General features: G+C 45.0%; 112 protein-coding genes and 1 other annotated feature (2 of these 113 running past the window's edge). Of the genes, 81 read left to right on the top strand and 31 right to left on the bottom strand.

All coding sequences use genetic code 11. The features are described from left to right. The 12 genes from HP548_RS18175 to HP548_RS18120 form a co-directional block, all read left to right on the top strand. Window positions 1–477, top strand: the 3' portion of a protein-coding gene (locus tag HP548_RS18175; RefSeq protein ID WP_076288991.1) for an ABC transporter ATP-binding protein. Its footprint begins 1374 nt before the window's first position; 477 of the gene's 1851 nt are visible here — the last part of the coding sequence; its start codon lies beyond the left edge, outside the window; it ends in the stop codon at window positions 475–477. Between the two features lie 136 nt (window positions 478–613). After that, the gene (gene purT, locus HP548_RS18170; protein ID WP_076288992.1) at window positions 614–1801 is read left to right on the top strand and encodes a formate-dependent phosphoribosylglycinamide formyltransferase; all 1188 of its coding nucleotides are present in this window, start codon (window positions 614–616) and stop codon (window positions 1799–1801) included. Continuing rightward, window positions 1791–2249: a GNAT family N-acetyltransferase gene (locus HP548_RS18165; RefSeq protein WP_062328403.1), complete on the top strand. Its 459-nt coding sequence runs from the start codon at window positions 1791–1793 to the stop codon at window positions 2247–2249. Before purT ends, HP548_RS18165 begins: the two co-directional genes overlap by 11 nt. 347 nt (window positions 2250–2596) lie before the next feature. Then, on the top strand, window positions 2597–3406 hold the full coding sequence (locus HP548_RS18160; protein WP_099858371.1) for a CAP domain-containing protein: 810 nt from the start codon (window positions 2597–2599) through the stop codon (window positions 3404–3406). Window positions 3407–3653: 247 nt separating this feature from the next. Continuing rightward, window positions 3654–4520, top strand: coding sequence for a GDSL-type esterase/lipase family protein (locus tag HP548_RS18155; RefSeq protein ID WP_076288993.1), 867 nt, complete (start codon window positions 3654–3656; stop codon window positions 4518–4520). After that, window positions 4521–5486 (top strand): ABC transporter ATP-binding protein, encoded by a 966-nt coding sequence (locus HP548_RS18150; RefSeq protein ID WP_099858370.1) that lies wholly within the window; start codon window positions 4521–4523, stop codon window positions 5484–5486. Continuing rightward, window positions 5479–6468 (top strand): ABC transporter permease, encoded by a 990-nt coding sequence (locus tag HP548_RS18145; protein ID WP_063563174.1) that lies wholly within the window; start codon window positions 5479–5481, stop codon window positions 6466–6468. Before HP548_RS18150 ends, HP548_RS18145 begins: the two co-directional genes overlap by 8 nt. Before the next feature lie 76 nt (window positions 6469–6544). After that, a complete protein-coding gene (parE, locus tag HP548_RS18140; RefSeq protein WP_099858369.1) occupies window positions 6545–8524 on the top strand; it encodes a DNA topoisomerase IV subunit B in 1980 nt (659 codons plus the stop codon). 12 nt (window positions 8525–8536) lie between these two features. Continuing rightward, on the top strand, window positions 8537–10999 hold the full coding sequence (gene gyrA / locus HP548_RS18135) for a DNA gyrase subunit A (protein ID WP_076288996.1): 2463 nt from the start codon (window positions 8537–8539) through the stop codon (window positions 10997–10999). Window positions 11000–11228: 229 nt separating this feature from the next. Beyond that, window positions 11229–11666, top strand: coding sequence for a MarR family winged helix-turn-helix transcriptional regulator (locus HP548_RS18130; protein WP_063563171.1), 438 nt, complete (start codon window positions 11229–11231; stop codon window positions 11664–11666). 242 nt (window positions 11667–11908) lie between these two features. After that, window positions 11909–12355, top strand: coding sequence for a MarR family winged helix-turn-helix transcriptional regulator (locus HP548_RS18125; protein ID WP_076288997.1), 447 nt, complete (start codon window positions 11909–11911; stop codon window positions 12353–12355). Further along, window positions 12352–13863 (top strand): DHA2 family efflux MFS transporter permease subunit, encoded by a 1512-nt coding sequence (locus tag HP548_RS18120; protein WP_099858367.1) that lies wholly within the window; start codon window positions 12352–12354, stop codon window positions 13861–13863. Before HP548_RS18125 ends, HP548_RS18120 begins: the two co-directional genes overlap by 4 nt. A gap of 112 nt (window positions 13864–13975) precedes the next feature. On the opposite strand, the gene HP548_RS18115 is transcribed toward HP548_RS18120, so the two are convergent. The 3 genes from HP548_RS18115 to HP548_RS18105 all read right to left on the bottom strand — a co-directional run bounded on the left by HP548_RS18115 (window position 13976) and on the right by HP548_RS18105 (window position 16036). Beyond that, the gene (locus tag HP548_RS18115; RefSeq protein WP_064636948.1) at window positions 13976–14320 is read right to left on the bottom strand and encodes an MGMT family protein; all 345 of its coding nucleotides are present in this window, start codon (window positions 14318–14320) and stop codon (window positions 13976–13978) included. Between the two features lie 118 nt (window positions 14321–14438). Further along, window positions 14439–15170 carry an RluA family pseudouridine synthase gene (locus HP548_RS18110; protein ID WP_175382447.1) on the bottom strand — a complete coding sequence of 244 codons (732 nt, stop codon included), beginning with the start codon at window positions 15168–15170 and terminating at the stop codon, window positions 14439–14441. A 2-nt stretch (window positions 15171–15172) separates the two neighbouring features. Next, the gene (locus tag HP548_RS18105) at window positions 15173–16036 is read right to left on the bottom strand and encodes a class I SAM-dependent methyltransferase (RefSeq protein ID WP_024630567.1); all 864 of its coding nucleotides are present in this window, start codon (window positions 16034–16036) and stop codon (window positions 15173–15175) included. A gap of 262 nt (window positions 16037–16298) precedes the next feature. Here HP548_RS18105 and HP548_RS18100 point away from each other — a divergent pair, with 262 nt between their 5' ends. From HP548_RS18100 to HP548_RS18090, 3 genes are read left to right on the top strand one after another with little or no spacing between them, the layout of a single operon-like run. Next, window positions 16299–16751, top strand: coding sequence for a flavodoxin (locus tag HP548_RS18100; RefSeq protein ID WP_175382446.1), 453 nt, complete (start codon window positions 16299–16301; stop codon window positions 16749–16751). A gap of 6 nt (window positions 16752–16757) precedes the next feature. Continuing rightward, window positions 16758–17561: a hypothetical protein gene (locus HP548_RS18095; protein ID WP_175382445.1), complete on the top strand. Its 804-nt coding sequence runs from the start codon at window positions 16758–16760 to the stop codon at window positions 17559–17561. A 52-nt stretch (window positions 17562–17613) separates the two neighbouring features. Continuing rightward, on the top strand, window positions 17614–18180 hold the full coding sequence (locus tag HP548_RS18090) for a nitroreductase family protein (RefSeq protein WP_099858364.1): 567 nt from the start codon (window positions 17614–17616) through the stop codon (window positions 18178–18180). A 24-nt stretch (window positions 18181–18204) separates the two neighbouring features. Here HP548_RS18090 and HP548_RS18085 read toward each other — a convergent pair whose 3' ends face one another. Continuing rightward, a complete protein-coding gene (locus tag HP548_RS18085) occupies window positions 18205–19662 on the bottom strand; it encodes a 4-hydroxyphenylacetate 3-hydroxylase family protein (RefSeq protein ID WP_076289003.1) in 1458 nt (485 codons plus the stop codon). 199 nt (window positions 19663–19861) lie between these two features. Continuing rightward, entirely contained in the window at window positions 19862–20014 is a 153-nt protein-coding gene (locus HP548_RS18080; RefSeq protein WP_072733378.1) for a DUF1540 domain-containing protein, read from the bottom strand. 365 nt (window positions 20015–20379) lie between these two features. Here HP548_RS18080 and HP548_RS18075 point away from each other — a divergent pair, with 365 nt between their 5' ends. Further along, the gene (locus HP548_RS18075) at window positions 20380–21192 is read left to right on the top strand and encodes an AAA family ATPase (RefSeq protein ID WP_175382444.1); all 813 of its coding nucleotides are present in this window, start codon (window positions 20380–20382) and stop codon (window positions 21190–21192) included. Window positions 21193–21354: 162 nt separating this feature from the next. On the opposite strand, the gene HP548_RS18070 is transcribed toward HP548_RS18075, so the two are convergent. Then, complete coding sequence (locus tag HP548_RS18070; protein ID WP_175382443.1) at window positions 21355–22818, bottom strand: HAMP domain-containing sensor histidine kinase; 1464 nt, start codon at window positions 22816–22818, stop codon at window positions 21355–21357. Further along, window positions 22803–23489, bottom strand: a complete 687-nt coding sequence (locus HP548_RS18065) for a response regulator transcription factor (protein WP_175382442.1) — start codon at window positions 23487–23489, stop codon at window positions 22803–22805. Before HP548_RS18065 ends, HP548_RS18070 begins: the two co-directional genes overlap by 16 nt. A gap of 190 nt (window positions 23490–23679) precedes the next feature. On the opposite strand from HP548_RS18065, the gene HP548_RS18060 reads away from it, so the two are divergent. From HP548_RS18060 to HP548_RS17975, 17 genes are all read left to right on the top strand, one after another. Further along, on the top strand, window positions 23680–24399 hold the full coding sequence (locus HP548_RS18060) for a YceI family protein (protein ID WP_076289007.1): 720 nt from the start codon (window positions 23680–23682) through the stop codon (window positions 24397–24399). A 242-nt stretch (window positions 24400–24641) separates the two neighbouring features. Beyond that, window positions 24642–29006, top strand: a complete 4365-nt coding sequence (locus HP548_RS18055) for a glycosyl hydrolase 53 family protein (protein WP_175382441.1) — start codon at window positions 24642–24644, stop codon at window positions 29004–29006. Window positions 29007–29165: 159 nt separating this feature from the next. After that, complete coding sequence (locus tag HP548_RS18050) at window positions 29166–30182, top strand: iron-hydroxamate ABC transporter substrate-binding protein (protein ID WP_175382440.1); 1017 nt, start codon at window positions 29166–29168, stop codon at window positions 30180–30182. Between the two features lie 252 nt (window positions 30183–30434). Then, window positions 30435–31478, top strand: coding sequence for an SPFH domain-containing protein (locus HP548_RS18045; RefSeq protein ID WP_076289010.1), 1044 nt, complete (start codon window positions 30435–30437; stop codon window positions 31476–31478). Then, window positions 31475–32578, top strand: coding sequence for a diacylglycerol kinase catalytic domain-containing protein (locus HP548_RS18040; protein ID WP_175382439.1), 1104 nt, complete (start codon window positions 31475–31477; stop codon window positions 32576–32578). Before HP548_RS18045 ends, HP548_RS18040 begins: the two co-directional genes overlap by 4 nt. A gap of 81 nt (window positions 32579–32659) precedes the next feature. Further along, a complete protein-coding gene (locus HP548_RS18035) occupies window positions 32660–33373 on the top strand; it encodes a response regulator transcription factor (protein WP_099858361.1) in 714 nt (237 codons plus the stop codon). Continuing rightward, on the top strand, window positions 33370–34362 hold the full coding sequence (locus HP548_RS18030; RefSeq protein ID WP_175382438.1) for a sensor histidine kinase: 993 nt from the start codon (window positions 33370–33372) through the stop codon (window positions 34360–34362). Before HP548_RS18035 ends, HP548_RS18030 begins: the two co-directional genes overlap by 4 nt. A gap of 171 nt (window positions 34363–34533) precedes the next feature. Next, window positions 34534–35304: an ABC transporter ATP-binding protein gene (locus HP548_RS18025; protein ID WP_076289013.1), complete on the top strand. Its 771-nt coding sequence runs from the start codon at window positions 34534–34536 to the stop codon at window positions 35302–35304. Continuing rightward, complete coding sequence (locus HP548_RS18020) at window positions 35279–37228, top strand: ABC transporter permease (protein WP_175382437.1); 1950 nt, start codon at window positions 35279–35281, stop codon at window positions 37226–37228. The genes HP548_RS18025 and HP548_RS18020 overlap by 26 nt, the downstream gene beginning before the upstream one ends. A 105-nt stretch (window positions 37229–37333) precedes the next feature. Next, the gene (locus HP548_RS33405; RefSeq protein WP_246318105.1) at window positions 37334–38065 is read left to right on the top strand and encodes a ZIP family metal transporter; all 732 of its coding nucleotides are present in this window, start codon (window positions 37334–37336) and stop codon (window positions 38063–38065) included. A 187-nt stretch (window positions 38066–38252) separates the two neighbouring features. Beyond that, the gene (locus HP548_RS18005) at window positions 38253–38861 is read left to right on the top strand and encodes a hypothetical protein (protein ID WP_175382508.1); all 609 of its coding nucleotides are present in this window, start codon (window positions 38253–38255) and stop codon (window positions 38859–38861) included. A 34-nt stretch (window positions 38862–38895) separates the two neighbouring features. Continuing rightward, complete coding sequence (locus HP548_RS18000; RefSeq protein WP_175382435.1) at window positions 38896–39546, top strand: hypothetical protein; 651 nt, start codon at window positions 38896–38898, stop codon at window positions 39544–39546. Continuing rightward, window positions 39546–40103 (top strand): hypothetical protein, encoded by a 558-nt coding sequence (locus HP548_RS17995; RefSeq protein ID WP_099858356.1) that lies wholly within the window; start codon window positions 39546–39548, stop codon window positions 40101–40103. The genes HP548_RS18000 and HP548_RS17995 overlap by 1 nt, the downstream gene beginning before the upstream one ends. Window positions 40104–40181: 78 nt before the next feature. Beyond that, entirely contained in the window at window positions 40182–40934 is a 753-nt protein-coding gene (locus HP548_RS17990; protein WP_175382434.1) for an SMI1/KNR4 family protein, read from the top strand. A gap of 3 nt (window positions 40935–40937) precedes the next feature. After that, on the top strand, window positions 40938–42239 hold the full coding sequence (locus HP548_RS17985; RefSeq protein ID WP_099858354.1) for a beta-propeller fold lactonase family protein: 1302 nt from the start codon (window positions 40938–40940) through the stop codon (window positions 42237–42239). A 45-nt stretch (window positions 42240–42284) separates the two neighbouring features. Next, window positions 42285–42569 carry a hypothetical protein gene (locus HP548_RS17980; RefSeq protein ID WP_175382433.1) on the top strand — a complete coding sequence of 95 codons (285 nt, stop codon included), beginning with the start codon at window positions 42285–42287 and terminating at the stop codon, window positions 42567–42569. Window positions 42570–42585: 16 nt separating this feature from the next. Continuing rightward, window positions 42586–43197, top strand: a complete 612-nt coding sequence (locus HP548_RS17975) for an SMI1/KNR4 family protein (protein ID WP_175382432.1) — start codon at window positions 42586–42588, stop codon at window positions 43195–43197. A 98-nt stretch (window positions 43198–43295) separates the two neighbouring features. Here HP548_RS17975 and HP548_RS17970 read toward each other — a convergent pair whose 3' ends face one another. Beyond that, the gene (locus HP548_RS17970; protein ID WP_076289022.1) at window positions 43296–43598 is read right to left on the bottom strand and encodes a hypothetical protein; all 303 of its coding nucleotides are present in this window, start codon (window positions 43596–43598) and stop codon (window positions 43296–43298) included. Between the two features lie 220 nt (window positions 43599–43818). Here HP548_RS17970 and HP548_RS17965 point away from each other — a divergent pair, with 220 nt between their 5' ends. Beyond that, window positions 43819–44523 (top strand): cupin domain-containing protein, encoded by a 705-nt coding sequence (locus HP548_RS17965; protein WP_175382431.1) that lies wholly within the window; start codon window positions 43819–43821, stop codon window positions 44521–44523. Between the two features lie 122 nt (window positions 44524–44645). On the opposite strand, the gene HP548_RS17960 is transcribed toward HP548_RS17965, so the two are convergent. Then, entirely contained in the window at window positions 44646–45692 is a 1047-nt protein-coding gene (locus HP548_RS17960; RefSeq protein WP_175382430.1) for an aromatic ring-hydroxylating oxygenase subunit alpha, read from the bottom strand. 359 nt (window positions 45693–46051) lie between these two features. Here HP548_RS17960 and HP548_RS17955 point away from each other — a divergent pair, with 359 nt between their 5' ends. Next, window positions 46052–46498, top strand: a complete 447-nt coding sequence (locus tag HP548_RS17955; RefSeq protein ID WP_079693993.1) for a carboxymuconolactone decarboxylase family protein — start codon at window positions 46052–46054, stop codon at window positions 46496–46498. 37 nt (window positions 46499–46535) lie between these two features. Beyond that, a complete protein-coding gene (locus HP548_RS17950; RefSeq protein WP_099858349.1) occupies window positions 46536–47462 on the top strand; it encodes a sigma-70 family RNA polymerase sigma factor in 927 nt (308 codons plus the stop codon). Between the two features lie 145 nt (window positions 47463–47607). Here HP548_RS17950 and HP548_RS17945 read toward each other — a convergent pair whose 3' ends face one another. Further along, window positions 47608–48564, bottom strand: coding sequence for a hypothetical protein (locus tag HP548_RS17945; RefSeq protein ID WP_175382429.1), 957 nt, complete (start codon window positions 48562–48564; stop codon window positions 47608–47610). A 216-nt stretch (window positions 48565–48780) separates the two neighbouring features. Next, entirely contained in the window at window positions 48781–49407 is a 627-nt protein-coding gene (locus HP548_RS17940; RefSeq protein WP_246318118.1) for a spore coat protein, read from the bottom strand. 149 nt (window positions 49408–49556) lie between these two features. Here HP548_RS17940 and HP548_RS17935 point away from each other — a divergent pair, with 149 nt between their 5' ends. The 3 genes from HP548_RS17935 to HP548_RS17925 all read left to right on the top strand — a co-directional run bounded on the left by HP548_RS17935 (window position 49557) and on the right by HP548_RS17925 (window position 51964). Continuing rightward, the gene (locus tag HP548_RS17935) at window positions 49557–50090 is read left to right on the top strand and encodes a hypothetical protein (protein ID WP_076289027.1); all 534 of its coding nucleotides are present in this window, start codon (window positions 49557–49559) and stop codon (window positions 50088–50090) included. A gap of 32 nt (window positions 50091–50122) precedes the next feature. Beyond that, window positions 50123–50854 carry a DUF1361 domain-containing protein gene (locus tag HP548_RS17930; RefSeq protein ID WP_076289028.1) on the top strand — a complete coding sequence of 244 codons (732 nt, stop codon included), beginning with the start codon at window positions 50123–50125 and terminating at the stop codon, window positions 50852–50854. 81 nt (window positions 50855–50935) lie between these two features. Further along, a complete protein-coding gene (locus HP548_RS17925; RefSeq protein ID WP_175382428.1) occupies window positions 50936–51964 on the top strand; it encodes a serine hydrolase domain-containing protein in 1029 nt (342 codons plus the stop codon). A gap of 109 nt (window positions 51965–52073) precedes the next feature. Here HP548_RS17925 and HP548_RS17920 read toward each other — a convergent pair whose 3' ends face one another. After that, a complete protein-coding gene (locus tag HP548_RS17920) occupies window positions 52074–53048 on the bottom strand; it encodes a serine hydrolase domain-containing protein (RefSeq protein WP_175382427.1) in 975 nt (324 codons plus the stop codon). 163 nt (window positions 53049–53211) lie between these two features. Between HP548_RS17920 and HP548_RS17915 the strand changes: the two genes are divergently transcribed. From HP548_RS17915 to HP548_RS17880, 9 genes are all read left to right on the top strand, one after another. Next, on the top strand, window positions 53212–53418 hold the full coding sequence (locus HP548_RS17915; protein ID WP_175382426.1) for a hypothetical protein: 207 nt from the start codon (window positions 53212–53214) through the stop codon (window positions 53416–53418). A 71-nt stretch (window positions 53419–53489) separates the two neighbouring features. Then, the gene (locus HP548_RS17910) at window positions 53490–53717 is read left to right on the top strand and encodes a hypothetical protein (RefSeq protein WP_246318104.1); all 228 of its coding nucleotides are present in this window, start codon (window positions 53490–53492) and stop codon (window positions 53715–53717) included. 194 nt (window positions 53718–53911) lie between these two features. Then, window positions 53912–54979 carry an ankyrin repeat domain-containing protein gene (locus tag HP548_RS17905; protein WP_175382425.1) on the top strand — a complete coding sequence of 356 codons (1068 nt, stop codon included), beginning with the start codon at window positions 53912–53914 and terminating at the stop codon, window positions 54977–54979. A gap of 297 nt (window positions 54980–55276) precedes the next feature. Continuing rightward, window positions 55277–56581, top strand: a complete 1305-nt coding sequence (locus HP548_RS17900) for an SPFH domain-containing protein (RefSeq protein ID WP_076289032.1) — start codon at window positions 55277–55279, stop codon at window positions 56579–56581. Continuing rightward, window positions 56581–57324 carry a hypothetical protein gene (locus HP548_RS17895; protein ID WP_175382424.1) on the top strand — a complete coding sequence of 248 codons (744 nt, stop codon included), beginning with the start codon at window positions 56581–56583 and terminating at the stop codon, window positions 57322–57324. The genes HP548_RS17900 and HP548_RS17895 overlap by 1 nt, the downstream gene beginning before the upstream one ends. Before the next feature lie 19 nt (window positions 57325–57343). Then, window positions 57344–57730, top strand: a complete 387-nt coding sequence (locus HP548_RS17890; protein ID WP_175382423.1) for a hypothetical protein — start codon at window positions 57344–57346, stop codon at window positions 57728–57730. Between the two features lie 262 nt (window positions 57731–57992). Then, window positions 57993–58118 carry a hypothetical protein gene (locus tag HP548_RS33750; protein ID WP_281364879.1) on the top strand — a complete coding sequence of 42 codons (126 nt, stop codon included), beginning with the start codon at window positions 57993–57995 and terminating at the stop codon, window positions 58116–58118. A gap of 234 nt (window positions 58119–58352) precedes the next feature. Further along, entirely contained in the window at window positions 58353–58937 is a 585-nt protein-coding gene (locus tag HP548_RS17885) for a cupin domain-containing protein (protein ID WP_175382422.1), read from the top strand. Window positions 58938–59107: 170 nt separating this feature from the next. Beyond that, the gene (locus HP548_RS17880) at window positions 59108–59779 is read left to right on the top strand and encodes a hypothetical protein (protein WP_175382421.1); all 672 of its coding nucleotides are present in this window, start codon (window positions 59108–59110) and stop codon (window positions 59777–59779) included. Window positions 59780–59848: 69 nt separating this feature from the next. Here HP548_RS17880 and HP548_RS17875 read toward each other — a convergent pair whose 3' ends face one another. Continuing rightward, window positions 59849–60736, bottom strand: a complete 888-nt coding sequence (locus HP548_RS17875) for a LysR family transcriptional regulator (protein WP_063563125.1) — start codon at window positions 60734–60736, stop codon at window positions 59849–59851. A 112-nt stretch (window positions 60737–60848) separates the two neighbouring features. On the opposite strand from HP548_RS17875, the gene zwf reads away from it, so the two are divergent. From zwf to HP548_RS17835, 8 genes are all read left to right on the top strand, one after another. Further along, window positions 60849–62366 (top strand): glucose-6-phosphate dehydrogenase, encoded by a 1518-nt coding sequence (gene zwf / locus HP548_RS17870; RefSeq protein ID WP_175382420.1) that lies wholly within the window; start codon window positions 60849–60851, stop codon window positions 62364–62366. A gap of 43 nt (window positions 62367–62409) precedes the next feature. Then, a complete protein-coding gene (gene fsa / locus HP548_RS17865) occupies window positions 62410–63075 on the top strand; it encodes a fructose-6-phosphate aldolase (RefSeq protein WP_024630525.1) in 666 nt (221 codons plus the stop codon). A 59-nt stretch (window positions 63076–63134) separates the two neighbouring features. Further along, a complete protein-coding gene (gene gndA / locus HP548_RS17860) occupies window positions 63135–64553 on the top strand; it encodes an NADP-dependent phosphogluconate dehydrogenase (RefSeq protein ID WP_175382419.1) in 1419 nt (472 codons plus the stop codon). A 286-nt stretch (window positions 64554–64839) separates the two neighbouring features. Then, window positions 64840–65943 (top strand): metallophosphoesterase, encoded by a 1104-nt coding sequence (locus HP548_RS17855; RefSeq protein ID WP_175382506.1) that lies wholly within the window; start codon window positions 64840–64842, stop codon window positions 65941–65943. 369 nt (window positions 65944–66312) lie between these two features. Beyond that, entirely contained in the window at window positions 66313–67155 is an 843-nt protein-coding gene (licT, locus tag HP548_RS17850) for a BglG family transcription antiterminator LicT (RefSeq protein ID WP_062328359.1), read from the top strand. 144 nt (window positions 67156–67299) lie between these two features. Then, window positions 67300–69219, top strand: a complete 1920-nt coding sequence (locus tag HP548_RS17845; protein WP_175382418.1) for a beta-glucoside-specific PTS transporter subunit IIABC — start codon at window positions 67300–67302, stop codon at window positions 69217–69219. Between the two features lie 59 nt (window positions 69220–69278). After that, window positions 69279–70742, top strand: a complete 1464-nt coding sequence (locus HP548_RS17840) for a glycoside hydrolase family 1 protein (RefSeq protein ID WP_175382417.1) — start codon at window positions 69279–69281, stop codon at window positions 70740–70742. 124 nt (window positions 70743–70866) lie between these two features. Continuing rightward, window positions 70867–71460 (top strand): 5' nucleotidase, NT5C type, encoded by a 594-nt coding sequence (locus HP548_RS17835; RefSeq protein ID WP_076289041.1) that lies wholly within the window; start codon window positions 70867–70869, stop codon window positions 71458–71460. A 33-nt stretch (window positions 71461–71493) separates the two neighbouring features. Here the strand turns inward: HP548_RS17835 and HP548_RS17830 are convergent, their stop codons facing one another. Further along, window positions 71494–72375: a helix-turn-helix domain-containing protein gene (locus tag HP548_RS17830; protein ID WP_175382416.1), complete on the bottom strand. Its 882-nt coding sequence runs from the start codon at window positions 72373–72375 to the stop codon at window positions 71494–71496. Between the two features lie 137 nt (window positions 72376–72512). Here HP548_RS17830 and HP548_RS17825 point away from each other — a divergent pair, with 137 nt between their 5' ends. The 10 genes from HP548_RS17825 to HP548_RS17780 all read left to right on the top strand — a co-directional run bounded on the left by HP548_RS17825 (window position 72513) and on the right by HP548_RS17780 (window position 84730). Beyond that, the gene (locus tag HP548_RS17825; protein WP_175382415.1) at window positions 72513–75224 is read left to right on the top strand and encodes an alpha-L-rhamnosidase; all 2712 of its coding nucleotides are present in this window, start codon (window positions 72513–72515) and stop codon (window positions 75222–75224) included. Window positions 75225–75399: 175 nt separating this feature from the next. Then, complete coding sequence (locus HP548_RS17820) at window positions 75400–75795, top strand: VOC family protein (protein WP_175382414.1); 396 nt, start codon at window positions 75400–75402, stop codon at window positions 75793–75795. Between the two features lie 55 nt (window positions 75796–75850). Next, a complete protein-coding gene (locus HP548_RS17815) occupies window positions 75851–76378 on the top strand; it encodes a GNAT family N-acetyltransferase (protein WP_175382413.1) in 528 nt (175 codons plus the stop codon). 151 nt (window positions 76379–76529) lie between these two features. Then, window positions 76530–77618 carry an acyltransferase gene (locus tag HP548_RS17810; RefSeq protein WP_175382412.1) on the top strand — a complete coding sequence of 363 codons (1089 nt, stop codon included), beginning with the start codon at window positions 76530–76532 and terminating at the stop codon, window positions 77616–77618. A gap of 179 nt (window positions 77619–77797) precedes the next feature. Further along, complete coding sequence (locus HP548_RS17805; protein WP_099858329.1) at window positions 77798–78358, top strand: DEAD/DEAH box helicase family protein; 561 nt, start codon at window positions 77798–77800, stop codon at window positions 78356–78358. A gap of 21 nt (window positions 78359–78379) precedes the next feature. After that, window positions 78380–78685 carry a hypothetical protein gene (locus HP548_RS17800; RefSeq protein ID WP_175382411.1) on the top strand — a complete coding sequence of 102 codons (306 nt, stop codon included), beginning with the start codon at window positions 78380–78382 and terminating at the stop codon, window positions 78683–78685. 741 nt (window positions 78686–79426) lie between these two features. Further along, complete coding sequence (gene licT / locus HP548_RS17795) at window positions 79427–80266, top strand: BglG family transcription antiterminator LicT (RefSeq protein WP_063563219.1); 840 nt, start codon at window positions 79427–79429, stop codon at window positions 80264–80266. A gap of 366 nt (window positions 80267–80632) precedes the next feature. Beyond that, complete coding sequence (locus HP548_RS17790) at window positions 80633–82543, top strand: beta-glucoside-specific PTS transporter subunit IIABC (RefSeq protein WP_175382410.1); 1911 nt, start codon at window positions 80633–80635, stop codon at window positions 82541–82543. Between the two features lie 34 nt (window positions 82544–82577). After that, on the top strand, window positions 82578–84020 hold the full coding sequence (locus HP548_RS17785) for a 6-phospho-beta-glucosidase (RefSeq protein WP_175382409.1): 1443 nt from the start codon (window positions 82578–82580) through the stop codon (window positions 84018–84020). A gap of 311 nt (window positions 84021–84331) precedes the next feature. Beyond that, entirely contained in the window at window positions 84332–84730 is a 399-nt protein-coding gene (locus HP548_RS17780) for a RidA family protein (protein WP_175382408.1), read from the top strand. 120 nt (window positions 84731–84850) lie between these two features. Here the strand turns inward: HP548_RS17780 and HP548_RS17775 are convergent, their stop codons facing one another. Continuing rightward, on the bottom strand, window positions 84851–86011 hold the full coding sequence (locus tag HP548_RS17775) for a S8 family peptidase (protein ID WP_175382407.1): 1161 nt from the start codon (window positions 86009–86011) through the stop codon (window positions 84851–84853). A gap of 210 nt (window positions 86012–86221) precedes the next feature. Between HP548_RS17775 and HP548_RS17770 the strand changes: the two genes are divergently transcribed. The 4 genes from HP548_RS17770 to HP548_RS17755 all read left to right on the top strand — a co-directional run bounded on the left by HP548_RS17770 (window position 86222) and on the right by HP548_RS17755 (window position 88584). Beyond that, window positions 86222–86752, top strand: coding sequence for a GNAT family N-acetyltransferase (locus HP548_RS17770; RefSeq protein ID WP_343054870.1), 531 nt, complete (start codon window positions 86222–86224; stop codon window positions 86750–86752). A 182-nt stretch (window positions 86753–86934) separates the two neighbouring features. Continuing rightward, entirely contained in the window at window positions 86935–87795 is an 861-nt protein-coding gene (locus tag HP548_RS17765; protein WP_175382406.1) for a Cof-type HAD-IIB family hydrolase, read from the top strand. Between the two features lie 31 nt (window positions 87796–87826). Beyond that, on the top strand, window positions 87827–88087 hold the full coding sequence (locus HP548_RS17760; RefSeq protein ID WP_175382405.1) for a hypothetical protein: 261 nt from the start codon (window positions 87827–87829) through the stop codon (window positions 88085–88087). 314 nt (window positions 88088–88401) lie between these two features. Further along, window positions 88402–88584, top strand: coding sequence for a YjfB family protein (locus tag HP548_RS17755; RefSeq protein ID WP_113052174.1), 183 nt, complete (start codon window positions 88402–88404; stop codon window positions 88582–88584). Between the two features lie 102 nt (window positions 88585–88686). Here the strand turns inward: HP548_RS17755 and HP548_RS17750 are convergent, their stop codons facing one another. The 6 genes from HP548_RS17750 to HP548_RS17725 all read right to left on the bottom strand — a co-directional run bounded on the left by HP548_RS17750 (window position 88687) and on the right by HP548_RS17725 (window position 95197). Beyond that, on the bottom strand, window positions 88687–89424 hold the full coding sequence (locus tag HP548_RS17750) for an HAD family hydrolase (protein WP_076289053.1): 738 nt from the start codon (window positions 89422–89424) through the stop codon (window positions 88687–88689). Between the two features lie 71 nt (window positions 89425–89495). Next, window positions 89496–90545 carry a zinc-dependent alcohol dehydrogenase gene (locus tag HP548_RS17745; protein WP_076289054.1) on the bottom strand — a complete coding sequence of 350 codons (1050 nt, stop codon included), beginning with the start codon at window positions 90543–90545 and terminating at the stop codon, window positions 89496–89498. 278 nt (window positions 90546–90823) lie between these two features. Beyond that, window positions 90824–92062: an aspartate aminotransferase family protein gene (locus HP548_RS17740; RefSeq protein WP_175382404.1), complete on the bottom strand. Its 1239-nt coding sequence runs from the start codon at window positions 92060–92062 to the stop codon at window positions 90824–90826. 90 nt (window positions 92063–92152) lie between these two features. After that, window positions 92153–93361, bottom strand: a complete 1209-nt coding sequence (locus HP548_RS17735) for an MFS transporter (RefSeq protein ID WP_099858320.1) — start codon at window positions 93359–93361, stop codon at window positions 92153–92155. Between the two features lie 263 nt (window positions 93362–93624). Further along, window positions 93625–94257, bottom strand: coding sequence for a DUF1963 domain-containing protein (locus tag HP548_RS17730; protein ID WP_175382403.1), 633 nt, complete (start codon window positions 94255–94257; stop codon window positions 93625–93627). 70 nt (window positions 94258–94327) lie between these two features. After that, on the bottom strand, window positions 94328–95197 hold the full coding sequence (locus HP548_RS17725; RefSeq protein WP_246318103.1) for a hypothetical protein: 870 nt from the start codon (window positions 95195–95197) through the stop codon (window positions 94328–94330). A 214-nt stretch (window positions 95198–95411) separates the two neighbouring features. Between HP548_RS17725 and HP548_RS17720 the strand changes: the two genes are divergently transcribed. Continuing rightward, window positions 95412–96104: a pseudouridine synthase gene (locus tag HP548_RS17720; protein WP_175382401.1), complete on the top strand. Its 693-nt coding sequence runs from the start codon at window positions 95412–95414 to the stop codon at window positions 96102–96104. 98 nt (window positions 96105–96202) lie between these two features. Here the strand turns inward: HP548_RS17720 and HP548_RS17715 are convergent, their stop codons facing one another. The 3 genes from HP548_RS17715 to HP548_RS17705 form a co-directional block, all read right to left on the bottom strand. After that, window positions 96203–97126 carry a DMT family transporter gene (locus HP548_RS17715; protein WP_175382400.1) on the bottom strand — a complete coding sequence of 308 codons (924 nt, stop codon included), beginning with the start codon at window positions 97124–97126 and terminating at the stop codon, window positions 96203–96205. Next, a complete protein-coding gene (locus tag HP548_RS17710; protein WP_175382399.1) occupies window positions 97123–97974 on the bottom strand; it encodes an AraC family ligand binding domain-containing protein in 852 nt (283 codons plus the stop codon). Before HP548_RS17710 ends, HP548_RS17715 begins: the two co-directional genes overlap by 4 nt. A 204-nt stretch (window positions 97975–98178) precedes the next feature. Then, window positions 98179–99306: an NADH:flavin oxidoreductase gene (locus HP548_RS17705; protein WP_175382398.1), complete on the bottom strand. Its 1128-nt coding sequence runs from the start codon at window positions 99304–99306 to the stop codon at window positions 98179–98181. 225 nt (window positions 99307–99531) lie between these two features. Here HP548_RS17705 and HP548_RS17700 point away from each other — a divergent pair, with 225 nt between their 5' ends. Then, window positions 99532–100116, top strand: coding sequence for a TetR/AcrR family transcriptional regulator (locus HP548_RS17700; RefSeq protein ID WP_175382397.1), 585 nt, complete (start codon window positions 99532–99534; stop codon window positions 100114–100116). Between the two features lie 148 nt (window positions 100117–100264). Here HP548_RS17700 and HP548_RS17695 read toward each other — a convergent pair whose 3' ends face one another. Continuing rightward, entirely contained in the window at window positions 100265–101518 is a 1254-nt protein-coding gene (locus tag HP548_RS17695) for a cytochrome P450 (RefSeq protein ID WP_175382396.1), read from the bottom strand. Window positions 101519–101615: 97 nt separating this feature from the next. Here HP548_RS17695 and HP548_RS17690 point away from each other — a divergent pair, with 97 nt between their 5' ends. From HP548_RS17690 to HP548_RS17680, 3 genes are all read left to right on the top strand, one after another. Then, complete coding sequence (locus tag HP548_RS17690) at window positions 101616–102773, top strand: ABC transporter permease (protein ID WP_175382395.1); 1158 nt, start codon at window positions 101616–101618, stop codon at window positions 102771–102773. Between the two features lie 71 nt (window positions 102774–102844). After that, a complete protein-coding gene (locus tag HP548_RS17685; protein WP_175382394.1) occupies window positions 102845–103390 on the top strand; it encodes a PadR family transcriptional regulator in 546 nt (181 codons plus the stop codon). Between the two features lie 33 nt (window positions 103391–103423). Then, complete coding sequence (locus tag HP548_RS17680) at window positions 103424–103732, top strand: Dabb family protein (RefSeq protein WP_175382393.1); 309 nt, start codon at window positions 103424–103426, stop codon at window positions 103730–103732. A 110-nt stretch (window positions 103733–103842) separates the two neighbouring features. Here HP548_RS17680 and HP548_RS17675 read toward each other — a convergent pair whose 3' ends face one another. Then, window positions 103843–104904, bottom strand: coding sequence for an S-layer homology domain-containing protein (locus HP548_RS17675; RefSeq protein WP_175382392.1), 1062 nt, complete (start codon window positions 104902–104904; stop codon window positions 103843–103845). A gap of 355 nt (window positions 104905–105259) precedes the next feature. Here HP548_RS17675 and HP548_RS17670 point away from each other — a divergent pair, with 355 nt between their 5' ends. Continuing rightward, window positions 105260–106576, top strand: coding sequence for a nucleobase:cation symporter-2 family protein (locus HP548_RS17670; RefSeq protein ID WP_175382391.1), 1317 nt, complete (start codon window positions 105260–105262; stop codon window positions 106574–106576). Window positions 106577–106727: 151 nt separating this feature from the next. Here the strand turns inward: HP548_RS17670 and HP548_RS17665 are convergent, their stop codons facing one another. Next, window positions 106728–107168, bottom strand: coding sequence for a hypothetical protein (locus HP548_RS17665; protein ID WP_175382390.1), 441 nt, complete (start codon window positions 107166–107168; stop codon window positions 106728–106730). A 224-nt stretch (window positions 107169–107392) separates the two neighbouring features. On the opposite strand from HP548_RS17665, the gene HP548_RS17660 reads away from it, so the two are divergent. From HP548_RS17660 to tyrS, 4 genes are all read left to right on the top strand, one after another. Next, a complete protein-coding gene (locus HP548_RS17660) occupies window positions 107393–108862 on the top strand; it encodes a protein adenylyltransferase SelO (protein ID WP_175382389.1) in 1470 nt (489 codons plus the stop codon). 48 nt (window positions 108863–108910) lie between these two features. Further along, window positions 108911–109387 (top strand): Imm63 family immunity protein, encoded by a 477-nt coding sequence (locus HP548_RS17655; RefSeq protein ID WP_217504744.1) that lies wholly within the window; start codon window positions 108911–108913, stop codon window positions 109385–109387. Window positions 109388–109392: 5 nt separating this feature from the next. Then, complete coding sequence (locus HP548_RS17650) at window positions 109393–109842, top strand: DMP19 family protein (RefSeq protein WP_175382387.1); 450 nt, start codon at window positions 109393–109395, stop codon at window positions 109840–109842. Window positions 109843–109942: 100 nt separating this feature from the next. Continuing rightward, window positions 109943–110164, top strand: a binding site (T-box leader). 120 nt (window positions 110165–110284) lie between these two features. Beyond that, on the top strand, window positions 110285–111544 hold the full coding sequence (tyrS, locus tag HP548_RS17645) for a tyrosine--tRNA ligase (RefSeq protein WP_063563092.1): 1260 nt from the start codon (window positions 110285–110287) through the stop codon (window positions 111542–111544). A gap of 154 nt (window positions 111545–111698) precedes the next feature. Here the strand turns inward: tyrS and HP548_RS17640 are convergent, their stop codons facing one another. The 4 genes from HP548_RS17640 to HP548_RS17625 form a co-directional block, all read right to left on the bottom strand. Continuing rightward, on the bottom strand, window positions 111699–111977 hold the full coding sequence (locus HP548_RS17640; protein WP_024630486.1) for a YxcD family protein: 279 nt from the start codon (window positions 111975–111977) through the stop codon (window positions 111699–111701). A 5-nt stretch (window positions 111978–111982) separates the two neighbouring features. Beyond that, window positions 111983–112486 carry a hypothetical protein gene (locus HP548_RS17635; RefSeq protein WP_076289074.1) on the bottom strand — a complete coding sequence of 168 codons (504 nt, stop codon included), beginning with the start codon at window positions 112484–112486 and terminating at the stop codon, window positions 111983–111985. 99 nt (window positions 112487–112585) lie between these two features. After that, window positions 112586–113152 carry a PadR family transcriptional regulator gene (locus HP548_RS17630; protein WP_076289075.1) on the bottom strand — a complete coding sequence of 189 codons (567 nt, stop codon included), beginning with the start codon at window positions 113150–113152 and terminating at the stop codon, window positions 112586–112588. A 186-nt stretch (window positions 113153–113338) separates the two neighbouring features. Beyond that, window positions 113339–113902, bottom strand: a complete 564-nt coding sequence (locus tag HP548_RS17625; protein ID WP_063563089.1) for a beta-class carbonic anhydrase — start codon at window positions 113900–113902, stop codon at window positions 113339–113341. Window positions 113903–114126: 224 nt separating this feature from the next. Between HP548_RS17625 and HP548_RS17620 the strand changes: the two genes are divergently transcribed. Next, on the top strand, window positions 114127–115343 hold the 5' portion of the coding sequence (locus tag HP548_RS17620) for a carboxypeptidase M32 (protein WP_175382386.1). The gene runs 298 nt beyond the window's last position; only the first 1217 of its 1515 coding nucleotides appear in the window; it begins with the start codon at window positions 114127–114129; the stop codon falls past the right edge of the window.

The raw sequence follows: 115343 nt of genomic DNA, 5'->3' as shown, positions 1-115343 counted from the left end.
GATACGTTTATCTTCTCTGGCACCATTCGCGATAATATTCGTTTTGGACGGCTTGATGCAACTAATGAAGAAGTGGAAGAAGCTGCGAAGGCTGTTAATGCCCATGAATTTATTATGAAGCTGCCGGGTGGATACGATACGGAAGTCGAAGAACGTGGGAATGTATTATCCATGGGACAACGCCAATTGTTATCCTTTGCCCGTGCCTTGCTGGCTGACCCTCGAATCTTGATTTTGGATGAAGCGACTGCCAGCATCGACACCGAAACGGAGCTCAAAATTCAGGAGGCTTTGAAAGTGCTGCTGCAAGGAAGAACTTCCTTTATGGTGGCCCACCGTCTCTCGACGATCCGAAATGCAGATAACATTATCGTGCTGGATCATGGTGAAATCAAGGAAGAAGGAAACCATGAGCAACTTATCCAGAAACAAGGAGTTTATAATGGATTAATAGAAGCTCAATACAGATTTTTGTAAAAATTGATCGAAAAAACACAAAAAATCTTGTAAAATTCACAAGAAAAATAGGGAGCACTCTTGCATTCTTTAACCAAAACCCCGAAAATAGAGAGATAGATATAGAAGATTTCTCTTTGGGAGGATTGGAAAGAACATGTGGGGTGCTCCATTTTCGGCTCAAGCCAAAAAAATGCTGCTATTGGGCAGCGGAGAATTGGGAAAAGAGGTCGTTATTGAGGCCCAACGACTGGGAGTAGAGACGATCGCTGTTGATCGTTACGAAAACGCACCTGCCATGCAGGTAGCGCATCGGTCTTACTGCATCGACATGTTAAATGCCGAAGCTCTGAAACAATTGGTCCGAAAGGAACAACCTCATTACATCGTACCTGAGATTGAAGCAATCGCAACAGAAGCATTACTCGAGCTTGAGGAAGAAGGATTTTGTGTCGTTCCTACGGCGCGTGCTGCCCGTTTAACGATGGATCGCGAAGGCATCCGCCGTCTGGCAGCAGAACAATTGAACCTTCCGACAGCGGCCTATCTTTTTGCGGACAACCTGGAACAACTTCAGGAAGCTGTTCGTGAATTGGGTACACCATGTGTAATTAAACCACTAATGAGTTCTTCCGGTAAAGGGCAGAGTGTATGCCGTACATCGGATGACGTAGAGGATTGCTGGAACATTGCTCTTTCGGGAGCACGTGGCAAATCCGTACGAGTCATTGTGGAAAGCTTTGTGAAGTTTGACAGCGAAATTACGCTGCTCACTGTTAGATCTGTCTCAGGGACTGTATTTTGTCCTCCGATTGGTCACATTCAGAAAGATGGGGATTATGTCGAATCGTGGCAGCCTCATGCGATGACACCGGAGCAATGGGAACAAGCTTGTCATATTGCCAAGTCTGTTACGGATGAACTCGGTGGTTATGGACTGTTCGGGGTCGAATTATTCCTTACATCAGATGGAGTCGTGTTCAGCGAGGTATCGCCACGTCCGCATGATACAGGCATGGTTACTATGGTAACGCAAGATAGTTCCGAGTTTGCGCTGCATGTGCGTGCAATTCTTGGTTTTCCGGTCACTGGTGTACATTTATTGACACCCGGAGCTTCAGCAACGCTGAAGGCTAATGATGAAACATCTGACTTTACTGTAGGCGGGATTGAAGAAGCACTGGCGCTTCCTCGTACTCAGGTTCGTGTATTTGGCAAACCTGAGACCAAAGTGGGACGCCGAATGGCCGTAGCATTAAGTGCCGGCCAAGATGTGGAAGAAGCTCGTAAAACAGCGGTACAAGCCGCTAATATGCTGAAAGTGGAGGTAAATCATGTCCAATAATGTTGAGGCCCCTGTACTGATGATCCGAGAGTGTGAACTGCGAGATGCTGAAGCGGTAACGGGACTGATGCGAGAGGTCAGCTATCCCACAACAGCCAATGTCATGAAAGAGCGCATTGAATGTTTGGAAAGTAATCCAAACGCATGCATGCTTGTTGCCGAAGTGGATGAACAGATTATTGGTGTGATTGGCTTGCAATGTGTGCAAAGTCATGCCTATCCAGAACCTGCCGCACAAATTACGTCCTTGATAGTAGGGCAAGAACATCGTGGGGGCGGAATTGGCCGTCGTCTGATGGCTCGTGCCGAGGATTGGGGCAGACAGCAAGGTGGGAAACAATTGTTTGTCACCGGAGCGAACCGTGAAGTGACTTCAACAACCTATTCTTTCTACGAGCATATTGGTTTCCAGAAGAGAGGCTACCGTTTCAGTAAAGTCCTTCTATAGAAAAAGAGTTTTATTATATCGCGATCTTCACGTTTTTCGTGTGGTGAATGATAAATAAAAGATAAGTGGCATTCGGCGATTTTTTGTCCGGATGCCATTTTTTTATGCCGTATTTTAAGGTTGATGGTTAGAGTTTTAGTTGATATACCAGCGTTTTAAGAGCTGATTGCAGGATTGGGTGCAATGTACTATAAACCGTCTACACCCACTTGAAACAGCTTGTAAAAATGACAAAAAAGTTACTTTTCCATAATTTATGGGTTCACAATCTACTATTCACTTGATATACTCCTAGAGTATTAATTACAAAGTTGTCATAACTAATATTCCTAAGGAGATGAATGAATTTGAAGAAGAAATGGATGAAAACCGTGGTAACCAGCAGTCTGACAGCCGTACTCGCCGTAGGGGTTATGCTCCCTGCTTCCGCTTCCGCTGCAGATGCATCATATAAAACAACTATTAAAACTGCAACGTTTAAAATTACGAGTACGGATAGCTTAAAAGCGTACATTGAACAGTGGCTGAAAGATAATGGTTACACTGTATCCACTGGCGAAGGGCAAACAACGGTAGAGAAGCCTGCAACACAGCCTGATCAAACAACTAAGCCTGATCAAACAACTAAACCTGCTCAACCAACAACACCTGCAAAACCGGTAACACCTGCAAAGCCAACTCAAGAAGAGAAACCGGCAACTACTCCAGCCAAAGATCCTTCAAATACTGGAACTGGAACGGGAACGACTACAGGTAATACAGGTAACAGTGGTAGCGAGAGCACACAATCGGATTTTGCAGCTCAAGTTGTAAAACTTGTGAACGCTGAACGTGCCAAAGCTGGCCTGGGCGCATTGGCTTCCGATGCTCTTTTGGACAAAGTGGCTGTAGCCAAAGTTAAAGATATGAGCAACAACAATTATTTTGATCACCAATCACCGACCTATGGTTCTCCGTTTGACATGATGAAACAATTCGGAGTAACTTACAGCTATGCTGGCGAGAATATCGCGAAAGGGCAAAAAACACCTCAAGAGGTTGTTACAGCTTGGATGAATAGCGAAGGCCACCGTGCGAATATCCTAAGCAAAAACTTTACGAAAATTGGTGTTGGATTCTACAACGGATATTGGGCTCAAGAATTTATCGGTAACTAATTCATATTATTGAAGAATATTTTGATTTTAGTTCAAAAAAAGGTTATGTCATCACAGCTCGAAGCTGTGCGTGACATAGCTTTTTTTTGTAAAAGCATATTTGAAACTGAATTCTGCTTAATACAGCGGCAAAATTTGCAAATTAACGACAGAACATTTATGTTATTTAGAAAAAGCGTCATCTTAATGTAAAATCATTTTAAATTTTAAGCACCCAGCCAGGTGTACATGAGCGGAGATGTGATGAATGAAAAAAAGAAATCTTGATTCAGCGCCATGGATCTGGAGAACCATTAGCACTGTATCTATATTGACAACATTACTGCTGTTATTTGGATTTGGATACGCCATTAAGGACGTCATTTTTCCTGAGGGAGATGCCCAATTAGGTACAGGACAGCAGACAACGACACCTGCCAAGGATAGCGGGCAATCAACACCTGTGGTGAAAGATGGCAAAATTCGAATGGCTGTAATCGGTGATTCCCTGGCAAGAGGTACGGGGGATGATGAGGGACTTGGTTTTGTAAGGCGGGCAGGTAATTTGCTCAAAGATCAGGGATATGATGTGCAAGTGCTTAACAATATGGGTGTGAATGGTTTGAGAACAGACGCATTGTTGAGCAAGCTAGATGAACAGGGCGTACGTTATGTCTTACAACAGTCCAACTTTATTCTGTTGTCGATCGGAGCCAATGATCTGTTCCAGGGTGGACAGGTTCTACAGGGAGAAGACGCTCCAACGGCAGAGACACTTGCTGCGGCATTACCGGAGACGTCGAAGCGTTTGCAGGAGATTTTGAAGAAAGTGAAAGAAATTAACCCTGATGCACAGATTGTCTACATAGGGTTATACAATCCGTTTGGGGATGTAAAAGAACTCAAAGAGCCAGGAAATGCGGTTGTAGCTGCATGGAACGATGCTGCAATGAAGGTTCTGAACAACGAGGACAAAATGACACTTGTGCCTACATTTGATCTGTTTGAAAATCATCTGGGACAATATCTGTCGTCAGATCATTTCCATCCCAATGGAGTAGGGTACGAGCAAATTGCGGTTCGAATTGCACAGGAATATCAGGCAGAGACTCCAGCAGAAGGGAGCGGAAAATAAATGGCACAAGAACAGACTGATTCCGTATTGTCCGTGCAGCATCTGAAGAAAAAGATTGGACGTAAATGGATTATTAAGGATGTTACTTTTGATGTTAAACCAGGAGAAATTTTTGGTTTTCTGGGACCAAATGGTGCCGGGAAAACAACAACCATTCGGATGTTAGTCGATCTGATTAAACCGACAGAAGGTAAAATTCAAGTTTGTGGATATGATGTCAACCGTGATCCTGAACGGGCCCTGAAATATGTGGGTTCCATTGTTGAAAACCCGGAAGTGTACACGTATTTGACCGGATGGGAGAATCTTGAACATTTTGCACGTATGCAGCCAGGGGTGGATAATGACCGTATTCAGGAAGTTGTAGATATTGTACGCCTCGATCAGCGGATTCATGATAAAGTAAGAACCTACTCTCTGGGGATGCGTCAACGACTTGGCATTGCACAGGCATTGCTTGGTCGCCCACGGCTGCTGATTCTGGATGAGCCAACGAACGGACTTGATCCCAAAGGGATTAAGGAACTTCGTGTCTTTATCAAACAGCTTGCAAGCGAAGGCATGGCAGTATTCGTCAGTAGTCATTTGCTCAGCGAGATCCAGCTTCTTTGTGACAGGGTGGCAATTATCAGTGCCGGGCGAGTGCTTGCAGTTGGCGGCGTCAATGAACTGATTGAAGACCATTCCAAATTGGCAATATGGCATGTTACTCCGTTGGAGGAAGGTAAAAAAATGCTGTTGAATGCAGGTATTTCGCTGGTGGATCGGCCTGCTGATGTTATGGACGATACCATTGTTGCAGGGCTTGGTCTAAATGCGGTCGTTGCTGAAATGCATGAAGATCGGATTCCGGCCCTAGTCCAGCAAATGGTGAAAGCCGGAATTCAGGTTGAAGGAGTGCAGCGGATTCAGCCTACGCTGGAACAGCTATTCTTAAAAATGACAGAAGGTGAATCCATTGAGTAACATCATGCCGCTGATCCGAAACGAAACGATCAAGATGGTAAAGAAAAAACGTCTTTATATTATTTTTATCGTACTTGCGGTCCTGGTTCCGATGTTTACGTATGCCCAAATGAAATCTGCGGAAAATAATCGTGACAAGTTTGGCGGCGACTGGCGGCTTGAACTGCAACAAGCCATTACGGATAATCAGAACTCGCTTGGCAGTGACCGGGTACCTGAAGAGTACAAAAAGTACAGGACTGTGTACATCCAGCAAATGCAATACTATCTGGAGAATGACATCAATCCGAAGGAGCCTGGTGGTGTAACTTTTACGCGGGAATTCATGAATAACGCCGTTGGATTGTTTATCCCACTGCTCATTATGGCAATTGCTTCGGATCTGGTATCGGGTGAGCGCACCACAGGTACGATTAAAATGCTTCTGACCCGTCCCGTCAAACGTTGGAAAGTGTTGCTGAGTAAGCTCATCACGTTGATTATGTTCGTGTCGATTATTGTGGTGTCGGCGTACGTTATCTGTTATGTCATCTCGGGAGCGGTATTCGGATATAAAGGTTTCGGTATGCCGATCTTTACCGGATTCAAGGTTGTGGGTACAGATGTCGATATGTCAGCAGTCCATGCTGTGGACCAGTGGTTGTATATGCTAATGCAGGCAGGGCTGATCTGGTTCGTCAGTATCATTGTGGCGATGCTTGCCTTCATGGTCTCTGTATTAGTGCGAAGTACAGCAGCAAGTATTGTCATCATGATGGCAGCACTCATAGCAGGAACTATTCTCACCAGTATGGCTGCATCCTGGCAGTCAGCCAAATATTTGTTTATGGTTAACCTCGAACTTCCGAATTATTTGTCTGGCGGATTGCCACCAATCGAAGGGATGAATTTAGGTTTTTCCCTTATTGTGCTTAGTGTTTGGGGCATTGCTTCACTCTTTGTGTCATTCATTGTCTTTACGAAACGGGATATCTTGAATTAAAATGGACAAGGATAAGAAAACATCTGTTTGCATTTCAGGCATTTTTTTAGTTGCAAGTTAAGAAGGGGGAGCATGAATGGTCGAGCAAATCGATATGTCGGCAGGTTCGACAGGCGGAGGACAAGGGTCTTCAGGCTACGACGCGGACGACATTCAAGTACTTGAAGGACTGGTAGCGGTACGGAAACGGCCGGGGATGTACATCGGCAGCACCAGTACTTCGGGTCTACATCATTTGGTATGGGAAATCGTGGATAACGCTGTCGACGAACATCTCGCCAAATTCTGCTCCAAAATCGATATCACGCTGCATAAGGACGGTTCTGTTACGGTTCAGGATAACGGAAGGGGAATTCCGACAGGTATACATAAAACAGGGATTCCTACTCCCCAGGTCGTGTTTACGATTTTGCACGCAGGCGGAAAGTTCGGTGGATCAGGATATAAAAAATCCGGCGGTTTGCACGGTGTAGGTGCGTCAGTTACAAACGCATTGTCCGAATGGCTTGAAGTCGAGATTTTCCGTGATGGCAAGATTCATCGTCAACGATTCGAGTATTGGCAAGACAAAAAAGGCGTTGAGCATGTCGGAGAACCGGTGTCTGGTCTCGAAGTATTGGGCAATACCAATCGAACGGGAACCAAAGTTACGTTTAAACCGGATATTCGGGTGTTCCAGAACGGCATTCAATTTAATTATGATACACTGGCAGAACGTCTTCAGGAGATTGCTTTTCTGAATTCGGGTCTGAGAATTGTGCTCAAGGACGAACGGTCAGGCAATCAGGATGAGTACATGTACGAAGGCGGAGCAAGCCAGTTTGTTGCTTTTCTTAACGAAAATAAAGATGTGCTGCATGATGTCATTCACTTCTATGCGGAGAAGGATGACATTGAGGTCGAAGTAGCGATTCAGTATAACGCGGGTTATACCGAAACGCTGGCGTCGTTCGTGAATTCGATTCCCACTAGGGGCGGCGGTACACATGAGACCGGATTCAGAGCAGCTTATACACGTGTGATGAATGACTACGCACGGCGTACCAGCATGATTAAGGAAAAAGATAAAAACCTCGAAGGTAATGATCTTCGTGAAGGCATGATGGCAGTCATCAGTGTCAAAATGTCGGAGGTTGAATTCGTTGGACAAACGAAGGATCAACTCGGTAGCGCTTCCGCGCGTAGCGCAGTAGATTCTGTCGTGTCCGAGAACATCCAACGGTTTTTGGAAGAAAACCCGCAGGTTGCGCAAACGTTGATTCGCAAAGCGGTTCAAGCTTCCAGAGCCAGAGAAGCTGCACGAAAAGCTCGGGATGAGATGCGAACCGGCAAAAAACGTAGTGAAAGCTCCAACCTGAACGGCAAACTGACTCCGGCACAATCCAAGGATTTTACCCGGAATGAATTGTTTATCGTCGAAGGGGATTCCGCAGGGGGTTCAGCCAAACAGGGACGTGATTCCAAGATTCAGGCGATACTCCCGCTTAAGGGTAAACCACTCAATCCGGAAAAAGCGAAATTGGCTGATATCCTCAAAAATGAAGAATATCGTGCCATTACATCGGCCATCGGAGCAGGTATTGGAACCGAATTTGCAGTTGAAGACAGCAATTATTCCAAAATCATAATTATGACAGATGCCGACACAGATGGCGCACATATACAGGTATTGTTGCTGACTTTCTTCTACCGCTATATGAAACCGCTCATTGATGCAGGCAAAATATATATCGCTCAGCCGCCATTATACAAACTCACACGCAAATCAGGAAAAATGGCTAGTGTACGTTATGCCTGGACTGATGAAGAGCTGGCGAATTACATGAAAGAATTTGGAAACAATGTGGAGCTTCAACGTTATAAAGGACTTGGCGAGATGAACCCGGATCAACTGTGGGAGACAACGATGAACCCTGAAACACGCGCATTGCTCAAAGTAGAAATTGTCGATGCAGCAAAAGCGGAACGTCGTGTATCTACACTCATGGGTGATAAGGTTGATCCGCGCAAACGCTGGATTGTAGAGAACGTCGACTTTACAGAGTACGAAGAATAGAAGGTGCTTGGAATGAGTCTATCAGAACAATTTATGCCGGCCTTTCTCGAAGAGGTCGTAGGTGACCGTTTCGGTCGCTACTCCAAATACATTATTCAGGACCGAGCCATTCCCGATGTACGGGATGGATTGAAGCCGGTGCAGCGGCGTATTCTTTACGCAATGTACGATTCAGGTAATACACCGGAGAAACCATATCGGAAGTCTGCAAAAACAGTTGGGGATGTTATGGGTAATTACCATCCTCACGGAGATTCCTCCATCTATGATGGTATGGTACGGATGGCACAGCCATGGAAAATGGGGCATATGCTCGTGGACGGTCATGGAAACTGGGGGTCACAGGATGATGACCCGGCAGCGGCCATGCGGTATACGGAGGCCCGTTTGTCGCCCATCGCAATGGAGATGCTTCGCGATATCGAGAAACGGACTGTTCTGTTTAAGGATAATTTTGATAATACCGCCAAAGAACCGGTTGTATTACCATCTCGTTATCCGAACCTGCTGGTCAATGGTGTAAGTGGGATATCGTCTGGTTTTGCAACGGAGATCCCTCCACATAATTTGCGTGAAACCATTGATGCTTGTATTGCTGTGATGGAGAAGCCGTCGATTGAACTGGATGAGATCATGATGTTTATGAAAGGTCCGGATTTTCCGACAGGTGGGCTAATCATGGGCGGCGACGGCATTCTGGATGCTTACCGTACAGGTAAAGGGAGGATCTATCTCCGCTCCAAAACCGATATCGAGAATATGCGCGGTGGCAAACAGCAAATCGTGATTACCGAGATCCCTTATCAGGTCGTAAAATCCCGTCTGGTTACAGCGATGGAGAACATTCGGCTTGAGAAAAAGGTTGAAGGAATTGCCGAAGTACGGGATGAAAGTGGGCGTGAAGGCCTGCGGATCGTGGTTGAGCTGAAAAAAGAAGCAGACGCACAAGGTATTTTGGCTTATTTGCTGAAGAAAACCGACTTGCAGGTCACTTACAACTTCAATATGGTTGCGATTGTAAACAAAGCCCCTCAGCAATTGGGATTGAAATCAATCCTCGAGGCTTATATTGCCCATCAGCGTGAAGTTGTGACGTTCCGTACCCGCTTTGAGCTGGAGAAGGCGGAAGACCGTGCACATGTCCTGGAAGGTCTAGTCAAAGCTCTTAACATCCTTGATGAGGTCATTGCGGCTATTAAAGCTTCGAAGAACCGTCAGGATGCTCAAAATAACCTGATGTGGATGTTTGGTTTCTCCGAGCGTCAAGCGGATTCCATTCTGACTTTGCAATTATACCGATTGACCAATCTGGAGATTACTTCTCTGGAAAAGGAACTCGGCGAACTGATGAAGAAGATCGCGCAATTACGCTCGATTCTGGATAGTGACCGCAAGCTGATCGGAGTCATCCGTAAAGAGCTGATGGAGATTCGTGAGAAATACGGAATTGACCGTCGCTCAGCTATTCAGGGCGAAGTGGAAGAACTCAAGGTTAATCTGGAAGTGCTGGTGAACGCGGAAGATGTATTTGTCACTTTGTCCAAAGAGGGATACATCAAGCGTACAGGCATGCAGTCATTCACACGATCTGGCGGGGAACGTAACGCAAGTGGTGTGAAGGAAGGCGATTATATCGCTCAGGTCCTTGAAGTTAACACGCTGGAGAACTTGCTTGTATTTACGAAAAAAGGCCAGTATTTCCTGTTACCTGTGCATCAGGTACCGGAATTCAAGTGGAAAGACCCGGGGACGGCGATCGTCAACGTTATTCCGCTGGCAAAAGACGATCGGATCTCAAGTGTGCTTGCTGTTAAATCCTTCGAAGAGCCGGATCATAGTCTGGTCTTTGTCACCCGCAAAGGACAGGTTAAACGTACCGAGCTGAAGGAATACGTCACCAAGCGTTCCGGCGCAGTAGCCGCATGCAAAGTCGGCAAAGATGATGAGGTATTATCCGTTCATTTAAGTACAGGTGGCAAGGATATCATGTTGATCACCAAAGAAGCCATGGCTATCCGTTTCCGTGAGGATGAAGTAAATCCGATGGGGCGTGTATCTGGAGGCGTACGTGGTATTCAGTTAAAAGAAACGGATGAAGTTGTATCTGTTCTGTGGGTGGAAGGCGATGAAGGTGAGGTTGCTATATTGTCTGACTTGGGTTATGGCAAACGCTCATTACTGCTGGATTATGCTCTGCAGAGCCGTGGCGGCAAGGGACTGGCAACATTTGAATTCAAGGAAGGCAAACGGGTGAAACCGAACGGTAGCCGAATTGCTGGAGCGTTCTATTGTCGGGAACAACGAAATGTAACGGTGATGACCAAGGAAGGTCAATCACATCATATTTCTTCCGAAGCTGTACCTATTACTGAACGGAAACATATTGGTAAATTGCTTGTGCATGTGGACAAACAGGATGAAATTGTGGAGCTTATCATGGATCTTACAGAGAATCAGGCAGCTTCTTCCTCCTAATCAGGATTCAATAAAGACTCTTTACAGAGCAGGGAAACCTGTCATGTGAAGAGTCTTATTTTGTTGTTCAGACGCGGATTAAAAGAGGACCACCATGCGAAGTTTAACAACCTTCGTCGATTACGGTCGATCGCTAGGAAATTGAAAAAAGGCAGCAGGAATGCGGCTTTGAAGGGCGAAAACTTAAGCAGGTGAAGTGATAACCGGTTGCAGAGAGGAGCGATTCAAGATGTATAATTCCGATTTTGCCAAGTGCTGGTCGAGGCTGACCAAGGACTACAAGCTGCATATGGATCATGAGCTGGCACCCTCGTTAACAGAGGCGCAGCTGGCCGTACTGGAGGTTCTTGAGGATCACGAGAAGATGAAACCATCCGATCTGATTCCTTTTCTGGCTACAACACCCGCAGCAGTAACGATGTTGTTGGATCGTATGGAGAAAAACGGACTGATTCGCCGGGATCGGGATGATCAGGATCGACGAATTGTATGGGTATCCCTATCTGATAAGGGACGCATGGAGACTGAGCGCGGAATTACCATTCGCAATGAATTTATGAATTCCGTTCTCAGCAATATTTCAATGCATAACCAGCAGTTGCTGGTATATCTATTAGGCAAAATGACGACACCAAAAACAAAAGAGCATGCCTTGTCCACATCTTAACGACGATGGACAGGAGAAATAATAGTAACCATGGAACTCTTGCTGAACATGCAGGAGGGCTATGGTTATTTTTTATTGATGTGTATTTTAAAGAGTTTTGCCTGCTTTGAATGCCTGAGAATAATCTCTAAAAATTTATATGTAAAGAGTTGACTATGTAAATATTTTTGTTATAATAAGTAATTGTTCCCCTGATATTTCGTGTACGAAATATTATATTCCATAAGTAAAAGGGTGAATTAATGTCTGACACATATGAAGTATTCTACATTATTAATTCGTTTAGGCAGGTCAATCAAATGCTCTTCCGAGCATTCTGGAATGAAAACAAGGAAATTGAGCTCACTTCGATTCAATTTATGGTGTTATCCATTTTGAGAGAGCGCCCTTCGATCGGTATCAATGAAGTGGCTGAGCTCTGTCATATGGGCAGCAGCTCCATGAGCGCTGTGGTGGAGCGTCTGGTCAAGGGTGAGTACATTGTTCGAACCCGTTCAGACTCGGACCGTCGATCCGTAAAGCTTCAGATTACGGGCAAGGGGGAACGGGCCCAGCAGGAAACACACCAATTGTGGATGGAGCGAGTGTCACCTATTCTGGATATCCCGAAGGAAGACCTTGAGCACCTGCTAAGAATTCATAATCAAATGATTGAAAAGTTAGAAGGAAGAGAGATGAACAACCAATGAGTACTACTGCAGCAGCAGCGCCATCCTCAGCGATGGACAATATTAAGAAAGGCCCGATTGTGGCCGCATTGTTAATCGGTGCATTCGTCGCCTTCCTGAACCAAACGTTGATGAACGTAGCTCTTCCTAAAATTATGGAGGACCTCGGCATCGGCGCGAATAAAGCCCAATGGCTGACTACGGGTTATATGCTCGTCAATGGTGTGTTGATTCCGGTTACGGCGTATCTGATCGCCAAATTTTCGACACGTCAAATTTTCATTACGGCTATGACGCTCTTTACATTAGGAACCTTGGTCTGTGGTTTAAGTCCGAACTTTAGTATTCTGATGGTAGGTCGTGTTATTCAAGCGGCAGGTGCAGGTATTCTGATGCCTCTGATGACAGTTGTATTCTTGACGATCTTCCCGATTGAGAAACGTGGTCAGGCCATGGGTACGATGGGGATCGCGATGATTCTCGCTCCAGCCATTGGACCAACACTGTCAGGTTATGTGGTTGAGCATTATTCTTGGAGACTGTTGTTCTATATCATTTTGCCATTCTCCGTTATTGCAACTGCAATCGGTATTGCGTTTGTCAAAAATGTAACACGTCAATCCAAACCTAAATTGGACTATCCAGGTGTTATTTTGTCTACACTCGGTTTTGGTAGCTTGTTGTACGGCTTCAGTGATGCGGGTACAGACGGATGGGGAAGTGCAATTGTAATTGCTTGTCTGGTCGTAGGGGCCATATCCCTGATCCTGTTCGTAATTAGACAGATGACAACCGATCATCCGCTGTTGGAGTTCCGTATTTTCAAATACAACATGTATACATTAACAACGATCATTAACATGCTTGTTACGATGGCGATGTTCGCAGGTATGATTTTGCTTCCGATTTTCTTGCAAAATATTCGTGGATTCTCACCAATTGAATCTGGTTTGCTGATGATGCCGGGCGCCATCTTGATGGGGATTATGTCTCCAATCACAGGTCGCATCTTCGATAAAGTCGGAGCACGCTGGTTGTCTGTTGCCGGCCTTGCAATTACGGCTATTACAACTTGGGGGCTTAGCCGCCTGTCGATTGACACTACTTATGGTTACATGATGTTTATCTACACAGCTCGTATGTTCGGTATGTCGATGTTGATGATGCCAATTCAAACAGCGGGTCTGAATCAGCTTCCACAGCGCCTGAATGCACATGGTACAGCGATGTCCAACACATTGCGTACGGTTGCGGGTGCAATTGGTACAGCGATTCTCGTTACGATTATGAGTAGTAAACTGAAATCCCATCTGGCAGATACTCTGGCTACAGGCCAAATCGCTACAGATGATAAGGCTGCAATGCTTCGTGCTACCGCAGATGCAACAATCTACGGCGTAAACTATGCGTTTGTTGTAGCAACTGCGATGACTGTAGTTGCTTTGCTGCTGGCGTTCTTTATCCGTAAAACAAAACCAGCTACAGAACCTGTAACAACTGAGCAACAAAAAGTGAATGCAACAGCATAAAATCAAGCTAGATTACTGTTATTATTCATTCAATAAAGGTCTTATATAAACAAAAGAGAGTTCAGGCAGATCATACTGCTTGAACTCTCTTTGTTTATGCCTTGTGTTGACTTTATTCTTCATCGGTCGATAGATCAAGGAGGAAGGTAGGACCAGGATCATGACCGAAGAGTTTGAGGTTGATGCTTCCATCCATCTGGAATTCAACGCCTTCGCTAATGAGCTCCGTTTCTTGCATGAGGCGTGAATGCTCGTCAGGAATGGCTATCAGACCTTTGGCATTGACGACGCGGTGCCAGGGAAGGCGCTCCTTCCGGCTCATGGAGTGCAGAATGCGTACAACTTGCCTGGCAGCTCTCGGGCTGCCTGCATGAGCGGCAATCTGTCCATACGTCATGACTTTTCCCTCCGGGATTGCTGCGATGATGGCGACGACCTGTTTCGTAAAAGGTGTCATAGTAGGTCTTCCTTTCCATTGGAGTAAAAAAAACCGCGCCATTCAGATAAGGAATCTGGATGACACGGTTTACGGTCAGATTTGACCTGATCCTGTGAATGATTATATTAAATATCAATTAATGTTCTGCTTTAAATACGTTATCATACACAGCTGCCGGCCACTCTGCCCATGGGGATTCACGGGGAGGCAGGGACTGCAGGACAATTTCTTCCTTTGTTACCGGGTGGGGAAAAGCAGCGATGGCAGACCAGAGAGATATTTGTTGTCCAGGCTTATTCACACCTGCACCGTACTTTTGATCTCCGAACAGCGGGCAGCCAATCTCTTTCATTTGGACCCGAATCTGATGTGATCTGCCTGTGTGCAGTTCGATGTGGACCAGACTGTAACGGTCGGTTTCGCCGATGACCCGGTAATCCAACACAGCATCTTTACCGCCGGCGGTACCTTTAGGCACAACGGTAACGGTATTGGTACGTGCATCTTTCAGCAGCGTGTGTTTTAACGTTCCTTGCTGTGCAGGCAGCTTGCCATGTACAACAGCCGCATATATTTTGCGGAAATGACGTCCCCGAACCGTCTCGGATAATCTTGAAGCCGCCTTCGATGTTTTGGCAAAAATCATGGCACCACCAACGGGGCGGTCAAGACGATGTACTAATCCGAGATAGACGTTGCCAGGTTTGTTATAGCGTTCTTTCAAATCCTGTTTTAGCAGTGTAAGCAAATCCGGATCACCTGATGCATCTTCCTGGGTAGGTACATTGACCGGTTTCGTGATGCCTAACAGATGATTGTCCTCAAACAGAATCGGAATATCTCCCATTGTTTGCGAATGTTCGGACATAATCAGGACTCCCAGCGGCCCAAGATACCGCATGGCAGATCCAGACCACTACGGGTAATTGGAAGACCAATTTCACCAGCTGTAATTTGACCGCCGTATTGGGCAGACATCGTCATTGTCAGCATGTTGCGCAGAACGGTAGACGAAATCCCGGTTGTGTAGGAATTGACCAGCATGAATAATGGGTTATCGGACAGAATTTCCATACAGGATTTAAGGAAAGGATAGAGGTTCTCTTCCAGCTTCCATGTCTCTCCGTTAGGGCCGCGGCCATAGGAAGGAGGGTCCATAATAATCGCGTCATACCGATTGCCGCGACGTTGTTCGCGCTGTACGAATTTGAAAACATCATCTGTAATGAAACGAACAGGACGATCCGCGAGGCCGGATAATTGAACATTTTCTTTGGCCCACTGTACCATGCCTTTAGCCGCATCCACGTGAACAACTGAAGCTCCGGCATAAGCTGCAGCAACTGTTGCGCCGCCTGTATATGCAAACAGGTTCAGTACAGAGATGGGACGACCTGCTCCTGCGATTTTATCCATCATCCAGCTCCAGTTAGCCGCTTGTTCAGGGAACAGACCGGTATGCTTAAAGCTGGTTGGTTTAATATGAAATTTCAGGTTCTCATATCCGATGGTCCAGCGTTCTGGGATCGGTTTTTTCATATCCCAGCTGCCGCCGCCCGAAGAACTGCGGTGATAATGGCCGTGAACCTGGCGCCATTCATTGGTTTCTTTTTCAAGGGGCCAAATGATCTGTGGATCGGGTCTACGCAAAATCACATCGCCCCATCGCTCCAGCTTTTCGCCGCCTCCTGTATCGATTACTTCATAGTCCTTCCAGTTCTTTGCTACGTACATAATGATTTATCCATCCTTCAAAAGTCATTTGGATACTATTGTACAACAAAAAAGGGCCTGTACGCCAGTTGTGGTAGGCGCCTGAAAGGGTGCAGTGCCTAATATGGTGTTGAATTTGGTCCATCACCATATACTGAAATGGAAACCGATTGAAAATTTAATTTGACAATGATAATCATTATCACATATGATTTTGATAAATTCAAATGTTACTTCTTCAGGAACAGTATGACATGATCAATAAAAAGTGAGGGAAAAATAGATGGCTAAATTGTTAGTGGCTTATGCAAGTATGACAGGAAATACGGAAGAGATTGCGGAACTGATCGTCGAAGGAATTAAACAAGGTGGGCATGAAGTGGATCTCAAGTCCGTAACGGATTGCAATGCAGCTGATGTACTTGATTATGACGGATTTCTCATTGGAGTATACACGTGGGGAGACGGTGAACTGCCGGATGAATTCCTCGATTTTTACGAAGAGCTGGATGAGCTAGATCTGAGTGGCAAACGGGCAGCAGTGTTCGGAAGCGGGGATACTTCTTACGAGCAGTACTGCGGAGCCGTTGATCTTGCGGCAGCAAAGCTGGTGGAACGTGGGGCGGAGGTATCTCCAGAGATGCTGAAGATTGAATACAGTCCGATGGAGCAGGAGAAGGATTCGTGCCGTGACTTTGGCAAACGTTTTGCTGCTGCCGGATTACAGGTGTCCTAAGGACTCATGTTAAGACATAATGTTCAGGCAGCTCTTCAGCCGGGAATGTCAGACACCCCGGTACGGCTGCTTGAAGATTACAGATTGGAAGAGATGTTGCGCAGCCCGCATCGGTTCATCCGCCCGGAACCGGAGGCTGAACAGCGCTCACCGCTGCAATGGAGACACCGTGTACAATATGCAGTCAGCCATGCAGTTAATGCTTTTTACAGTATGGACCCGGAAGTGCGCAAAGAGGTGCCTGTACAATATTTACTCGAAAAGTGGTGGCCTAGAAAGGCAACCGGATTTGAATCGGTACTTCATTACTGGGATGTAAAAAACAAAATTACGGATGAATTATCCCTTGCAATTGCGATGAACTTTGATCTGAAGCATCCGACCATTCTATTTGAACAATGGCGAACGGAGCTTCCTACCTTGTCGATGCATCTGTCCATGATCTTCCAGGCTGCCTGGCAGCCAGAGGGCTGGGATTCACTGCTCATCCAAAAATATATGGTTGTCCATGATCCAAATGTGGTTGAGGCGTTCCAGCATATGGTGAGCGTGTTCTGCTGGGAAGCATTTGGCAAGCTGCCAGGCATGATCGAAATCTATTGTTTGCTTGAAGGTCGCAAGATTCGATATATCCCGGGACGTCAATCGCTTGTCCGTTCGATGGATTATATTCGACTGATTCGTGACAGCATTCCGAGCACAGAGAAGGTGGAGTCTGACCAATTTACGGTTCGGGATAAAGCCAGAGTTCATGAAGAGGTCGATCGGTGGAGAAGTGAGACTGAACCCAAAAAAAACTGGTTGATGTAAAGCATGACAAGGGATGTTGTGATATATCGTGCAGATTAGGGAGGGATGAGCCATGTCTACCGGTTTGAGACAAGATGCAGTAAACGGCAAGAAACGTACAGGAACTTGTGAATTCAGCCCGTTGCCTGTACCACAGTCGGTTATAAGACGGTTGCTGGATGAAGCAGATCCATCTTTATATGTGATAAGTTCAGAGCCTTGGCGGTTTATGTTGTTCGCGAATGAAGGACGTCAACTGTATCTGGAGGCGGTCAGACAGAGTTACCCACCACATTTGGCAGATCGTTATGGGGACTGGGCTACATATCAATATACGGAAGCTATTCCGGCACATCTGGTTGTTGTCGCCCCTTCAAGTGCCAGGGAAGACCATTTATTGCCTGCAAAAGCCTGGAGCAAACGTTTTTGCATCCTGGCAGCGGAACAAGGTTTGAATGCCGTCTGGAAGATCAATGATTATCAACAGCATCCCGTATTTATGAATTTGATGGGTTTAACGCGTGAGGAAAAGGTATTGGGTGTATTCCACATCGGTTACGGAGACCAGTCTGCACTTCGGGATACCGACGCAGGCAGACCAGCCTCTGAACTGATGACGGTCTACGACCATCTGGTTTAAACGAGGGAATCAGTCATTCCTCATTTATTTGCCGGTTTTGGCAATAAAATTACGAACGAGTTGACGATACGATTGATCTGCAAAGACTGCTGAATACATCCGGTTCGAGACGGTGATCGAGTTGCCAAAAAAGAACCGTTCAAACTGGGTCTGTCTGCCTCCGAATGATCCTGCTCCAAGCTCCCAGATCAGACGAAACAACGCTGTGCGTTCCTGAGATACCATATCGGTTCCTCTAAGGTACGTATCCAAGTGAGGCGCGATATTCGAGTGGAACTCTTCTTCCTGAGGCACCATAATTACACCGCTGGATCCTAAGAGTTGTAAAATTTCAATCATCTCTGGATACAGTTTGGGGAATAAAAGGTTTGCTGCCATTAACGGTTTGGGGGCAGGTATTATAAATCCCCGTCCATCTTCCATAGCACCGGCTTCTGCTGCCAGAGCCAGTGCTTTTAACGTTTCAAGACCGGCGAGCACCCTGGCTGTTTTCTCTATCACATGCGTTTCAGCAGCTTGGTCGAGCGTGTCAGCGAGTAACTGAATGGTGCCCAGAACAAATTCCGTTTTGGCGATATACCGGCATACGACCTGATGTCCTGCGTGGATGTGAAAATGGCTTCCGCTAAAGAGTCGGCCAGACATTTCCTCATTACCGGCGAAGAATATCCGTTCATGAGGAACAAGCACATGATCAAAGATTACAATGTTATCCATCTCTTCATATCTGGAACTAAGTGGATAGTTGAAATTGGACTCGGCGGCGTAGGTATCCCGGCAGATCAGACTAATACCAGGCAGGTCATTTGGTACAGCAAAAGCAAAAGCAAACGGATTTTCTTCGTCGAACGGTGCCGGTGAAGGGGAAGGATAAACCAGGATTTCGTCTGACGTGGCGGCCTGAGTGGCCATCATGAATGCACCATTAATGATCAGACCTTCTTCAGTGCGATCAACCACTTTGGCGGCAATGGCATCTTCGGTCGCGTCCAATTGTCCCGAAATTTTACTGGCATGGGGCTGGATAAAGGCATGGGAGAGGGTAATATCATTATCCCGGCAGTAGGCATAGTAGTTTCTCAGATTTTCGGCGTATTGTGGCGATACTTCTTCAAGGATATCTGCCCCAGTATAAAAGGCCATAATTGCTGTGTTCATATAATCGGGTGATCGTCCTAAAAAACCATGGTGAGTCCCTGACCAAATATTCATTGCTTCTCGGCGTCTGCGCAAGTCATCCACACTGGTTGGAGGCAGAAAGGACATACCTACTGGTTTTCCGTCAGCAGGAGATGCATAAGTCATCGTATCGATTAAATGTGGATCAGACTGAAGATCGTACAACTTCGCTTGTGTTTCCATCAAACCTGCAAACGCAAAATGTTCAGAACGTTTTCCAGTAACAAGCTCCCCTTTGTACCAGCAGGGGACCGTCTGTGCATCGATCCGTTCGATATACTGTTTGCCACTTTTTACGGGCATCGTTACTCACCTCTATGGTCTATTCGTTCATGGGCAGTTTGACTGCTCTCGTAGTGTACGTCAATAGGCAGTCCAATGTGCATGAAGAGAGGAGAGTTCAGATTTTGTAGAAAAGAGCTTGATAATAATTATCATTCTTGTTACAATAGAAAAAGAAAAAGGAACCGCGAGGGCTCCTTTAACTTGTACCATTTGAATTTTATTTTACTTCAAATGTTTTGCAATCCGTTTCAGCGGATTCACTTACTTTTTTGGAACTGTGACTCACGATGTAGATTGAAGATGCGTTGCATTTGTTCTCTTGAGCCCAGTGACGACAAGAATTAACCTCACATAATACGTCTTTTGCCATGATTGATAACCTCACTTTGATTGGATTACATTCGTTGGTATAAAAATAACATCCGGAATTGGCAAGTTGCCGCTTGCAAATCTGGAAAAAATTTGTGCTCTCTCGAGTAAATAGAGGGCTTTTTTGCGTTATACACAACGATGCATATTTAGAATAGCAAATTTTACTGCCGCTTGCAACAAGTTGGACGAGACCTTACGCAAAATGATGGACAAGTCACATAAACTTTGCAAAGAGGCCATATTATGTTATGATTTAATAGTAATAATTACTATTAAAAGATCATTAACTTATGAATGAGATTGCATCGACAGTATTTAACTTGGATGATCCCTTGAGACATAGAAGAAGGAGAACGATCAACGATGAGCAAAACCAACCATATAAATCGGATACCCCGAGCTAAAGGCATCGATATGGCCGCTTTTTATTCACCGAAAGAGTGTGGACGCAAGGCAAAGCATATTGTATTCTCCGCTGACAATGAACGGGTGGTGGGGGAGTTTATTACCATTCTCGGTATGAAAGATCAGTTTGCAGAACATGATGTGCCAATGCCGAACAAAATGGTGATGTTTGGTCCTCCGGGAACAGGCAAAACACTAACTGCTTTCCATCTTGCACACCGACTTCAGCTTCCGCTGGTTCTTGTGAGACTCGATGCCATTATTCATAGCCATCTAGGGGAGACGGGAAGCAATGTCCGTAAACTATTCGAATATGCACGGGCTAACCCCTGTGTGCTATTTCTAGATGAATTTGATGCCGTAGGTCGTACACGTGAAAGTAATGATGAGGTTAAAGAAATGGCTCGTGTCGTCAATACATTGTTGCAGTGTCTTGATGAATTCGATGGTGACAGCATTCTGGTTGCCGCTACGAATCTGGAGACACAGCTGGATCATGCGATATGGCGGCGATTTGATACCAAAATGACTTATGGGATGCCGGATGACTCGAGCCGTAGATTATATATTAACAAGCTGATGGGGCAGTTTGAGCAGGAGAGCCGACTGGAAGAATTCATGTGTGAACGCCTCACAGGATGCAGTTATGCGGATGTGGAGCAGATTGTTTTAAAAGCCAAGCGGAAAGCCATTATTGCCAGCAGTCGATTACATGAGCAGTTCATTAATGACGCGTATGCAGAATATATGCCGCGAGTACTGACCACTTAGCTTGTATATGAATATCACCGACTACTGTCACATTATGAATAGCCCGGTTCCTATGAAGGAATGTCGGGCTATTCGATATTTCAGCATTTACATGGGCCGTTTGTTCTTGGTTCTTTGGCAGATGAAGAAAGCCCGTTTATAAGATGCAGACATCGTGTCCTGCTACGCGTTAGCCGTTGCGCGGTAAGATGGTTCTATCTCTGTTTTTTCAGGACCAGACCATCGTGGCAAAGTTAAGGTGAAAAGGCTGCCTTCAGGACTGCTGGAGGTCAGGGATAAATCCCCTTCCTGAGCTCGAGCAAGCAAGCGGCTATAGGTTAGTCCCAGACCTAACCCGCGGGTACGGCGTTTTTTGATCTCACCACGGTAGAAACGTTCGAAGATCTTGGGTTGATCTTCTTTAGTGATACCCGTACCGTTATCCTGCACATCAACAAACAAGTTGTCCGCCTCAGCGCGCAAACGGATATGAAAGACGGCAGCTTGATCGGAAGCGGCAGCTTGCAGTCCATTATTGAGCAGGTTGACAATAATCTGCTGAATGCGAAGGGCATCACCGATGGTATAGAGCGTACCCGAAGGTGTGTGCAATTCAATCTCGGGAGACTTGTCCTCATAAGCGATTTTCCACTGATACATAATTTCACCCACCAGCAAATTCAGATCTATGCGTTCCCGACGAACAGCAACACTTCCAGCGCTCATCGCATTGTAATCCAGCAGGTCAGCGACCATACGTTCCATTCGTTCCGATTCTTTGAGTGCGATGTCCAGGAATTCCTTCGCTTCCTCCGGACTGACAATATCGTCCCGGACAGCCATCACGAGTCCTTTAATGGACGTTACCGGTGTTTTCAATTCATGGGTTACCCCAGCAAGTGACAGGGCACGCCATTCCTCCAATTGCTGCAAACGGATAGACATCTCGCGAAAAGATTCAACGAGTTCATTCATCTCCCGTTCTCGTGTGTTCAGATCCAAATTGACTTCATAGTTTCCGTTTCGAATCTGCTCTGCGGCATGGGCGACTTGACGAATAGGCCTGGAGAGCTTGCGGGACAGGAGGTAGATTGTAAACCAACCACACAGAATTAAAGCCACGAACAGGATGCATACCACAAGCATCGTTTCCGGATTGTATGCAATGGACTTTTTGGACTGCATGACCCACACTTTACCGAGTGTCTGATCGTCATCTGTGACGTTGACCGTCACCCCGGCGAATTTTTTGTTTCTTGGTTCGCGTAGGTCATCAGACAGCCGATTATATACATCTTGCTGCGTCATTTTTGGTTTGGAATAGATCAATTGATTATTGTTGTCAAGCACCATAATACAAAAGTAATTATCTGTATTGAAAAGCTTGGTTCGCTTGTCCACGAGCCTGTCGAGATCCGGGGGAATATGGAGTTTGTTTTCCGCTCCCGTTACCTTTTCGGCAATTTCCAACCCTAGCAGCTGGGCCGTTTTGAGACCTTTTTCAATGGAAGTAGTTCTGATCCAGTAAAGTGCCCCTGCAACAATAATGGTGAAACCAATGCAGAGGATTAGAAAATATCGAAGCGTCCAGTAGGACAGAATGGATGTTTTACGTTTGGTTGTATTTCGTTTTAGTTGGCGATCCAAAATTGATACCCCATTCCCCGTAAAGTCCGGATTTCTCCCATTTCAGGCAGCCAGTGGGATAACGCCTGACGCAGCCGTTTGATCGACAGGTCCACAGCCCGGTCACTTCCGTCATAATCCATGCCCCATACCTGTTCAATCAGATGGTCCCGGGTGAATGTGCGGTTGGGGTATTCTGATAGAAACAGGAGCAGTGACAAATCACGTGGTGTGAGTGCAACCTCGGCACCGTTCAAAAGTACCTGTTTGGCAGCCAGATCAATGACCAGATTACCAAAATAACGTTTGCCTTCACCTTCAGCTGTCCAGTGTGGATTGCGGCGAAGCACAGCATTGACTCTGGCGACCACTTCCTCAGGCACAAAGGGTTTGCTCATATAATCGTCAGCACCGGCATTCAGCCCATTAAGACGGTCCTGAATATCATCCAGTGCTGTTAACATGATGACGGGACAAGCACTTTTTTGGCGGATGATTCGTAGCAGATCCCAACCGTCCATTCCGGGCAGCATCACATCCAGCAATACCAAGGAAGGCACATCCGAATCAAATAAAGTTAGGGCGGTGGGGCCATCCGCTGCATGACGAACGTCGAATCCCGCTTTTCGAAGATAGGCAGCCAGCACACGGGCAATGGCTTGTTCATCTTCGACGATAAGTATGGATTTCAAGAAGGTGTCTCCTTTCACTTCAGAAGCTTGTGTACTGATTTTACATGAGCGGAAGCACAATGCCAATGAGGCAATTATTTTCAGAAAAAAATGCGTTGCACATCATTTCTTGACGTCATCCTGACACATTGGGCTGGTAAGATGCTGATAAATAACCAACTTATACAGTTACCCATTGGAGGAAATAGAGATGAATAAGAAGACAAAAACATGGATGATCTCAGGAGCGGCAGCAATCGTCATTCTTGGGGGCGGAGGGTACTATTTCGCGAACAGTTACCTGGGCAACAATGTTGAGATTGAACAGGTGCTGCCTGCCAGCACTGCAGCTTCCACAACGGAAGCCGGATCGGATAGCGGTACAAGCGTTTCCAACGTTGCAGCGGGAGCAGAGCAATTGAATGGAGACTGGAGCATCAGCGAAGGTTCGAAAGTATATTTTTCGGTAACGACATCCCGGGAGACGGTCAATTTTGCGGACGAGCAGGTTAGTGGTAACTTGACTCTTAATGTAGACGATGCGTCCCAGATGAAAGCGGATGGACAGATCGAGATGAGTGACATTGATTCAGGCAATAGCCAGCGGGATGGACATGTGAAAGAAGCTGATTTCTTCGATGTTTCCACCCATCCACAAGCTGCATTTACGGCTACCTCATTTGAAGGTGTACCAACGGAATGGCCGGCAGGGCAGACCGTAGACTTTAAAATGAACGGAACCCTAACGGTAAAAGGGATTGAGAAAGAGGTTACGTTTGACGTAAAAGCTGCTTACGAAAATGATCAGGTGTTGTTGTCCGCCACAACGATGGTTACCTTTGAAGATTTTGGTATGGAGAATCCACATTCGGTGGTCCTTTCTACTGAAAATGACATTCAGGTTCAACTGGAGCTGAAGCTCAGCAAGTAAGCATATAGTATGGCTAAAATCTGTTCCAATCTGCCTAATCAGACAGAGGGACAGATTTTTTTTGTTAGGAATGGGAATCGATCCACAGTGAGCAAGGAATTACCATTCGATGTGTTAAAATAACTGCTGTTTCCTTGGCATAATACCGTGTCCTCGTTTGATGTAAAGCGCTTACAATGATAATGATTTACAACATTCATTGTTCAAAGGTGACCAAACAAATGATAAGGGGGAGATCAAGCGTGCACAAAAGATACATAAGCGGCTGTCTCGTATTACTGATGTTGTTCTGTGATTTGGGTCTGGTAGTTCGGCCCGCAGCGGCAGCGGCGAAAGTAAACGTTGCGCTGAATAAGGCGGTTACGGTCAGTTCAGAAGATCTACAATGGGAGGGCTATAAAGAAAAAGCGGTGGATGGCAATGGAAATACAAAATGGAGTGCGGACAGTCCTACTTCAGTAGATCAACCGCATTGGCTGACGGTAAACTTGGGGGCTTCATACAACCTTTCCGGTGCGGAACTAAAGTGGAAGGATGAAAACGAGGTTGTGAAGTTTTTGGTTGAAGTTTCTGAGGACGGAAATACATGGACATCTGTGGCAGATCACTCTGCCAACGATAAAGCGGAATCACAGGTCAATCTGGATTTTCAGGCAGATGCGGTTCAGTATGTGAAGGTCACGATTCCTTATTATGCTGGTACCGACTGGTGGCCTGGCATTTCCGAGTTTCAAATCTGGGGAGAGGAAGAGGTACGGAACCCGGCAGACATCGTGAAATATGATCCAGTCAACGTGTCTACCGTAAGTCGTACTGCTCCTGTTCTGCCAGCAAAAGTCATGGCACATTACCAGAACGGGAAATCGGGCCTTGTCCCGGTGGCATGGGAGGAAGTTGCCCCTTCACAATATGCATCAGCAGGCAGCTTTACCGTTACGGGTGATGTATATGGGGCTCCCATTCAACCTGAAGCTACCGTTACGGTAGAAGGATATCGCAGTGATTTTATCAGAGGGGTGGATATTTCCACGTTAACAGCCATTGAGGATAATGGAGGTTATTATCTGGACAGCAATGGAGCAGAACGCGATCTGCTCGATATTCTCAAAGATCGTGGCGTGAACTATGTGCGGCTTCGACTGTGGAATGATCCACAGAAATCCAATGGGTACAACGACAAAGAAGATGTGATTCGTCTGGCCCAGCGGGTAAAAGAGAAAGGCATGAAGATCCTGCTCGACTTCCATTATTCCGATGAATGGGCGCATCCCGGTCAACAGCTTCGTCCGAAGGCCTGGGAAAACCTTTCATTTGATGAACTGAAGACCGCTGTATATGATTACACGCGTGAAGTGGTAAGCGAGATGAAGAATGCGGGCGCGATGCCCGATATGGTACAGATCGGTAACGAAATCAACAGCGGCGTGTTAAACGGATTGAAGAGTAATGTCGACTTTGATGAGAACGTTGCCTTACTTCAGCGAGGAGTGGATGGCGTTCGAAGTATCCAAGGCGGAGATCAGGTTCAAATCATGATCCATCTGGCTGAAGGGGGGAAAGCCGATACATTTGACTGGTACTTCGGTGAATTGCAGAAACGTCATTTGGAGTACGATATTATCGGCCTTTCCTATTATCCATTCTGGCACGGAACATTCGCAGATGTGCGCAAAACGATGAATGAGGTATCCGCGAAATATGGAAAAGAAGTCATTATCGCTGAGACGTCCTACCCTTTCTCGTATAAAAACGGGGACGCTCACGGCAATATTATTGGCAATCCGGAAACGCTGAATGTGGGAGGTGCTACCTTCCCGGCAACTGTGCAGGGACAATATGATGCGATTGCAGGCATTATGGACATGATCTCACAAGTTCCAAATCAGAAGGGAGCGGGGTTCTTCTATTGGGAGCCTGCATGGATTGCGGCCAATGTAGGCTGGATTGCTTCCGAGGGAGACGCATGGGAGAATCACGCCATGTTCGATTATGACGAATATCCGGCGAATGGCGGTTACTCGTATGAAGGGCGTGCCCTGCCATCGCTGGATGTGTACAAACGCGGCCTGGACAATCTGCCCGCAGATCGGAAAGAGCTGTCGGCAGCGATTACACGTGCAAAGGCGCTGGAATCCAGTGATTTTACATCTGAAAGCTGGACCACACTCGCTCCAGCCATTGCAGCAGCTGAGAATACGTACAAATTGGCTTATACATCTGGTGGTATAACCCAACAGGATACGGACGCTGCGACTGCCGCTCTTCATGAGGTTATGCAGCAGCTTGATGTTATAGCGGCGAATCGGAACGGTCTCGAGGCAATCATTGCCGAAGCCAAAACATATAAACAAGCAGATTGGTCTGCTGCAACATGGGCTGTTCTGACCAAGGCTCTTACTCGTGCAGAACAGGTTATGATAGATCCAAGAGCCACCCAGACCGAAGTGAATACAGCAGCAAAACAAGTGGAAGCAGCCATCCATGGGTTGTCCAACGTAGACAAAACGGAGCTGACACAGTTTATCGGTGAAATCCAGCAGCTGACCGAATCTTCGTATACTCAGCGAAGCTGGGCAAACCTGAAAGCGGCATTGTTATCGGCAATCACGGTCAGAGACAAGCAGGATGCCATACAATCGGAAGTGCAGGAGGCTCTGACAATACTTCAGAAAGCCCATAACAACCTTGTTTTGCTGGAGGCATTAACAACAGGTAAAACAGCTACCGCATCAAGCAGTGCCGGTACTGGTGGTGGAAAAGACAACTCGCCTGGGGGAGCGATTGACAGTGACCCCACTACTTCATGGGGAACAGACCAAAGTGTGGATAGTTGGTGGCAAGTGGATCTGGGGGCGACCGCTGTGATCCGTAAGCTGGAAATGTCCATGTGGAGTGGAGGCATTAAATACAAGATCGAAGTATCCAACGATAACAAGAACTTTGTCAAAGTCGTGGATACAACAAGTGATGTGGTTGTATCCACCAGTCCAAGACACATCCTGCCCGCAGGTACGGAGGCACGTTATATTAAACTGACCATTACCGCTGGTTCTCAGTGGGTAGGCTTTATGGATTTTGAAGCTTATGGCATGTTCCCGGCTGACAAATCTGCCATGGAGACTACAGTGAATTCCGCTGCGAAGCTGCATCAAAGTAATTACACGGCCGCAAGCTGGAATGTGTTTGCACAGGCATTGTCGTTTGCTCATGTGCTTATGGATGATGCAGAAGCCAGCGCACAGGAAATCAGTGCTGCGGATAACGCATTGAAAGAGGCGGTTAGTCAGCTTGTACGGCAAGAGCTGACCCCGGGTCAGCCATCACAGCCAGGTCAACCTGCACAGCCTTCCACGCCTGGATCATCCCAGAATTCCGGCAATCCTCCTGTAACGCCACCTGTCGAATCCGGTAATCCAGGAGAAAGTGGTTCCATTACATTCAAAGGGACAAGTACCGGAGCGGGCACCTATGTGATTCAACCTGAGATGAAACAGTTGTCTCAAATGATTGAAGGAATGGGAGCAGGCAGCAAAAAGCTAACCTTGATTGCAGATGTTCCCAAGGATACAAAGGCTGTGACCTTCCAGCTCAATGCAAATCAACTTCAGGAATGGGCACGTACTCAGGCATTACAGTCGCTGGAGCTCGTCATGAAACAGACATCTGTCCGTATCCCGTTAAATTTATTGAAGGATGCTCGTAATGAAGATGGGGATACAATGGATGTCATTCTAACCGAAGACTCCACAGCCAATCTGTCTGAAGCGCAACAGGAAGCCATCGGTAACCGCAACGTGGTGGTCAGCGTGGATCTCTTGTTAAACGGACAGCTGTTACAGTGGACTGACAGATCCATTGAAATAGCGATGTCTAATGTGCAAAATTCAAATGCAGAAGACAATGTGCTGGCTATCCAATCCCTTTTGCCAAATGGTGAAATGAAACCGGTAACCTTTACTCAATATGATGAAATGACCCAAAGTCTTGCTTTCAAGCCGCTTCAATCAGGCCGTTTCGTGATTACTGAAGTGCAGGTGCCGTTGAATGATTTGCAATCCTACTCCTGGGCCATTAAAGAGATTCAGAATCTGTATGGAAAAGGAATCATTTCAGGCATGACAGATACCCGATTCAGTCCGCAAGCAGAACTGACACGTGCACAATTTCTGCAAATGATCATGAAGGGGATTGGCGAATCACGTTTGCCGGATACATCCACTTCAGCTCCAATGGATGTGAAGAATGATCAGTGGTATTCAGATTCCGTACGTCTTGGTTTGGAGATGGGAATCGTGCAAGGCCGAGCAGACGGTTCGTTTGCAGCAAATGAACGTATTACCCGTGAGGACATGGCGGTAATGTTAAACCGTGCGGTACAGGTCATGAAGCAGAACACCAGTACAACCGTTGATACAACAACCAACAGCACCACATTTAATGACAACGCAGATATCGCTGAATATGCAAAACAAGCTGTTGCAGCGATGCAGGAGCAAGGCCTGCTTAAAGGAATGGCAGATGGCTCGTTTGCGCCTAAACTGCATGCTAATCGTGCACAGGGTGCAGTCGCTGTAGCCAGAATGATGGAGCAGATTTATAAATTTTAAGTGTATATATGATATAGGGATCGGGTCTTTCTGACTCGATCCCTATATTTATGGACTTCAATTAAAATGGTAGACAGTTAGTAATCAATTCTGCTATGATTCCAATGATAATGATTACCATTATCATAAAAGTGTTGAATTATAGGGGGCATCATGTTTATGTTTAAATCCAAATCGATTCTTTCCATTTGCACGTTATTTATTGTGTTTACGCTAGTTCTTGCGGGTTGCGGAAATGCAGGAAAGACAACGGATGAAACGGGGAGCGGCTCAGGACAGACGACTGAGAATCAGGAATCCACTGGAACCGATACAGCTCAGAATGAATCAGCGGAAAGTGAAACACGTGAATATGAGACGGATAAAGGGACGGTTACCATTCCTGCACACCCGAAACGCATCGTGACCGATTACTACGGGGGCGAGATTCTGTCTGTAGGCGGTAACTTAATTGGTGTAGAGCCAAGTGCCTTTGATAACCCGTTCATTAAGGACAAGCTGAAAGACACCACAGATGTGGGTTATCCGGTGAACGTGGAGAAGACGCTGGAATTACAGCCTGACTTGATCGTTGTCATGTATGATGATAACTACGAGGAACTGTCCAAAATCGCACCAACTGTGCATATCCCATATGGTACAGCGACAGATATCTACAAGACCGTGGAGCTATTTGGTGATTTGATTGGTCAACCTGATCAGGCGAAGGCGTTCATTGCCGATTATGAGAAAAAGGCGGCAGCAGGACGCGAGAAGCTGAAAGGCATCGTGGACGAAAATACGACCGTTGGATTATACGAGTTGACGGACAAAGGAGATCTGTGGATCTTTGGCGACAACGCAGGCCGGGGCGGACAAGTTGTATACAATGCTTTGAAGCTGAAAATGCCGAGCAAAGTGAGCAAAGACAATCAGACCGTGCAGCTATCGCTCGAAGTATTGCCTGAATATGCTACTGATTACATGTTCATGACGGTGTACGATCCTGAGAAAAAAGGCGAAGCGCTGAAGGAATTCAAACAGTCCAAAGTATGGAATGGGCTGGATGCGGTGAAGAATCACCGATTCTTCGAGAATGATTTTGACACATTCTATCGATATGATCCAATCGCCATTACTGCCCAGATTGATTTGTTTGTTGATCTGATCTTGAAGAGCGCTGAACAAAACAAATAATGATGAACGTTGTTTAACGAGGTGATGACTTCTAATATAGGCTAGCGCCTCGCATAACTTAACCCATAATGAGTTGTCATTACTGACTATAATTATAGAAAATCGACCTGCTTTAAGGCTTCTGCCTAAGGTAGGTCTTTTTTTTGATTAAAAGCAAAAAAAAGTTGTTAATGTCATATTGACAATATCTAATTCGTTTGTTATCATTTCGATAATATCAAAATGACAATATTAAGGAATGGGGAATGAGCGATGTTTGGATTCCGATTCGTGAAGTTTCAACCCAGTGAGTACGTAATGAAAGTGAAGAATGGGCAGGTGCAACGTCAAGGTGTGGGTTTGTCTTTCTACTATTATGAGCCGACGACATCGGTGGTGGTTCTGCCTGTATCTTCGGTGGATGTGCCCTTTATGTTCGAAGAAATAACAGCCGATTATCAAACAGTTACGGTTCAGGGTCAACTGAGTTATCGTATCGTTGATTATATGAAAATCACCCAAAGCTTGAACTACACGTACAATTTGCGCAAAAACAGATATATCTCCGACGATCCTGGCAAGTTGGATCAACGTGTAATTACGACCGCCAAAGTTCTGACCAAAAAACATCTGGAGCAAATGCCACTGAAGGAAGCCATTCAATCGAGTGAACGGCTGGCCAGCAGCATGAAACGGGAAGTGGTGCAGAGTGAGGAACTGGAGAAATTGGGCGTAGAACTGATGAGTTTGTCCATTCTGGCTATTTTGCCTAATAAAGAGACGATGCGTGCACTGGAAGCACAAGCGCGGGAAGAGATTTTACGCCAAGCCGACGAAGCGCTGTATGTACGTCGCAATGCATCCATTGAACAGGAGCGGAAAGTGAAGGAAAACGAACTAAACACGGAAATTGCCGTTGAGACGAAGAAACAGCAGATTCGAGAAACCCAATTACATGCCGAGCGCTCAGTGAAACAGAAACAGAATGAGATGGAACAGGAACAGCTTCAATTCAATACGGCGATGGAGGAACGGAAACAACAGCTTATAGAATTAACGATTGCCAATCAGAATGCCGAAGCTGATGCCAAAGCCTATGAAATTGCTGCCGTGATGAACTCGTTACAACAGGTGGAGCCTAGCGTGCTACAGGCGATGGCTAACATGGGTATGAACTCGGATAAACTGATTGCCCTTGCATTCCAGGAGCTGGCTGAGAATGCCGGGAAAATTGGACAGCTTAACATTTCGCCTGATCTGCTGCAAGGATTGATGAATCCACCGACAAGAGAGCAGCAGGGAGGTCGGGCACGATGAGACTTGGGAAGGCAAGCCAGTCTGAAGCTGCACACACTGCGGGAGGAGAACCTATGACCGAATACAAGTTGATTCTGGTCAAACGCAGAACGAGGCTGGAAGAATTGGTGGTCCGTTATAACACGGTCCAACAAGCCCAGTTCTATATCGAACGCCTGGGAGCAGACTTCAGTGATTACCTGGAGGAGGACAGACGTTATCATCATTCCGTGAAGCAGGCCCAGCAGCAGCTCAGCCAACTGGGCCGGATTCAGACTATTGATCGGGAACATGTGCCCAACTTTATTTTTGGAGCACATGACATTGTGGTAGTAATCGGACAGGATGGACTTGTTGCCAATACGCTCAAGTATGTAACCGAGCAGCCGCTCATTGGTGTGAATCCTGACCCCATGCGTTGGGACGGGGTATTGCTGCCATTTACGGTAGAGGATCTGAGCTTCATAATTCCTGATGTTATTCGTAAACGCCGCTCCATGAAAGAAGTGACGTTGGCCAAAGTGGAGCTGAATGATGGGCAGTATCTTTATGGCGTCAACGATCTGTTCATTGGTAGAAAGACGCATGTATCTGCTCGTTATGAAGTTCGCATGGGTTCATCGGTAGAACAACAATCCTCCAGCGGAGTGATTGTATCCACGGGAATGGGATCGACGGGCTGGTTCAAAAGTGTGCTGGCAGGTGCTGCTGGAGTCGTGGGCTCGGAAGCGTGGCAGCACATACAATCGGGTGAAGCGTTCATCCCTGATAGAGACAGCAGAAGCTCTCATTCAAACTCGAACCCTAGAGGGAAAGGTTATTCAGAAGCACATATCGCCGCGACAGCATCTGCACAGGGGAGCATGAGCGACATGAATCACTTTGGCTGGGATGCGCCTTATCTGTATTTTACTGTACGTGAACCCTTCCCTAGCCGGACGACTGCAGCCAATCTTGTGTTTGGACAGATTCATCCAAAACAGCCTTTGCAGATTGTCTCCCAGATGCCGGAGGACGGTGTTATTTTCAGTGACGGGGTAGAACAGGACTTTCTCGAATTTAATTCCGGAGTGGAGGCGACCATTGGCTTAGCAGAGAAACGTGGACGTTTGGTGGTCTGATCCTTTATTTCCAACCCGTTTTTGACTAGAATGGTAAACTAGATGTAGAAGATATGTCAGGGAACGGAAAGAAGGTTGACGATGCAATCGATATTGCTGGTTGAAGATGATGCCAAGCTCGCAGGATTGCTGGGTGAATATCTGATCCGAAATGGTTTTCAAGTGCAGATTGTGGCAGATTTCCGTCATGTTCTGGATGAATTCATGCAGTTCGGTCCGGATTTGGTATTGATGGATGTAAATCTGCCTCAATTTGATGGCTACTACTGGTGTAGACAGATCCGTTCGCATTCCATATGTCCCATTCTATTTATTTCGGCTCGTGACAGTGGCATGGATCAGGTTATGGCGCTGGAGCATGGGGCGGATGATTATATTACGAAGCCTTTTCAATATGAGGTCGTACTTGCTAAAGTTCGTAGTCACCTGCGTAGGGCATATGGGATGTATGCAGCTGTTCAACCAGAAATGAAAGTGAAAAATGGCTCTATGCTGCTGTACCCCGAAAGATATGTACTGGAGTTCGATGGTCGTTCCGTGGAGCTGACACAGAAGGAATCCGTATTGGTCGAGGCACTGATGGCCAAGGCAGGCCGGGTAGTGGGCCGTGAGCGTTTGCTCGAACTGATGTGGGAAGATCAGCATTTTATTGATGATAATACGTTGAATGTGTACATTACTCGTGTTCGCCGCAAGCTGAAGGATCTGGGAGCTGAAGAGGTTTTGGAAACTGTTCGCGGAGCGGGCTACCGATTGCTTGATTTGGAGTCACCTGTCCAAGAGGACCGACAATGAAACTGTTCTTAAGAGATCAGCTACCCCTCATCGGATTTTATTTGTTACAGATGCTGCTTGTCCCATGTGTATATTGGCTTTCAGGTGAGGATCGCCCCATGAAGATTGTACTTTATGGCATGTTTCTGAGTACAGTGGTATTGCTCGTGTATCTGACCGTACGTTATTTCCATCTTCATCCATATTACCGTGTGCTCCAGCAGCCACAACGGCTGGTACAGGAGCCTTTCCAATCACTTGGTAATGCCCCTGTGGCTAATTGTTTACAGGAATTGATGCATGAACTGGAGCGTAACCGTCAGCATGAGATGGGGCAATTGCGCATGCATAGTGAGCAGCAGGTTGTATTCATGAATCGTTGGGTCCATCAGATGAAGACACCCTTGTCCATTATTCAGTTGACCCTGGAAGATGTGGATGATGATAAAACTGCAGGCAGTATACAGGATGAGCTGGATAAAATGCGCAAAGGGTTGGAAATGGTACTTCATTCTTCACGTCTGGAACAGTTCGAAGGGGATTTTCGCGTAGAGCTTTTGTCTCTACCCGAGGTGGTTCGAAGCAGCGTAGCTGAGAATCGACGTTTGTTTATTCGCAGAGGAATTACGCCGGATATCCAAATGGACAACGAACTTCTAGTTTATAGTGACTCCAAATGGTTGCGGTTCATGTTAACCCAGATTTTGACCAATGCCGTCAATTACTCAGATAGCAAAGCAGGTAAAAAAGTTATGATTACTGCCTATATGAAGGAAGAACGAATCGTATTAGATATTCAGGATCAGGGTATCGGCATATCGGCTGAAGATATTCAACGTGTGTTTAATCCTTACTTCACCGGAGAGCGGGGAAGACAGTATCATGAATCTACAGGGATGGGACTATATCTGGTCCGTGAGATCAGTGCACGTTTGGGTAACCAGATTGAATTGTTCTCCAAACCGGATGAAGGAACATTGGTCCGATTCAGCTGGATGAATCGAAAATAGAAGTGCTTTGCCTATGGGCGAAGTGCTTTTTTTATGGAATAGGAAGAAGGGGGAACATAACCTTAAACGCTGTGTAAGGAAAGTTTAAGGTAAATCGATAGCAGGGTTGTAGGAGGTCGTTTAGGATAAGGATATGAAAAGAAAGCATAGTTTAGTTGGAGGGGAAACACCATGGAAATGTTACAAGTTTCGGCACTAAACAAAGTGTATCAGGGCAAAGTGCAGACTCAAGCCCTTAGTGATATTCATCTGACCATCAAGCAGGGTGAATTTGTAGGGATTATGGGACCATCGGGAAGTGGAAAAACGACGTTGCTCAATATGGTCTCGACCATTGATGAACCAAGTTCAGGCAAGGTGCTGATTAATGGCATGAATCCGTTTGATATGAAAAAGAAAGAACTTGCCATGTTCCGACGCAGGGAACTCGGGTTTGTATTTCAGGATTTTAATCTGCTCGATACCTTGACCGTTGCTGAAAATATAGTACTCCCCTTGACGCTGGACAAAGTCAAGCTGAAGGAGATGGAGAGCAGACTCAATCGGATTACCACTCACCTTGGAATTGATCATATTCTGGATAAACGCATTTATGAAATCTCGGGTGGACAGCGGCAGCGTACAGCCATTGCCAGGGCCATGATTAATATGCCATCCATTGTACTGGCCGATGAGCCGACTGGTGCATTGGACTCCACCTCATCTCAAGCGGTAATGGAATCGCTTGAACAGATCAACCAGCAAGAGAAAACAACGATTATGCTGGTCACGCATGATCCACTTGCCGCAAGTTATTGCCATCGGATTGTGTTTATCAAGGATGGCAAGCTCGCAGCCGAAGTGCATCGTGGAGATAACCGCCAGACGTTCTTTCAACGGATTATTGATACATTATCCTTCTGGGGAGGGAATTCGCATGAGCTTTCCTCAGTTCGCCTTTAATAACATTCGCCGAAACGGGCGAGCGTACATCGCCTTTTTCCTAAGTAGTGCATTCATGGTCATGATATTCTTCGCGTATGCAATGTTTATCTATCATCCGTTTGTTGAGAAATTGCCGATTGGCAAGACTACGGCAGCGGGAATGCAGGTTGCCTCCGTCATCGTATACGTTTTCGCGATCTTCTTTGTTATGTATTCCATTAGTGCATTTCTGAAATCACGGAACAAGGAATTCGGTATTCTAACCATCTTGGGCGCAGAACCAGGACAGATTCGAAGGCTGGTCATTCTGGAAAATATGTTTATCGGATGTCTGTCCATTGTGGCTGGAATAGGTGGAGGCATGTTATTATCCAAGCTGTTCCTGATGTTAACCACCCGATTTATCGGTATGGAGGATCTGCCTTTTTATTTCCCTGTGAAGGCCATGTTGATTACGGTGATTGCTTTTTTAGTACTGTTCTTTTGCATTTCCCTGTTTACATTGGTCTTTATCGGGAATAAGCGAGCATTGGAGCTGCTTACGGGTTCGAGCAAACCCAAGAAGGAACCTAAAGCATCTTGGATATTCTCTATTCTCGGGCTTGCGTTTCTGGCTACGGGATTCCTTGCGCTTTACGGTAGTTTGTCGAGTGAGAGTATTCTGATCGCTGCTGTGACAGGCATTGCAGGTACGTATTTTTTTTACTCGCAGCTTTCCGTGCTGGGTATTCGTCTGTTGAAACGTAACCGCAAACGGGTGTGGCATGGTACACGCTTGCTATGGATTTCTGAGATGAGTTACAAAATAAAAGATAACGCACGCATGCTGTTTATGGTGACGGTGGTTATTGCGGTTGCTTCCATGAGTGCAGTGGTCATTTTGTCGCTGGATCAACAGAATCGACAAGTATTTAGAGACAATCATTTTCCGATCCGTTATAACGTGTACAGTGCATCGGAAGAACCTAACATGGCACCCGTCAATGAGGTTCTTGACGCTGCCGGTCTTCAATATCAGAATGCTTATCTGGAATATTTTTGGACAAGTACGGATGATAGCGGCATCAGTGTGATGTCTCTAAGTGATTTCAACCAGTTCAACACAATCCAGAACAAACCGACCTATACGCTCTCAGCTCATTCCAGTATATTCATTGATTCACGCAATGTGGAGAAGCCTCGACATGAAGAACGATTTCGTTCCTATGCCAAGGGCGATCAGTTAACGCTGGATATGAATTCAGGGCCTGTTACACTCGACATTAAATATACTGAAAATGAACCGGAATTCAACGGACTTCTGTATACATCAGCCCTAGTTATTGTAAGTGATGAAGAGTTTAAAGCTCTTACCGGACCATTGGACAAAGATGCTGTTTCCGGTAAATATCTTTATCATATCCCTTCATGGGGGGGATCGGTGCCCGATCGGCAATCATCTGAAGTGATGGTAAGTGATCGGCTGAAGGGCATGGATGAGATTATTAGAAATAACTCTAATGATAAAGATTTTTCAGGTTTTTTCACGACGCGATATGCTGACTTCGAAGAATTCAGACAGACAACGGCACTCTTTACCTTTTTGGGGATATTCATCGGACTGATCTTCTCGATCTCCTCAGCCAGCTTTCTCTATTTCAGGCTGCACACGGATCTGGAGGCAGATGGGAAAATGGTGCATTCCTTGTCTAAAATGGGTCTCAGTTTTCAGGAGATGAAACGATCATCCACAATTCAGATCGCGGTTCTCTTTTTCTTCCCAATCCTGATCTCAATTGTTGAAACGCTCGTTGTTGTTAAGCCGTTTCTAACTGAATTCGGTATCACGAATTATACTGTTCCGGTATTAACCGTGTTTGGTGCATTTTTGCTGGCACAGACCTTCTATTTCTTCGTCATTCGTTCAAGATATATATCTTCACTACGCAAAATGATGGTTTAAAGTTAGCGGTTTTATATTAATCTGGTCATGTCCCCTGTTTTTGTTGTCTATGCTCCGGTTAATGGAGTGATAGATCATATATGAACATGAGAGGGGTCATCCCGGATGTGGACTGCATTCATGTGGGGCTGCATCTCCGCCTCGGCTGTTGTCATAGGAGCACTTGCTGCGCTGTTTCTGAAAATTCCGAAACGAGTTATTGGCTGGATCATGGCTTTTGGTACAGGGACCCTGATTGGTGCAGCCGCATTTGAATTAATTGGGGATGCCCTGAATGATGGGGGGATTGTGCCGACGGCCATTGGATTTACCTCAGGGGCCGTCGTGTACACGCTGTTCGATTTGCTCATTTCCAGTAAAGGGGGAGCAGGGCGCAAGCGTTCGGAAATTGCCGGGAAGGGAGATTCCAGCCAGAGCGGACTTGGTATTTTTGCAGGGACGGTCATGGATGCTATTCCTGAATCAATCATGCTGGGGGCCAGTCTACTCGCCGGGAACGGTGTCAGTGTGGTGTTGGTTGTTTCTATCTTTGTGAGTAATATTCCGGAGGGTCTGTCCAGTACGGTTGGACTTCAACGTAATAAATACTCCCGCTCCAAGATTATTCTCTTGTGGCTGGGTGTACTGATCATCTCTGCACTTGCAGCATTGGGAGGATACCTGTTCCTGGAGCAGCTTCCTGATGAGATGGCCGCGGCTATTGGGGCATTTGCCGGAGGAGGCATTATTGCAATGATCTGCTCCACCATGATGCCGGAAGCGTTCGAAGAAGGTGGGCCGGTAGTAGGTTTTATCGCTTCGATGGGATTGCTAGTATCGCTTTTACTTGATCTTTGATTCCTTGAGTTAAATGGGGAGAAGAGTACCTTTCAGATAATGATCTGGAATAAGGTACTCTTTTTTACGTTGTGTTTTCTTGTGCTAATCACTGGAGTTACATATAATTTTAGGTAGAACAACTGGGAAATGCTGAGTGATTGCTTTTAGCGATTACCTTCATGCAGGGGAAAGGCAGGGATTGAAAATGAAACGTTTCGAGGATGAAGGGGCTTATAAATACAGCTTCTACGCTGTTCTTCGCCGGGGAGAGCAGGTCGTTGTGAGATGTAAACAATGCAGCGGGCACGCCTTTATCATCTTAGAAGAAGATCATCTAGCATGGAAATGTTCGCAATGTTATGCTCATGGAATTCAAGAGACAGAATATCAGTACAATGCCAAGAACAATTGCATCCGGTGTGAGCGCTGGTTCAATGTTGAAGTGACGGATGAGAAAAAGATAACTCACAAATCGTCACATATCGAATGCCCGCACTGTGGGACTATTAATCATGTCGAATTACATAAAAAGCCAGCGTTTCAAGGGTGTTATCCCGATATACGGGATGGACGCGACCCTGTGTTTGATATGGAATTGTACTTTCTGGATTATGTTAGAGGTAAGGTGGTATGGGCTGTTAATCGGGAGCATTTAAACTATCTGATCTCATATATTTCGGCTGATTTGCGCGTGAAACCTGGAAATGTACCTTTGAAGACGGCTTCACATTCCATTCCCGCTTATATTAAGAACGCCAAGAACAGGGAGCTGGTTGTCCGCACATTGACCAAACTTCAGCATAAGACTGGATAAACCAGCAGAACGCGAGTCGTAAAGGAGGATGATCATGAAATTCCGTTTAAAGATTATGATATTTGCAGTGATAATAGGCGTATTACTCATTCCAGCCTATTTCATTTTACAGACGTATGGTGTGTTTCAAAAAGAGAAGGTACTCTCTGATTATGCTCTTGCTGTCGACGTGAATGGCAAATCCTATGAAGCCTGGCCGCTCATTAACAGTTTCGCTGCCATGGACAAGGAGGAAAACAACAGGCAGTTATATTACCGTGTAGATATGAATCATATTCAATACCTTTTTCACATCGCTTATCAGGAGTTTGATGTTCGACCCAGTGAAGATAATCCCTATCTGGCGGGTACAGTGAGCTATCAATCCACAGAAAATGAATATGTAAAATCCGAAAAGCAATATACCAATGCCAAAGATTTTACAACGGTGTTGAATTTTTATAATAAGGACAAAGAGGTGATTTATACTTATCAAAATACTGGGAAAGGGGATGGACAACTGGTCCAATCCATCATTCATCAGGGGATGAGTCGTTCTAGTAATGGAGGCAGCGAAGCTGCTCGTGATCCTTATATCAACGTTACGGCTTTGTTCCATGATAAGTTAGACATCGATGTGAAGCTGGATGTAGATGAAGAACATAAAGTCGTAACCATTCGAATGAATAAAGCGGAGGCGAGATGATGAATTTATTTGGTGTACATAAAGGACCTACATATTTGGAAGGTTTGGTTCGGGAGATTTCGGATGTTCAGACTCATGAAGTCGAATGGAAAGGCAAGTTGCAAACGAGCGATGGACATGACAAGTTCCATATCTTTTATTATGGTGACTTAACCGAAGATGATCTGATAACCTGGCATGATTCGACACCACTCATTGTATATGCAGAGCATACCGTAACAGGGGAACGTTACTTGCTCATCGATTCAGCCAAACATGGTTATGATGCGATGTTGTGTGAGACATATCCAGAGGAAGACCTGAATAACAGGCCGTTACGGCCCTACCTGGACGTTGAAGGGGAAGACATATTTGAAGTACAGCTATCTGCCTTTTACAACGTGCCGTGGGATGATGAGTTCGGGGAAGATGTAGATGAAGATGGAACCTACGAATTAATTACGGGAGAGCGCATGGATTTTGAGCAGGTGAAACGTGACGGCTATGATGCATTTGCCATTAGTATTGTAAACCGCAAGGGTGTACTAACCGAAATTGTGCAGGAAGAATTGGCTTAGCCTTTACCTGGTTGAATTGCTTATCGATTGAATGAACTATCGTGAATTGAACGAAACGATCGTAGGGAGATGTTGTGAATGTATATAGTAACTCATGCGTTGAAGCCCGTACCGGCTAAGGAACTGGATCATTTTGAAGAACAGCATTCCATCTCGTTACCTGCGTCATATCGCCAATGGCTGGAACAATACGGGGAAGGCACGTATACGGGCTGGATGAATGTGCAGCGGCCGGATCAGGAGGTACTGAAGCCTTTTGCTGAATATGATTTTTGGATGCACACGGAGGATACACCAGTTACTCAGGATCAGCTTCAGGAGTGCATCAGTATCGGCAGTTCGGTGGATGGTGATTTCCTGGCGATTCATCCAGATGTGAAGGGATTGTTGTGGCTCCCGCGTCATGATGAGCATATTATTCTGTGGACATGCTCTGAAGCAGACTTTGGAGAGACACTGGACCAGATCTATTGCGAATATTACCATCAGGATAAACCGCTGACCCCGGCGTATTTTGAACCGTGGAACGAGCTGCGAAACCATACGTTCTACCACTTGGTTAACGTTGAGCGTGAAGGCTCCATGAAAAAACTGGCCGATTTGTGTAAAAGTAAATTCAAGTGGGATGCAGTGATGGAAAATGAGTATACATGTAAGCTTTTTAGGGTCTCCATGGGTGGATATTTACGTTTTAATTATGCGAACGGCAGGGAAATTGCGCTTTTCTATGAAGAAATGCACGGGATGGAAGGTGCAACGGATCATGATCTGGATCAATTTTTGCTGGCACATCACTGTACAGTTATGGACAGAGGCGGAGTGGAGGAATAATCATTGAGTTGGATAAACGAAGAAATTGCGGAAACATGGCGTAATGAAGGCAAACGATACGCAAAAGATGTCAATGCATTTGTACGCAGAGGCATGGCAGGAGAACAACTGGATGAATCGGAGCTCGCGGAGGATGCCAGAACGCAGATCAGCACTGAGGTGTGGGAGATGGTGAAGCAAGCCAATCTTCAAGGGGATTTGGAACGGCTCCGGCTTGAACTGCCTGCTGCAACATGGCCAATGAACGAACATTTTCAATCTGCCATGCAGGCTGTTCGGGTGGTAGGTTATCTGAACACAGAAACAATAGTATTCACAACCGGCACCTTCACGGAGAATGGCTGTGTATATACGGCTGATCCAAACGGATGGTTGCCATTCTCTCAGTATACCTTCGCAGGTTGTTCGTCAGATGGTGTAGATTATGCGCTGGCCGGATCGGAAGGTATTCGTATCATCAGACAACCAGATCGTCAACTAGAAGGACACGAGCTTGCGGTGTATCGCTGGGAAGATATTCAATCCAGTATTCAGAAGGCTTTGCCACGCATTGAATCCCTTGCTGACTGTGAGCATCCGGAACGCACACTTGAAGGACTTATTCCATTCAATGATGGGAAATCCGTTCTTATCTTCTCCAATTATGGAATCTACCTGGTAGACCAAGATCAGGTATCCCTGCTGCACCCGGATCCGGCAGAGATCGAAGAATATGAGTTGGAAGATACACAGATTGATATGGGCCATGCAGCAGTCTCACGTGACGGTCGCTGGATTGCCTACGGCAGCCAGGTCAGTAACCATATGGTTCTGGATCGCAAACAAAATAAGACGTATTCCCTTTATCCTGAATCCAGCTATCCTCATTATGCGGTATTCACTGCAGACAGCTCAGAGGTATGGTTTAATGCCTGTCACTTTTATAACGGTGCTACAATACAAGTTCAGCTGGAAACGATCGATGGTAATGAGAGTAAGGAAGATTGGCCTGTAATGGATGAGAATGCCCGTGTTTACGCTGCAGTGGAGTTGGGTGCAGGCATGGTGCTTGGTGACGCATACGGATATTTATATTGTGTGAATGGTGATGGGCAGGAAGTGTGGAGACATTTTGTAGGCAGCACCATCTATTCCTTGGCGAGCTCTCCTGACCAGTCAAAGCTTGCAGTGGGTACGTTCGGGGGCATGCTGCATATTCTTGATCTGCACTCTGATCAGATGGATGAGTATGGCATAGGCACAGGCACCCTCCGTGAAATTGAGCGCTACGTGTTATGGCGTGGAGAAGAACCTTTACGTTGGTGAACACCAGTGATTGAAGATCACAGATTGGGTAAGGTGGAGGTTGATATGAACCGTGAAGAAGCAGCTCCTGAACTAAAGCAATCTATCCTGGATCGTGAAGTTATGGTTTCACTGTGGGGAATCACCCACCTTGGACGTGCTTGGGCCGTCGAGCCTGAAGGAATGTTGCGTAGTAATCGATTGATATCAGATGCACAGGTCGCGTTGATGGAACGTTGGCTGGATCTGTTTTCCTACGCTGTTATGGTGCTGATCGAAGACGGAGGGGAAGAAGAAGCGTTCTGGGGATATCAGGAATATGTGCGGGAACGGGTTGTTGAAAAGAGTTGAAAAGGGAGGGGTGTGTATGACACCTGAGGCTAATGTAAAATGGAATGATTTGTTTGATGCGTTGAATGAGCTCCTGAACGAAAAAATCCATGATGATGAAATTCGGCAGTTATACGAGGAATACCAGCATCGGGAGGGTGTCTCTGAGGAAAGTCTAAATGCATTTGAAACGGAGTATGGCGTCCGGTTGCCGGAGGATTTTCGTGCCTTCTATAAGCGGAAGGATGGCAGTGGTTATGCATTTCATATCTTGTATCCGGGTGATGCGGAGGCAGAGGAATGTAATCCGTTTTATCTGATGTCATTGCAGGAAATTCGGGAAACCAAACAATACTTCTGTGAAGTAGATGAGAAATTGGACGAGTACTATTCTGACGAAGAGATCAGCGAACTGGACCCGGAGATTAAGCCCTTCTTATTCCATAAAGCGTGGATTCCTTTTGCAACGATGGCGGGAGGCTCCCTGTATTTGATGCTTGATTTTGATCCGACAGAGAAAGGAACCTACGGGCAAGTGATTATGTATGTGCATGATCCGGACTTTGTCTATTATGTATCTGAGACGTTTACTGACTTGCTGGAAGTGTCCAACCGTAATCTGAAGATTATGGATGAGATTGAGTATTGAGCAGGCAGGATGCTGTTCGAAAGAAGGACATCATTGGATGTTTTAAAAGAAAGTTGAACAATGCAGGAGCTGCCGGTAGCAGCTCCTGCATTGCTATTTTACCATTGGAAGAAACGATGGCCGTGGAAACCTCCGCCAGGTCCACCAGGGCCCCCGGGTCCTCCGCCATGTGGTCCGCCCGGATAGCCGCCTCCAGGGAATGGACCGTGTGGACCACCCGGGTAACCGCCATGCCATCCTGGGCCTCCAATATGTCCGATGGGAAAGGGCAGCGGAAACGGTACGATGGGTGGATAGGGATATGGATAAGGGTAGGGGTATGGATAGGGTGGCGGTGGATAATAAGGGTAAGGATAACCCGCAGTTGGCGGGATAGGAACTGAACCAGGTCCGTATGCCATGATGCATGCCTCCAGTGTTTGATTGATGATATTAGCCTATGCTGCGATGCAATGGAGTGACACAGAGGGCTTAATAGAACGTGGTACGGGTAAAGGTGGATAAGATTTGGTAGCTGTATCATAACCCTTCAGCAGAAATGGGCTCACGCATAGAAGCCCAGAGCATAAGCTGGCGTTATAGGTTATCACCTAAACCGAGAGCGAAGGGCAGGCGTTTATTTTGGCAACTTCCTATATGGACTATACCTTACCAACCACCCAATTTACATTTGACGTGAACCAGAATCCTTTCTTCCAAAAAGACGGAAATAACTATATTAACTTTCTCTCCATTCATCAATTAAACACTTTGGGTAACGTATCCTTACTGGACATTTTTCTTAGCACAGGCAATGTGGTTGAACCCCATATTCATCAGAATGCATCCGAGCTGGTGTATTGCATCAGTGGTTCCGCCGTCGTTTCCCTTATAAACCCGTTTACTAATGAGTTGCTGAACTTTACGATTACTCCGGGTCAAGTAGCTAATGTTCCGCAAGGTTGGTGGCACTATGAAATTGCAACGGTAGATCAGACCCATCTGCTGGCTATCTTCGATGCCCCGGTTCCTGAAGCTATATTTGGTTCGGATATTTTACGACTGACACCTGCGAGTGTTCTGGCCCATACGTATTGTCTGGATGAGAACAAGGTGAAGGAAACACTTGCTCCAATTCAAAAAACAGTAATCGTTGGTCCGCCAGTGGACTGTGTTACTCAAGTTTCTCCGGCAACAAACATGCCGCAGCCAAATAGTCAGCCTAACGCACAGCCGTATGTAAATCGCCTTCCATATTGGGGAACATGGGTTGATCCCCGTATTATTCACGAACCAGGCTGTCCGTATTATACAGAACCTCCTGTGAACACCTATAATCAAGGGTAAGTGTCCGATATAAGGCATTTATATGGGGTAAAACCCAGTACATTGTCACGAGTGAAAGTGTAGCAACTATACAAAAGAAGCGTTCGTAGGAACGCTTCTTTTTGTATTCATTTGTATTTATTTTATGATGTGTAATTCCGTCCCAAACCAAGCTCTGTCAATAACTGACGATAAGCGATAGAGGTACGGTCTGCGGGAATATGCGCTTCTGCATGCAGATCCAGTGGCAAATCCTCTGGCTTTTGTGATTCCACCATTTCCCGATCTTCCTCAAATACTTGCAAGTTAAACTTAATGGTATCTTCAATCGGAGCATCCTTGTCAAAGTTACGGGTAATCGGACAGAACAACCGCGTAAAACGTGCTGAGATGGGAGAGGCACAGTTCAGAATGTTCAGCTTATCGTTCTCCGGGAAGTGAACCGTCAGTGATGCGGCGAATGGTGGAAATACGCGGAATTCACGCAGCCACTGAAAACCTTCGGGTGCTACATTATCTTGACCTTTGCCATAGTTGCTAACAGAACTCCAGTATTCTGCAAGCAGTTCTTTGCCTTCGCGTTTTACTTTGTATTGGGGCACTTCCGTGTTGTTTCGGTCCCCGAACGTCTCGGTATGCACGTAGGCAAAATGGGATACATCCAGAAACCCTTCCATTTGACGCCCAGCAGAACCTGCGATATCAAAGTTCGGGGGCAGGATATTAATATAATCTGGATCATCCCATCCCGGGAATGCAGGAATCTGCTCGTCGGTACCCGCAAGTGAAGTCCAGATCAGGCCATAACGTTCAACCGCAGGATATACGATAAGTTTCAGTTTGGGGGAGATTTTGGAGCTGGGGTGTGCAGGTACGGCGGTACATTTACCCTCACAGTTATAACGGAAACCATGATATGGACAGACGATTTCCCCATTTTCTACCCAGCCTTTACTGAGCGGAGCGCCACGGTGAAAACAAAGATCCTTAGCAACTACAACTTTATCGTTGCTGCGATACAGGACCAAACGGACATCAAGCAATTGAGCGGCAAGTGGTTTATCTGTCACTTCGCTTGCCTGAGCAATCGGATACCAATATTGAGATAATACATGCCAGTCTTCAGCGGAGAACGTACAACCGCGAGGCAGTTCGAATGTAAGTTGAGGATTGGAATTGGAAGTTATCATGGAAGTCACTCCTTGCTAGGATAATGAATCGTTCATTTGTTTATGTCAGGAAAGTTTACTTTGTAGCCGTATGTTACTACTCTTTTGTTTCGTGTATCAATATGTATAAGGATTATTTGTTCAAAATCACAAACAATACATCAAACAGCTAACATAAATACGGAAAATTCTGTTTATACATAACGCTTTACGTGAACTATATTTATATCGGGCAAGCTCCACGCAAATTAATTATCTTAATTATTGATCGAGCTATATTCTGTGCCCTAATATGTTGAAAATTTTTTTATAGAAAAGTGTCACAGATGTGAGCATTGATTTGTCTTAAGGTTGTAGACCAAAATACGGAGGCGAATGCAATGAGTTTAAGAGTGAATTATAGAGTGGCTAACCAGGGTGCTTTCAAAGCAATGATGGCATTGGAGCAGCACATTTCAGGTCAGTTTGAAGACAAACCGTTATATGAGCTGCTGAAAATCCGTGTATCCCAAATCAATGGTTGTGCGTTTTGTCTTGATATGCATGCCAAAGATCTGTTGAAGCTTGGAGATTATGCCGATCACATTTTGCTGCTGAGCGTGTGGCGCGAGGTGCCTTTGTTTACGGAAAAAGAACGTGTTATGCTGGAGCTGGCTGAGGCCGTAACACTTATTTCCGAACAAGGGGTACCACTTGAATTGTATGAAAAAGTTAGAGAACATTTCAGTGAGGCTGAACTTGTGGATCTGATCATGGCGATCAACACGATTAATAGCTGGAACCGGATTGCCATTACAACAGGGATGTATCCAGGCTGCTTTAATTAAGTAAACATTCGACCATCTGCCAGAGGAGGCCATTCTCATGAAATTCAATCCCCTCACCAATGAGCCAGAAGTGTCTTCTCTGGAAGTTGGTGAATTGTATATTCGTTATAAAGCCTATGCCTTTTCCATTGCTTACCGCATGCTTGGCAGTGTTGTGGAGGCTGAAGATATTGTGCAGGATTGTTTTGCAGAGCTTCAGAGCAAGTCTCTTGATGATATCCGTAATGCCAAGTCCTATATTGCTAAACTAATCGTAAACCGGAGTCTGAATCTGCTAAACTCTGCCCGTAATCAAAGGGAAAGTTATGTTGGAGAATGGCTTCCCGAGCCGATGAGCTACGGTGAAATGGGAAACATTCCGGAAGAAACCGTGCAGCAGAAGGAGATGATCTCCTATGCTTATCTGGTTATGCTGGAGCAGCTTTCCCCGATAGAGCGTGCCGTTTTTGTACTTCGTGAGGCTTTCCAGTATGAATATACGGAAATAGCGGATTGGTTGGGCAAATCAGAGAGCAACTGCCGTCAGATCTTTAGTCGGGCCAGACGCAAGCTTCCCGATAGACTTCCGCCGATGGAACAGAGTTCTGCAAATTATGCTGCAAAAAAGCAATTGCTGGCTCGTTTTACAACTGCTTTTCTAAATTATGATGTCTCCGAGATGCTTGAGCTGCTTGCCGAACAACCCGTTTTTACGGCAGATGGCGGTGGACGTGTGCATACGGTCATGAGAACGATGAGAGTTCATAAAGGTGTACTCGCTTTGTTGACCTCTCGCCGGGTACTTACCCGATTGCGAGAACGAGAGTGGGTGCCCACATATATCAACGGAGAGCAGCACCTTGCGTTACTGGAAAACGGACAGTTGTCCGAAGTTCTGTGTTTGGAACTGGACTCTCTTGGAGAAAGAATAGAGGGGTTCTATCTCGTTGTGAATCCAGACAAACTTACATCGGTATCGAGATAATACTTTTCTGAAATGATATAAGAAGGGCTCAAGGCATGTTAAAGCGGCACACCCTGTAAAGAGGAGTGCCGCTTTTTTAGCTTTAAGACTGTAGCTAATTTTATTGTAAACTAACAACCATCCACTTTGGACCGGTTAATATTTATTAATCATTGGCAAATAGGTTTTCAACATGGTCAGTGATTTCTTTGATTTCTGGGGTGAGTTCGTCGTTACTCTCATCGAGAAGATGCAATATCCTCTCCACTGTATCCAGAAGTACACTCTTCGTATTGCGCTCCCTATTTGCCACAGCCTTTTCATATGCTTTTTTCACTTCTGGATCGATAGTACGAATTTCTTCTTCCGTGTACCAGTCATAGGCAGGAGAGTTATCACTTCCATAAAACAGGTAACCAACGTACAATGAATTCTTGACTGCTGACGCACGATTAGAGCTTGGAAAGTTATTCAGAAAAGCTTCCTTCTCTAGAGTACGCCGGATGAGTTCATCCCAGGTTATGATAAAGGCTGCATCGGAAGTTGTGGGCTGGTTGGATTCCGCAGCCATAATATCAATGTAAGCAACAATGTCAGGTTTCACGTAGGGCTGAAACTTTTTGTACATCTCATAATTGATGATAGGATAGTATAGACCTTCACTGGTTTCCAGTTTGAATCCCAGATCGGAGGCTTCCTGCAAGAGCTTGCGAACCGCCGGTTCTTTAATCACTTTGAGCAGACTGCTATATGTAAGCTTTTGTTCATAACCTATGTTGGTATGGGCTTCATAGAGAACGCTTTGAAACGGTTCCGTATACATTTTTTGATCCAAGTCAGCCAGTCTGATCTTTTGCAAATTCTCCAGTTGAAGGGTCATCAGGGTGGCCTGCCAGGGGCCGACTTCATCGATATGATTCAATAGATATTTACGTGCTTGAACCAGGCTGGGCGTGGATTTCACTGCATTTTTTGAATACATTTGAAATTGATGATATACCGCTTTGGAAGCTGGGACAGGTGCAGCCAATGTAGTTTGGGATGTTATAAGAGTTGCACAGATGGTTGTAAAGCTTAATGTAATGGCTAGAAAACCAATTTTAATCGTTGGATTCAATCGCATTCAAAAACCTCCCATGTTACATAATGAGTAGTTGTGACCACATTCTGATTAAACCAGTTTTTGGTAATCGAATCAAGGTAGAATTCCTTGAAAATAAAATGTGTTATTCAAGATATGCTGCAAACATGAGATGATTCTGGAAATAACAAAGAACAGCATCTTTCAACCTTGAGTGGGTTGAAGATTCTGTTCTTTGTTGATTAAGCTTATTTTAGATTAATGCAGAGGTGGTTTATTGTTCTGTGGCATCTGAGGGGCTCCATTTGCAGGGACGTAGGCCTGAAGCATCTGCTTGGTATCATTTGCATTCAGTTGCGGAACTTGGTAATAGGCGTGTTGATTTTGATACATGAAAATTTCGTAGGCCATCTCAATAAAGTGTTGCACTTGGGAAGCGATGACTCTCCGCACTGCTCCGTTTGTAATTTCAGGCGCAGACATGGCCAGTAGAGAAGCGTGTGATTTGATCAAACCCAGCATATGACCGCTGATTCCAGCATCTTTGACATCGGTGAGGGATTGATTCGGCTTTTTCGGCGCGGACGGCTTGAGGCCATATACAGGCGGAACGATATTTGGGATCATGTAAGTTGCTGTCTCCTGATGAGGTTTGTGTCCAGTGGAGAGACATTCTGCAGTCAGATTGTATTGGGATAACATGAAATTGTATTGACGATCAAGGATGCCGAGAAGTTCAGTGTCTTGTACAAATGTTCTAAACATCATGTATTGATCCAATACGTTGATGGCTCCTGACAGAATTTCATGCATATCAAACATTTCATGCCCGCCATGGTTCAAGTGGGATGTGAAGTCTGAATTTGCGTTGTTAGCAGGTTGCATTCGGTTTGAAGGCTGCATTGAATTTGGATTCATTGTGAATTTGATTCTCCTTTGGGAAATGGTATGATCCTAGTATGGTCTTCAACAGTAAATTTATGTATTGTGTGCCGGTTATAAGCGAAAATAGAGACAGGTATGGTGGTTGTTGGATGGAAACCGATTGGAGCGTTCCCAAAGGGATATTCGTTAAACATTATGGGAGCGCTATTCAGATGCATCGTGGTGGTGTTTATACAGACTATAAGCAATGGGATGTGCCGCAAGAGCTGGAGCAGACATGGATGGATGAAAGAATAGGTCAGTTAACCGCTGGATTATCTATCATGAACTGGGACGCAGTTGATGAGCTTACGTCAATTGCCAAATATCATGCAAATCCGCTGATTATTACTGCAGTCACAGCATTCGCATCAAGACAGCTGATGAGTGCGGACAGTATGGTGCGTCTAGTGTATGCGGAACGGCTGATTGAGTTGATCAAGCGATATGAATCGATTATTCCGGTGGATAAACTGCGTGAAACCTATCAACTGACAATGAACTTGTTGGAAGATGTAGTAATGAAACCGTTGGTGCTTGATCCGGGACATGAACTACAGCAATATGGGTTAAAGGATAAACGCGGACTAAATCTGCGTGTGGAAAAGAACAAGGAAGAGATCATCCGATATTTTCGGAACTGAATGTATTTCAGGATCAAGTGAGGTAAATATCATTGAGAAAACTGAATTATATTAAAGTATTTATTTTTCTAAGTGTGGTCACAGTGGTGACCCTGGGTTTGTATTACGCGGCTGCGGATTGGCTGGATCAGCGCTATTTTCGCTTCCTTATCTGGAACCTGTTCCTGGGCTGGATTCCTTTTGTATTCTCCTATATGGCTTATGGTTTTAGCCATGTTAAATGGAAAGGGGCAGCATGGTTTGCCGTTGCAAGCGGACTGCTCTGGTTATTGTTCTTCCCGAACTCTTCCTACATTGTAACGGATCTTGTTCACCTGACGGCACGCAGTTCCCGCTATTATGGCGGAGCCAATGGATTGGATTACAAGTACTGGTATGACTTAATTGTTGTCTTGATGTTCGTTTGGACGGGTTTATTGCTAGGATTCCTTTCGATGTATCAGCTTCAGGAAGTGATCCATCACAAAATGGGACGATGGGTTTCATGGATCTTTGTGCTAGGGGGTTGTGCACTGGGGAGTTACGGTGTTCTGCTTGGACGTGTATATCGCTTGAACAGCTGGGATGCGTTAACCAATCGTGAGACGTTGGTTGAACTTATGCATGAAAGTGTAAGTCGTCCATCGCTGGCTTTCTGTATGTTCTTTGGCACGTTTATTCTTACGATCTACGCGACGTTATACTATTTAATAAATACGAGATCTTCCCGTGATAGGAAGACGGAGGTTGGAAGTTCAGCGGCTGATCTGCAAGGCTTGCGGTAATGGACTCCTTAGCATTGAAACAAAAACGTGATTGAGCAGCATCTGAGCATGGAAATCGAATTGAAAAAAGTTAGGTGGACGATGATGAAGCGTATAACGGATCTGACACGCAGAATAACAGAAGTGATGGAGAACGTTGATTTTTCGGGCGTAGTATTGATAAAACAAAACGGGCATACCCTATTAAGTACGACTCGTGCATATGCCAATCGAAGTGATGAACGTTTGAATCAGCCACATACACGGTTTGGCATTGCATCTGGATGCAAGATTTTTACGGCAGTGAGTATTTGCCAATTGATTGAACAAGGAAAATTATCGTATGATTCCAGATTGGCAGATGTCTTGAGCATTAAGTTTCCTCTATGGGATCAAGGAGTTACAATTCATCAGCTGTTAACCCATACTTCAGGCATCCCGGACTATTTTGATGAAGAAGTGATGGAGGATTTCGCTGAGTTGTGGAAGGAACGACCCGTCTATTCGATGCGGCAGTTGAATGATTTTCTGCCAATGTTTCAGCATCAGCCCATGAAATCAGCCCCGGGTGAACGGTTCCATTATAATAATGCGGCATTTATCGTATTGGGTCTCATTGTTGAAGAGCACACGGGGCAGTCGTTTACAGACTACGTAGAGCAAAATATTTTTAACAAGTGCGGCATGTCGGATTCGGGCTACTTCGAGACAGATCGTCTTCCCCGTAATACTGCGATCGGATATATGGATCAGGAGGATGGCTCCTGGACCAGTAACATTTTTTCCATTCCTGTTAAGGGTGGGGCTGATGGTGGAGCTTATATAACAGCGCCGGATATGATTCGTTTCTGGAATGCGTTATTCAGTAATGAACTGTTGGGCGAAGAAACGACGGGAAAGTTAATCACGCCATATGTCCATGAGGATGATGAAACCTTTTATGGGCAAGGGATCTGGATTAATCGGAGAGGGGAAGCGTTATTAAAATATCATGTGATGGGTTTCGATCCTGGCGTGTCGTTCATGTCTTCCGTATATCCAGCTCACAACCTGCAAGTTGTTGTCCTCTCCAACAAAGAATCGGGTCCTTATCCCATAACCATGGCTGTGGAAGAGGCTTTGGTGAGATGAACTTGGCTGAGGATCGATGTACGAAGTAATGGAATAACCCTATAGTTACCGGTGAATGCCGGGTAAGCTATGGGGTTATTTGGTTTGATCCACAACTCAGAGAAAAGGTCTATAAGAATTTCACCAATTGGGGTGCAATCCGTTTGGGGAATACATCCAGCGGAGGTTTTTCCTTCTTTCTTTTGTCATTGGTGAGTACGGCAACGAGTTCCAGGTACGGGACGATATATATAAATTGCCCACCAAATCCACGGGCGTAATAATAGTGGAGTATGGAAGTGGGCTGTTCCGCAACCTTAGCTTCTGAAGTTTCGTTGGTATAAGCATCCACCCACCAATGCCAAGCGTAACTACCATGATTGGGTGGAGTAACCGAAATGGCAGGTTTTGTAGAGCGGCTAACAAGATCACTCGAAATCAGCGACTGCCCGTTCCACATGCCTTGTTGCAAAAACAGTTGTCCGAATTTCAGTAAATCCTCCGGCAACATCTTTAAGCCGAACCCTCCGGTATGTACACCCTGTGGGTCGCTTTCCCATTCATACTGTTGTATTCCCAAAGGGCCAAATAGATAACGTTCCGCGAACTCGGCTACGGACATTCCTGTACTTTGCATGAGGATGGCAGACAATATTTGTGATACCCCCGAATTGTATTCCATATATGTACCTGGCACATGACTTAAACGTTGCTCCAACGCAAAGTTCACCCAGTGATCCGTACGTGTCATACGAGGAAATGAATTCTGTCCTCCGAATTCGTCCCAGTTGAATCCAGCCGTCATCGTTAATAACTGCTCTAACGTAATCTCCGGTTTGCGGGAGTCAGGGTCTGACACCAACTGCGGGAAAAAGGTGGAGATTGGAGTAGGAGCTTCGGGCAGCCATCCGTGATCCATCGCAATACATATGAGTGCGGACAGCACACTTTTGGTGCAGGAATTGATTTTGGCCATATGGGTTGCTGCTTCTTGATTGCGGTAGTGCTCGTAAATGATTTCACCACGTACACTGACTAAGCAACTGCGCAGATCCAGCGGCGGGATGATTTGATGCAACATGGATGGTATGGATGAAGGATTCATAGTGTCCTTTCTTATTTGGGACTTACCCCATAAATTGAGTATTCATTAGAAAAAGGTTTGAATCATTATCTTAGCATAGGAATAAATAAGTTCTCAATTCATTCACCTCAGACTCATGGATTAGTAAGAACTGGACCACAGACTGATTCAGTTATTGCATGCGTTGACCGATGGGCTAGTCGCAGCTGTAGTCATTCTGGTCATGTTGCTATACATGGGGGCAGCTCCCAAGACATGGTTGCACTACGGCATAACTTTGTTTGCGGCTGTCTTCATATTTGCCATCGTTGTATTTTTCTGCAACCGTGTGCTTTGGCGTTTTAATCACATTTCAGCCGCTGAAGCATTTACGTTCGGGCAGTATGGGTGAGACGAGACTAAGTCAAAACAGACTAAATTTGTCCTAAAATAAGGTTTTTGGCCTCACTGCCTTTTGTCAACATGAGTGCAGATGTATTGGTTCGCAATAACATACCCAAAGAGAAACAAGGCAGGGTGTGGGGAATCATCGGCATTTTATCCCAATTGGGTTTTATTGTATCCTATAGTCTCGCAGGATTTTTGGCAGACCGTGTCTTTAACCCGCTTTTGGTGGAAGGTGGAGCACTAGCTTCGACCGTAGGATCATATATCGGCGTTGGCCGGGAAGAGAATTCAGCGCATGATTGATTGTGTAATTTAAAGGATGATATTGGCCCCGGAACTTTATGTTTCGGGGTTGGTTTGTATGAAAGGCTTTAGGACTGGAATCATGATTTTGGTAGAGGTTTGTACAAATGAAAAGGATAGCAGGTATACTAATTATAATGAGCATTACAGGACTAGTAGTCATGAGATATTTAACCAGAAGGAGGTAACACCTTTTGTTCAAAATCGGAAATCAAGGTACGTTTGAAACGTTGCCTGATCACGCTATAGCGATTTACAAGGGAGATGTTATTGGTGTAGAAGAATTTATTAAACAGGGCATGGATCTCGAAAGAGAAATTACGCTCAGTAAATACATAGCGTTGACGCCATTGGATATTGCTCTAATCACCAATCAACAGGCAGTGGTCAAGCTGTTGGTAGATAACGGAGTAAACCTGAATGTGAAGGATAATCCAGCAATCCTCAAGGCGGTCAGATATGGCGGGGAAGAGATCATCCGATATTTGCATCAGAAGGGTGCCAGATTGAACGGTTTGAGCAGGGTGAAGTCGAATGCGTATGATGAAGCCTATTACGGTAACAAAAAGAACATCGCAGTGCTGAAGGACCTCGGACTGGATATTCGAAAATATGGTGGGAAAACATTACGAAAAGCCGTTTCGAATCACGATATGAAGATGGTTCAGTATTTGCTGGACGAGGGCGTGGACATCAATTACAACGAGTCCGATATGGTGTATCCATACAAGGCTACACCGCTTACGGTAGCGGCTCGCAACAACAATATGAAGATGGTTCAATTTCTGGTAGAGCGTGGAGCGGATGTAACTATTCAAGAGAAGGATGGGGAGCGGGCATATACGATTGCGATCAGTCAGAAGAATGCTGAAATGGCAGAGTATTTGAAAGCTCATGAGCCTCAAGACTTTCACAATCTGAGCAATAAATTGCATGTGCTCAAATCGTACAAGCTGCCTGATGCATTAATCCGTTTTCTAACGGAAGGTCCGCGAAGAATCGACTTGCCGGACAATTCGTCCGGCGTGGGATACATCGAATTCTTCCATCTGGTCGATACGGTTGAAATGAAGATGGGCAGACAGAAACTGCTGCGTATATCCTCTGACGTGGATCAGTACTCCCATGTCCTAATCGTCTGGAATCCAAGCAAAAAAATGATTGGTTACGCAGATATTGAACATCAGGAGATTGGAACGATCTCCACATTCGAAGCGTTCATGGCCAATCCCGCATCATATATGGATAATCTCCTGAATTAACCAGAGGGACTCCACCATCACAAGAACCTCTGTATATTGTCGATATACAGGAGGTTTTTTAGTGTCTATACCATTCATCTATAGGAAAAATATCTCATGAAATATGAACTAAATTAGTGCGAAAGGAGGTTATAAATGGTAAAATAGCAATGCCTAAACATGAAAAAACATTTTTGTTGAAAGATTAGCAGATAAATAAGATTTAAAATAGTTTAACTTTAGATTGTTAGAAATCGATTGTTAGTACAATTGTTTCAATGAAATTATAGTATTCTACTACTGGAGTGAGGAAGAGAAATGGCCATTATTGACGTAATCAAGTATGACGGTTCACCAGATGTATTTGCTTGGAAACATCCTGAGAATGAATTGGGAACATGGACCCAGTTGATTGTGAATCAATCCCAACAGGCGATCCTCTTTAAGGATGGAAGAGCGCTTGATATGTTCGGGCCAGGAAGACATACGCTAAGTACAGCGAATATCCCGATCTTAAACCGGCTCGTTAACCTTCCGTTCGGAGGTAAATCACCTTTTGCAGCAGAAGTGTGGTACGTCAACCAAGTAAGCGCACTAGACGTGAAATGGGGAACAGCAAATCCAATTCAGGTACAGGACCCAAAATATAATATTATCGTTCCCGTGAGAGCATTTGGACAGATGGGAATAAAAATAGCAGACTCTCGCAAATTTCTGGTCAAACTTGTGGGAACACTGCCTGAATTTAACCAGGCTAATATGGTCAATTACTTTCGCGGGCTAATTATTATGAACATTAACTCCATGCTGTCTTCCTATCTAATACATAGAAAAGTAAGTGTACTGGAAATCAATGCTTATATCGCAGAAATATCACGACATTTTGCTGATACGATTGCATCTGCTTTCGAAGAATTTGGTATTGAATTAATCAACCTGTATATCCACAATGTCAATCTGCCTGAAGAGGACCCTTCGGTCATTCGTTTGAGAGAAGCGTTGGCACGCAAAGCCGAAATGGATATTATCGGGTATACCTATCAACAGGAGCGTTCATTCGATACGCTTGAAGGTGCAGCCAAAAATGAAGGAAGCATGCAATCGGATATAATGGGTGCAGGGCTTGGTATGGGGATGGGTGTTGGACTGGGAGGATCATTCAGCAGCGAGATGTCCCAGATGTCCAAAGTGATGGCTACCACGGAAACACCTGCTGTACGCATATGCAAACATTGCAGTCATCCGAACCAGGAGCATAGTTCTTTTTGCAGCAAATGTGGCAATTCACTTGCCGAAAAATCAGCAATGACCGGTTGTAACAACTGTGGACATGCCTTGCAAAAAGGGACCAAATTTTGTCCTAATTGTGGTGACAAATATCATGCATGCCCATCCTGCGGGGCAGATAATGCGGAGAATGCTTTGGAATGTGTTCAGTGTCACGAACCGATGCCTAGCCCTTGCCCCAAGTGCAATCATATCAATTCGGGTCAAACTAAATTTTGCGGCAATTGCGGCTCCAGTCTGTCCTTGAAATGCAGTCAATGTCAACACGAAGTGAAGCCCGGTCAGAAGTTCTGTCTGGATTGCGGAAACAATCTGCAAGATGGAGGGCAGGCATAGTGATAATTAAACGGAGCAACCTTTTCATTTTGGATGCCATCTATCTGATCAGCATGCTTGTAGCCTCAGTCGTTTCTTTTACAGTGTTTAATCATGCCATTGTATCGTTTTCTTTCTGGATGAATCTTGTGGCTACTTATGTCGCGATTACGGCGATTTGGATTTATATTAGGTATGTCATGCTACATATGGATCGCTTTAAACAATTGGTTCCTGGTTACACAGCGTTAGGCATCGTGTTGGTGATGTATCTGATTTGTGTAATGATATATTCTCTGTTTACAGGTTTAGCAGATCATGGTTTACGCTGGTTCGTTTTGTTACATACGGTAACTTTAGCTATCGCCCTCATTCTGTGTGGCATCATTTTGATCTTTATTCAAAGTACACGTCGTAATGAAGCCGTTGAGCAAACGAAATTGGTCAATCTACATTTGATTGAGAACGCTTTGCAGCAGCTGCTTCACACGATGGAGCGCCATTTTGTTCTGACTGCGGAAGAAGAGAGGAAGGCCGTTCAAACATTAATAGAACTTGTAAAATATAGTGACCCGATCACTCCACATTCACTTGAATATAATGACCGCCAGATTTTGATGGATATTGAAAAGATAAACAGTGAGCTTTCAACTCATTACGAAGCAGGAGAACTGGTGAATAGCGAGCATCTTGCTTCACAACTATCCCGATTAAAGTCCCGTTTGAAAGAGCGGAATCAACAGATCGTGACAAGCAAATCATAAATTCATAGGAGGAAAAGCTGTGAAGAAATTTTTTGGAATTATATTCATTATACTTTCATCTCTGACCATCTTATTATCTATATTATTAATATCCCAGGGAACCGAAATGGCTATTATTAGTACGATTATTCTTTTTATACCTGGCGTTATCGTACTTGTTACAGGAATTAAAATGTGTAGTCGACCTAAATTCCATCCCAAGGCTGATCATTATCACTACCATTATGACAATGAAGAGGAATATGATGATGAAGGGTATTATGAAGATGAGTACCACGATCATGAATACGAGGAACCGCAAGAACCTGTATCTGTGAATTGTTCGGGGTGTGGGGCAAAGGTAAAGGTTTATCCGAATTTGTCTTCGGACTGTGAGTATTGTGGAACAACGATGAGGATCTCCTAAATTACATAATAGACACCATGACCATTTTGTTGATTCCCGATGGAAGGTTTCGGTGAGTTGTCCGGGATGTGGGGCGAAGGCGAAGGTATATCGGAAGCAATCGACGGATTGTGAGTATTGTGGAACAACTGTTGAAGCACCGTAGAATGATTGAGAATAGATACGAAAAGGATAAAAGGCTGATTCCTACATGGAGTCAGCCTTTTATCTTTGAGCCCGTTTTACGGATAAAAGTAAGAGAAAATCTCCTGGTACTCGCAGTTTGGAGAGAGTTCATGAGAATCTTGGTGCCTTGCAGGTTTCTTTTACCAATGATGAATTGGCTGAGATTGAACGGATATCTCCCAAAGGATTTGCCGCAGGGGGAAGATACCCAGGTCTTGCTTAATTTAAGCCAAGCCTATAGATAAAATAAAACAATTAACGCCCCAGACCGGTTTTCAACAGGAAAAGGGTGTTTTTGTATTTTACTTGAGAGTGGATGATTTTCACCTAATGAACGGATGTAAGTTACACGGTCCGATAAAAATTACATTGGAGCCGTGTCCTCGGTATTATCTCCGCTAATTAGCGCATACAGTACAACAATGAGATGTATGCCTATTAAGGAGGAAACAGCGGTATGACTAATCCGATTCTGCAAGCCCCGAATGTTCAGCTGGCGGCCGATTCGACAGCGGTGTTGAATTATCAGCGTGATTCGCGCAATTATATTACCCAATTGTTTGGACCGCAGCTGCCTACGATCAAAAATGGATTCTTCAATGTACACATGAGCAAAGGTATTATTGTGCAGCCACATTGGCATACAAATGTGACCGAGATGGTCGTTCTGATCAACGGGGAAATTACCACTTCTGTTTACGATCCGTTCAAGCGGGAGCGGATAAGTTATCACTTGAAGCCAGGCCAGGTTTCGATATTCCCTCAAGGATGGTTTCACTGGTTTGTGGCGGAGACCGATGATGTGCACTTGTTGACGATTTTTGATCAACCTACACCGGACATTGTGCTGGGGGCTGACTTCCTGGCTGCAACACCGCCTGAAGTTGCCCATCGTGCATACTGTATTGATGAGGAGGCGTACAGGACGGCAGTGGCATCCATCAAAAATGACGCGATTTTGGGACCGCCGATTGGATGTGTGGATTCTATTTCCGATCAGGCGATCAAAGCTTCCAAATCTTCCAAAAATTCAAAGGGATAACGTTATTTCGTTCTCCTATCAAATGATTGATTTCAGGCCCGTGACCGGAAAACTTTCCGGTTACGGGCTTAAATTTTGTTCCAATTAACACATTCCGAATTCTCTGTTAAGATAGGCATAACATTGGCTTGTTACAGTAGTAGCACTCAAAGAATGTGGAGGGACGATCCATGACCATGACTGAGCAGGAAATGCTGGAAACCGCGATGAGCTATGCACCTGTATTGATGTTTGATCGAAATGAACCCTTTTACCCGGATTTTGTAGGCGTTTCCATTCTGGATCAATCAGGACCTTCACCGTCATTCGAGCGGGAGATTCATTTTCCGGTTGAGGCGGTCCAATATGTGATTGAATTTTCGATTTGGTGGGATTATGAAATTGGGCATTTGTACGAAATGGAGCATGTGTGGATATATGTGGGCCATGACGGTGAAGTCATGGACTGTGAAGCCAGCTTCCATGGGAGAGTACTTCGGGGATTGCTGAAAGATCGAGTTAATGTGGTTGGACGCCATGTGTGTTTATACTCGCAGCCAGGCAAACATGCTTTTTCTCCGATCCCTGTGGTGTTTGAACTGTTGCCAGATTTGTATAGTGCAGCAGGCGCCAATGCGGGTTGTGACGGTCTGCTCGTAAACGAGATGTTCGAAGGTTATTTCCAGACCAATGAAGAAATTGACGCCAGCGTGCGAAGTTTTCTGCAGACCAAGGCGTTTGTTCCCTCTATGGAGTTTGAGGAGTTTGTACTTGAGCCCAGTCTATTCATGCCCTGGCAGCAACTGTTTGCTATGATTCCTGAGAGAATTGAGATCAGATTGAAAGAACTTGAATTAAGATGAGAAAAAGTGCTTCATCATCCTTTTGGGATGACGAGGCACTTTTTTTGTACACCAGCAGACCGACGAATCTTAATCCGCCTTGAAAATGAGATCCATAAACCGGTTGGCTGCCAGTGAAATTGGCATATTACGCTTGGTCATGATGCCCACATGTGAAGGTGGCAGGGCAACATCCAGCTGAATTTCGAAGAGAGAGCCTTCTTCCAGCTCTTTGGAAATAAATTCACGGGTGACATACGATATGCCCAATCCCCTCCGTGCAAATTCGATTAACAAATCCACACTGCCGACCTCAATTTCAGGTTTGAGTGTGTAGCCATAGCTGTTGAACAGCTCCGTAATTGCCATCCGAACCCGGCTGTTTCTGGAGAAAAGAATGAGCTGATGCTCCAACAGCATTTCCAATGTCATAACTTTATCCTTCAGTTGAGCATATCGTTCGCCCGCGACAAAGCAGTCTTTGAGCTGGATACTTTCCCTGACCTCAAGTTGTGGGTCAACGATAGGCATCCGCACAACACCCAGATCAATTTTGCCTTCTTTCAAAAACGTGATGACTTCCGGCGTTGTCCCATGACTTAGATGCAGCTTGATGTTGGGGTAGAGTACATGAAATTCTTCCAGATAGGACAGCATGTAATGCTTGAACAGCGAATCACTGCCACCAATCCTTAGTTCTCCGTTGTCTAAACTCTTCAATGCAGCCATTTTCTCCTCGGCCAGCGAGATCAAAATCTGGGATTGTTCAATATAGGAATACAAACTTACACCTTCCTGTGTTAACGCAACTCCCTTGGAATTCCGGTAAAACAGCGTGAGACCAAAGCTTTCTTCCAACTGTTTGATGGCATGGCTGACACTTGGTTGAGTAATATATAGCGCTTTGGCGGCTTGGGTCAAACTGCCTGTTTTGGCAGCCCAATAGAATACCTTATATAGTTCATAATTTGTTGTCATAGATATCGTCTATAGCTCCTGTGAAATATATTAATTACTTGTATGGCTATGAAACGTATTATAGTGTAACTACAGCAAAGAAACCAGAGTTACTTGGAAGGAGAATAGTGAGATGGAACCAACGAGCATTATTTTATTTGGTGCGACTGGCGATTTAGCCAAAAGAAAAATATATCCAGCCTTATATAATTTATACATTGAGCAAAAACTTCCGGCATCCTTCTCGCTGATTGGCTTGGGACGCAGAGAATGGTCTGATGAATTCTTTCAGGCACAAGTGGAAAAATCATTAAATGAATTTTCCAGACGCCCTGCTGATCCTGAAGTTGTAAAATCATTCGTACAGGCTTTCCGTTACAGTGTATTGAATATAAGCCATAAGGAAGATTATATAGAGCTGTTAAAGTTAGTGGAACAAAGAGAGGCTGAACTTGGCATTCCATCCAACCGTCTGTTCTACCTTTCGGTTGGCCCAGAATTCTTCGAACCCATTGCAGAGAACATTCAGGGTAGTGGACTTGGATCAACTGCGGGCTGGAAACGCCTTGTGATCGAAAAGCCATTTGGACATGATCTACAATCGGCTCGTGACTTGAATCGCAAGTTAAGCGAAGCATTCACGGAAGAAGAAATTTATCGGATTGACCACTATTTGGGCAAACCGATGGTGCAGCGTCTTGAAACCTTGCATCAAAGCAATCCGATCATGAAGGCATTGTGGAACAACCGTTATATCTCCAATGTGCAGATCACCGCTAATGAGACTGTTGGTGTGGAAGAACGGGCATCCTATTATGATCATGTAGGCGCCGTGCGTGACATGTTCCAGAATCATATGCTGCAATTGCTTATGATGATGGCGATCCAACTTCCATATAACAGCACCACGGAAAAAGTCGGTTTGAAGAAAAAACACATCATGGAATCGATCGAGCCACTGCAAAAGCAAAACGTGGGTGCAAGTGTCATTCGCGGACAGTATGCTGAAGGAAACATTCAAGGCAAATCCGTTAGCGGATATGCAGCTGAACCGGGTGTTGCCGAGAATACGATGAATGATACTTTTATTGCTGCAAAATTGCAGATTGATGACTTCTTCTGGCGCGGAGTACCTTTCTATATCCGTACCGGTAAACGAATGAAGGAAAAATCAACTCGCATCGTCATCGAATTCAAGGAACCATCTGGACAGGCTAACGTGGTTAACGGTTCCAAACCGAACCTACTTGTGATTGAGATGAGTCCTGACCAGAGCATGACGCTGCAGCTGAATGCGAGCGACCCGCAAAACAAAGGGGAGTTCAAACCTGTTCATATCGATCTGTCACCAGATCGTGAGGATCTGGCCGAGGCTTATGAGAACTTGATTCATGACGCATTGCATGGTGATCCAACGTTCTTTGCCCATTGGGATGAAGTAGAACTTTCTTGGGCTTGGGTACAACCTATTCTGGATGCATTCCAGGAGAATTTGCTCCCACTTCATCTGTATCCGGCTGGAAGTTATGGACCAGCAGAGTCTGATGCGATGCTCGCTGCGGAAGGGCACCACTGGTGGTTTGACCAACCTGCCGATCAGCAGGCTGAAGATGATATTGAAGTTCCTCTGGCTGTTAATGCAAATCTGTAACATAAAAAAACAAAAAAAACATATCCCTTGGAGGTAATTGAATATGAAATTTTTCATCGATACAGCAAACTTGGTAGACATCAAAAAAGCATACAAAATCGGCGTCCTGTCTGGTGTAACAACGAATCCTTCTCTGGTAGCCAAAGAAGGCGTGAAATTCGAAGACCGCATTGAAGAAATTTTGCGTGAGGTACCAGAAGTTGAATCCGTATCTGCAGAAGTAACACCAGATGCAATCACGGCTGAAGAGATGATTGCTCAAGCAGACGAACTGATCAAAATCAATAACAACGACAAAAACATCACAATCAAGCTGCCAATGACACTTGCAGGACTGGAAGCTTGCCGTTACCTGACTAAAAAAGGTGTGAAAACCAACGTAACGTTGATCTTCACAGTGAACCAGGCGCTGCTTGCTGCTCGTGCCGGTGCAACATATGTATCCCCGTTCCTGGGACGTCTTGATGACATCTCCGAAGATGGCGTGCAATTGGTTGCCAAAGTTGCTGAGCTGTTCCGTACACATAACCTGGATGCACAGATTATTGCGGCTTCTGTAAGACATCCGGATCACGTTACACGTGTAGCAATGGCAGGAGCACATATCGCTACTGTTCCATTCTCCGTCATTGAACAAATTTCCAAACACCCGCTGACAGATCAAGGGATGGACAAATTTGCAGCAGACTGGAAAAAAACAGTTCAGTAATAAAGATTGTTGATCTCGAATTTTAACCTACTATATATAAAGAGTATTGGGAGGACATAATGAGTAAACAACAGATCGGTGTCATCGGACTTGCAGTAATGGGTAAAAACCTTGCCCTAAATATTGAAAGCAAAGGATTCTCGGTATCGGTATTTAACCGTTCCCCGGAGAAAACGAATGATCTTCTCAAAGAAGCCGAAGGCAAAAACCTGACAGGCGCATTCACGATTGAAGAGTTCGTAGCTTCCCTGGAATCCCCACGCAAAATCCTGATTATGGTTCAAGCAGGCAAAGCAACGGACGCTACCATTGAACAATTGCTGCCACACTTGGACGAAGGCGACATCATTATTGATGGAGGGAATGCATACTTCCCTGACACCCAACGCCGCAGCAAAGATCTGGAAGCCAAAGGTTTCCGCTTCATTGGTGCGGGTGTATCCGGTGGTGAAGAAGGCGCGTTGAAAGGCCCGGCAATCATGCCAGGCGGACAAGAAAGTGCGTATGAGCTTGTTGAACCCATTCTGACAGCCATTTCCGCTAAAGTAGGCGACGATGCTTGCAGCACATATATCGGACCAGATGGTGCCGGACACTATGTGAAAATGGTGCACAATGGTATCGAATACGGGGATATGCAGTTGATCGGAGAAGCGTATCATTTGCTCAAATCCGTGCTGAATGTGTCCGTTGAAGAATTGCATGCAATTTTCTCTGAATGGAACCAAGGTGAGCTGGATAGCTACCTGATTGAAATCACGGCAGACATCTTCTCCAAATATGATCCAGAAACGGGCAAACCAATGGTTGATGTCATTCTGGATGCAGCTGGACAAAAAGGAACAGGCAAATGGACAAGCCAAAGCGCGCTGGATCTCGGCGTACCATTGTCCATGATTACGGAATCCGTATTCTCCCGCTTCCTGTCTGCAATGAAAGACGAACGTGTGGCAGCAAGCAAAATCTTGAATGGACCAGCAACTGAAGCATTCTCTGGCGACAAAAAAGCGTTCATCGAGAATGTGCGTAAAGCGCTATTTGCAAGTAAAATCGTATCTTACGCACAAGGTTTTGCTCAAATGCGTGCAGCTTCAGACGAGTATGGCTGGGATCTGAAATACGGCAACATCGCTATGATCTTCCGTGGTGGCTGCATCATCCGTTCGCAGTTCCTGCAAAACATCAAAGAAGCATATGATAAGGATGCAGAACTGAAAAACCTGCTTCTGGACCCATACTTCCAAAACATTGTTGAATCCTACCAAGGTGCATGGCGTGAAGTCGTTACAGCTGCGGTAACTCAAGGAATTCCGGTTCCTGGATTCTCCAGCGCGTTGTCTTACTATGACAGCTACCGCACTGAGCGTTTGCCTGCGAACCTGCTGCAAGCACAACGTGACTACTTTGGCGCTCACACATTCAAACGTGTGGACAAAGAAGGTTCATTCCACTTCCAATGGATGGACACTAACGAGTAATATGTAATTCGAGATCATTCAGCATTCCTGTGCTCGTTCATGAGGTTAGTCAGTCATGAGCGGACGCAGGAATGTTTTTTTATTCAGATGACAGGCTATGGGTCGACGTATCGCCTAAACAATGATTGGAATTTAAGTATTCCAAATTGTAATAAAATGTACGCATCTGAGGAATGGAAACAGATGTCCTCACCTCTTTAACTACGTTATACTTGTTCAGATGGACTGGAATTTGGTTAAGAGAAAATTCAGCAATCAACTTATTGACGTGGAGGTTAACAGAGGCATGTTTGTACTTGCAGGCATCTTGTTTTTGGTTGTGTATGGTTTATTAGTGTTTTACATAGGACGGAGCGGATGGAGCTGGATGAAGCCGGTTGTATCTGAGAGATTTCGTTGGTTTTACATCGTTGCGCTTGTATTTCTTGCAATTTCTTTCATACTGGCAAGGTTGTTTGGAAGTATTTCCTTCCTGAGTGTTATCGGTTCATACTGGCTTGCAATCTTTTCTCTGCTGTTATTGATCCTGCCGGTGGTTCATCTAACGTTATGGTTACTTAGACTAACCCGTATTCCAAGACATTACGCTCATAAATGGGCAGGTGTGGTCACTCTCGTGCTGTTGCTGTCCACGTTGGGCTATGGTATCTATAACGCCTATAGTCCAGTCGTAAGACAATACAGCATTCAGATTGATAAAAAAGTGGAAGGTGTCGACAGCCTCAACATTGTTATGGCTGCGGATATGCACTTTGGCCTGCTGTCCGGCCCTGCTCACGCTAAACGCATGGTGGAAGAAATTAACGTGCTGAAGCCGGATTTGGTACTGTATCCTGGTGATATTATCGATGACAACCTGGATATGTACCTCAAGAGTGGAATTGCGGATATTATCAGCGGAATTCAGGCCCCTTATGGGGTTTACGCCTCACTGGGCAATCACGACAAGTATAACGGTCCGATCGAGGATCTGATTGCTGCCTTGGAGAAGAGTAATATGCAAGTTCTGTATGATGATAAAGTTACATTGGACGATAAGATTACGCTGATTGGACGGAAAGACCGGACAGAGAAGGATCGTGCAGAAGTAGCGACGTTGATGCAGGATACCGACTTAAGCAAGCCTGTGCTTATGATGGATCACCAGCCTTATGATTTGGATATTGCGGAGCAAAACCATGTAGATTTGGTTGTGTCTGGTCACACCCATCGTGGTCAGATCTCACCCGCTCAGTTTATTACTAAGGCTATCTACGAGAATGATTGGGGTTATCTGCAAAAAGGGTCCATGCACTCGATCGTCACCTCGGGATTTGGCTTCTGGGGACCTCCGATTCGTACTAGCAGTCGTTCGGAGATTGTACAGATTCATGTGACGTTCCAGCAATGATTAGCGATATGAGTAACAGTGAGTCCTTCGGAAGAAGGGCTCCTATTTGTGCTCAAGGCTGAGAGTTACCGTGAAAAGAAAAAAATTCCATTTTGAGTAGAAGACTTCTCCAGTTTGTTTGTGTATCAACATGTACATATTAAGACAGCATACCCTCACTCGTGGAACTATAGGGAAATATTTGTTGAAAGCAAGACAAAGTAAAATAACAGTGGTAGCATTTTGGGTTGACACCGTTTTCAGGTTATGATAGATTATATCCGAGGCTTGTTACCGGTAATGCGGGCAAAACCACTATGGAAATGATTTTATTATTTCTATTTTGGTTTTGCCCTTTTTTAATCCTCAAAAAAAACAGGTGGGTCCAACATGATTATTAAACAGATATTTAATAACAATATTGTCAGTACCGTGGATGACAAAAATCAGGAACTGCTGATCCTCGGCCGGGGTATCGGGTTTAAGTTCAAGGCGGGCGATGAGATTGATGAAGAACGGATTGAGAAAGTATTCCGGCTTCAGGATGCATCGATCTATGAGAAGTTCAAGTCCATCGTCACGGAAGTGCCGATTGAAATTCTGCAGGCGACAGATGATATTGTGACACTGGCACGTACGCAATTGAACAAAACGATCAGTGACGGGATTTATGTCTCACTGTCGGATCACATTCATTTTGCTGTTCAGCGTCTGGAAAAGGGAATGATTACACGCAATCCGCTCTCCTGGGAAGTGCAGCATTTCTATAAGGCCGAGTTTGACGTGGCTCGGGAAGCGCTCACCTTGCTAAAGGAAAGACTGGATGTGGAGTTTCCGAAGGATGAAATATGCAACATAGCACTTCATTTCATCAATGCGGAAGTCAATGATTCCATGAACGATGTCACCCATTTGATGCAGCTGCTTCAGGAAATCATGAACATTATCAAATATCACTTCAATGTCGAATTGGATGAAGATAGCGTCAACTATTTCCGTTTCATTACTCATTTGAAGTATTTCTGCCAACGGGTAATTACTCACTCGTCACATGACGATGCGGAGGAGTATTTATACGAGGTCGTACGGAAAAACTATCCCGAAACCTTCAAATGTATCGGCAAGATTGAAACTTTTATCCATAAGAACTATCAGTATGATATGACGCATTCGGAACAGTTGTATCTGACCCTTCATCTGGAGCGGTTAATGAAACCGAAGCGTGACCAATGAAATATCAGCACATGAACCAGAACCTAACTAAATATCAATTGGGCTTGTTACTGTTTAATCAGGCAATACCCGAATGAATGACACGTAGAAGACGTGGCTATTTGTTCGGGTATTTTTTATTGGAAAAATGAGGAGGAAATGATCATGAAACATCAGGAAACGGCACAGGAAATCATCAAAGCCGTTGGGGGAACAAACAATATCAACTCGGTGTATCATTGCGTCACACGACTGAGATTTGATCTGAAAAATAACGATAAAGTGGACAATAACTCACTTAAGAAACTGGATAAAGTCATGGGAACAAATATCTCAGGAGATCAATTCCAGGTGATTATCGGGAATGACGTGTCCAAAGTATTTGATGCTATGGTGAAGGAACATCCGGCAATACAGCAAAGTACAGAAAATAAACAAGCTAAACCGGAAAAAAATAAAAATGTAATTCTTAATATTTTTGAGACGATTGCGGGTGTCTTCGCACCCATGCTGCCAGCGATTACAGCTGCGGGTATGCTCAAAGGATTACTTGCATTATTCGTATCCCTGGAGTGGATGTCAGCAGGTACTGACACGTACCGTATCCTTTCCGCCATTGGGGATGGCGTATTCTACTTCCTTCCGTTGCTGATTGCGGTTAGTGCAGCTCGCAAATTCGGCAGTAATCCGTTTGTTGCCATTGCGCTAAGTACTGCCCTGATGTATCCCGATATGGGCGCATTGCTATCCAGCGGTGAATCGGTTGCGTTTATTGGCATTCCGGTAACGGCTGTCAGCTATGCCTCATCAGTTATTCCGATTTTGCTTGCCGTATGGCTGATGTCTTATGTTGAGAAATGGGTTGACCGCGTTATTCCTGCAGCATTGAAGTTGCTGCTTGTACCACTGATTACCTTGCTTGTTATGGTTCCGGTAACGCTGATTGCGATCGGTCCACTGGGTACATTTGTAGGTAGCGGCTTGTCCGGTGGTATTAACTGGCTGCTGAACGAAGGCGGATTAATTGCAGGGATTATTCTGGGCGGCGCGATGGCGCTCATTATTATGACAGGTATGCACTATGCGCTCGTACCGATCATCCTGAGCAATATTGCTACATTAGGCTTCGATAAATTTTTGCCACTGACGTTCATCTCCAATATGGGACAGGCCGGAGCGACGTTGGGCGTATTCTTCCGTGCAAAAGACAAAAAGCTCAAAACCGTTGCATTGTCCACCAGCTTTACAGCTCTGATGGGTGTAACCGAGCCAGCTATGTACGGCGTGAACATGAAATATAAAAAACCGTTTGCCGCTGCGATGATTGGTAGTGCCGTGGGTGGCGGATTCGCTCTTGCTTTTGGAGCCAAAGCTTATGTGCTTGCAGGTAACGGTGGTCTTCCGGGTCTGCCATCCCTGATCGGACAAACCTTCTGGTACTCCTTTGGCGGTATGATTCTTGCCTTTGTTGTGGGTGCAATTATGTCTACTGTGTTCGGGATCAAGGAAGAAGAGGGCGATGCCGAGGCGTTGGCTCAATTCTCACCAGGCGCTTCTGCGGCACCAGCGGCAGCACCGTCCAGCAATGCTGTAACCGTGAACGTGGACGATATGGGTGCTCCAACACCAACAAGTGATGCAGTAGCCATTGCACCGATGACGGGTAAAGCGATCGCACTCAAAGAAGTTAATGATCCAACGTTTGGCGATGAATTGATGGGTAAAGGTGTGGCATTTGTTCCAACGGTGGGTGAACTGGTGTCACCAGTTACAGGTACCATCATGAATGTGTTCAAAACGAAACACGCGATCGTGGTCCGCAGTGATAACGGAATGGAGCTTCTGATCCATGTGGGGATTAACACCGTGAAACTGCGCGGACAGTATTTTGAAGCCCATGTCGCTACGGGAGCACGTGTACAGGCTGGAGACAAATTACTCACGTTTGAACTTGATCAAATTGCCAAGGAATATGACATTACAACGGCGATGGTCGTTACGAATACAGCAGATTACAAGCAGGTTCTGCCTGTGAAATTGGGAGCAATTAAGACCGGCGAAGAAGTATTGAAAGCTGAAATTTAAAGTCTAAAGACGAACTTAAGACGAAATAGACGACATCAATAAGAAGAGGAGAGATACGCATGATCAATCGACAAGGGTTTCCAGAAGGTTTTCTGTGGGGCGGCGCAATTGCTGCCAACCAGGCTGAAGGTGGATTTGATGCAGGGGGCAAAGGCTGGTCAACAGCGGATATGGTTCCTTATTTTGAGAAGAAGGATTACACCAACCTTAGAGAACTAATGCACGTGACCAGTGCAACGGTTGAGAAAGCGATGGCTCACCACAGTGCGAAGGGATATCCGAAGCGTTACGGTATTGATTTCTATCACCGCTTCAAAGAGGACATTGCGTTATTCGCTGAGCTGGGTTTTAAGACATTCCGTCTTTCCATCAACTGGCCGCGTATTTTCCCGAACGGGTATGATGCGGAGCCGAATGAAGAAGGATTGCGTTTCTATGATGAAGTATTCGACGAATTGCGGAAGCACAATATTGAACCTCTCGTGACGCTCTCTCACTATGAAATGCCAATGTCATTGGTATTGAAGTACAATGGCTGGGCAGGACGGGAAGTTATCGGACATTTTGTAAGATACGCCGAGACTGTCATGAATCGCTACAAAGACAAGGTGAAATACTGGTTGACGTTTAATGAGATCAACACAACAATTATTGAGCCATTCACGGGTGGAGGCATCATTGAGGATCGTGTCGATAACGTGATGCAAGCTTCCTATCAAGCACTTCACCATCAGTTTGTTGCCAGCAGTCTGGTAACGCAGAAGGCGCGTCAGATTAACCCGGACTTCCAGATTGGCTGTATGCTTGCGCGCATGATTCACTACCCAGCAACGTCGAAGCCGGAAGATGTACTGCAAGCTCAGATCGATAATCAACTGAACCTGCTGCATACTGATGTACAAGTGCGAGGCAGTTATCCAACCTTTATGGCTCGTTACTGGGCTGAGCATGGCATCTCCATTGCGATGGAACCTGAAGACGAAGCGATTATGAAAGAGCATACGGTTGATTTCATCTCGTTCAGCTATTACACATCGCTGGTATCCGCAGTGAATCCGGAGGAATATGGAGTAACTGGCGGCAACCTGTACAGTACGATCAAGAATCCGAACCTGGAGCGTACAGAATGGGGCTGGCAGCTTGATCCGATCGGACTTCGTGTGGCGTTAAAAGAGCTGTATGACCGTTACCAACTGCCGTTATTTGTCGTGGAGAACGGACTTGGTGCCAAGGATACGGTAGAGGCCGACGGTTCCATTAATGATGATTATCGGATCGATTATCTGAGAAAACATATTACACAAATGAAAGAAGCAGTCATGGATGGGGTAGATCTTATGGGTTATACCAACTGGGGTGCGATTGATATCATCAGTGCGTCCACTTCGGAAATGTCCAAGCGTTATGGCGTAATCTATGTCGATCAAGACGACAACGGACAAGGCACATTGAATCGCTATAAGAAAAAGAGCTTTGGTTGGTATCAGAACGTCATCGCTACGAATGGCGAAGATTTGGGTTGATTTCGGGGGCAGTCCTTGCGCAGCAGTTTTTGCGGCGCAGGGGCCGCTTTTTATTTTGAGCTCAAAAAGGATAGCGCTGTTACATTGATGATGATATACTGTGATCCTATTGGAGGGGATAATGATGAAAAAACCTATTATTGCTGTAGATATGGATGATACCATATGTCATCTGGTCAAGCGAGCCATCTATCATAACAACATCAACTTCCCAACCCATCCGCTGCGATATGAGGATATGATACATTGGGATACATCCCATCTGCGCCATCCGGATTGTACGCATGATGTATTTTATGGTCGGCCAGGGCTGTTTGAGGAACTGGAGATTTACGATGAATATGTAGTAGAAGAGGTGGAAAAGCTCCATCAAGCCTATGACCTGCTGATCCTAACAGCGGCTGAGCCCAAAACGGTTGTAGAGAAGTGGAATTGGCTCCAGAAGCATATGCCATATATATCTCCAGAACAGTTTATAACATGTAAACGGAAGAACTTGATTAACTTCGATCTGTTAATTGATGATGGGGCACATAACCTGATACCCGCGCTGAATGACGGAAAAAAAGTCATCTGTATCCCTCATCCATGGAATATAAATGAACGGGAGCAACATCAGTTTCCGTTGATGACCTCTTGGAAAGGTGCAAAGGCTTATGTAGATCGTCTGCTTGAAAGAGAACATGAAGAGATTAAGTTTGATCCTGTAAAGAGATGAGCCTTAAGAAAGGAACGGAAGACAGGAACACACTTAATTCAATGGTTCTGCTCTGAAGTTCCTGCGATAGCCCTTAGGGGTTTCTCCCGTAATTCGTTTAAAGACGGCGTAAAATGAATCTACATCACGGTAGCCTACAAGTTCAGCAATTAAACTGACTTTATGTTGTGAATTCTTCAGCAATTCACAGCTTTTTTGTATGCGCAAATGTTGCAGATAAGCACCAAACGTCCGCCCGGTATGGGTCACGAACATGCGTCCAAGATGTCTTTCGCTCCAACCAGAAATATTCACCAGTTCGCTTAGACGGATTCGTTCGTTAACATGTTGGTCCAGGTAATGAAGGATATGTTCCATATCAGTCGCATTTTCCTTCTCATTGCAGGTAGCTTGATGAATCTGTCTGTACGTTGTCACGACGAGTTGGCTAACAAGCGTATACAGGATCGTGGAAGAGCCGATTCCCGGAACGGCAGATTCGCGGTACAGCTTTACCATTAATTCTTCCATCCGCTGGCTGTAATCTGTGATGGATACATAAGGAACTCGATTCTTTTCCAGGTCTGTCAGATGGTTTCGAATCTCCTGCTCCTGAATAATAATGGACAAGGTGTGGATCAGTTCGGAATTGAACAGACAGTTATAAATAATGAGTGGGTGCTCTGATACATTCGCGGTAGCTGGGCGGAATACATGAGGAACGCCGACCGGAATAACAAATAACATCCCTTTGTGTACCGGAATAATATCTTCACCAATGTGATGAAAGCCCTTTCCTTCTGCGACATAACTATACTCAACAAACTCGTGTGCGTGAAAAGGAACCACAAAATCTTCGGAACATCGGTTCACGAACAGCTTCAGATTATTTTGGAAAAAGGATTCACTCTTGAACAGTTGTACGGTTGTATTCACGGAATAGCCTCCTTGGTTGGCATGACCAGATTACCGGGTTAAACTGTCCTCATTGCCGGGTATTTCCGATCATAGAATCGATATAATTATATCGTAACCTTGATTTGGAAACCACGATGGAAAGGGATGTTTCTCTGATGTTGACTGTAAGTCATCTGCGTTGTGAGTATAGAATAAATCCGATTGGACTAGATATCACGTCACCCAGATTAAGCTGGCATTTGCAATCCGATCTCAGAAATTGTGTACAATCAGATTATCAAATTCAGTTGTCACGGACGGAAGATATGGCTCAAATTGAATGGGATTCCGGCAAAAAGAGCTCTGATCAATCCATTCATGTTGAACTGGAGCACTGGGTGCCCGAAGCACGAACCCGCTACTATTATCGCATTCGTGCCTGGGATCGTGCAGGAGATGAATCGGACTGGTCGGAGATAGCGTATTTCGAGACTGGATTCATGGGTAGTGAAGATGCCTGGCAGGCGGAGTGGATCACAGTCGATCCTTCCTCTCAGCAGGATGAGTCTTGCCCACGACTGCGTACCTTGTTTGAACTGAAAAAGCCTGTCGCTTCGGCCAGAATATATGTGACTGCACTTGGATTGTACGAACTTCATCTGAATAATCAGCGAGTGGGCGAAGCATACTTCACCCCGGGCTGGACCAGTTATAGTAAGCGGTTGCAATATCAGGTCTATGATGTTACCGATCAGCTTCAGAATGGACAGAATATACTCGGTGCTTATCTGGGAGATGGCTGGTACAAAGGACATTTGGGATGGGAGAAAAAGCAGAAGATATACGGTACGAACGCAGGTTTGCTGCTGGAACTTCATATTCATTATACCGATGGTTCAGAAGAACATATTATTTCGGATCGAAACTGGAAGAGTTCCCCCAGCGCCATTCGAAGCTCGGACATTTATATGGGCGAAACGTATGATGCACGTATGGAATCCGAATGGCAGGATTCATCTTCAGTCCAATGGTCGCCGGTACATGTGCTGGATTACTCGAAGGAGATTATTATTGCACAAGAGAACGTTCCCGTAACGCCAATTGAGCAAATTAAACCTATCGCTTTGCTTACAACTCCACTGGGAGAGCGTGTGCTGGATATGGGACAGAATATGGTCGGTTGGGTGAGATTCAGCATTCAGGGTGAAACGGGGCATACGGTTGAGTTGCTACATGCCGAGATATTGGATCATCAGGGTAATTTCTACACTGAAAACCTGCGTGGGGCAACGCAGTGTATCCGCTATACTCTAAAAGGCGCTGGAGTAGAGACGTACGAGCCACGTTTCACATTTCAGGGATTCCGTTATGTGAAGTTGATTGGATTCCCGGATGAGATTCAGCTTGAGGATTTCACAGGTGTAGTTCTGCATTCCAATATGGAGCGAACCGGTGATTTTAAAAGCTCCAGTCCACTCGTGAATCAGCTTCATCACAATATATTGTGGGGGCAAAAAGGGAATTTCGTTGACGTACCGACAGATTGTCCGCAGCGTGATGAGCGGCTGGGCTGGACGGGAGACGCGCAGATGTTTATACGAACATCCTCATACCTGATGAACACGGCGCCTTTTTTCACCAAATGGCTGAGGGATCTGCAGGCGGATCAGGGAGAGGATGGAGGCATTCCTTTCTACGTTCCTGATTTGAGGAGTTCGACGTCAGACGGGTGGGCGGATACGAATCATTCTTCTGCTGCCTGGGGGGATGCCGCGGTGATCTGTCCATGGACGATTTACGAGATGTACGGGGATGTCAGGCTGTTGGCTGAGCAATATGACAGCATGAAGCGCTGGATTAATTACATTCACGCTCAAGGAGAGAATCCTTACTTGTGGAATACTGGCTTTCATTTCGGGGATTGGCTCGGGCTGGATTCCAAGCCGGACAGCTATATTGGGGCTACAGATAAGGATTTTGTAGCAACTGCTTTCTATGCCTATTCTGTTTCTCTAACACGGAAGGCTGCTGAGGTGTTAGGGCAGGCGGAAGATGTAACTTATTATGATAATCTGCATGACAACATTGTTGCTGCATTTCAAAATGAATTTGTGACACCTGCGGGCAAACTTGCAGTTCCCACTCAGACCGCGCATGTACTTGCTTTGCATTTCGAACTATTGGATTCAGCAGCTCGGAAACGTACCATTGATCAGTTGGGAAAACTGGTTGCGGACGCTGGAAACCACTTGACCACCGGATTTGTTGGAACACCTTATCTGAATCCGGTATTGAGTGATACGGGACATCATGATCTGGCCTATACGCTACTCTTTCAGGAAGACTATCCATCCTGGTTATATCAAGTGACACAAGGTGCAACTACGGTTTGGGAGCATTGGGACGGAATAAGGGAGGATGGCAGTCTGTGGAGTGCAGACATGAATTCATTCAACCATTATGCTTATGGAGCCATAGGGGAGTGGTTATATCGTTATGTTGCCGGAATTAACACAGATGAGCAACAGCCCGGGTTCCGGATCGTACACATCGAGCCCAAACCAGGACCAGGACTGGAGTGGGTGGAAGCGAGTTTCGAGACCATGTACGGTTCTGTCACATCCAACTGGTATCTCCGCGGTAATAACGAGATGGAGGTTCGTGTGACCATTCCTGCCAATACGACGGGCACGGTCCTTCTGCCTGGAGCAGATGTACAGACAGTTCTGGAGAACGGAAAAGCGGTGGACCAAGTAGCGGACATTCACGAAATTCAAACGCAGGGATCAGATGTACGAATTGCTCTGGGATCAGGAAGCTATCAATTCACTTACAAGGTAATTCAAGCAGATCAGGAAGTGAACGCACAACAGGTGGAATCCGTATAACTAGTGTGCATTAGAGGAATAAGCAAGCAGGAGCGTGAACTAATATAATAGCGAAAGCTGGACCCGAGTAGAGGATCTGCACACGCAGGTTCTCTTTTTTACTTGGATGGAGAAGTTTTTCTTCATTTTGATACTAGAATCCCACTATTAAGGCAATGAAGGGAGGAGGATGAATTTGACGACTGGAAAAATATTAGGTATTGCATACAATGTCATTCCTGTATCCAATACTGAACAGTCTGCCGCTTGGTTTGTGAAGCATTTTGGATTTAATATTAGACAGCCAAGAGAAGGCTATATTAGCCTTTTTAGAGATAATAGGCCGATTCTCGATCTGATTGAAAGTGATCATGATTCCAGAGCCGTATTTCAAGTGAAGCAGAAAAAGAGATGGGTGATCACCTTTTTCACGGACGATATCGTTAAACTCCATACTGAACTCACTGCTGGCCACGTCCGTGTTGGCAAAGTTAGTGATGAGGGCATATACGGAAAGTTTTTTACATTTGAGGATCTGGACGGTAATCTGTTCGACGTTTGGGAGCATCATGACTGTGAATTAGTATATTAGGGTGAAGGTGAAGGAGTATGGCAATATCAATATGAGTAAGGAGGACGTAATTAGAATGAGCAAAGAAAAAGTTAGATTGGTTAAACCTTCAGCGCAATATAAAGAAGCGTATGTAGCATTTTATGAAGACTGGGTTGCAAGCGGAGAATCAATGGTGCCGTGGGTCGTTTCGAAAGAGCCCTATCCTTTTGAAGAGATGTTAGATTTTTTGGAACGTAGCGAACAAGGCATCGATATCCCTGAAGGCTGGGTCAGGGACAGTACATACTGGCTTGTGACGGAGAGTGATCGAGTTGTTGGAGCCGTAAACATACGACATGAATTGAATGAAAAGCTGTTCCATAGCGGAGGGCATATTGGTTATGGAGTTCGTCCAGGAGAGCGTCAGAATGGATATGGTGCGGAGATCCTCAAGCTTGCCCTTGAAATTACCAAAGATCTCGGGATTACCAAAGTACTTGTCGTATGTGACGCGCATAATGAGGCTTCCAGAAGAGTTATTCTTCGTAACGGGGGCATCCAGGATCAAGACTATGTTGAGCCTGATGGTAATATCGTTGAGCGGTTCTGGATAGGTAAATAGCTAATGTCGAATAATGCTGAATATTGTTGCAATTTAACAAAAATAATATAGATCATGATTGTATTACTTACGTCTGCTGATTAAAATAAAGGTTAGAATCTGGATTGCGGCCGGAAACTATCATCCTATCAGGCATAAGTGAGGTTTTATTATGAATCAACCGGTTAATCGGCCCCGGCGTATTGAGTATCTGGATCTCTATCGTGCTTTTGCAATTATGGCAGTGGTCGCCATTCATGCGACTTCAACAGCAGTTGCACATTATCCCAAGCACACGTTGGATCATAACTTTTATTATTTTTGGAACAGCTTTTTGCAATTCGCCGTACCTGCATTTTTGTTTCTGTCCTCATTGGTGTTGTTCTACAATTACAGCTCCAAGATAAAGGAAAAGGGCTGGATGCCCGCTTTTTATAAAAAGCGATTATTTTATGTTTTTGTGCCTTATCTGGCCTGGTCACTCATTTATTTTATCGTCAAACAATGGCTAGCAGGCAAAGAGCCTCTGGCACATGTAAAGCAGTTCTCGGGGCAATTGTTAACCGGTACTGCACATACGCATTTATATTTTTTTCTGATTATTTTGCAATTTTATGTGGTTTTTCCACTGCTTCTTTCGTTAACACGTTATCGTGTATTTAATCGATATTTACCGCTGTTCTTTATTGCGGCGCAGGCTGTTTTCTACGCGCTGCATTTGCAGTTTCATTTCTCACGGATGGGAAGTTTGCTGCCCAGTTACCTGATTGTTATTGGATTCGGCGCCTGGATTGGGTTAAACTTCGATGCGGCATTGAAGAAATTGTTCTTGTACCGTTATGTGCTGATGGCTGCATTGTTGAGCGGAGGAGCAGTGTTTATTTACGGTAATACTTTTATAAAAACGGCTTTCGCCGCAACTCCGGCTCTAACCTATACGTTGCTATTTCTATTCCGTAATCTGTTTACCCTCTCGGCCTGCTTACTCTTGTTGATCCTATGTGAACGGATGGGTGCATGGAAACAGAATGGATCTAATCGGACAACTCGTATTCTGAACTCTTTGGGTACGGTGGCGTTTGGTGTATTTTTAATACATCCGTTAGTGCTCTTGTTCTGGAGAAGAGAACTCACCGTGGAACTCGCCCCACACTTCAGTCTTGGCATTATGCTGTCTTATGTAGTGGCGATTTTGCTCTCATGGATTATTGCCATGGGACTTCGTCGAATGAAGTGGGGATGGGTTCTGATCGGACGTTAACGTTGGGCAGACTATGAAACAATGGATATAAAGTAAAACCGAAGAAGAGATTTCAAGCCCTGAACATTCAGCGGATGGCTTGAAATCTCTTTTTTATTTGTCCAATAGGCGTTATTATGGACTAATGTCCAGAAAATTCAAGTAATGGTATACATATCGCTGATGTCGGGAGTGATGGGATGAAGTTCATCATTATTTTTGGTCCACAGGCTGTGGGGAAAATGACGGTGGGTCAGGAATTGGAGAAGATCACCGATCTGAAATTGTTTCACAATCATATGACGATTGAACTGGTGTCACCTTATTTCAGTTATGGTACACCTCAAGGAAAGAGACTTGTTAATCTGTTCCGTCAGGAGATTTTTGAAGAAGTGGCGAAGAGTGAGCTGCCCGGTTTGATTTTTACATTTGTGTGGGCATTCGATATGAAAGAGGATTGGGAGTACATTCGCAAAGTCAGTGCGTTGTTTGAGTCCAGAGGTGCAGAGGTATGTTATGTTGAACTGGAGGCTGATCCGGCGGAGCGATTGGAGCGTAACAAGAGCCCACATCGGCTGCTGCACAAAGCAACGAAGCGTAATGTCGAATGGTCAGAGCAGGATCTGCTTTCGAGTATGGAGAAATATCGATTGAACTCCGAGCCTGGAGAAATTACGCATGAGCATTATATTCGGATTAATAACACTGACAAGAGCCCGAAAGACGTGGCACAGCTAATCCAAGAACGATTCAAACTGTAATTGAAAGTGGAGGGGAAAAGCATGTATATCATTTTGGCTTTAATAGTAGGATTTGTTCTGTGTCTTCTGATGCCATATGGTACGATTCTGGCAGGCGCGATTATATTTGCACTTGTTGCAGACAATTATCGTCAGACCATGAGTATGCGCGAGGATATTCGATCCATTAAGCATCATCTAGGATTGATGCACAAGGGCGAAGCGGAAGAGTACCAAATCGATAAACAGTTAATGGATATCGAACACTTGAATTCGGACCAGTTGAAGATCATTAATCGAAGAATCGAAGCAGAGCTGGAGAAGGAAAGCAAAAAGAATAAATCATGATCAAATGACTGCACGAAAATGAAGAAATAGAGTGCCAATGAATTCGAGATTTTATATCTTTATAAGGATTGGCAAGGTACGACGTTAATTGATGAGAGTTATGAGATGATATTTACGTCTGCAAAAACGCGCGAAAAGCGTGACGAAATAAAAATAATTATTTTTTTGTATGCAATTTTTCATCATTCGGACACATTAAGTCCTTCTCTACGGAGGGCTTTTTTGTTTATTTATAATCCGAATTCTACAGGATTTTAAGAAGAATATAATCAAAAGTATAGTAAATAAGTGCAAACACTTTTTGTCTGCAATGATATGGATGCACTCATGAATGTAATTATAAATTTCAGTTTATTAATGGTCGAAGTGGCAGGCGAGTAGTAGGCTTTCTGATACCGATTGGATACAGACAGGTATTGAAATTCTGGATTTGGAGCTCTGGGTACAAGTATAATTCCATGGATAAGTCGTCATGCTAAGGAAATGCTTATAATGGGAAGGTTTGTAGATACAGAATGATTACTTCCAAACAGAAAAAAATACAAAACAGATAAACAGTATCATTTATGCATTCAGGAAGTGATTTGTTAGGGATAAAACATCATCGATTTTTTTGTTGCACAATGTAGAAAAATGTAATACCATGAACGCAAATATAGTTAACATTGAAGTGAAATGGGCAAGGCCAGTGACCTCATGGAAGGCACGGTTTGCCTTTTTCTGTATATTGGAGTGGATAAAGTGAAGATCGAGAAGGTGTTAAACAATAATGCTGTAGTTGCGATTAAAGACGAACGCGAAGTCATCGTTATTGGCCGGGGAATTGCTTTTCAGAAGAGAGCCGGCGATGAGGTGTCGGAGCAGCATATTGATAAGATATTTACTTTACAGAATGAAAATATTCAGGAAAATTTCAAGGCATTAATCGCGAGCATACCGTTGGAATACATGAAAGTGTCTGAAGAGATTATCGCCTATGCCAAGCTGAAGCTTGGGAAAAAGCTAAACGAGAGCATCTATCTGCATCTGACGGATCATATTCATTTTGCCATTGAACGTTATCGTAACAATCTGCCTATCCGTAATGGACTGCTGTGGGAGACCAAGCAGCTCTACAAAGACGAATATGAGGTAGGGCTGGAAGCGTTAAATATGATTTGTGATCAGTTTGGTGTACTTTTGCCTGAAGATGAGGCGGGGTTCATGGCACTTCATTTTGTAAATGCAGCACTTAACGAAGAGATGCCTAACATCCGAAGCATGACTCAGGTCATGCAGGAGATTTTGACGATCATCAAATATCATTTCAAAATGGACTTTGACGAGAACTCGTTGAATTATTATCGATTTGTGACTCATCTGAAGTTTTTCGCCCAACGGCTGGTAAAAGGCAAGCATTATAAGAGCAACAACGACGATGAGTTATTTGAGATGATTCAGAAAAAGTACCCTGAAGCGCACAAGTGCTCGGAGAAGATTAGAAAATTCATTGAAAATAACTACACGTATCAACTGACTAACGAAGAAATGATGTATTTAACCATTCATATTGAACGCGTAGTGCATGCCACTTCAGAGTAACGATATTACAAAATAAAGATTCTTAAAAAAACGCTTGCAAAAGGTTAGAAGTTATTATATTATGAATCCATAAAGTAAGCGCATACATCAATCGGATTGTAACTGTTCAATCAGGCAATTCCGATACTTCCGACCACTTTGGGTCCGTAAAGATGGGTTGCAACTTACTTTAAGATGAAGTTGTTAATGCTACAACTGAATATCGCTGTGTACAGCCTTACAGGGTTGCAACCGTTAAGGGCAAAACCTGAATTGCTGAATATCACGACTTGTTTCCGGATTTTCCGGTGCGTTGTGTATGTTCAGTAGTTCAGGTTTTCTTTGTTTCACAAGCATCGGGAGTCTACTTAGAGAGGGAGAATTACTATGAACTACGATCAACTGGCCAAAGACATCTTGTCTGGTGTAGGCGGAGCTAAAAACGTAAACAGTGTATTCCATTGCGTAACGAGATTACGCTTTAAACTTAAAGATGAAAGCGTTGCTAAAACGGAAGAGCTTAAAAATCTGCCAGGTGTCATTACCGTCATGCAGAGTGGTGGACAGTATCAGGTCGTAATCGGCAATGAAGTGCCGGATGTATATAAAGCTGTTGTAAAGGCAGGTAATCTGCCTGCTGAGGGACAGGTTCCTGAAGATCAGGATAGTTCTGGTAACAAGGGTAGTTTGTTCGGTCGTTTTATTGATATGATCTCTGGTGTCTTCACGCCGCTGCTTGGCTTACTGGCTGCAACAGGGATGATCAAAGGTTTTACAGCCATGTTTTTATCCTTCGGATGGATAGCGGACACATCAGGTACGTACCATCTGCTGAATGCAACGGGCGATTGTCTGTTCTACTTCTTCCCGGTATTCCTTGGTTATACGGCCATCAAAAAATTTGGCGGTTCACCGTTCCTCGGTATGGCGATCGGAGCTACACTCGTATATCCTACGCTGTCCGGTTTGACTGCGGGTGATCCACTGTATACGTTGTTTGCAGGTACATTATTTGAATCACCAATTCACATTACGTTCTTGGGCATTCCTGTAATCCTGATGAATTATTCATCATCGGTTATTCCGATCATTATCGCTACATTCTTTGCAGTGAAAATAGAGAAATTCTTCAAAAATGTTATTCCTAAAGTGGTTAGTACGTTCCTGGTTCCATTCTTCACACTGCTGGTTATCGTTCCTGCAACATTCCTTGTAATTGGTCCAATATCCACATGGGCAGGTCAATTGATTGGTGCAGGAGCAACAGGCATCTATGAATTAAGCCCACTCGTTACAGGTTTGGTCATTGGTGGTTTGTGGCAAGTGTTTGTATTGTTTGGTCTTCACTGGGGACTCGTACCAGTTATGCTTCTTAACCTGAGTACGTCCGGAGCTGACCCAGTGGTTGCAATGTCTTTCGCTGCTTCCTTTGCCCAAATTGGTGCGGTACTTGCTGTTATGTTAAAAACCAAGAATGCCAAATTGAAATCATTAAGTATTCCAGCTTTCATCTCGGGGATCTTTGGTGTAACTGAGCCAGCCATCTATGGTGTGACACTTCCACTGAAAAAACCATTTATCATGAGTTGTATCGCAGGTGGTATTGGAGGCGGAATTCTAGGGTTATTCGGATCGAAAATGTACATGTTTGGCGGACTTGGCGTATTCGGCTATCCGACCTTCATCAACTCTAAAACAGGCGTTGATTCCGGATTCTACATGGCTCTTGTAGCTACAGCGGTTGCATTCATCCTTGGTTTTGTCCTTACGTATGTTGTTGGTTTCAAAGACAAGGCAGATGCAGTTCCAGCGCCAACACCTGTACTTGATCCAAACCCGAACAACAGATATGAAATTTTCAGCCCAATGGCTGGTGAAGTGGTTGAACTGAAAGAGATCAATGATGTTACCTTTGCAGGAGAGCATATGGGTAAAGGGATTGCGATTCGTCCAACCAGTGGCAGAGTCGTATCTCCAATCACGGGTGTCGTACAAACGGTATATCGCACCAAACATGCCATTGGACTTGTCACTGATGAGGGTGTTGAGATGCTGATTCATATCGGACAGGATACGGTGCAATTGAAAGGTCAGCATTTCACAGCTCATGTAAAAGATGGCGACCGCGTTAATGTGGGCGATCTGATCATGGAATTTGATCTGCAAGCGATCAAGGATGCCGGATATGAGACAGTTACACCGATTATTATTACGAACACGTCCAATTATCTGGATGTAGTAGGCACGAAGGATGCATCTGTGAAAGAGAAAGACAAATTGCTCACAGTGCTCGGTTAAGTGAACGTTCATTATGGATAGGAGGTAGACGTGAATGTATGAAAAATTAACAGCCTTCCCGGAGAAATTTCTCTGGGGAGGAGCAACGGCAGCGAACCAGCTTGAGGGAGCTTATCTTGAAGGTGGCAAAGGGTTAACTACGGTTGACCTGATTCCCACGGGGGCTAATCGCTTCCCTATTGCTTTGGGAAATCTCGATTCATATGAGCCCAAAGATGGAGAGTTTTATCCTTCGCATGAAGCGATTGATTTTTATCATCGATACAAAGAAGATATCGCACTATTTGCGGAAATGGGATTCAAGTGCTTGAGGCTCTCTGTAGCCTGGGCGCGGATTTTCCCTAATGGCGATGACGCTGAGCCGAACGAGGCGGGATTGCAGTTTTACGATGATGTCTTCGACGAATTGTTGAAATATAATATTGAGCCTGTGGTCACAATCTGTCACTTTGATGTCCCTGTACATCTGGTCGAAACGTATGGCGGATGGAAGAACCGTAAGATGATTGGTTTCTTTGAGACTTATACAAAAACATTGTTCGATCGTTACAAGGACAAGGTCAAATATTGGATGACGTTTAATGAAATCAATATGCTGCTGCATCTTCCGTACATTGGAGCGGGTATTGTTCTTCAGGAAGGTGAGAATAAAGAGCAGGTTCTCTATCAGGCAGCGCATCATGAATTGGTTGCTAGTGCTTTGGCTGTGAAAGCCTGTCACGAGATCATTCCAGGTGCACAGATTGGTTGCATGCTGGCAGCAGGCATGGTTTATCCGTACACTTCCAATCCAGATGATGTATGGAAAGCCATGGAGCAGGATCGGGAGTCGTTCTTCTTTATCGATGTTCAGTCCAAAGGAGCGTATCCTGGGTATACGAAGCGTTTCTTCAGAGAACATGAGATCGTGATTAATATGCAGCCGGAAGATGCAGATATTCTCATGCAGAATACAGTTGACTATATCGGATTCAGTTATTACGCCAGCCGCTGTACAAGTACCGATCCGGAGATTTTGAAGGATTCGACCGAAGGCAATGTGTTTGGCTCAGTGAAGAATCCGTATCTTCAAGCTTCCGAATGGGGCTGGACGATTGATCCGAAAGGTCTTCGAATTACCTGTAACCAGCTGTATGACCGCTATGGCAAACCATTGTTTATTGTGGAAAATGGACTTGGTGCAACGGATGTGTTGCTCGACAATGACACCGTTGAAGACGATTACCGTATTGATTATCTGAATCGTCATTTTGCCGAGATGGCTGAAGCCATTCAGGACGGGGTTGAGCTTCTGGGTTACACGAGCTGGGGACCGATTGATCTGGTCAGCGCAGGTACTGGGGAGATGAAGAAACGGTACGGTTACATTTATGTAGACCGGAACAATGACGGAAGCGGCACACTTCGCAGAGTGAAAAAGAAAAGTTTCCATTGGTACAAAGAGGTTATTGCCAATAATGGGGCGCAATATTTTTAACTCCAGGTGTAGTCCCTTACGTATACACAAAGAGCAGTCTCGTTGACACGGGATTGCTCTTTACTTATGAATGATGAATTTGACTCATGATTTGTTTCATATATAATGAAAAGATCAAGAGAATCTTGTCACTTAAGAAGGGAGGAGCATCCAATCATGAAGAAAAAATCACTTGCGTTTATATCTCCGGGATATGGATACTCCACTGCTGTCTTTTTCTAGAATCTATTCCAAGGGAGAAGTGTGCCCAAATTAGGAAGAAAACTAGGGAATATCGCAGAAAAAATCTTAAGAATGACGAGGTAATCAACATGAAAACCGACAAAATTACTAGAAAAAATCCAGCTAATATGCCAGCTCCTGTAGGACAGTATACGCATATTACAAGAATTCCAAGGAATGCAGAGTTGTTTGTGACATCGGGTCAAATTGGAGCAGATCGTAGCGGACACTTTCCAGACAGTCTGAATGAGCAAGTCACGAATACATTCAATAATATTAAAACAGTGCTCGAATCCGAGCATTTAGATGCTGAACATATTATCAAAGTCAACGTATGGGCGACGGAGAAAATCGATTGGGATTTCTTATACGCTGAGTGGGGACAATTATTCAGTCATGAATATCCTGCGATGACAATTGGATATATTACGGAGTTGGGTTTACCCGAAATTAAAATTGAAATCGAAATATGGGCAGCAAAAGTGTAGAAATAGTAAAATTATTAAACCATGGAGCTTCGATAGAAGCCCCATGGTTTTTTTGATTTTTTTATTCGTGAGAAATGGAAATGGCGATGATCCATGCCATTATGAGTGAATGTAATTGTGTTATGGCACTTGCAGACTCTGATAGGCATTCAGTCTCCCATACGTCCAGTACACACCAGAGCCGGATACGGGATCGGATGCGAAGCATAGGGCATCACGAATCTGCGCATTAGTTTTCCCGCGTGCAGCGAGTAATGCAGCCACTCCCGCTACATGGGGAGCCGCCATGGACGTTCCGCTTAGATAGGCATAGGAGCCACCCAGGTATGTGGACAGAATGGTATCACCTGGTGCAGCCATATCAACCCACGATCCATAGTTTGAAAAATTGGATTTGAGGTCGGAAGGATTGGTTGAAGCTACCGCAATGACGTTTGGATAAGAGGCAGGTACAATCGGATACGAAGTATTATCATTACCTGCTGCCGCGATGATGACAGCACCCCGATCCCATGCATACTGCACGGCAGCCTGAAGAAAAGCTTCTCCCGTTGGCCCACCAAGACTCAGGTTAACGACTTGAATACCGTTGTTGGCCGCGTAAACAAGTCCGTTTCCGACGTTACCCGTTGTACCTTGTCCATTGTTATCCAATACACGTAGCGGGACAATCGAAGCGAGCGGTGCCACACCAGCAATGCCAACTCCGTTATTGGTTATCGAAGCTGCAATTCCAGCTACATGAGTGCCGTGCCCATTACCATCTTCGGGAATATTATCATAATCAATGTAATCGTATCCGGGAAGGATCTTGCCAGCAAGCTCAGGGTGGTTTAACTGCACGCCAGTGTCAATGATCGCGATTTTGACCGAGCTGTTACTCTGGGAAATATCCCAGGCAGCGGGAGCATTGATTTTTGGCAGGTTGTATTGGTAAGGAAAAAACGGGTCATTTGGCGTAAACGATGCCTGAAGGTAGTAGTTCGGTTCAACATGCTCGATGAGCACATGGTCCTTGTAGTGCTTTAACATACGCTGCATTTTCTTTCTTGATTCAATGCGATACCAGCCCAGATCTTCATACGTTTCGGCTACGTTGCATTTTGCTTTTTTATGCAGAGTGTACATCTCGTCGGCTGTCGTACCTTCCTTGAACTTGATTAACAGCTGCTTGGGTGCGTGGGGATGAAACTTTTTGGTTGCAAGTTTATCTTCCACATAACGATAGATGAACCCAATTGTCAGTAGTGCTGCAGCAGAGATTCCAAGCGATAACCACATATGTTCTTCCCCCTCGAAGTTGATTGATGACACGCCTTATCGTATGCGATCCCTATCAAATCGCGCGGGCTTTCTTCTATTTTGGTTAGTCGTTTAGATAGATTGATAGGAAGAGCTTATTTCGGTAGAATTGTAAGCAGAGAGCGAACTTGCGGTTAGTTGGGTTCGTATACGGAGCTGAAAACGGGCTCGAATCTAAGGATAAGGAATGTGGATTTTGTGACACAGCTTCAGGCCGTACCGAAAGTGATAGCTATTCAAGAGCACCAAATCAATGATGCAATTGATTTTGCCATGCGTGTCCGCAAAGAAGTATTTCCAAAGCTGGATCATAAGGAGTTACCTGTAGATCTGGAGCAATTCAAAGAACATTATCTGGATTCAGCCGATGCTGTATTTCTGGTTGCTGTCACCGAAGAAGAAGAGATTGTGGGTTCCATTGGCATCCTGCCTTATGATGGGCGTATCGAAGTTGTGAAAGGACGATATCCTGAGCAGTCTGCCGCCGAAATTGTGAAATGTTATGTGGATCCTAAATATCGCAGATACGGTATTGGTTCACTCCTCGTAAGAGAACTGGAGAAAGTGGTGGCGGAGCTGCACTACACAACGTTGTATTTGCATACACATCGCTTTTTACCTGGAGCCGTGGATTTCTGGAAACGTCAGGGATATGTGGTTGTTGTGGAACAGGACGATGATTGGCAGACGGTGCATATGGACAAATTGGCAAGTAAATGACCATTTTAAATGCTAATTTGTGTTAATACAGGCTCGAATTTGGGAGCAAGCAAAGGGATCAGCCTATGGAGATGTTTTTTGACTCAGCCTCACAATTAGACTGGGGAAGTATAGTGAAATAGGTATCTGGAATAGAATGAATACTTTAACGCAGGCAAGATACATGATGGGGGCAAACGCAGATGAGTACAACGAATCGAAAAATTGTTTTTATAGATATTGATGGCACATTGGTAGATGATGAGGGCAACATTCCGGTGTCCGCACAACAGGCGTGCAAACAGGCACGTGAAAATGGACATCTGCTCTATTTATGTACAGGACGATCCAAGGCGGAAATCTACGATTCTATATGGGAAGTAGGATTTGACGGTCTGATCGGTGCCGGCGGTGGCTATGTTGAGTTCGGTCAAGATGTGCTGTATCACAAAAGGGTAACGGCAGAAGATGTACGGCATATGGTCGATTTTTTCAATGAACACCAGATTGACTTCTACCTCGAATCTAATTCGGCCTTGTACGCCAGCTCCAATCTTCAATCTCATCTGGAACGTCGCATCTATGGTGATATAGAGAATGATCCCGATGCCAGAGCGAAAAAAGAACAAAAGCCACATCCGTTTATTGCTGGTCTGACGTATGGTGAAGCCGATTTATACAAGGACGACGTAAATAAGGTTTGTTTTCTGGAAAGCTCTACGATTCCGTTCGATCGAATCAAGCAGGAGTTTGAAGGCAAATTCGAAGTCATCCAGTGCACGGTACCTATCTTTGGTGAAGGAAGCGGTGAACTGATGATCCTGGGCATTCATAAAGCCATTGCTATTGCAGATTTATTGGAGCATCTGGGTATGTCACGTGAAGATACACTCGCCATTGGGGACGGCATGAATGATGCGGAGATGCTGGAGTATTGTGCTGTAGGGATTGCGATGGGTAATGCCAAGCCGGGTCTCAAAGCCATTGCAGATGATATAACTGGAACTATTGAAGAAGATGGCTTGTTCCACAGTTTTGTGAAATATGGATTGATTGAGTCCTAATCAACCTTAAACGAGTAAAGAGGTGAAACCAATGTCGGAAGGAATAAAAGTTGAGCTGGAAATTAGTGCATTCGGTCAGGAAACAGTACCATCGTATGATGATTCTTTTCGTAAACATGAGATCGCAAGAACTCGTATTTTACCTAAAGAAACAACATTAGCGCAACTGGAAGAGATGGTAAAGGAATTGATGGAAGAGATCAAAGAGGATTTTCAGCAACCGGAACAGTTATTAGCCAAAGTCACCCTGAGAGCCAAGGAAACAGATGGGGTATTGAAGTACTTAGGTTAGGAACTCTTTTCATAGAAATGTTCTAGACTCCGGACAAAGCCCAGTAGACAAATCCACCAAATAACCCGATGCAAAGTCCAGCGATGACTGAAAAAAGTATAACAAATTTTCTCCCGTTCATAAGCAACCCTCCTTCATGATTTTAACATATACGTATTAGTAGATGTTTTGTTTTGCTATAGCATCTTTGCAAGAATTGGGGGAAGCCGAATATTAAGCTTTTGAATATGAAGGAGAGAATTACATATTTCCTCCTATCTGACCGATATAAAATAGGTATGCCTATTGACCAGAAAACGAAAGGAGTGCAGAACATGGATATTGCAGCATTATCAATGGCTATGAGTCAAGTCTCAGTGTCACAGTCGGCGAGTTTGCAAGTCATGTCAATGTCGAAAGACATGGCAGAGCAGCAAGGTCAACAACTAACAGAAATGTTAAAGTCGGTTCCGGCTCCTCATCCCAATCTGGGTGGAAGTCTGGATATTTCGGTCTAGACGATATTCGAGTTTGTGTTATCGCGTTAAATTTGCAGCAAGCAAAACCCAAATGGCTCCAATTCCAAGGAATTGAAGCCATTTGGGTTGTTTATTTTCGTCTTAGTTTATTTCCGACAAGCTTGGCGATCGGCCTTCCAACGGAAGTGTATCTTTCAGCGTCCATAACTCATCGTAACTGGAAATCTGAAAATCGGCTTTGGATAAGTCCTGGTCACCTGATCCCGGATTGCGGTATCCGATGCAGCGCATACCTGCACTTTTGGCGGCCTGAACACCATTGCGCGAATCCTCAATGACAAGACAGTTCGATGGGGATGCTCCAATCATCTCGGCTGTAGTCAGGAAAATATCCGGAGCTGGTTTGCCGTTCGTGACTTCCTCACCTGTCATTCGGACCTCAAAGTATTTTCCAAGTCCGGTCTTGTCCATGATCAGGTCGATCAGTGCACGTGGAGATGAAGAAGCAACGGCTATCGGAATGTGCTGCTCATGCAGCCAGCTTAACCAGCGTTCAACGGAAGGCATGGCTGTCAGCTTGGGGTGAGCCAGCATCGTCTGCATCACATTATGTTGATGGTATGCGAGGGCTTCTTCCACGGTAGCTGTTAACTGGTGCTTGTCCAATACTTGCCGCCACATCGATTCCAGCGTGACTCCAACATAGGTGTGATGTTCTTCCTCCGTCATTTTTGCGCCAAAATGGGCAAAAGAGCTACGTTCAATCTCGAAATAAATCGGTTCGCTGTCAATCAGTACGCCATCCATGTCAAAAATGACCGCCTGAATGCTGTCATTCTTTGACTCTCCCAGCCCGTCAAACTCCTTGTTTGCTACCATGTTGTATTCCTCCTCCAGGATTCTGTAAGCAATTATCTCTAATTTATCTCAATCATGATTAACTTGCTACATTAGATACTGGAACCGCTGGATTGCAGCACCACTTTGATGGCATGTGAAGAAGCTTGAAGTGTACGCCCCTGAATATCGCAGCCAAGCGTGCGGAATGCCTCTTCGTAATCCTCCAACGGGAACGAGTGGGTGATAATTTTTTTCGCCGGGATAATCTGTTGCTCTATCATGTAGTGTGCTGTTGCGAAAGTTCCCAGGGAGTCGATGGAGCCAATGATTTTTAGACTGCGGTCCACAACTTCCTTGGGATTGAACGATGTGTTACCATCTCTCAGACCGACCAGCATGAGATAACCGCCGCTGGCGAGTTGCGAAAGCACTTGTGTACCCACGACGCCTGTCGTATCCACAATCATATCAACCTGATTGGTTGTGGGTGCCAGTGATTCTATCGCATTTTCAAAGGATGAATGAACCTCCCAACGGTCCGGTGCAATCGAACCTGCAATAGCCAGGCGTTCTTCCGAGATATCGACGAGACAGCCAGTGACGCCTTTGGAAGCGAGGGCATAGCTGTATAGAATACCAATCGGCCCTGCGCCGAGGATAATTGTTCTGAAATTCGGTAGCAGCTGGATCTGATTAATGCCTGTAAGCATGCAGCTCAGCGGTTCAGTCAAGGTAGCTTCCTCATAGCTCACATGGTCCTTCAATTTATACAAAAAGCGGTCCTCTGTTACATAATAATCCGTAAATGTACCATCAGCACTCACACCGGTCTCTGTAACCGACTTATGTGTACAGTGATTTTGTCTGCCTGTTCTGCACATGTCGCATTGCCCGCAATAATAGGTAGGATCGATGACAACCCGGTCTCCCGGTTGCAGTGTTGTTACAGCTGTGCCCACAGCAATGACTTCCCCGGCAGACTCGTGACCAAGTATGACGGAAGGAACCGCATGATATTTACCGCTGACAATACCGAGGTCGGTACCGCATACACCCGTTGCCCGGATTCGAACCAACACCTGATTATCTCTCGCGATTTCCGGAACAGGCCGTTCCTCAAGCGCTACATCCCAAGCCGATTTGTATACCAATGCTAACATGTTAAAACCTCCTTATAATAATATGAAATGTAACTATAGCGATTCATTTTAAAAACAGTTTCTGACAAGATACGAAAGTAGTGAAGGGGACGAAATCGATTCTGAAGAAGCGGAGCGTTCGCCTAAAAGCTTTCTGGAAGAAAGCTGCTTCGGAAGCATATGCTATCAACGGATTTTCCCCTCGGAAAAGGGAAATCAAATAAAATCCGGGGATAACAGCGATCAGAAGAACGATTCGTAACCGAAACGACCACTTCGAGCAATGGCATTGAAATGTTTTAATGGACGCTTGCAAGCACCGAATCGAGTCGCTCTACAATTTCAACCAACTCATCTTCTGTTGTGGTAAGCGATGGTCTGACCTTTACTACGTTCCCGAATCCGTAACGTGATCCTCTTAAAATCAGATGCTCATCCGTGAAGGCACGGTCGATAATGGCATTGGTTTTATCCGTATCCGGTTCATTATTGTCACCCACCATTTCCAATCCCCACATCAGCCCGACTCCGCGAGCTTCACCGATGCTTGGATATTTCATGGCCAAATCTTGCAGTAATCCGCCTAAGATTTCACCTTTGCGTTTCACGTCATCAAGGAATCCAGGTTCGGATACAACCTCCAGGGTAGATTTGGCAGCGGTTACGGAGATCAGATTGCTTCCAGAGGTGAAGGAATGTTCATGCTTTTCCAGTACATTCAATCGGGACTGCATCAATACCGCAGCAACAGGTACACCGATTCCGCCGAGACCTTTGGCAAGGGTAATCATGTCAGGTTGAATATCGAATAGTTCGCTGGCGAACATGTACCCGGTGCGTCCGATTCCCGTCTGTACTTCGTCGGCAATGAGAATGATATTGTACTCATCACACAGTTTACGCAGGCGCTTGAAATAACCTGCAGGAGGAATGATATTGCCGCCATTGCCGAGAATCGGTTCAATAATCATGCAGGCGACTGAGCCGGAACTCGCATATTCTATAGCATCGGAGATAGCTTCAACGCATTGATATCCGCAGTCTACGCTTGAAGATTTGAATGGGCAACGATAGCAGTATGGTGCAGGCACATGAACGGAGTTGGGAACAGCCGAATTTGGAAACCGTTTCCGTCGGAAGGCATTTCCCGAAATCCCTGTTGCAAACTGGGTCTGACCATGATGGGATAGGTACAGGCTGATAATGTCTGTGGATTGAGTGTATTTCTGTGCGATTTTGGTGGCACATTCATTGGCGGTTGAGCCCGTAATATCTCGCATCCAACCCGCATTAATATCGTTTGGAGCATATTCAATCAGATGATCGAGCACTTCATCCACATACGGTTCTGTGAAGGAGGAAGACATATGCGTCAGATTGCCGACTTGTTCCTGAATTTTGCTCACGACATGCGGGTGATTGTAGCCCAGTGACAGATTGAATGTACCGGATACGCCATCCAGATATTCAACGCCTTCATCGTCAATCAACTTAATCCCTTGTCCGGTTCTGAAACGGTTTTTGGTTAAGGTTTGCATATGATTCCCTCCATAAATGTAATGTTCTAGCCTGAACGAAGATCAACAATTCTGGTTTACGCAGGCATCACCCCTCTCAAGAAGCAACGTTTAAATCTCTTTACTTTGATGTGCGAGAGTTCCACTTACGGTGCTGTTCCTTAAGTTCCAGAGATGAGAGAGAACGAGAGTGAGGAGTAGAATCAGACAAAATCCGGCCAAAATCCAGATCGTGTTTACTACAGGCCACGAACTCATGCTCCATCCGGTTACATACTGCAGGATGGCGCCACCGATACCGCCTGAGGCAATCAGGATGCTGGTTGTGCGCTCAGTCATGCCGGGAATCAGAATGTTGGCATAGACCAGTGCGATACAGAACAGTCCTGACATGAACAATCCGGTTCCGAAGATTAGCAGGTATGTTGCCCATTGGCCTGTTACGAACACCATGGCAACGGCGAACAGAAGTGTACCTACCGTACTCCAGATCAGGAAAGGCATGTAGTTGACGGCTTCAGCAATTTTCCCGGAAAAAAGACGACCGATAATCATGGCAATCCATAGAATGGATACGCTGAGTGAAGCGACAGATTCCTGTAACTGCAATCGTTCGACCAGAATGGAAGGCAAGAAGTTCATTAGGCCTAACTCCAGACCCATGTAAACGAAGAAAAAGACGACGAAGATTGTGAGCAGCCCCAGATGTTTTCTGGAATACTGGGATCTGCCCGTTGCATGTCCAACGGTATTTTCACCAGCTTGTTTCAGATAAGAAGCGGCGGAGGTGGGCATGGTCACCCATAACAGCATGAGAATAAGGGATAACGCGGAAACGGTATAAAACGTAAGATGCCAAAGATCCAGCCAAATGTATAAGGCAGCGACTGCCGGAATGAGAAGTGCTCCAAGGGCAAAATACACATCAAGCTTGGACATTGCTACTGCTTTCTGATTTTCCGTAAATTCTATCGTAAACGCACCAACGGAGGGTTCAATGATGCCAGACCCAAACCCGACAATAATGGTTAAAAGAAGAACAACTGTCCAGGATGGCAAGAATCCGAGAACGGCATAGGCAGTAACGATACAGATCAGGGCGATGGTTAACATGGATTTTCTGCCGATGCGAGCAGTCATGGAAGGAGCAACGAGCACCCCGACAAGAAAACCGAGGAACTGCAAAAACAACAAAAACCCGCCATCACTATAACCACGCTCATAATGTGTCAATAAGACGGGTAGAAGTGCACCAAGTACAACGCTGGTTATGCCGATTAATAGATAAAACCCGCAGCTTAAAGCGAAAATTCTTCTCATATGTTGCCCTCCCTGAGATGGATATAAATTTTATATTATGTAAATAATGTTTCTTTCGTATATAACTTATACCATAATTATGCAATTGTACATGCTTTTTATTGTAAAATAATGTTAACTTTTGGCGAATGAATGATCTTTCTCACACAATGTTCAACCTAAAACGATTTCGTGTCGAAGCAAAAAAAGTTTCCTTGTCTGTAATTGACAGGAAACTTTTTGATGATCAGATCCTTATGAATAAACTTAAGCTATCGTCCCCACTAGGCAGTCTGCACAAAGAAAATTCCTTCCAAGGGTGCCTGAGCAGACGCAGAACCAGTTCGTAATAACAAATATCCGTTTGCATCGGAAAGTCCCAGTATATCCTGATAGGGATCAGGGAAATCCCCGGAATAAATCTGACAAACGAATTGATAGTCCTCTAACAAATGGCTAATTCCGTTCACACCGTTTGGTAGCATGGAAGAGAAAAATGAAAAGGCAGGGAAATCCTGTTCCTCTATCTCTATTTCCGTCAATCCTACTCCGCATAAAGGAATGGATTGAATGGGACATACGGAAGTTAGTGGCTCTGAAGATACGGATACATATGTACATCCAGCGAGAATATTCTCCTTCCATTCCAGCTCATCCCCCGTATAGGTTACCTGATCCAAAAAGTAATCCGAAGCGGAATAGGTGGAGAAGACCGAAATATACTTCCCAGGGGGCAACGAAGGGACATGCAGCTGTTGTAAAAGTGTATTGCAATCAATGGAGAACAGATGCAACAAGGGCTGACTCTCCTGATTAAGCGGCCAATCTGTAACATATGCGATTTCTCCGCCAATCCATATACCAGTATTTTGGTTCAGATGATCAGGGTCAATTGAAAGTTGGGTAACTGTGTGCATGGTAAACTCCTTTTTATCTGGATTAAGCTGTTATACAAACAATAATCATTAAGTATGACAGGCTGACCGTTCAGTCTTTGACTTGAATCGCGTGTCCAAACAGCTTGCGTGCTTTGTCCCAATCGACGCCTAGTTTACCTTGCCAGCCCGCCCAAGGCATCTCCATATCAGAGCGGCCTTTGGTATTGTTAAGCAGCAATCCCCCATTCAGGATATGCTCGTTGTTGGTCCAATGGTCTGCACTGAGGGAGAGAACTTGATTAGGCAGCACACCTACTCTGGACAGCGCTTGAAGGATACTTCTGCGAATTCCTGCGTGTCCTTTGACCAATTTCTCCGCAGTGAGTCGTTTCTCAAATTTTCCCGGAGACTCTTCATCGTCAGCCTGATCCAGCATATAAAGCAGTTGATTGAATATGTTGATATCCTCGGGAGTCGGTTTAATAGGTTCCTTCTCAAGTAAGTTGATGAATTCTGTTAGATCGGCGTATGCACCTACGCTTGACCCACTGTAATCATAACCCTGGTGAAGGGAGTAACGGATATTGGATAGATTCTCCCATCCCTCATCGCTATGACTGAAACCGCAAACTCGGCAAGCAAGGAACTGTTCAGTTTCCTCATAAGCATGCATCTGCGAGTGAATCATCATATGGTAGCTTGCGAGCGTAGATATGCCTCGTGGATAACTGCCCCCGACACCTGCAATAAATGCTTGGGTAATCGTCGACCAGGAAAGAAGTTCATGCTGCTGGAAAGCGATTAGTTGTTGAAGGATATCATCATGGTGGATCAGTTCGAGATCATTAGCCACCCAGCCCTGTGCAGTCAGTAGCTCCTGTTCTGCTGCAGTTAGTGTATCCGTTTGATAGATCATTACTTCTCGTGCTCTGTCATAATCACCATTGGCGTGTAAATATAACTTTTTAAGCACTCTCATACACTTTTTGTCCATGGTTAACTCCTTTTCTCAGTTTAATTTGGTTTCCTATGTACCTCCGTATAACAATTCATTTGCTTCGTTTCATTATAAGTGAGATGATGTGGGATGAAAATCAGTACAAGGTACTAACCTATTGAACGAAGCCGATGAACTGACAACATGAGCTCGCTAATGAACAAGTGGCAATATTACAGATGAGAAGTGGTGGAGCATGCGAATTAACAAATACATAAGTGAAACGGGATATTGCTCCCGCAGGGAAACGAACCGATTAATTGTAGCTGGGCGTATCACGATTAATGGTAAAGTGTGTGAAAAAGGTGCGGACGTGGAGCCTGAGGATATCGTACTCATTGATGGCCAGGAGATTCCTTTCAATGATCGCGAGCCTGTTTACCTTGCTCTGAATAAACCCATCGGCATTGTCTGCACCGCAGCAGAACAGGTGGAGGGAAACATCATTCAGTATGTGAATTATCCCTCGCGTATCTTTGCGATTGGCAGGCTGGATAAGGCATCTGAGGGTTTGATTTTTCTGACCAATGACGGAGATATTGTGAACAAGATGATGCGTTCGGAGCATAATCACGACAAGGAATACGTAGTGACCGTAGACAAACCAGTGACAGACGAATTCGTTCGAGCGATGTCGCAGGGGGTTGAGATTATGAATGTGGTGACGAAGCCGTGTGAGGTATATAAGCATAGTGAGAACGTATTTCGTATCATTTTGACTCAAGGGCTTAATCTGCAAATTCGCAGAATGTGCAAAGCCCTGGGTTACAGAGTGCTCAAGCTGGAGCGCATCCGAATTATGAATGTTACGCTGGATGGACTGGAACGTGGACAATGGAGACATCTGGAGAAGCAGGAGTTGGAGAAACTTCTATCCATGTTGAATTAGAGAAAGGCATCGAAGCAATGTCCTTGGCAAAATGAAGAGAGGCACTAATCCGTCAGGATTAATGTCTCTTTTTTGAGTTATGGTAGACGGACCTTGCACTATTGAAGTTTCGGCAACGTACTACCGTAGTCTTTTCTTTGTACTTTTTTCTCTGAAATGAATGATCCGACCAACGTTAACAGAGCCCCGAGCAGCGTTATCCAGGTAATCCGCTCATGTAGAATCAGTGCAGAAGCGACGACAGTAATGACAGGCACCAAATAAATGTACACACTTGTTTTGACGGCTCCCAGAAGACTCACTGCCCGGTTCCAGGTTACAAAACATAAGGCAGAGGCACCCAGCCCGAGAAAGAGAAGGTTTGAGAGGGTGGCCATGTTGGCGAAGCGCCCAAGATCGAAATGGAATTCGAATAGGAACAAAGCCGGAAGCATGAATAATAGTCCATAAAAGAATACTTTGCGTGTAGCACCGATAGTGTGATAGGGAAGTTCACCTATTTTGCGCATGAGTACAGAGTAGACCGCCCATACAGCAGGTGCCACGAAAGCGAGCAGATCCCCCAGCGGATTCAGTTGCAGGATGAAACTGCCGTTGAATCCAATCAGGATAATGCCAGACAAGGCAATGACGAAGCCCACGATAAACCGCTTGTGCAATCTCTCTCCATCCAGGTAGAAATGTGCAAGGACTGCGGTAAAGAATGGGGCAATTGAAACAATAACACCTACATTGGAAGCGAAGGTATACACTAGTGCAATATTTTCAATGAGAAAATATAACGTAACCCCGCATAATCCAGCACCGATAAACAGCATTTCTTCTCGAATTGAGGTAATTCTCATCAACCGCGGATAGATCAGGAAGAGCACCACATAGCCTATCACGAAACGGAAAAACAGAATCTCCACCGGGGTGAATTCGATCAACAGCACCTTGGTGGAGATAAACGTTGTTCCCCAGATCAGGATCGTAAGTAAGGCCAGCAGATGTCCAGTGGAGATTTGGTTCTGACTTGTCATGACTGATCATCCGCTATACGCTTTGAATCCACTTCATGGTTGAAGATGCGTCTATATTGCTTGGGCGTCAAGCCAATTAGCTTTTTGAAAAAATTCGTAAAGTGACTCTGGTCACTGAAACCTGTCTGCGCGGCGACCTCGATTGGGAGCTGGCCTTGTTCCAATAGCCGTTTGGCCTGATTGATGCGAATCGTTTCTAGGTAGCGGTAGGGAGATATCCCTTTTTGACGAGTAAATAAACGCAACAGATGGTATTTGCTCAGCCCTGTTAACTCGACTAACTGGTTCAGCGTAATGCTCTCCATATAATGAGTCTCTATGTACTCGCATATGCGTCTAATCTCGATGGTGACGTCCTGGGCGGAAATAGGCGGTTCGGCATCCGCATATTCTCTCATCAGCTGTTCCAGCAGAAAGAGCAGCAGCTCTTCTTTGTGAAAGTCAGCTTGCTCTTCCAAAATCATCTGATGCAGCTCATACAAAGAAGTAACATGTTCGCTCTGATAGAGTACAGGGGAAGTAAACCGTGGCAAGTAATCTTGTCCGGTAATTTCCTGTACATATTGGCGCATGACCTCAGGTTGAATGTTGATGCAACGATAATCCAGGGTTCTGCCGTCCACCTGTTCGCAGGCATGGGGATCATGCGGATTAAAAATAATCATGTCTCCAGTGTTCAGCATATATTCTTCGTTATTACATACAAGATGGCGATTGCCTTGCTCAATAAATCCAATGACGTAATAGTCATGAAAATGATTGGGGAATTTCTGCATAATGCCTTCGAATTGATAGGCTTCGAGTTGTAGATCGGTATCGAATACGACGGTTCGCACTTCACGAGTCACCTGCTGCACCTTCTTTCTGGTAAGTTAAATGTCATTATAATATGAAAAGAAGGGACTTTCTTGGATGATATTGCTCGCCTGTTTTGTGTACACATGTAAAAAAACCAAAATACCCGCTGTCCCTAACTAAATGGATGACGAGTATTTTGGTTCAATTATAGCTCATTTAACGGATAACCATATGAATTCGGTCCTAAATTAATCTTATAGCAACGTAACAAGCGCTTCTGGCGAAAAGGCCTGAATTTCATTCACGCGGCCATCACGGATCTTCACAGCCCATGCCGGATCCGCGAGAAGTGCGCGTCCAACGGCAACTAGATCAAATTCCTCCTGTTCCAACCGATGAAGAAGATCATCCAAATCCTTGTGTCCTGCACCTTTACCTTCCGTATAGAGACTGGTAAATTCATCATCCAGACCGACAGAGCCCACGGCTATCGTTGGTTTGCCTGTCAGTTTTTTCACCCAGCCGGCAAATCCAAGTTCCGAACCATCATATTCCGGCTCCCAGAAACGTCGTGTTGAGCAGTGGAATATATCGACGCCGGCCTCTACCAGCACATTCAGGAATAGCTCCAGCTTATCCGGTGAGTCCAGCGGTTTGACGTAATAATCACTCATTTTCCACTGCGACAAACGAATGGCAATCGGGTAATCAGGACCCACGGCAGCACGAATCGCTTGAATAAGTTCGGTAGCGAATTCCGTACGCTTGATAAGATCGCCGCCATAGCGGTCTGTCCGTTTATTTGTTCTGTCCCAGAAGAATTGGTCAATCAGGTAACCATGTGCTCCTTGAAGTTCGATGCCGTCAAACCCAAGCCGTTTGGCATGAACTGCTGCGTCCACAAAAGCTTGAATGATGTTGGTGATTTCTTCGTCTGTCATCGGTTCACCCGTCAGATTTCCCTCGAGATCAATACCTGACGGCCCAATGGACGGAGCTTCCGGATAAGGCTGTGATCCCGCTGGACGAGCCATACCCATATGCCAAAGCTGAGGAAAAATCTTGCCCCCGGCTTCATGGACTTGTCTGACGACTTCTGCCCAGCCGTTTAATGCTTCTTCGCCATGAAAACGGGGCACGCGTGGTTCGCTGGTTGCCGCCGGATGGTCAATAGTTACACCTTCGGTAATAATAAGTCCGACGCCATTTTCCGCACGTCTGCGATAATAAGCTGCTACATCGGAGCCCGGTACACCATCTGGTGAGAAAGCCCGACCCATAGCGGGCATAACGATACGAGACTGCAATGTTAAATGATGAATTGTATAAGGTTGAAACAGATTTTCCGTCAATTGAACTTGTTGCTGCTGACGATTACTCAAGTCAAACACCTCCATAATAGTGCACCTCCAAGCGGGGTACGAGTGCAATATTATCAATGGAGAAAGGCTGCATCAACCGACGATTTAACCAATGTGTTGCTTAAGCGAAGCCACCATAATAATGTCGGTTTAACCCTGGATTACTTGTTGACCTAACATTAGCTATCTATAATAGAAGCATTGAGAAGTATGATTACAAGATCGATTAAAAGGGGTACTTTGTATATGTCAGGTGAGTTTTCTCCAAATCCCAATGATCCACGGGTGATCCGAACCCGTCAATTAATTCAGGATGCGTTTTTTTATCATTTGAATAAAAAGGATTTCTCAGCTATTACAGTTCAGGATATTACGCAAAAGGCGACGATTAACCGGGCCACATTTTATGCCCATTTTGCAGACAAATATGAACTGCTTGAATCCGTTTTGTCCTATGCTTTCCAAGAGTATGTGCTCAAACAGATTAATGTAGGGGCACATTTGACAGAAGAGACCCTGAAGCAACTGGTGATCTCGTTATGTAATTATCATGATTCAAGCAACCAATGTATCAAGAAATATGAGTCCGTAGCGCCAATCTTTGAGGAAAACATTAAGGCTCAGTTAGAGAAGCTTGTTCTGGAGATTGCCATGAGTCAAACAGATGGTGCGGAGCCACCCAAAACATTGGCGTATTTGGCAACGATGCTGAGCTGGTCTATCTATGGGGTGACGTATCGTTGGAATTTGGAGGAGAGGCAGGAATCCCCGGCTGAGTTGGCTGAGCGAGTGGTGCCGTTTATGATGAGTGGGACAGGTTTGTTGAATTAACGAACGGTAGAATGGAATGATAAAGGTTATTTATAAAGAAAAGAGTAGAGAAAAAGAGCAGAAGGGATCTGCTCTTTTTGTTTTGAGTGTATCCATAGAACTTATAGTGAAGATTATCAATTTATAAATGAATTTACGTCAGATGTATTTACTTATACAATTTCATCGGAAGACTTGTTAAAGATTGTCCAGCCGCAGAAGGGATCAGGTTTTCCTCCAGATTGAATCCTTGCAAGGGTTCAATGCTGGTGAACGTTTTTAGAAATGCGGTCAGTACAATTTTGGCCTCTAGACGGGCCAGAGGAGCCCCCAGACAGAAGTGAGTACCAAAACCAAACGCAAGCTGTTTATTATTGTTTGAACGATGAACATTCAAGGTGAACGGATCTTCGAACATATTCTCATCCATATTGGCTGCACTCATCCACGCTACGATAGCGTCTCCCTTTTTCAGTTTAACTCCGAGCAGATCGTTATCTTCTTTGACCATACGGTCCATTTTGCTGATGTGAAACCTGTATCTCAGCATTTCCTCTACCGCGGCTGGGACAAGCTCAAGGTTATCCCTGAGTTCGGCATACAATTCCGGTTGGTCATATAGCAGGGCATAGAACGAGTTGGCCAGCAGGTTGCTTGTAGTTTCTATGCCGGCGCCCAGAATAAACATGGTGGTTCGCACAATCTCTTCATCTGTAAAGTGCTCGCCATCGAGCTCAACCTGGATCAGGTCTGATATGATATCTTCTCCCAGATTGGATCTTTTGGACACAACGAAGGGATACAAGTACTTGAAGTATTCCTCCCCGGCAATCTTTTTCATTTCGTTAATTTGATCAAAAGTGGCATCGGTAGTAGGCATAAACATGGTGTCCACCCAATCTTTGAACAAATGACGATCTTTGGAAGGGATGCCGAGCAGGTCAGACATGATAATGACAGGAAACATGCTCGTAAAAGCTTCAACAATGTCCACTTCCGATTGACCTTCAAATTCTCTGATCAGCTCTTCGGCCACTGCCTCTATTCTCGGTTCCCAGAGCTTGAGACTTCTGGGTGTAAATGCACTTGCCAGCAATGATCTCCGCTTGCGATGTTCCGGCGGATCTACATTGTGAATATCCAGCTTGTCCGGCATATGATGCTCACTGTCCGCACCTTTTTCTTCGCTTGAATATCCCACATTAACAATTGATCTTTTTCTCACACTGGAGAAATGCTCGTGATCATTAAGCACGGTTTTGACAAGATCATACCTGAATACATGCCAGGAATCGGTCTCTTCATTGTAGATGACGGGTTCCTGATTCAACATGCTGCGATACCAACGGTAGGGACTGAATTCTTCTTCTTTCGATTGGAAATTCGTAATTTCTGACAGAGAAATAATAGAGCTCTTCGTCATTCTTTTCGCCTCCTTGGTTGGTCTCATTGACAAATATAACAAATAAGAGTACTTTAATTCAAGTAGTTTAAAATGAGAAAACAAGGTGGAATAGAGAGTGAAGAACATACTGAAGCACGGCGGAGTCAAGGCAGGCATATTCATGATCGTTTTTTATCAAATTGTAATGTTGACCGTTTTTATGTCGGGGTATAGCGCAATCCCCAAAAATGTAACGAATCTTACGGTTGCCATTGTCAACGAGGACCAGCAGTCCGGTACCGAATTTGTGCAAAAGTTGCAAGAACAATTGCCATTTAAGGTAGTTACCAACGAATCATTAGAACAGGCGAAGACGGGGCTGGAAGACCGGGATATTCATATGATCATACGTATACCAGGTGATTTTACGGAGAAACTGTCTGAACAGGATGGTAAAGCTCAGTTACAGTACCTGATTAATGAATCGAACCCAACAACAATCACGAGCTCCATGAAAAATGTTGCAGCTGAAATCACCGCGCAGATGGGTGCACAGGTTCAGGCACAGAGCTTCGAGGGTGTGCTGAGCAGTATGCAGGTTCCTGCAGAGCAATCGAAACAGATTGTGGAATCCACTATGGGCAAAGTGTCATCTGACATTGTTCTGAGCAACCCGCAGCCAGCAGGCATGCAGAATCAGATGGCACCGATGTTCATCACCATGGCGCTCTATGTTGGAGCCATGATCTATGCGATGCAAAGCATTGGCGGAATGAAGCAACTGCAAGGACAGATGGGGAAATGGAGAGCATTCTTTGCAATGCGAGGTACGAACCTGCTTGTTTCCATCCTTGCTCCACTCGTAGGGATCGGCATTTATTTTATGGTGCAGGGGTATGGCGTGGAAGTATTCTTGAAAATGTGGATGGTACACAGTTTACAGCTGTTTGTGTCAATTGAGTTCACCAGCATCTTTATCATGCTTCTCGGTCAAGGCGGAATGCTGATCAATATGATATTTGTACTCAGCCAATCTATTGCAAACGGGACGTCTATGTCACCGGAGATGATGCCAGGATATTTCAAATTCGTGAGTCACATCACACCGATGTTCTATTCAACGCATCTGGATTATAATATTCTCTTCGGCGGAGGGAAGACGGTAGAATATGCGGTTGGACTGGCATTGGTGGGCTTGGGAGCCTTTGTTATCAATACGGCCATTCATCATTTCAAAAAAGCCAAGCAAATCGATACCGTACAAGAACCTGTACAACAGCCCGTTATGATATAAAATAGAAGTTATGAGGGTAGGCGATCAGGAAGAAGCTGTACCCTTGGAAGAGCAGAATGGGGGCAGTCACAATGTCGATTCAAATATTTATACTCGGTGCACTAAGTGAAGGGAATTATTATCCCTATGATATTAAGAAGCGAATTGGTAAACATCTGGATCAAACGGATGCCAAGATTACCGAGGGCACCATTTATTATAATTTTGAAGTGTTGCTGAAGAAGGGTCTTATCGAGAAGGTAGAAACAATCCAGACTGAAAATCGACCGGACAAAACGACATATGGAATTACCGAAAAAGGACGTCATTCCCTGGAAGAGAGCATATATAAGGTGTTCCAGAAGTTTACGAACGTACAGTCCTTATACGCTGCGTTGGTCCATTTGGATAAGGTGGATAATCAGAAGATTGCTTACTTGATTGAGGATATTATTGAGAAAATGAATAAGAGGCTGGAATACATTGATTCTCATACACCTCAGGAGATTGATCTTCAGGAGGATTTGAAAGATGCATTGTTCTTGATGAGAGATCATGCCTACCACTCGATACAGAGTGATGTGCTCTGGCTTCAAAAGTTGCTGCATCATGTTCAGCGCAGAGTATTAAAAAGCTAAATAACTGGTTACAGGAATGAGGAGGAGCAGGTAATGTATGAACACTTGGTTGTATTCAAATTGAACGATAAAATTACTACGGTCAAACAGCAGGAATTGGTAGCTCAATTACTCGCGTTACAGGAACAGATTCCTGGAATTGTGGATCTCACCGCAGGCATTAATGTAACCGAGGAGACCGATCATATTCAGGGCTTCACACTTGGCCTGAGAGTGACATTTGAAGATCAGGAAGCGCTGCGTGCTTATGGTCCACATCCTGCTCATCAGGCATTTGTAACCTCCCTGAATGAGTGGGTGGACAATGTGATTGTTGTCGATTATCCGATCCCCTCAAGATGAGGGGCTTGGAATCACTGGTTGCCTGAAATAGCTGTTTAATGGTTTATTGAAATAACAAAAAGCACTGAACCGGGTTCAGTGCTTTTTGTTATTTATCAGTGTTTCTGATGTTATCCCTCATAAGGTAAAACCGCGTAGATTTTCCAGGTGTTATCACCCATTTTCTTGAGCCTATACAACCCGTCTAATGAAATGGTTTCTTCGTTTAGGTCCTTACCTGCATTGATGCTCGTTTTAATTTTGCCGCCATTCGCTTCCAATACGGCATATTGATTGGAGCGCTCCACAATGGAGAAAACAGGTTTGGAGATCCATTCAATATCCAGCTGGGTTTGCTCATCCAGAGCGGATGTCAGATCATCAAGTGAAGTGAGATTAAAGGAGAGCTGATAACCGGTGTAATATGTAGCATAGATATCAGAAACTTGATCGTAGCTGTGTTCAGACATCGCCGTAATCTCCTGTTCGGTTGCGTTGGAAGCCAGAGTAATCAGTTCAGTTGTATCAGGGAGCTGGGTTTGTTCCAAACGTAAAGCCCGCTCTAGCATGACAACCGATTGGGCGCGAGTGGCTTTTGCAAACGGTTGAAACGTGGTGGTCGTCATACCCGAAACGATCCCTGTTTGGCTTGCTTTTGCAATGGCCGAGGCTGCGTAATAGTTGGGGACATCCTTAAAGGGTTTGGCAGAGCCTTCAAATTGGATGGAGCTGGAGAAAGTCCGTACAACCATAACGGCAATATCTCCGCGGGTGATAGGGAGATCTGGACCAAATTCAGTACTGGATATGCCTCCAACTACGCCAAGTGAACTAGCGATCCGGACCGCATCGGCATACCATTTGCCTGCGTTCACATCATAAAAGGCTTTCCCTTGAGCAGTGCTATGTAGCCCTGCCGCCTGTACAAGAATAGAAACAAATTCTGCACGGGTAATGGGATGATTGGGCTTGAGAGCCACTTCGCCCGTACTTAGGGGATACCCGTTTAGTAAATCAGCATTAACGAAGTTGTCAAGGGTATCGTATGCCCAGTGATCGTCAATGTCTGTTGGATAGTATAAGTCCAACGATTTGTAGGAATCGGCAGCAGCAGCCTTATTCCAAGGACAGGCTAGTAACACTAAAAGCATGGTTAAGTAAAATAGGGTGATACCTTTAAAATTTTGTCTCATCTAGGAAGTTCCTCCCGAATTTCTCAAATTTGCCGTTAATCATCATAACAGAGATCAAGAGATTGATCTAAAGGAAATCTTTACTACTAAATCGTGACGTGTAATTATCCTTAGCGAAGAAGTATGAAGAGTGCAACGTTATTCAACCTTTGTTGTTAGATTAACTGACATGTAATAGATCGGGTTATGTGTTAATTTTGTATAATGCGCATAAAAAGACTGAATCTATTTATGTTTTGTAACAATTCCGTAACATGAATCATGGAACTTGAAGCAATTGTTTATATAATGTGAATCAACATAACATGATTTTTGCAGCGGTAAAGTGATTCTAAATTACAGGGGGCAGGTAGGGATGAGAGAAACCAAGAGAATGAGGATTTTTTCACTGGGAATTCAGCACGTATTGGCGATGTATGCCGGGGCCATTTTGGTTCCGCTGCTTGTGGGAAGGGCGTTAAACCTGACTGCAGAACAATTGGCGTACCTGGTATCGATTGACCTGTTAACCTGTGGTGTCGCGACATGGCTTCAAGCACGTAAAGGGAAGTATTTGGGGATAGGCTTGCCAGCAGTTCTTGGAAGCTCATTTGTTGCTGTGACTCCGATGATTGCGATTGGATCACAATATGGAATTCCAGCCATTTACGGTTCCATCATTGCAGCAGGAATATTCATCGTTATATGTGCTGTCTTCTTTAGTAAAATCGTCAAACTGTTTCCTCCCGTAGTGATTGGAACAGTCGTAACCATTATTGGTCTGGCGTTGATTCCAACAGGTATCAAAAACATGGCAGGCGGAGCAAACAGCGAAAATTTCGGAAGCTTAGACAATCTGGCTCTCTCATTCGGGGTATTGCTCTTCATTCTGGTGCTGAATCGATATGCTCGCGGCTTTGTCAAATCCCTCGCAGTTCTCCTCGGTATTATTGTGGGTACTCTCGTCGCTGCCTTCATGGGAAAAGTAAATTTCAGCTCTGTTCAGGAGGCATCCTGGTTTCATTTGCCCCAGCCCTTCTACTTTGGATGGCCAACCTTCGAAATCGGCCCCATTATTACAATGATCATTGTAGGTACGGTAGTTATCATTGAATCAACAGGTGTATTTATGGCTTTGAGTAGAATCTGTGATCAACCGATCAACGAAAAGGATCTGGCACGAGGATATCGCGCAGAAGGTCTAGCGTTTGTGCTTGGTGGAATCTTCAATGCTTTTCCGTACAACACATTTGCCCAGAATGTCGGTTTGGTTCAGCTCTCCAAAGTGAAAACGACCAATGTGGTTGTTGCAGCCGGAGGTATTCTGGTTTTTCTGGGACTCATCCCCAAAGTTGCGGCATTCGCAACGATTATTCCCAGCGCGGTACTCGGCGGGGCAACAGTGGTTCTGTTCGGCATGGTGGTCTCATCTGGGATTAAAATGCTGCAACATGTGGATTTCAGCAAGCAATCCAATCTGTTAATCGTTGCTTGTTCGGTCTCACTCGGTCTTGGTGTTACGGCTGTGCCTGATCTGTTTGCCCAGCTGCCTCAAAGTATCCGCATTATTGTTGGTGATGGTATTATCACAGGCAGTCTATGCGCCATTCTGCTCAATATCTTCTTTAACCTCGGATTTAAAAAGGAGAGTCTGCCCGTACAGCCTGTACAGGCTCAAGAAGCACATACGTAAGATTGTCTTGTTAACTTGCATGCGATCTGAATAAATTGAACAGACCCAAGATGGTAATCATTGAGGTGGAATGATCGGAATGACTCCCCCTTACGAATAAACCTCTTGGGTTTTTATATTGGGTTGAACTGTGGAGTACGAGTGGCTGGTTTTATTCAACATACCCCGGAAGCTTTTCACCTGTGATTAGTTCGAAAAGCTTGGCAGATTTCTCCTTAGTTAATTGAACATAGGTAGGCTTGCTTTCAATGATGATTTCAACCTGATCCTGATGGGGACTGATCCAGAGATTATAGATGTCACTTTTATCTGAGGAAGTTGTATTCTTTTTCTCAAAAAAGAATTTATAATCCGGAGGCCGTACCATATCCGCTATAATGTGGTTCGATCGAATGGAGCGGGTGATGCTCCTAATGTCATGCACCTGTGCTGGATCGGTAATTTTTCTATACAGAGTGTATTGATTGGAGTTCTCAACCGGTTGTTGAACGATAACCTGATTTCCCTTTGATTGTATGTTGTCCGCTGAACACCCGGTAAGGCACATGAACAAAAGTGTCATACAGCCAATCACATAGATATATTTTCTCAATCTGATCCCCCCTTGAAACTTAAACGGTGCCTCGGGTATGAAAGTTACAGCAGGATGAATGCAAAAGGGATATAAATATGCTAAAGTTTCATCATGAACATGCTACATGTTCTTCCCGTTGAATTTCCATGCGACTACATAAATGAGCATTGGTTCACAAGGCTAAAATAAAACGAAGAGATATCCTGATATCGCTTGGTTACAGAAAAGGAGTTGTGATCACCATGCAACAAGAAACGTTGAAAAAAGGCTGGCACTTTGACAATAGTTATGGACGCTTGCCACAGACCTTTTTTACAAATCAGGGTGCGGTACCTGTTCAAACACCGAAATTGATCATCTTCAATACATTGCTTGCAGCCAGCCTGGGGCTGAATGTTGAGGCTCTCAACAGTGATGAAGGAGCTGAGGTGTTTGCAGGTAACCTGATTCCGGAAGGTGCCGAGCCTCTGGCTCAGGCCTATGCAGGTCATCAGTTCGGCAATTTTAACATGCTTGGTGATGGACGGGCTTTGCTGCTGGGAGAACAGATCACGCCACAAGGCGAGCGAGTGGATATCCAGCTGAAGGGTTCGGGAAGAACCCCATATTCTCGCGGAGGCGATGGACGTGCTGCTGTTGGGCCAATGCTGCGTGAATATATTATTAGTGAAGCGATGTATGCACTGGGTATTCCAACAACGCGAAGTCTGGCGGTTGTATCTACTGGAGAAAACATTACACGCGAAACAGAGCGACCTGGTGCAATCCTGACTCGGGTGGCTTCAAGTCATTTACGTGTAGCAACCTTCCAATACGCAGCCAGATGGGGATCGATTGATGAGCTCAGAGCATTGGCTGACTATACACTGAAACGCCATTTTCCCGATATTGCCGAAGCCGATAATCGCTATCTCCAGTTACTTCAGGAAGTCATTCGTCGACAGGCTTCACTTATCGCTAAGTGGCAACAGGTTGGTTTTATTCATGGCGTAATGAATACAGATAATATGGCCATCAGTGGTGAAACCATCGATTATGGGCCGTGTGCGTTTATGGATGCCTACAATCCAGCGACGGTATTTAGCTCCATTGATACGCAAGGTCGGTATGCATATGGAAATCAACCGTATATTGGCGGCTGGAATCTGGCTCGGTTTGCCGAAACGCTTCTGCCACTGCTGCATGAGGATGAAGAACAGGCTGTACAAATTGCTCAGGATGCCATTGCACAATTCTCCGAATTGTATCATCACCACTGGCTCTCGGGAATGCGGAGCAAACTGGGCTTGTTTAATGAAGAGGCTGAGGATGAAGTGTTAATCAGAGATCTTCTTGAATTGATGGAGAAGCATAGTGCAGATTACACGAATACGTTTCTCGCACTAACCTTTGATACGCTCAACGGAGCTCCCTTGTTCGACACTTCAGAGTTTGTAGAATGGAATGAGCGTCGCCAGGCAAGATTAGGCAGACAGCAAGAAGGGAAAGAAGAATCGCAGCAATTGATGAAGTCTAACAACCCGGCGGTGATTCCTCGTAATCATCGGGTGGAAGAAGCACTGGACCGAGCAGAGAATCACGGAGATCTTAGTGTTATGGAGAAACTTCTAGCTGTTCTTTCCAACCCGTTTGAACATTCTACCGAACAGGCTGAGTACGCGGAACTGCCTACGCAGTGCGATACCTCCTACCGGACTTTCTGTGGGACCTGATTGAAAACTTGTTATGAAGAGGCTGCCATTGGCAGCCTTTTCATTATCATGTCAAAAGGAGATTTTATGTCCAACATACTAAGCAAACCAGAGATTGCAAGAACTCTTTTTCAGTTGCTTGAGCGGACATCCTTCCGCAGGCAGCAGATAGAGAACTATGTTAACCGCTTGTTTGAGAGCTTTAAAGGGGAAGGTGTTCCATATGTAGAGAGTGAAAATGATGCATATATAGTTCGTATATACGAGCGTGGCATGGTCATGTTGGAAAAAAGAATGGAACAGACGGAAGAAGTGATCTACTGGCTGCTGGCGGATATCATTTTTACGGCAGCGCATGTGGAATTGCTGAAACGATATGGTGTGGATAATAAACAGACACATTTGAATTACACAAACGCAGTGATGCAAGAATTGACCCAAAGTGTTGAGAAGGCTTTCCAACAGCTTGGAGATCCTTACTTGTATTGGCATCAGACGGGTAAACGGCAAGATCTGGAGAGGCTGGAACCAAGAAAAGAGAGGTGATTGACATGAGTGAACAGGATATTAATGATGTGTGGTATGAATATGCGTTAACCTTTGTGGGGAAAAAGAATGAATCCGCTCAGGGCTGGGCTGCGTTAACAACGAATGAACAGGAAATTGCTGCTTTATGGCTGCTAGAGGTGGACGTCTTTAACGGTGGTTTTGTTCAATTTTTCTGCAACTGGGGCGAAGAGGCGTACCTTTATGCGTTGCGGGCATTACATACGATTGGTGCGACTCAAGTAATGGACATCATAAAGTCAGCATATGGCTGCATTAAGCATTTGGGAGAGGATGAAAGAATTGCTGAACTGTGGGATATTCCTAAGTTTCTAACATCAGAGGAGGAACACCAGTTGGATACGCTGGATCAGCAATTTTGGAACAATGAAGATCAGATTGCAGAAAAGGCATATGCATATTATCACGGGAAGTTGAACATGATGTCTTTATAAACTTTGGCGTAGGCACTCATCTGTTGCTCTATATAAAGATTAAATACTTGGCCTTGCAATGATATTAACGTTCGGCTATACTGGCTATAAATTGAATACATGAATTACGTTGATAGAGCGCAGTAGCGGCTTTGTCCCTGTTACAGAAAGTCAGGGGTTGATGGAACCTGATACATACAAGGGCTGCGAATTACACTCTGGAGTACTTGGGTAATGCCAAGCGGAATGGCAAACGATATTTTGCTGAAAGCGGTATGGACAGCGTGTGAGTTGTTGTCTGTGCAAGTTGGGTGGTACCACGGTTATGATAATCGTCCCTTATGTCTATTGAAGACAAGGCGGCGATTTTTTTGTGTCCAAAAAAGCCTCGCCCGGCTTAGCTCCTTGTGAATTAACGTAGATCATGGCCTAATACCAATGCATAGAGAAGGGGTTGTTTGTTTTGAATATTATTGATGAACTGGAATGGCGCGACGCCATTAATCAACAGACAGATGCGGAGGGTCTGCGTGAGCTGACCGAGACCACGTCGGTTTCATTGTACTGCGGGGTTGACCCTACAGGAGACAGCATGCATATCGGACATTTGATCCCGTTCATGATGCTGAAACGTTTCCAACTTGCTGGGCACCGTCCAGTGATTCTAATTGGTGGGGCAACAGGAACCATTGGTGATCCAAGTGGTCGTCAATCGGAACGCTCCCTGCAAACGTTGGAAGAGGTACAGGCCAATGTGGACGCTCTGACTGCACAAATGAAAAAGCTTTTCGTAACGGATGGTGACAATCAGGTGCGTATGGTCAACAACTACGACTGGACACACAAAATCAATGTGATTGAATTTTTGCGTGACTACGGTAAAAACTTTAACCTCAACACAATGCTGGCTAAAGATGTAGTTGCGAGCAGACTGGAAGACGGAATTTCATTTACCGAGTTTTCGTACCAGATTCTCCAATCGCTCGATTATCTGCACCTGTTCCAACATGAGGATGTACAGCTGCAAATCGGCGGTTCTGATCAATGGGGCAATATTACAAGTGGTCTGGATCTGATCCGTAAAAAAGAAGGGCCAGAAGCAAAAGCTTACGGTCTGACAATCCCACTTATGCTTAAATCTGACGGAACGAAATTCGGTAAATCCGCAGGAGGGTCCATCTGGCTGGATGCGAATAAAACGACTCCATTCGAATTCTACCAGTTCTGGGCGAACACGGATGACCGTGATGTCATCAAATACCTGAAATACTTCACGTTCCTCAGCAAAGAGGAGATTGAAGCTTTGGCTGAAAAGGTAGAAACGGAGCCGCACAAGCGTGAAGCACAAAAGGCACTCGCTGAAGAAATGACGAAATTTGTTCACGGCGACGATATGTTGGAGCAGGCGAAACGCATTACCGCAGCACTCTTCAGCGGAGACATTCGTTCCCTCACAGCCGACGAAATCGAGCAGGGCTTTAAAGAAATGCCGACCTTCGAAACCGATGGTGAAGCAAAAAATATTGTAGACTGGCTCGTGGATCTTGGCCTGGAGCCATCTAAACGTCAGGCGCGTGAGGATGTCACCAAAGGGGCTATCTCCATGAATGGTGAGAAAGTGACGGAGCTTGAGTTCACGGTCTCTGCAGAGCACGCAATCGGCGGTAAATTCATCATTATCCGCAAAGGCAAGAAAAACTACAGTCTGGTGAAATTGAAGTAGCCATAGGATTACAGTATGAATCTTGGGAAGGTAGATACAAAGGTTTCATCTTCCCAAGGAACACAAAAAAAGGACCGTCTCCAATCATGTCAATGACATCATGGAGACGGTCCTTTTTATATTCCATCCGCAAATGGCTTATTAGTTATTCAATTTATTGATTCACAATCGCTGTGATCTCTTCATCCAGATCCAGTCTTACATTCTCACGGTAAGCCCGAATGTCGTATTCACTGTGCAGGTAGCGCAGGATCGCTTCAATCATGTTGGATTCGACCAGATACTGACTGCGGCCTTGAATCCAGACTTCTGCGGAATATCCGGTATCTTCTTCCCAGCTCAGTTCCACATTGACATCGGTTGGGCGAACACCCTTGCGTTCAGCCATGTGAATACAGATCGCGTTTACAATTTCATCCATGCTTAGAACCATAGAGATTAGTACCGTCCGTTTCTGTTACGGTCATCATCATCACGATCATTACGGCGGTCATAACGACCATCTGCTGCTGGTTTACGGCGATTTGTAATGGCTCTGAACAGGGCCATCGCGAGCATCACGATTAGCATGATTGCAGCTACGTTTACGAGCAATCCAAGAATGTTACCCAGAGCGCCCATGCCACCGAACAATCCGCCGAACATCATACCAGCAAGACCGCCCAGCATCATACCTTTCATAAATCCACCGCCACCGCCGAAGAATCCGCCACGGTTCGTTGTAGCTGCTCCATTGGAGTTGTTATTCGTATTAGATTTGCTCACATTACTGTTGGAATCGGATTTCTTAGGTGTGTTGGTATAGCTTTTTGTTCCCGATTTGAAACCGCCACCACGTCTAGCATCAGCAGAATCCGGATTCGCGACTCCGACTGTTGCAAACAACAATGTAAAGGCCATGAAAACCATCATGAGATGTTTAATTCCGAATTTTTTCTTCATTGTAAAGATCGTAACCCCCCGATTAATTTGTTTGATTCGCCCAAAAATGGGCCTTACTCAAGTAATACGGTCAACTTACAGGAACGTTTCAAATTTTGTTTAATTTTCTGAAATACTTGGACAAGGGTCCTGAATTGCCGCTTGACCATCGAGTAGTTGGGTTACCCAGTTACACCATTCGATGCCTGTTTGCGCGTTCATTAACCCTTTTTGTACCAGAATGTAACTTCCGAATTCCCGACTGCCTACTCGCAAATTATCCTGAGGTATACGGGATTTCAAATCCTCGAAATAACGGATGCGTTCCAAAAACCAGTTTTTGCGCTCATTCAGAATGCGTCTCATGCTTCCATCTTCCGCAATGCCGACACATAAAATACGCAGATTGAACTCGTCACGCGTAACCGGAGCGGTAACGGGAGTGATCATCCATCCCAGCAGTTTTTCAATACCTTTTTCCGTGACTGCATACATTTTTTTGTCCGGTTTGTCAGACTGTTGCACCCAGCGGGAGGCTAAAAGCTCATCGTTTTCCATTTTGGAGAGGAGCGGATAGATCTGACTGTGTTTAGCCTGCCAATGGGGCTGGATCTTCAGCATTAGATCATAACCTGATGACTCCTCGCGGGTAAGAAGCCCGAGCAATCCGTAGGAAAGTATGTTCATGCACATGTCTCCTTAATATTAGGGCTGGGCCAGCAAAAACAATGTAAATTGCTTTCTTTGACCGCTTTCATAAAAGTGTACACTGAAACTGTATGGTTTGACAACCTGACAGAACAACTGCCTCAATTTAGACAAAAAAAGAGTGCGGACCCTGAGGTCCGCACCCAAAACCATTTAGAGAGATGTCTATTGCCCATACCCATCTGCGACAAGATCAAGTTCACCTGTGTAGGAGTCGATGACCATGCCATGAACGGGTACAGTAGGTGGAAGCAATGGATGTTTCTTGATCACTTCCACAGTATGTTTTACCCCTTCTTCAACGCTGTCAAACCCGCGTAGCCACTTTTGTAAACGTATGCCGGAGTTCTCCAGTGTGCTCATGACTTCCTCAGATACACCCCGTTCAACCATATGTCCAATCATGGTCTCTGCGTGTAGGGAAGCCATACCGCATTCCGTGTGTCCAACAACCAGTACTTCGTCGGCACCAAGCTCATAGATGGCGACGAGAACACTACGCATAACAGACCCGAAAGGTTGAGAAATGATTGCGCCAGCGTTTTTGATGATTTTCACATCGCCGTTCTTCAGGTTCATGGCCTTGGGCAGCATTTCCACCAGACGAGTGTCCATACAAGTGATGATGACCATCTTTTTGGTTGGAAACTTGCCTGCCGTATACTTTTCGTATTCTTTAGTCTCGACAAATGATTTGTTGTAAGCCAGAATCTCTTGAATGTTGTTCATGTCTATTGCCTCCTGTTATCCAATACGATGAGCACGGCCACTTGCATCAAATGCAGCTTGTCCTACGCCCTTTGGTTTTTTATTATACCACGGTCAGCAAATTGCATTATTCCTCGGATTGGAGGAATAATGCAATTTGCATCTGTTAAAAGTTGATTATACGCATTGCAAAAAGTATCATCAATAGGGAAACCAACATTTTTTTGAAGAGGTGAACGTTAACAATGGAACAACACACGCAGCAACAGCTAGAATCCTTCCGTAATCTCGCTCGCAAAATCAAGAGTTATCATGAAGCCATTGGTTTGCTTCACTGGGATTTGCGCACAGGTGCGCCCAAAAAAGGTATCCCGACACGTTCGGAAACACTGGGAATGCTGTCAACCGAAGCATTCAAACTGCAAACCTCAGCCGAGATGAAATCCTACCTGGATACATTAACAAATCCAGCCGTACTGGAACAGCTGGAAGATATCGACCGTCGTCAGGTGGAAGATTGCCAGAAAGAATATAATCGCAGTCAGTCCGTACCACCAGAAAAAGTACAAGCGTATACCGTACTTACCGCCAAATCAGAGACGGCTTGGGAAGATGCTAAGCATAACAGTGATTTTGCGGGTTTTTCTCCCTACCTCACCGATATTGTGAAGCTCAAACAAGAGTTCATTGACTACTGGGGTGTGAAAGATACTCGTTATGATACCCTTCTGGACATGTATGAGCCGGAACTGACTGTAGAAAAGGTGGATGCGGTATTTGCCCGTCTCAAAGCCCGTTTGGTTCCGCTGCAAGAGAAGATCAATGCTTCGGCGAACAAGCCGAACACGGAGTTTCTGAACCAGCTGTTTGACAAGGATCAACAGGAGAAATTCAGTCTGTTTATTCTGGGACAAATGGGTTATGACTTTGAAGCAGGAAGACTTGATGAGAGTGTTCATCCGTTCGCAACGGGCCTGAATCCAGGTGATGTGCGGATCACGACGAATTATTTGCAGGATGATGTGACGAGTGCAGTCTTCAGTTCACTCCACGAAGGCGGACACGCCCTGTATGAGCAAAATATTGACGACAGCCTGGCTGGTACTCTTCTTGCGGAAGGAACGTCCATGGGTATCCACGAATCCCAGTCGCGTCTTTGGGAAAATATGATTGGTCGCAGTCTTCCATTCTGGACGCGTTATTATAAAGATTTGCAACAGCACTTCCCTCAATTAAACGAGGTTGAGCTGGAAGACTTTTATCGGGCGATTAACCGGGTTGAAAGCTCTCTGATTCGGATTGAAGCTGATGAGCTGACGTACAATCTGCACATCATCATTCGTTATGAAATTGAGAAAATGCTGTTTAACGAAGGTCTGGAAGTCAAGGACCTGCCGGAGACCTGGAATGCAAAATACAAGGAATATCTTGGCGTTGTGCCACCAAATGATGGTGTGGGTGT

Origin of the sequence: Paenibacillus taichungensis, from assembly GCF_013359905.1 — a bacterium.
GTDB classification, from domain to species: Bacteria; Bacillota; Bacilli; order Paenibacillales; family Paenibacillaceae; genus Paenibacillus; species Paenibacillus taichungensis.
The sequence above is the reverse complement of the archived record's forward strand: the minus strand, read 5'-3'. Positions and strand labels throughout refer to the sequence as shown.

Excerpts from the sequence above, each read along its gene's own strand:
- HP548_RS17680 (WP_175382393.1), top strand. The coding sequence starts at position 103,424 with ATGTATGAACACTTGGTTGTATTCAAATTGAACGATAAAATTACTACG.
- HP548_RS17655 (WP_217504744.1), top strand. The coding sequence starts at position 108,911 with ATGTCAAAAGGAGATTTTATGTCCAACATACTAAGCAAACCAGAGATT.
- HP548_RS17900 (WP_076289032.1), top strand. The coding sequence starts at position 55,277 with ATGGCCATTATTGACGTAATCAAGTATGACGGTTCACCAGATGTATTT.
- HP548_RS18130 (WP_063563171.1), top strand. The coding sequence starts at position 11,229 with ATGTATAATTCCGATTTTGCCAAGTGCTGGTCGAGGCTGACCAAGGAC.
- zwf (WP_175382420.1), top strand. The coding sequence starts at position 60,849 with ATGGAACCAACGAGCATTATTTTATTTGGTGCGACTGGCGATTTAGCC.
- HP548_RS17685 (WP_175382394.1), top strand. The coding sequence starts at position 102,845 with ATGTCGATTCAAATATTTATACTCGGTGCACTAAGTGAAGGGAATTAT.
- HP548_RS18150 (WP_099858370.1), top strand. The coding sequence starts at position 4,521 with ATGGCACAAGAACAGACTGATTCCGTATTGTCCGTGCAGCATCTGAAG.
- HP548_RS17875 (WP_063563125.1), bottom strand. The coding sequence starts at position 60,736 with ATGACAACAAATTATGAACTATATAAGGTATTCTATTGGGCTGCCAAA.
- HP548_RS18105 (WP_024630567.1), bottom strand. The coding sequence starts at position 16,036 with ATGTACGTAGCAAAGAACTGGAAGGACTATGAAGTAATCGATACAGGA.
- HP548_RS17955 (WP_079693993.1), top strand. The coding sequence starts at position 46,052 with ATGAGTTTAAGAGTGAATTATAGAGTGGCTAACCAGGGTGCTTTCAAA.
- HP548_RS33405 (WP_246318105.1), top strand. The coding sequence starts at position 37,334 with ATGTGGACTGCATTCATGTGGGGCTGCATCTCCGCCTCGGCTGTTGTC.
- HP548_RS17970 (WP_076289022.1), bottom strand. The coding sequence starts at position 43,598 with ATGGCATACGGACCTGGTTCAGTTCCTATCCCGCCAACTGCGGGTTAT.
- HP548_RS17840 (WP_175382417.1), top strand. The coding sequence starts at position 69,279 with ATGATCAATCGACAAGGGTTTCCAGAAGGTTTTCTGTGGGGCGGCGCA.
- purT (WP_076288992.1), top strand. The coding sequence starts at position 614 with ATGTGGGGTGCTCCATTTTCGGCTCAAGCCAAAAAAATGCTGCTATTG.
- HP548_RS17670 (WP_175382391.1), top strand. The coding sequence starts at position 105,260 with ATGAGAGAAACCAAGAGAATGAGGATTTTTTCACTGGGAATTCAGCAC.
- HP548_RS18110 (WP_175382447.1), bottom strand. The coding sequence starts at position 15,170 with ATGTCCGAACATTCGCAAACAATGGGAGATATTCCGATTCTGTTTGAG.
- HP548_RS18125 (WP_076288997.1), top strand. The coding sequence starts at position 11,909 with ATGTCTGACACATATGAAGTATTCTACATTATTAATTCGTTTAGGCAG.
- parE (WP_099858369.1), top strand. The coding sequence starts at position 6,545 with ATGGTCGAGCAAATCGATATGTCGGCAGGTTCGACAGGCGGAGGACAA.
- HP548_RS17785 (WP_175382409.1), top strand. The coding sequence starts at position 82,578 with ATGTATGAAAAATTAACAGCCTTCCCGGAGAAATTTCTCTGGGGAGGA.
- HP548_RS17980 (WP_175382433.1), top strand. The coding sequence starts at position 42,285 with ATGAACCGTGAAGAAGCAGCTCCTGAACTAAAGCAATCTATCCTGGAT.
- HP548_RS17805 (WP_099858329.1), top strand. The coding sequence starts at position 77,798 with ATGAAGTTCATCATTATTTTTGGTCCACAGGCTGTGGGGAAAATGACG.
- HP548_RS17940 (WP_246318118.1), bottom strand. The coding sequence starts at position 49,407 with ATGCAACCTGCTAACAACGCAAATTCAGACTTCACATCCCACTTGAAC.
- HP548_RS18045 (WP_076289010.1), top strand. The coding sequence starts at position 30,435 with ATGTTTGGATTCCGATTCGTGAAGTTTCAACCCAGTGAGTACGTAATG.
- HP548_RS17885 (WP_175382422.1), top strand. The coding sequence starts at position 58,353 with ATGACTAATCCGATTCTGCAAGCCCCGAATGTTCAGCTGGCGGCCGAT.
- HP548_RS17960 (WP_175382430.1), bottom strand. The coding sequence starts at position 45,692 with ATGATAACTTCCAATTCCAATCCTCAACTTACATTCGAACTGCCTCGC.
- HP548_RS17755 (WP_113052174.1), top strand. The coding sequence starts at position 88,402 with ATGGATATTGCAGCATTATCAATGGCTATGAGTCAAGTCTCAGTGTCA.
- HP548_RS17925 (WP_175382428.1), top strand. The coding sequence starts at position 50,936 with ATGATGAAGCGTATAACGGATCTGACACGCAGAATAACAGAAGTGATG.
- HP548_RS17745 (WP_076289054.1), bottom strand. The coding sequence starts at position 90,545 with ATGTTAGCATTGGTATACAAATCGGCTTGGGATGTAGCGCTTGAGGAA.
- HP548_RS18120 (WP_099858367.1), top strand. The coding sequence starts at position 12,352 with ATGAGTACTACTGCAGCAGCAGCGCCATCCTCAGCGATGGACAATATT.
- HP548_RS18090 (WP_099858364.1), top strand. The coding sequence starts at position 17,614 with ATGTCTACCGGTTTGAGACAAGATGCAGTAAACGGCAAGAAACGTACA.
- HP548_RS17650 (WP_175382387.1), top strand. The coding sequence starts at position 109,393 with ATGAGTGAACAGGATATTAATGATGTGTGGTATGAATATGCGTTAACC.
- HP548_RS17640 (WP_024630486.1), bottom strand. The coding sequence starts at position 111,977 with ATGGTTCTAAGCATGGATGAAATTGTAAACGCGATCTGTATTCACATG.
- HP548_RS17945 (WP_175382429.1), bottom strand. The coding sequence starts at position 48,564 with ATGCGATTGAATCCAACGATTAAAATTGGTTTTCTAGCCATTACATTA.
- HP548_RS18020 (WP_175382437.1), top strand. The coding sequence starts at position 35,279 with ATGAGCTTTCCTCAGTTCGCCTTTAATAACATTCGCCGAAACGGGCGA.
- HP548_RS18100 (WP_175382446.1), top strand. The coding sequence starts at position 16,299 with ATGGCTAAATTGTTAGTGGCTTATGCAAGTATGACAGGAAATACGGAA.
- HP548_RS18115 (WP_064636948.1), bottom strand. The coding sequence starts at position 14,320 with ATGACACCTTTTACGAAACAGGTCGTCGCCATCATCGCAGCAATCCCG.
- HP548_RS17715 (WP_175382400.1), bottom strand. The coding sequence starts at position 97,126 with ATGACAAGTCAGAACCAAATCTCCACTGGACATCTGCTGGCCTTACTT.
- HP548_RS17950 (WP_099858349.1), top strand. The coding sequence starts at position 46,536 with ATGAAATTCAATCCCCTCACCAATGAGCCAGAAGTGTCTTCTCTGGAA.
- HP548_RS17845 (WP_175382418.1), top strand. The coding sequence starts at position 67,300 with ATGAAACATCAGGAAACGGCACAGGAAATCATCAAAGCCGTTGGGGGA.
- HP548_RS18060 (WP_076289007.1), top strand. The coding sequence starts at position 23,680 with ATGAATAAGAAGACAAAAACATGGATGATCTCAGGAGCGGCAGCAATC.
- HP548_RS18040 (WP_175382439.1), top strand. The coding sequence starts at position 31,475 with ATGAGACTTGGGAAGGCAAGCCAGTCTGAAGCTGCACACACTGCGGGA.
- HP548_RS17695 (WP_175382396.1), bottom strand. The coding sequence starts at position 101,518 with ATGACGAAGAGCTCTATTATTTCTCTGTCAGAAATTACGAATTTCCAA.
- fsa (WP_024630525.1), top strand. The coding sequence starts at position 62,410 with ATGAAATTTTTCATCGATACAGCAAACTTGGTAGACATCAAAAAAGCA.
- HP548_RS17750 (WP_076289053.1), bottom strand. The coding sequence starts at position 89,424 with ATGGTAGCAAACAAGGAGTTTGACGGGCTGGGAGAGTCAAAGAATGAC.
- HP548_RS18005 (WP_175382508.1), top strand. The coding sequence starts at position 38,253 with ATGAAACGTTTCGAGGATGAAGGGGCTTATAAATACAGCTTCTACGCT.
- HP548_RS17835 (WP_076289041.1), top strand. The coding sequence starts at position 70,867 with ATGAAAAAACCTATTATTGCTGTAGATATGGATGATACCATATGTCAT.
- licT (WP_062328359.1), top strand. The coding sequence starts at position 66,313 with ATGATTATTAAACAGATATTTAATAACAATATTGTCAGTACCGTGGAT.
- HP548_RS17635 (WP_076289074.1), bottom strand. The coding sequence starts at position 112,486 with ATGAAGAAAAAATTCGGAATTAAACATCTCATGATGGTTTTCATGGCC.
- HP548_RS17720 (WP_175382401.1), top strand. The coding sequence starts at position 95,412 with ATGCGAATTAACAAATACATAAGTGAAACGGGATATTGCTCCCGCAGG.
- HP548_RS18155 (WP_076288993.1), top strand. The coding sequence starts at position 3,654 with ATGAAAAAAAGAAATCTTGATTCAGCGCCATGGATCTGGAGAACCATT.
- HP548_RS17725 (WP_246318103.1), bottom strand. The coding sequence starts at position 95,197 with ATGAGAGTGCTTAAAAAGTTATATTTACACGCCAATGGTGATTATGAC.
- HP548_RS18075 (WP_175382444.1), top strand. The coding sequence starts at position 20,380 with ATGAGCAAAACCAACCATATAAATCGGATACCCCGAGCTAAAGGCATC.
- HP548_RS18165 (WP_062328403.1), top strand. The coding sequence starts at position 1,791 with ATGTCCAATAATGTTGAGGCCCCTGTACTGATGATCCGAGAGTGTGAA.
- HP548_RS17735 (WP_099858320.1), bottom strand. The coding sequence starts at position 93,361 with ATGAGAAGAATTTTCGCTTTAAGCTGCGGGTTTTATCTATTAATCGGC.
- HP548_RS17675 (WP_175382392.1), bottom strand. The coding sequence starts at position 104,904 with ATGAGACAAAATTTTAAAGGTATCACCCTATTTTACTTAACCATGCTT.
- HP548_RS17775 (WP_175382407.1), bottom strand. The coding sequence starts at position 86,011 with ATGTGGTTATCGCTTGGAATCTCTGCTGCAGCACTACTGACAATTGGG.
- HP548_RS17700 (WP_175382397.1), top strand. The coding sequence starts at position 99,532 with ATGTCAGGTGAGTTTTCTCCAAATCCCAATGATCCACGGGTGATCCGA.
- HP548_RS18085 (WP_076289003.1), bottom strand. The coding sequence starts at position 19,662 with ATGCCCGTAAAAAGTGGCAAACAGTATATCGAACGGATCGATGCACAG.
- gyrA (WP_076288996.1), top strand. The coding sequence starts at position 8,537 with ATGAGTCTATCAGAACAATTTATGCCGGCCTTTCTCGAAGAGGTCGTA.
- HP548_RS17910 (WP_246318104.1), top strand. The coding sequence starts at position 53,490 with ATGAGTGCAGATGTATTGGTTCGCAATAACATACCCAAAGAGAAACAA.
- HP548_RS17765 (WP_175382406.1), top strand. The coding sequence starts at position 86,935 with ATGAGTACAACGAATCGAAAAATTGTTTTTATAGATATTGATGGCACA.
- HP548_RS18095 (WP_175382445.1), top strand. The coding sequence starts at position 16,758 with ATGTTAAGACATAATGTTCAGGCAGCTCTTCAGCCGGGAATGTCAGAC.
- HP548_RS17730 (WP_175382403.1), bottom strand. The coding sequence starts at position 94,257 with ATGCACACAGTTACCCAACTTTCAATTGACCCTGATCATCTGAACCAA.
- HP548_RS17995 (WP_099858356.1), top strand. The coding sequence starts at position 39,546 with ATGAATTTATTTGGTGTACATAAAGGACCTACATATTTGGAAGGTTTG.
- HP548_RS18035 (WP_099858361.1), top strand. The coding sequence starts at position 32,660 with ATGCAATCGATATTGCTGGTTGAAGATGATGCCAAGCTCGCAGGATTG.
- HP548_RS17810 (WP_175382412.1), top strand. The coding sequence starts at position 76,530 with ATGAATCAACCGGTTAATCGGCCCCGGCGTATTGAGTATCTGGATCTC.
- HP548_RS17990 (WP_175382434.1), top strand. The coding sequence starts at position 40,182 with ATGTATATAGTAACTCATGCGTTGAAGCCCGTACCGGCTAAGGAACTG.
- HP548_RS17630 (WP_076289075.1), bottom strand. The coding sequence starts at position 113,152 with ATGAACATACTTTCCTACGGATTGCTCGGGCTTCTTACCCGCGAGGAG.
- HP548_RS17825 (WP_175382415.1), top strand. The coding sequence starts at position 72,513 with ATGTTGACTGTAAGTCATCTGCGTTGTGAGTATAGAATAAATCCGATT.
- gndA (WP_175382419.1), top strand. The coding sequence starts at position 63,135 with ATGAGTAAACAACAGATCGGTGTCATCGGACTTGCAGTAATGGGTAAA.
- HP548_RS17740 (WP_175382404.1), bottom strand. The coding sequence starts at position 92,062 with ATGCAAACCTTAACCAAAAACCGTTTCAGAACCGGACAAGGGATTAAG.
- HP548_RS18025 (WP_076289013.1), top strand. The coding sequence starts at position 34,534 with ATGGAAATGTTACAAGTTTCGGCACTAAACAAAGTGTATCAGGGCAAA.
- HP548_RS17920 (WP_175382427.1), bottom strand. The coding sequence starts at position 53,048 with ATGAATCCTTCATCCATACCATCCATGTTGCATCAAATCATCCCGCCG.
- HP548_RS17625 (WP_063563089.1), bottom strand. The coding sequence starts at position 113,902 with ATGAACAACATTCAAGAGATTCTGGCTTACAACAAATCATTTGTCGAG.
- HP548_RS17760 (WP_175382405.1), top strand. The coding sequence starts at position 87,827 with ATGTCGGAAGGAATAAAAGTTGAGCTGGAAATTAGTGCATTCGGTCAG.
- HP548_RS17780 (WP_175382408.1), top strand. The coding sequence starts at position 84,332 with ATGAAAACCGACAAAATTACTAGAAAAAATCCAGCTAATATGCCAGCT.
- HP548_RS17855 (WP_175382506.1), top strand. The coding sequence starts at position 64,840 with ATGTTTGTACTTGCAGGCATCTTGTTTTTGGTTGTGTATGGTTTATTA.
- HP548_RS17880 (WP_175382421.1), top strand. The coding sequence starts at position 59,108 with ATGACCATGACTGAGCAGGAAATGCTGGAAACCGCGATGAGCTATGCA.
- HP548_RS17935 (WP_076289027.1), top strand. The coding sequence starts at position 49,557 with ATGGAAACCGATTGGAGCGTTCCCAAAGGGATATTCGTTAAACATTAT.
- HP548_RS17790 (WP_175382410.1), top strand. The coding sequence starts at position 80,633 with ATGAACTACGATCAACTGGCCAAAGACATCTTGTCTGGTGTAGGCGGA.
- HP548_RS17815 (WP_175382413.1), top strand. The coding sequence starts at position 75,851 with ATGAGCAAAGAAAAAGTTAGATTGGTTAAACCTTCAGCGCAATATAAA.
- HP548_RS18080 (WP_072733378.1), bottom strand. The coding sequence starts at position 20,014 with ATGGCAAAAGACGTATTATGTGAGGTTAATTCTTGTCGTCACTGGGCT.
- HP548_RS17975 (WP_175382432.1), top strand. The coding sequence starts at position 42,586 with ATGACACCTGAGGCTAATGTAAAATGGAATGATTTGTTTGATGCGTTG.
- HP548_RS17660 (WP_175382389.1), top strand. The coding sequence starts at position 107,393 with ATGCAACAAGAAACGTTGAAAAAAGGCTGGCACTTTGACAATAGTTAT.
- HP548_RS18030 (WP_175382438.1), top strand. The coding sequence starts at position 33,370 with ATGAAACTGTTCTTAAGAGATCAGCTACCCCTCATCGGATTTTATTTG.
- HP548_RS18050 (WP_175382440.1), top strand. The coding sequence starts at position 29,166 with ATGTTTAAATCCAAATCGATTCTTTCCATTTGCACGTTATTTATTGTG.
- HP548_RS18000 (WP_175382435.1), top strand. The coding sequence starts at position 38,896 with ATGAAATTCCGTTTAAAGATTATGATATTTGCAGTGATAATAGGCGTA.
- HP548_RS17800 (WP_175382411.1), top strand. The coding sequence starts at position 78,380 with ATGTATATCATTTTGGCTTTAATAGTAGGATTTGTTCTGTGTCTTCTG.